Raw genomic sequence first — 111,002 nt, forward strand, 5'->3', positions numbered from 1 at the left:
GCACGATCAGCTTGCCGCCCGCCGGGATCCAGGACTTGTCGCCGTTCAGCGTCTTGATGATGTTGGTGGCGGAGAGATAGCCGAACTCGTAGGGCTGCTGCACCACCGTCGACTCGATCGTGCCGTCGGAAACACCCCGCAGCGTGCGCTGGTCCTCGTCGAAGCCGACGATCTTCACCTTGCCGGCCTTGCCCGCCGCCTTGACCGCGTCATAGATCAGCGGTGTCTCGTAGCTCCAAAGCCCGGACAACAGCGCGATGTCGGGATATTTGACCAGCACGTTCTCCATGTTCGCCTTGGCCTTGGCGAAGTCCACCTGATCGGTGAACACGTCGACCAGCTCGACCTTGGTGCCGGCGATCGCGTCCTTGATGCCCTGCACCCGCTCGCGGGCATTGTCCGCGTCCATCGTGCCGACGAACAGCGCGATCTTTCCGCCGTTCGGCAGCGCCTTCTTGATTTCTTCGCCAGCCTGCCGCCCGGCCGCGACGTTGTCGGTACCGATATAGGCGAGACGATTACTCTGCGGCGCGTCGCTGTCCGTCGTGATCAACACGGTCTTGGCCGCAACCTTGTTGAGCTCTTCGGTTGCGTGCGGCGCATCGTCGACCGAGATCGAGATACCGGCGACGCCGCGCACCAGCAGGTCGTCCAGCTCGCGCCGCTGACCCGCCGCGGTTGCTTCGTTCGTGACGATCAACTGGATGTCGTATTCCGGGTGCTCCTTCTGAGCCTTTTCGAGCCCGCGGCCGGCGATGGTCCAGAAATCGGCCGCGGCATTGGTCACCAGCGCGATGGCCTTTTTCTGCTGGGCCTGCGCCGCCCCCGTGGCAAGCGCCAGCGCAGCTGCGGTCGCAAACAGCGACACCATGAGTTTCTTGATCGATCCGTTCATGTACACCTCCCTTGGTCACCCCGGTTCAGGGGTTTCACAGCGCTTATGCGCCATCTTTTATTTACGTCGCGAACAAATGCCGCAGGGCAAACCAGCCGGATCAGGATGTACTTGCCCCTTCTTCAAGTCTAAATAGTACAGATGGTACGATAATAGTAAATATGGCTGCTGAAAACCGAATCCGATTGTGCTTTTCCGGTCACACGGGCATCTCATCCTCTCCATTAAATTTACGTGATGAATTAAAGAGGCAGCATGGTTGACCAAATTGAGCCGTCCAGACGCGCGTCGAACACCGCCCGTGAATCCAACCGCGGCCGTCTCGTCGACGTCTTGCGACGCCAGGGGCCGCTGCCACGCGTGGCGCTCGCCCGGAGTACAGGCCTGAGCTTCCCGGCTGTTTCCGGCCTGACGTCGCGGCTGATCGCGGAAGAGTTGCTGTGCGAGACCGAGACGGCGGCAACGCCGTGGTCCGAGGACGGCGAGGAAGAGGATGCGGACGGGCCGAATGGCCGTCGCCGCGGCCGGCCGGCCGTGCTGCTGACCCTGAACCCGGAGTTCGGGCGCATCGTCGCGATCTCCGTGCGCATGAACCTGATCGAGACGCTGATCGCGGATTTCCGGGGCTCCGGCGTGGCGCAGTCGCGACTTGCACTGTCGACCCGCGCGCTCGATGCAGGCGCGCTGCGCGATCTCGTGATCGCGCAGATCAATGCGCTGCTCGATGCGACGGAGACGCCGCGCCATCGGCTGTTGGGAATCGGGATCGCGCTGCAAGGCATCGTGAACGTCGACACCGGCACGACGCTGTGGAGTCCCGCGCTATCGATCACCGAAGTCGATCTGGCGACGCCGATACGTCAGGCGTTCGGGGTCGAGGTCGTGATGGCGAACGACGCTGTCGCGGTCGCGCTCGCCCTCACGGCCGCCGAACCGGCATTGGCGGAAGGCCTCTCGGCCACGATCATGGTCGGTCACGGCATCGGGATGGGCGTCGTTGCCGATGGTGAAGCACGCTGGGGCGCCGGCAGCGAGATCGGCCATGTCAAGCTGGCGCCGGACGGCCCGCAATGCCGCTGCGGCCAGCGCGGCTGTATCGAGGCTTATCTTGCTGATTATGCGCTCTACCGCGACGCCCGCACCTTTCTCGATCTGCCGCCGGCGGACTCGCAGCAGCCATCCGAGGGACAGATGGCTCTGTTGCGCGAGCGCGCACTGGGCGGCGATCCACGTCTCGAGCACCTGTTCCTGCAGGCGGGCCGCGCACTCGCCGAGGCCGTCGCAGCAACGATATCGGTGCTGCGCCCGCACCACGTCATCCTGGCGGGTCCAGGCTTGATGGCCTTCGACATGATGCGCCACGCCTATGAGGAGCGGCTCGAGCAGGCGGTGTTGCCATGGCTGCTCAGGTCCACGGCGATCCATCTGCGTCCAAGCGAGTCGGCGGTCATTGTCGAGGGCATGGTGCGGCGGACGCTGCGGGTCGTCGACCAAAACCACATGGAAGCGACCGAGTAAGCGCCGCGAGCTAAGCGCTGGCTGGGGCGGGAGGGATCGAACCTCCGAATGGCGGAATCAAAATCCGCTGCCTTACCACTTGGCTACGCCCCATCAGGCCCTTTGGGAACGGCGGCGACACGAGCGTCCGCGGATTCCCTCGAGTGGTGCCGGTCTATAGGGAGCGGCGCGGCATTTCAACCGCCCGGAGGGGCAAAATACCACAGGCGCCGGTGGCGCCGCGCCATGCCTCATATGAGCGCTACGCCAGCCCGTTCCCGACAGGCGTTCCGCCACCCCTCCCGACAGTTGAGACCTCCGCCGTTTCATGGGAATACGACGCCAAGACCTGTCTCTCCGGGAGTGAGCCATGACCTACCGCGCGCCGATCTCTGACATGCTGCTGTCGCTCAACCACGGCGCCGGCCTGAAGGCTGCCATGGAGGCCGGCCATTACGGCGATTTCGACGGCGATATCGTGAGCGCCGTGCTGGAGGAAGCCGGCAAGTTCGCAACCGACGTGCTGGCGCCGCTCAACAAGGTCGGCGACGAGCACGGCATCGAGCTCAGCGACGGCAAGGTCACGACCGCGCCGGGCTGGCCGGATGCCTACAAGCGCTGGACCGAGGGCGGCTGGAACGCGGTCTCCGGCCCCGAGGATTTCGGCGGCCAGGGCCTGCCGCTCGCCATCAACGCCGCCTGCACCGAGATCTGGAGTGCCGCCAACGTCGCCTTCGGCCTCTGCCCGCTGCTGACGGCGTCGGCGATGGAGGCGCTGGACGCGCACGGCAGCGACGCATTGAAGAAAATCTATCTTGAGAAGCTCGTCTCCGGCGAATGGACCGGCACGATGCAGCTGACCGAGCCGCAGGCCGGCTCCGATGTCGGCGCGCTGCGCACCCGCGCCGAGAAGCAGGCCGACGGCACCTATCGCATCAAGGGGACGAAGATCTTCATCACCTATGGCGAGCACGACATGACCGACAACATCGTGCATTTCGTGCTGGCGCGACTGCCGGACGCGCCGGCCGGCACCAAGGGGATATCGCTGTTCCTCGTTCCCAAATTCATGGTGAACGAAGACGGCTCGCTCGGTGCGCGCAACGACATTTTCGCAAGCGGCGTCGAGCACAAGCTCGGCATGCATGCCTCCCCCACGTGCACCATGACCATGGGCGACCATGGCGGCGCGATCGGCTTCCTGGTCGGCGAAGAGAACCAGGGCATGCGCTGCATGTTCACGATGATGAACCAGGCCCGCCTCGGCGTCGGCCTCGAAGGCGTCGGTGTCGCCGACCGCGCCTATCAGCAGGCATTATCGTACGCACAAGAGCGCAAGCAGGGCCGCGCCCTCGGCAACAAGGGTGACGGCTCCGATCCGATCTTCGTGCATCCCGACGTCAAGCGCATGCTGATGCGGATGCGGGCGCAGACCGCGGCGGCGCGCACCATCTGCTATGCGACCGCGGTCGCGATCGACGTCTCAACACGCGCCAGGGATCCGAAGGTCCGCGCCGACGCTGCCGCGCGCGCGGCGCTGCTGACGCCGATGGCCAAGGGCTATTCCACCGACATCGGCAACGAGGTCGCCTATCTCGGCGTGCAGGTGCATGGCGGCATGGGCTTCATCGAGGAGACCGGCGCGGCGCAGCACTATCGCGATGCCCGCATCACCGCGATCTACGAGGGCACCAACGGCATCCAGGCCATCGACCTCGTCACGCGAAAGCTCGCGGCCAACGGCGGCGCATCGGTGTGGGCGCTGCTCGACGAGCTCTCGGCCATCGTGAAGCAGGTCGAAGCCTCCAACGATCCCGCCTTCGGCACCACCGGCGTGAAATTGCGCGAGGCACTGGAGGCGCTGACCCGCACCAGCAAATGGCTGCTGGAGCGGGTTGCGTCCGCGCCGAACGAGGCGCTGGCCGGCGCGACGCCGTATCTGCAGCAGTTCGGCGCCACGCTCGGCGGCTGCATGCTGGCATCCGAAGCGCTCGCCGCGAAATCCGATGGCATCACGGACGCCGCGCGCTACGTCTCGCTGGCGCGCTTCTTCGCCGAGAACATCGCCGTACAGGCTGGCGCGCTCGAGCGCACCGTGACGGAGAGCGCGGAGTCGGTCGCGGCGGCGGATGCGGTGCTGCTGGGATAGCTGCGATGCGTAGCCTGGATTGAGCGCAGCGCAATCCAGGATTCGTGCCACGAGCGATGACGGCCCCGGATTGCGCTGCGCTCCATCCGGGCTACGAAGCCGCGAGCTTCGTGCGTCTCCCCGGCCGCCACAGCACAACGGCCGTCGCCACCAGATCTAGCACCACGCACATCGCAAACGCGCTCGTGTAATCGCCGGTTACGCTGCGCACAAGACCGACGATGCCGGGGCCGAAGGCACTGACGATGCCGCTGATCGAGGTGCCCAGTCCCATCGCGGCGGCGAAGGCGCTGGCGCCGATCTCGCGCTGGATGATCAAAGGCGGGAACGTGATCATGTTGCCGATCGAGAAACCGTAGACGGCGCAGCACGCGAGCAGCACGGTCGGGTTCGTGGTTTGCAGAAGCACGAACAGAGCCGCCGCCTGGCTCGTCATCGATGCCGCGCAGGCGAGCCGCGGATCGAGCCGGTCCACGAACAGGCCGAGCGACAGGCGCCCGACCACCGCCATCGCCGCCATGATGGTGACGGCAAGGCCCGCACTGGCGCGGCCGATCAGCGGTTCGAGGAACGTCACCTGGTGGATGATGAATCCCATCTGCGCCAGCAGCGCGATCGCGATCGGCAGCACCATGGTCCAGAACGCCGCGTTGGCGAGCAGCGTCTTGCGCGAGTGAACCGCAGGCACCGCGGTGCCGCCATCGAATGAATCCCCGCCCGGCGTCGGCGGCATTTCCGTCGGCCAGCCTGTGAAGATGACCACCACCGGCAGCACCAGCACCATCATCGCCAGCGTGGCTGCCAGCATCGCGGAACGGAAGCCGATGCTGCCGCTCAGCGTCAGCAGCAGCGGCACGAGCACGATGCCGCCGCAGGTCGCGCCGTTGTAGGCGAGGCTGAGCGCGAGCCCGCGGCGCCGTTCGAACCAGGAGTTCAGCACGGTCGCGATCACCACCGTGCCCATGCCGGTCCACCCGACCGACATCAGCGCATAGGCGAGGTAGAGCTGCCAGGGCGTCTGCAGCAGCGCCAGCAGCACCGTCGAAGCGCCGAGCGCCGACAGGCCGCACAGGATCAGCGACCGCAGCCCGATGCGGGCGAGCAGATCGTCGGTGAAGATGACGAGCACGGCAGTCAGGAGAAAGGAAAAGGTGCTGGCTGCGGAGACCAGCGTGCCCGGCCAGCCATGGGCGCGCTGCAGTTCGGCGAGATAGACGCCCTGGCCGTACAGGCCGAAGCCGAACATGAAGAAAGCCATCAGGAAGCAGGCCAGTACGACGCGCCAGCCGCGATAGTGCAGCGAGGATTCGTCAATACGCGTGGCGGCAATCATCAATCGGGCAATCGGCCAAATGGAACGGAGCGAGGCGATCGTGCACCACAACCAGGGGTTTTTCAAATGAAAAAGGTAGCCGATTGTTGCAACGCGCAGCACGGCGGGGAGCGTGATGCGCCCGTCTCACGCGAATTCGGTCTCCAAAAGGTCGAGCCAGCGTATTGGCACGCCTGCAAGATGATGTAGGCTCACGTTTCGCGAGTCTAGCCAATGTCAGTGTCGCGGCGACCGCAAGGGCCCCCTTCATGCCGAATGGCAACATCATCGTCACCGAAGAGCGCGGAACGCGCGTGATCACCCTGCGTCGCCCGAGCAAGAAGAACGCGATCACGCAGGACATGTATCGGGAGATGAGCCGCGCGATCGACACCGCGCAGAACAATCCCGACATCCGCTGCATGATCATCACCGGCGGCTCCGGCGTGTTCACCGCCGGCGACGACATCGACGATTTCATGCACGCCGATACGTCGCGCCCGGAGACGCTGTCCGACGGCGCCAAGTTTCTCTATTCGCTCGCACTCAACGCCAAGCCAGTGATCGCGGCCGTGGACGGCGCGTCGATCGGCATGGGCACCGTGATGCTGTTCCATTGCGACTATGTGCTGGCCTCGAACGCGGCGACCTTCTCCGCGCCCTACATCCATCTCGGGCTGGTGCCGGTCGGCGCGTCCAGCCTTTTGATGCCGAACACGATGGGCTACCAGCGCGCCTTCGCCATGCTGGTGATGGGACGGACTTTTACGGCCGCGGAAGCGCATGCCGCCGGCTTCGTCAACACCGTGGTCTCGCCGGGGCATACCGAGGTCGAGGCGCGCAAGGTGGCGCGCGATATCTGCAGGCTCCCCGCCGAAGCGGTCGCGACCTCGCGCAAACTGCTACGCGTCGCATCCGAGGAGCTCACCCGCCGCATCGACCAGGAGGCCCATTTGTTCGGCGAGCGGTTGAAGTCGGAAGAAGCCACCGCCGCATTCAACGCGTTTGCGAACAGGAAGAAGAAAAAATAGGCTGCCGTCCGGCGCATCGCCGCGGAATGACGGCGAGAACTTTCGTGAAATCTTTGTGCGGAACGACTAGTCTGGTTCCATGCGACATGTTTTCCGCCTGACCGTCTTCTCGCTCGCGCTCGCCGCCCTGCCCGCGTCCGCCCAAACCGCCGCACCCGTTGAGCTGCGCATCCTCGCGATCAACGATTTCCACGGCAATCTGCGCCCGCCGCCGGGTGGCATCCGGATCAGCGATCCCGAGGACAAGTCCAGGAAGGTGATGGTGGCCGCCGGCGGTGCCGAATACATGGCGACGCTGATGAAGCAGCTGCGCGAGGGCCACAAGAACACGATCTTCGTCGCCGCCGGCGACCTGATCGGCGCGAGCCCGTTCCTGTCGGCAATGTTCCACGACGAGCCTTCGATCGAGTCGCTCTCGATGATGGGGCTTGCGATCAGTTCGGTCGGCAATCACGAATTCGACGAGGGCAAGACCGAGCTGTTGCGGATGCAGAACGGGGGTTGTCATCCCGTCGACGGCTGTCAGGGGCCGCATCCCTTTACGGGCGCCAAATTCCACTATCTCGCGGCGTCCACCATCGAGACCGCGACCGGCAGGAGCGTGCTGCCGCCTTACGAGATCAGGGAGTTCGAGGGCATCCCCATCGCCTTCATCGGGCTCACCTTGAAGGAGACCGCGGGCATCGTCTCGCCATCGGGCGTCACGGGCCTCGAATTCCGCGACGAAGCCGAGACGGTGAACGCGCTGGTGCCGCAGCTGAAGGCGCGCGGGGTCGAGGCGATCGTGGTGCTGATCCACCAGGGCGGCGAGCCGGCCGGTGACTACAATGAATGCCCTGCCATCACCGGGCCGATCGTCGACATCGTGAAGAAATTCGATCGCGCCGTCGACGTCGTGGTCAGTGGCCACACCCATCGTGCTTATGTCTGCGATATTGACGGGCGGCTCGTCACCAGCGGCGACAAATACGGTACGCTGGTCACCGCGATCGATCTCAAGCTCGATCCTGTAACCCGCGACGTCGTCAGCGCCAAGGCCGAGAACGTCCTCGTCGCCAATGCCTCGCTGCCTAGGGATCCCGAGCAGACCGCACTGATCGATGCCTACGACAGACTTTCGGCGCCGATCGCCAATCGCCCGGCTGGATCGGTGACGCAGACGCTGTCACGCGTGCCGAACGAGGCCGGCGAAAGCGCGCTCGGCGACGTCATTGCGGACGCGCAGCTCGCCGCGACCCGGGACTCCAGGGACGGCGGTGCCGTCATCGCACTCACCAATCCCGGCGGCATCCGCACCGACATCGTTCCAAAGGAGAACGGCGCGATCACCTTCGGCGACGTTTTCGCCAGCCAGCCGTTCCGCAACCGGCTCGTCACCATGACGCTCACGGGCAGCCAGCTCAAGGACATGCTGGAGCAGCAATGGCTCGATCCGAAGCGGCCGCGGATTCTCCAGGTCTCGAACGGGTTCAGTTACGCCTGGGATGCGGCGAAGCCGTACGGCGAGCGCGTGATCAACGAGAAGATGACACTCAACGGCAGACCGATCGAAGCCGGAAGCGGCTACCGCGTCACCCTCAACGATTACCTCGCAGTCGGTGGCGACGGCTTCACTGTCGTCAAACAGGGCACGGGGCCGCAATATGGCGGCTACGACGCCGACGCGCTGTTCGCGTTCTTCAGGGCGCACGGACCGATCGGGCCGCTGCCGCTGCCGCTGAGCCGCATCCTGCGCGTGAATTGATCCGGATCAAACGGACCGGTCCGGGACCACCCTTTGCCATTCCCGGGGGAACGCATAGATTGGGTTTTGCATTTGCGTTTTGGCGCCGGATGCGCCAAGCGACGTCGAGAGCCCGCATCCCATGAGGCCGACTGATGAGTACGCTTCTCCTCTCCCACAAGGCCTGCCTCGACCACGTCACGCCGCCGGGACACCCTGAAAGGCCGGACCGCCTGCGTGCGGTGGAGGAGGCGCTGTCGCATGAGCGCTTCCAGTTCCTGGTGCGCGACCAGGCACCGGAGGGCGATCTCGACCTCGTCACGCTCTGCCACAACGAGCACTACGTCACGGAGCTGCGCCACATCGCGCCGACCAGCGGACAGGTCTATATCGATGGCGACACCTCGATGTCGCCGGGCACGTGGGAAGCGGTGATGCGCGGCGTCGGCGGCGCGGTCGCGGCGACCGAAGCGGTGATGGCCGGCGAGCATCGCAATGCCTTCGTCGCGGTGCGCCCGCCCGGCCACCACGCCGAGATCGGCAAGCCGATGGGCTTCTGCTTCTTCGACAACGTCGCCATCGCCGCGCGCCACGCGCAGCGCAAATACGGCATCAAGCGCGCGGCCATCGTTGATTTCGACGTGCATCACGGCAACGGCACACAGGACATCTTCTGGTCGGACCCGACCGTGATGTACTGCTCGACGCACCAGATGCCGCTGTTTCCGGGCACCGGTGCCAAGAGCGAGCGCGGCGACCACGACACCATCGTCAACGCGCCGCTCGCCTCCGAGGACGGCGGGCCGGAATTCCGCATCGCGTTCGAGAATTTGATCCTGCCGCAGCTCGAAAAATTCAGCCCGGAGCTGCTCGTCATCTCTGCCGGTTTCGACGCGCATTATCGCGATCCGCTGGCGTCGCTGAATTTGCGCGCGGAGGATTATGCCTGGGTGACGCGCAAGCTGATGGACCTCGCCGACAAGACCGCCGGGGGGCGCGTTGTTTCTGTGCTCGAAGGCGGCTACGACCTGCAAGGACTGAAAGAATCTGTTACGGCGCATGTCGGCGCCCTGATGGGCGCCTGACGCACCCGCCACATTGCGCCCGCAAAACTTTGCTTTCTCCGACGTGAAGCGAATCGGGCAATCGGAAACTTATATGGCCGAAAATACCCAAATCGACGTCTCCAGGCTGACCTTCGAACGCGCCATCGAGGAGCTCGAAACGATCGTGAAGCGGCTCGAGGACGGCAAGGTGCCCCTCGAGGAATCCGTGACGATCTACGAGCGCGGCGAGGCCCTGAAGCGCCGCTGCGAGGAGTTGCTGCGCCAGGCTGAGGCGCGCGTCGACAAGATCACCACCGATGCCAGCGCCCAGGCCACCGGCACCGCGCCGCTCGACGTCCAGTAAGGGCCGCCTTCAAAACCGCCCATCCCACGCATCGGCCACCCGCAATTTTTCATGATCGCACGCCCGTGTCGGGCCGCTGCTGCTGCTTTGATCCAGGGAACCGGGCCCGGGGAGATCATGGAACTCCCTCACGCGGGCCCATCGTCTCCGAAAATCCCGTCTAAAGCAGCTTCTCACACCCCAAAAACCTGCCGAGGAACCGAGCAAGCTTGGAACTCTTGAGCTGGCGCCGGGATTAACCACTCTGGCCCGGGGGTTGCAGGTGCATGCCCGTAATCGGCCCAGCGGGTTGGCTTTGGCCCAAGCTTTGGTGTAAAGCTGCGCGGAGTGTGGCTTTTTGTAAGCCTTGCGTAGGCACTGATTGCCGACGACAAGCGCTTCAAACTGCTGATGAATTGGCTGGGATGGACGAAGCCGATCTAAGTGACAGGGATCACAGAGACTGAACCGGAGAGCACTTAAGCTCACCTAAGCTTGAAGACGGGGCTTTGCCCCATGCAGGTGGCTCCGACGGTTTAAGGACTCGCGCTGCGCCGATATTGAGCAAACCCATCGCGCACCGGAACGATCTTCCGGCGCTGACAAATTGGAAATCGCCGTGAACGCATATAGTAAAACGCCGCTTCTCGACACCATCCGGACGCCCGACGACCTGCGCAAGCTCAAGGTCGAGCAGGTTCGCCAGGTCGCCGACGAGCTGCGTCAGGAGACCATCGATGCCGTCTCGGTGACCGGCGGTCATTTCGGCGCGGGCCTCGGCGTGGTCGAGCTCACCACTGCGATCCATTACGTCTTCGACACCCCGCGCGACCGGCTGATCTGGGACGTCGGCCACCAGGCCTATCCGCACAAGATCCTCACCGGCCGGCGCGATCGCATCCGCACGCTGCGCACCGGCGGCGGCCTGTCCGGCTTCACCAAGCGCAGCGAGAGCGATTACGATCCGTTCGGCGCCGCGCATTCCTCGACCTCGATCTCCGCCGGCCTCGGCATGGCGGTCGCGCGCGACCTCGCTGGCGGCAAGAACAACGTTATCGCCGTCATCGGTGACGGCGCGATGTCGGCGGGCATGGCCTATGAGGCCATGAACAATGCGGGTGCGATGAACTCGCGCCTGATCGTCATCCTCAACGACAACGACATGTCGATCGCGCCGCCGGTCGGCGCGATGAGCGCCTACCTGTCGCGGCTCTACTCGGGCAAGACCTACCGCACGCTGCGCGATGCGGCCAAGCAGATCAACAAGCGCTTGCCCAAGATCATCGCCAGCCGCGCCAACCGCGTCGAGGAATATTCCCGCGGCTTCATGATGGACGGCGGCACGCTGTTCGAGGAGCTCGGCTTCTACTATGTCGGCCCGATCGACGGTCATAACCTCGACCATCTCCTGCCCGTGCTGAAGAACGTGCGCGACATGGAGACCGGCCCGATCCTGGTTCACGTCGTGACGCAGAAGGGCAAGGGCTACGGCCCGGCGGAAGCCTCCGCCGACAAGTACCACGCCGTGGTCAAGTTCGACGTTGCGACCGGCACCCAGGCCAAGTCCAAGCCGAATGCACCGGCCTATCAGAACGTGTTCGGCCAGAGCCTCGTCAAGGAAGCGGAGAAGGACGACAAGATCGTCGCCATCACCGCGGCGATGCCCTCCGGCACCGGCGTCGACATCTTCAACAAGGCGTTCCCGGACCGCACCTTCGACGTCGGCATTGCCGAGCAGCACGCAGTGACGTTCGCCGCCGGCCTCGCCACCGAAGGCTACAAGCCCTTCTGCGCGATCTACTCGACCTTCCTGCAGCGCGGCTACGACCAGATCGTGCATGACGTCGCGATCCAGAGCCTGCCCGTGCGCTTCGCCATCGACCGCGCCGGCCTCGTCGGCGCCGACGGCGCCACCCATGCCGGCTCGTTCGACAACGCCTATCTCGGCTGTCTGCCGAACATGGTGATCATGGCCGCGGCCGACGAAGCCGAGCTGGTGCACATGGTTGCAACGCAGGTCGCGATCAACGATCGTCCGAGCTCGCTGCGCTATCCGCGCGGCGAAGGCCGCGGCATCGAGATGCCCGAAGTCGGCATTCCGCTCGAGATCGGCAAGGGCCGCATCGTCCGCCAGGGCAGCAAGATTGCCCTGCTCTCCTTCGGCACGCGCCTTGCCGAATGCGAGAAGGCCGCCGACGAGCTCGCAGCCCACGGCCTTTCGACCACGATCGCGGATGCGCGCTTCATGAAGCCGCTGGACACCGAGCTAGTGCTCAAGCTCGCGCGCGACCACGAGATCCTCATCACCATCGAGGAAGGCTCGGTCGGCGGTTTCGGCTCGCATGTCGCGCAGTACCTGAGCGATCAGGGCGCGCTCGACAGCGGCCTGGTGCGGTTCCGCACCATGGTGCTGCCCGACGTGTTCCAGGACCACGACACCCCGGCGGCGATGTACGGTCGTGCCGGTCTCGACGCCAAGGGCATCGTCTCCAAGGTGTTCGAGGCGCTCGGCAAGGACGTCAAGGCCGAGACGGTCAAGCTCGCCTGACAGCGAGCTTCGACCTTCCGCGAAGCAGCTCGATGAAAATCTATCTGGCAGGCCCCGACGTGTTCCTGCCAGATGCGGTCGCGATCGGCCGGCAGAAGGCCGCGATCTGTGCTGCGCACGGCCTCACCGGCCTCTATCCCCTCGACAACGAGATCGACCTCGCCGCTCCCGACGCCTCGCGGCAGATCTTTTGCGGCAACGAGGCGATGATGGACTCGGCCGATGCGATCATCGCCAACCTCACGCCGTTCCGCGGCGCGGGCGCCGATCCCGGCACCGTCTACGAGCTCGGCTACATGGCCGGCCGCCGCAAGTTCTGCCTCGCCTATTCCAATGACGGCGCCGCCTATGCCGACCGCCTCAGTCGCTTCATGGTCGTGACGTCCGAGGACGGGCGACTAGTCGACGCGCAGGGGCTGACGGTCGAGGATTTTGGCCTCGTCGACAATCTCATGATGATCCATGCGCTGGAGCTGCATGGCTGCCCGCTGGTGACGCCGGCGCAGATGCCGATCGACGTCTGGCACGATTTGGCCGCGTTCGAGGCTTGCGTCCGGATGGCGGCCGCGCGATTGATCGCTACATAAGCGCCTCAGGCGTCTTCGGAGAGATGATGTCCCCTGCCCGCAAGCGCGCGGATGTTCTGCTGGTTGAGCGCGGCCTGTTCGAGAGCCGGGCGCGGGCGCGCGCGGCGATCGAGGCCGGGCTCGTCACGGCCGACGACAAGCAGGTCGCAAAGCCGTCGGAGACGATCGCCGAGGACGCCGTGATCCAGGCCGAGCCCGTACATCCTTACGTCTCTCGCGGCGGCGTCAAGCTCGCCGGCGCGCTGGAGCGCTACCCGATCGAGATCGAGGACCATGTCTGCCTCGACGTCGGCGCGTCCACCGGCGGATTCACCGAGGTGCTGCTGGCGAATGGCGCAAGTCTCGTCTTTGCCGTCGATGTCGGCACCAGTCAGCTGCATCCCTCGCTGCGCGGTCACTCCAAGATCGTGTCGATGGAAGAGACCGACATCCGCGCCTATGACGGCAAGCGTTTGCCGGCGCGGCCCGATGTCGTCGTGATCGACGTCAGCTTCATCTCGCTCAAGACGGTGCTGCCCGTGGCGCTGTCGCTGGCGGCCGCGCCGATGAGCCTGCTGGCGCTGATCAAGCCGCAGTTCGAGGCGGACCGGAAGCACAACAAGAAGGGCATCGTCCGCGACGCCGCCGTGCACCGTGAGATCTGCGACGACATCGCCGCCTTTGCGGCCTCGCTCGGCTGCACCGATATCGAGGTGTTCCCGTCGGCGATCACCGGCGGCGACGGCAACATCGAATTCTTCCTGGGCGCGCGCCGTGGTTGAGCGCGTGACGATCGATCACGTCGGCCATCGCGGCGACGGCGTCTCGCTCGACGCTGGGGAAGCCATCTATGTGCCTTACACGCTCGGCGGTGAGGTCGTCGAAGTCGATCATGTCGTCGGCAATCATCCCGACCGCCGCAAGCTGCTGGCGGTGGACGTCGCCAGCCCCGAGCGCGTCACGCCGTTCTGTCCGCATTTCGGCGTCTGTGGCGGCTGCGCGATCCAGCACTGGGCGGCTGAACCGTATCACGCCTGGAAGCGCGGCATCGTGGTCGAGACCCTGGCCCAGGCCGGCATCGACTGCGAGGTGGCGTCGCTGGTCGATGCCCACGGTGCGGGACGCAGGCGCATCACGCTGCACGGGCGGTTCGGCACCCATGACATCCTCAAGGTCGGCTTCTCGGCTGCCAGCTCGCACGACGTCATCCCGATCGATCGCTGCCCGATCCTCGATCCCGGGCTCGCGGGTGCACTCGATGCCGGCTGGGCGCTCGCCGAGCTGCTGACGTCCAGAATGCCGGTGACGAAACCGCTGGACATCCAGGTCACCGCGACCGCCAACGGTCTCGACATCGACGTGCGCGGCTCCGGCCCGCTGCCAACGCCGCTCGTGACGGCGCTCTCGCGCGTCGCCGAGCAGCATCGCCTGGCGCGGCTGACACGGCACGGCGAGCTGGTGCTGCAACGCCTGCCGCCGACCCTGCAGATGGGCCGCGCCGAAGTGACGCTGCCGCCGGGCTCGTTCCTGCAGGCAACCGTCGCCGGCGAAGAGACGCTTGCGTCGCTGGTGGCCGAGCGCATCGGCAAGGCGAAGAACGTTCTCGACCTCTTCTGCGGCGTCGGTCCGTTCGCGTTGCGCCTCGCCGAGAAGGCCCGCGTCACCGCCCATGACAATAACGCCGGCGCCATTGCAGCGCTCGAAAAAGCCGCGCGGACGCCGGGGCTCAAGCCGATCAAGGCCGAGCCGCGCGATCTGTTTCGCCGTCCCCTGGTGGCGCCGGAGCTGCGCGATTTCGACGCCGTCGTGTTCGACCCGCCGCGCCAGGGCGCGCAGGCGCAGGCCTTGAAGCTCGCCGCGAGCAAGGTGCCTGTGGTGGTCGCGGTCTCCTGCAACGTCGCGACATTTGCCCGCGACGCGCGGCTGCTGATCGACGGCGGCTACAAGATGGATGCCGTGGTGCCGATCGACCAGTTCCGGCATACGCCGCATGTCGAACTGGTGGCGAAGTTCACGCGCTAACGGCGAAGACCGCCCAGCGCCGGTGACTCGCCGGGCAATATCGACGAGTTGATGTCGCTGTCCATGCGCCCGGATTGCTGCTGAGTGAAGCCGGCGCCGAACGACAGGCTGAGGTTGGAGGTCGGCTTGAACTCGACACCCGCAAATGCGCCATAGCCGGGCGAGGCGCTGGAGGTGAGCGGCGCAAGCGAGCTACCAATGCCGCCGCCGTATTTCAGCGTGTCGAAACCGGCAAAGAACGTGACGGGCATGCCGCCCGCGGTCTTGGTGTTGTAACCAAATTGCGTGCCATCGTAGGAGAGCGCGCTGAAATTGCCGACGGGCCCGCTCTGGCTGAAACCGTTCAAACCGAGATTGCCGCGCTCGCTTCCGACAAAGAACCCGGGACGAAAACTGTAGCTTCCGTCGGCATCGCCGGCCTTCAAGCTTGGAAAGTTGCCGTAGGTGTCGGCACTCTGGCCGGCATTGCCGCCCCAGCCGAAAGGACCACCCGGTATCCAATACCTCACGGGCGCCACCTGCGCATGAGCCGATGCTCCGCCGAGGCAAAGCACGGCGAAGAGAATTGCGAAGGCGCGGCAATCTGTGAGGCTGGACATTGAGATGACCGTCATGGAAGTGCGGAAATTATACGCGACGGATGCCCCGAAGGCCAGTGGAGCCGACCGGGAGCGTCGTTTCGATCAACTCCCGCACGCGTTTCCGAGGTCTTGCACGGTTCCCGCGGCGACAAGAAGGTCGAGAGCGTTCGGCCGCCGCCACCGCTCGTGCCAGGTAACTCGAAGCGTTCGATTGCGGTACCGTGGCGGCGCCGACATCAGGCCGCGGCAAACGACAGCGCGACGTTATGCCGTCCTGTCCACCGAGGACGATGTATCCGACGGCGGATATTTCGTCACGGGCACGACGAAGGACTTGTTGCGGACCTGGTAGATGATCTTGCCGTTCTGCCCGTCGTCGGTCGCAATCTGGGCCTGCCCGAACATGATGACGTTCTTGTAGACGGTGCCGGTGCCCTGACGGGTGACGCCATCGGTGGTGACGCTGACCTGCGCTTCGTTGCCGTTGACAGCGAGCACCCTGAAGCTCGCGCTCTTGCCATTGTCACTGGAATAGCCGCCCCAGCTTCCCATCAGGCGGCTGTCGGAGGCCGGCGGCGCCTGCTTCTCGAGAGTCGCGGTCTGCTTGCCCGCGCCCGCAGATGACAACAGCACCAGACTCTTGCCGTCCTTGGTGCCGACCGTGACCGTGCCGAAGGTGAGAAGCGAACCGGCGACCTCGCCAAAACCGCGCTCCGTGCGCCCGTTATGGGTGTACTCGACCTGCGCCCGGGCACCGCGGATGTTCACGACCTTGAAGCTGACGGGCTGGTTGTTGCCAGCCCAATTGCCTTTCCACTCACCGAGCAGGGAGCTCTGGTGATACACCCGCTCGAGAGCGGGAGAAATCTGGCTGGTGCTCGATGAGACGATGGCCATTGGATTGCTCGGCGGATTTGTCTGACGGGCCCGCTTGGTTTGCGCCCCGACAGGAACGTCAGAACATATCCGGAAACAATTGGAAGCAGCCGATTAGGGCCACGCAACAGTTAACGCATGGTTAAAATTCCATCGCGGGCAAATAGGGCAAAAGGTCTCGTTCGGGTGCAGCGCTCAGCGACCCCAGCGGTCCGACCAGATCTTCTCGCCGATCATGCAGTTCACACGCGGCTCCTTGTCCTTGTCCGCAACCCGCATCACGGGGCGCTCCGGCATACGGCCCGCAACCTCCATCAAGAGCTTGGTGCGGATGGCTTCCTTGAACTTGTCGCGGTCCTTGATCGTGATGACGAAGGAACCGGGACCGCCGATGACGCAATCCTCATAGTAGAAATCGAGATTGTCGATATCCATGGTCGAATAGGAGGGCTCCTTGACCATGATCGGCAGGCCGTTGATAACGATGCCCTTCTCGATCGCCGCGTCGCGCGCGATGGTGACCGGAGTGCCATTGTTGTTGGGACCGTCGCCAGAAATGTCGATCACGCGGCGCAGCCCCCGATAGGGATCCTCATCGAACAGCGGCATCGCGAAACTGATCGCGCCGGAGATCGAGGTGCGCGAGGCGCGCCGGATCGGCGTCTTCATGATTTCGGCGGCGACGGCATCGGCGGTCTCCGGTCCGTCGATCAGGCGCCAGGGAATGATGATCTTCTGGTCGGTCGAGGCGGCCCACTCGAAATAGGTCACCGCGATGCGGCCGTTCGGACCCAGCTTCAGCGCCTGCAGGAATTCCTTCGACTGGATCGCCTGCGCATAGCCTTCGCGCTGGATCGCGAGCTCGTCCATGTCCATGGAGTAGGAGACGTCGACAGCGAGGACCAGCTCGACATCGACCGTCTGCGCGTCCCTGTCGGCTGCTTGCCGCTGCGGCTGATTTTTGAGCAGCGCCAGTCTAGGCGACTCAAATTTGGGTCCTGGTGCCGCGATGCCCGCGACGTCCCCTCCGGCGAACATGCCGGTCACCAGCACAGCCCCGATCGAGAACAGCAAGCGCATCGCAGCCTCCCGTCGTATGACGTGATGGTGACATGCAATCGCCTTGCCGCAAAGTCCGAAGATCGCTCGCGCTTCACATTCCAGTTAGGCATTTGCCAGTCAGGCATTTGCGGGCGGGAATTGCGAAGCATTGCGCAAAGCTGCCGCGATGTTGCCGCGCTCGCGCCGCTGGACTGGCGCCGTCACGCGCGGTGCGCTCCCGGACCGACGGGCCACTGGACAGTGCACCCTCGCCCACTTGTCCGGCGCGATTTCCATGTTAGGCTGGCCGGACAGATGGGGATGGAGTCCCCCGACAACCGCCCGGCGGCCTGTGACCGTAGTGGGCTGATGACTCCTGCTTGAGGAGGGGCAATTTTCAGGCCTCTGCCTTCGGCGGGAGCATGGACAAACCCGCCGCTGGCGGGTTTTTTGTTGCCTGGATGCGAAGGCCGAGGAGAGGTCAAGCAGAGATCAAGCAGAGGCCGAGGAGAAGTCCTGGACGTGACGACGACAACACCGAATGCTGCACGTGCGGGCCTGCCCAGGGGGATCTGGGTGCTCGGCTTCGTCTCGATGCTGATGGACGTCTCTTCCGAGATGATCCACGCGCTGCTGCCGGTCTATCTCGTCACCGTTCTCGGCGCCTCCACGCTCACCGTCGGCTTCATCGAGGGCATTGCCGAGGCGACCGCCTCGATCACGAAAATCTTCTCCGGCGCGTTGTCCGACTGGCTCGGCCGGCGCAAATTGCTCGCCGCGCTCGGCTACGGGCTGGCCGCGCTGACAAAACCGCTGTTCCCGCTTGCCCCCAGCGTCGGATGGCTGGTTGCCGCGCGCTTCATCGACCGCGTCGGCAAGGGCATTCGCGGCGCGCCGCGCGATGCACTGATCGCCGATATCGCGCCCATCGGCCTGCGCGGCGCGAGCTTCGGCCTGCGGCAGTCGCTCGACACCATCGGTGCGTTCGTCGGGCCGCTCATCGCGATCGGCCTGATGTGGTGGACGGTGGACAATTTTACGCTGGTGTTCTGGGTGGCGGTGCTGCCGGCGTTCCTGTCGTTCGGACTGATCGTGTTCGCGGTGAGCGAGCCGGAGCCTGACCCAGGCCGGGAGCCGTCAAAGAATCCGCTCAACATGGCCGCGATGCGCCAGCTTGGATCCGTGTACTGGCGTGTCGTCGCGGTTGGCGTCGTGTTCACGCTAGCGCGTTTCAGCGAGGCCTTCCTGATTCTGCGCGCGCAGAACATCGGGCTCAATGCGATGTGGGTGCCGGCCGTGCTGGTGCTGATGAACATCGTCTATGCGTTGTCGGCCTATCCGGCCGGCGTGCTCTCGGACCGGATCAACCGCACCGGCCTGCTCGCGCTCGGCCTCGTCTTCCTCGCCGGCGCCGATCTCGCGCTCGCACTGCTGCCAAACCTTGGCGGCCTCGCCCTCGGCGTCGCGCTGTGGGGACTGCATATGGGATTGACGCAAGGCCTGCTCTCGGCCCTCGTCGCTGACGCAGCGCCACCGAGCCTGCGCGGCACCGCGTTCGGCTATTTCAACCTGTTCACCGGCCTTGCCTTGCTGGCCGCAAGCGTGATCGCCGGCGCGCTGTGGGATAGCTATGGTCCGGCCGGCACCTTCCTGGCCGGGCTCGGCTATGCGCTGATCGCGCTGATGGGACTATTTGCCGTCGGCGGCGGGCTGGTAACGGAGGATACATGATGGAAATGGCAAACGGGGGAACGAGACGTTGAACGTCCAATTCATTCTGGCGGTCGCCGCTGGTGGAGCGCTTGGCGCAGTCGTGCGCTATCTCGTTGCGATCGGTTCAGGCCGAGCGTTCGGCACCGATTTCCCTTGGGGCACCCTGATCATTAACGTGACGGGATCGTTCCTGATCGGGGTTTTCACCGCGATGTTCGCGACGAGGTGGAACCTGCCGCAGGCCGTCCGGATATTTCTGACGGTGGGGATTTGTGGCGGATACACCACATTCTCGACGTTCTCGCTGGATGCCTGGTCTCTGGTCGAGCGTGGACAGACATGGGCCTCGGCCGCCTACATGATTGGATCGGTAGTGTTGTCCGTTGCAGCCCTCATAGGCGCAATGCAACTCGTCCGCGCGCTTCCGTAAGAGCCGAGCGCAGCGGCGCATTCCTGCTCATCCGGAGCCGCATATGACAAGCGCGCCTAGCATCTTGGAGAAGGACGGCGTCCTGCAATATGATCGGTTGGCTGGAAGCTCAACTGCACCAAGGCGTTTCAGAAGCGATGGCCGACACTGTTGCCAAACCGAAAACCAGGACGAAGACCAAGGTCGAGCGACCGAAGCTGCATAAGGTCATCCTGATCAACGACGACTTTACGCCCCGCGAATTCGTCACGATGATCCTCAAAGTCGAATTCCGCATGACCGAGGATCAGGCCTACAAGGTGATGATCACCGCCCACAAGCTCGGCGCCTGCGTGGTCGCGGTTTTCACCAAGGACGTCGCCGAGACCAAGGCCACCCGCGCCACCGACGCCGGCCGCACCAAGGGCTATCCGCTGCTGTTCACGACGGAGCCGGAGGAGTAGCGGCACCGGTCCGGCTTTGGTGCTTTGGCGCCCTCTTTCGGCGCCGAATCTGCCCTGCCGAATAATGTATCTATTGGCCGTCAACAGGCGCATGGTAAGCCATCACCGGCCCGTCACGGCATCCGTCGGTGACTGAGAGAGTCTTTGCGCTCCCGCCCAATGCGGAGCGTCCTATGCAAGACACCACCAAGAGAACCATCCCGCTGAGCAATCGCCTTGCCCAATTGGCAGCCGAGGCTCGTCGTCGCGCAGAGATTGCCCCGCCCGGCGTCCAGCGGGAAGCGCTGCTCAGAGCGGCCCGATTGAGCGAAACGGCCTCGCACATTCATGACTGGATAAGCCTGCCTGGTCCCAAAACACCGAGGTAGTGGCAAGCCAACCTCTTCGGCGGCCTGTTCACGTCGAGTGACGTCCGGGCCGAGGGCGGCATCCGCCTGCAAATCACACCTCAAATATAAGTTGTATGAAATGAACTATATTTCATTTTGGTTGTTGTAACAGCGTCCCCAAACGAAACGGGGCGGTCAACAGCCAAAGCAGCCCCCATGATGAAATCTTTTATCGCGTTCGCGATGTTCGCGCTCCTCGGAGTGTCCGTAATGGTGTTGCCCGGCTTCGCTCCGCAAGTGAAAGCGCGCGAAACCGTTGCTTTGGCGAAGGCGGACCGGCTGGCGAGCCACCCGGTGACCCGGAACTGCCTGGGCCAGGTCTGGCCGGACTTCGAAGCGTCGTGTCTGCGCCGAGGTGAATCCGATGTCAGGGTTCATGAAGCTCGTTTGGTGACGGCGCGCCGCTAGACCAACAATCGCAAAGCGCCGGCCGAGCTTGTCGGACGATCCAGGAAAGTGTCGTGCACAGATGTCAACACCTCCAACCTCCTTGCCGAATGTTCTCGTCGTCGAAGACGAGATGATCCTGCGCATGCGCGCGGTCGATATCGTGGAGGATGCAGGCTTCTGCCCTGTGCAGGCCGTCAACGCCGACGAAGCCATCGCGATCCTCGAGTCGCGGTCAGACATCTCGCTTCTGTTCAGCGACATCCAGATGCCCGGGACCATGGACGGCTTGAAGCTGGCCCACGCGGTGCACGATCGCTGGCCTGCCATCAAGATCGTGCTGGTTTCCGGTCAGGTAAAGCCGTCTGAAAACGAAACGCCGGCCGACAGCCGCTTCTTTCGCAAGCCGCTCGCCGTCGACGAAATGATCTCGCAGTTGCAAACCATGATCGGAGCGGGCGCGCTAAAAATCCTTCCGACCACAACGACGGATCCTGGGGACAACCTTGAGGTTGCTCGATCGCCACAGGAATCGGTTCTGGTAGCGGAAAACGACAATCTGCGCCTGTTGCTGGAACAGGCCGACACCGACGCCAAGGTCCTGCTCGCTCAAGCCGGCATCGAAGCCCACGAACGCGAGGCTGCCGACAAGTTGCAAAAGCTCATCCTCGGAGAGCTGCATCATCGCATCAAGAATACGCTTGCGACGGTGAGCGCAATCGCAGCCCAGAGCTTCCGGACCGCAATCAGTCTGGAGCAAGGCCAAAAAGCCATGGATGGCCGCTTGCTGGCGTTAGGGCGTGCCCACGACCTGTTGATACAGGTCAGCTGGTCAAATGCGAGCCTCACTCATACCCTGAGCGGCGCCACCGATCCCTATGACAGTCAGGGGGGCCGACGATTCCATTTCAATGGGCCGGACCTCAGGATCACATCCGGTGCCGTGATAGCGCTCGCGATGACATTCAACGAGCTCTGCACCAACACGACGAAGTTCGGCGCGCTGTCCAGTTCCTCCGGCCATGTCGAGATCGTATGGACGGTCGACGAGATCGAGCAAAGGCTGCGCCTGAAGTGGAGCGAAAGCGGCGGCCCTGCGGTGGCGCCGCCGACACGACGGAGCTACGGCACCCGGATGATCGAGTCGCTCGGCCAGCAACTTAACGGACAGGTGCGGCTGGCCTACGAACCGTCCGGATTTGTCTATCAGCTGGATGTACCGCTGAAGTCGGTGATGGCGTCGAACGCCTGAATTCTGCTCACCGGGTTGGCGGCGGCGGACCTCCGAGGACGACCTCAGGCCATCGCCACCGGCCTCTCCTCCGTCAGCCCGTACACGCGCTGCGCCTTTGAAAAGCCCGCGATCGGGAATTCGCCGAGCTCGTGCCAGTCGTGGCGGCAGACATTGGCGAACATTTCCGAGGCCACGACGGTCCGCCCCAGGCGACCCGTTATCTTCTCGAGCCTGGCGGCAAGGTTCACGGCCGGGCCGATGCAGGTGAAGTCGAGGCGGTTGCCGCCACCGATATTACCGTAGAGGATATTCCCGACGTGGAGCGCCACGCCGAAACGGAAGCGCTCGATGACGTCGCCGACAGGATACGCGAGCGCCTCGACGCTGGCGCGGGATTCGCGCGCCGCCTCCAGCACCCGCGTGCAGACATGCGCGGCATCGCCGACATATTCGTCGATCGGGAACACCGCGAGCAGGCCATCGCCCATGAATTTCAGCACCTCGCCGCCATGGCCGCGGATCGCGGCGACCTGGCAGTCGAAATAATGGTTGAGGATCTCGACCACGGTCTCGGCCGGCAGCCGGTCCGACAGTGCGGTGAAGCCGCGCAGATCGGAGAGCCAGATCGCAGCCTGCATGGTGTCGTTGTGGCCGCGGCGGATCTGACCGCCAAGGATGCGCGCGCCGGCACGATTGCCGACATAGGTGTCGAGCAGCATCTCGGCGGTGCGGCGCAGGCTGATGATCTCGGTGATGCGCGCGAGCGGCTTGACGATGGCGTGAATCGCCGCGATGTGGTCATCGGTGAAGCCGCCTGGATGGCGCGTGGTCCAGCTCGTCGCGTGGACCGAGCCGTCGAGAAACGGCATTGGCATCGCGACGTAGTCGGTTACGCCTTCGGCACGCATGTCGTCGAGAAACGGAAAATACTTGCTGCCGGGATCGTCCATGCGTCCCCGCACCTCAAGTCCCTGCTCGAACACGACCCGTAGCGGACTTCTGGCGAATTCCGGCGTCTCCAGTATCTCGAAATCGACCGTGCCGATCTCGACCTCCTCGCCCTCCCGCCAGATGAAGTTGCGACCGAAAATTTCGGGATGCAGCGTGCGGATGAAGATGCCGAACCGCCATAGCGGCAGACCGGCTGCGACCATCCGTTCGCAGGCTTCCGCCGTCATCTCGGCCGGGGCCTTGGACGACCAGGCGCCGTCGATCAGCCAGCTGGTGATACGTTGGAGATCGGAGCTTTCCATGGCTGCATTTGCCGACGAAGTTGTGGGATCGTCAAGCTGCGCGGTGGGCTAGTAGCGCGGTACAAGCGCCTCGCGCAACGCTAGCGCCCGACTTGGCCGCGGTCGCGCAGGAAATGATCCGCCAGCACACAGGCCATCATGGCTTCGCCGACGGGGACGGCGCGGATGCCGACGCAGGGATCGTGGCGGCCCTTGGTCATGATCTCGGTGTCGGCACCGTTGCGATCGACGGTGAGGCGCGGCTGCAGGATCGACGAGGTCGGCTTGACCGCGAAACGCACCACCACCGGCTGCCCCGTGGAGATGCCGCCCAGCACGCCGCCGGCGTGGTTGGACAGAAAACGCGTGCCGTCATTGCCGGTGCGCATCTCGTCGGCGTTCTCTTCGCCGGTGAGTTCGGCCGCGGCAAAGCCGGCGCCGATCTCGACGCCCTTCACCGCATTGATGCTCATCATTGCGGCGGCGAGCTCGGCGTCGAGCTTGGCGTAGATCGGCGCGCCAAGGCCTGCCGGCACACCTTCGGCGACGACCTCGATCACCGCGCCGATCGAGGAGCCGCTCTTGCGGATGCCGTCGAGATAGATCTCGAAGAACGCGGCCTTGTCCTTGTCGGGACAGAAGAACGGATTTTTCGCAATCTCGTCCCAGTCCCACTTCGCGCGGTCGATCTTGTGCGGGCCCATCTGCACCAGCGCGCCGCGCACCTTCACGTCGGGCAGCACCTTTCGCGCGATCGCGCCGGCGGCGACGCGCGTGGCGGTCTCGCGCGCCGACGAGCGGCCGCCGCCGCGATAGTCGCGCAGGCCGTACTTCGCTTCATAGGTGAAGTCGGCATGACCAGGGCGAAACTTGTCCTTGATCTCGGAATAGTCCTTCGAGCGCTGGTCGGTGTTCTCGATCAGGAGCCCGATCGGCGTGCCCGTCGTCACCTGCACGCCGGTCTCCGGATGCGCCATCACGCCGGAGAGGATCTTGACCTGGTCCGGCTCCTGACGCTGGGTCGTGAAGCGCGACTGGCCGGGCCGGCGGCGATCAAGATCACCCTGGATGTCGGCTTCGACGAGCGGGATCATGGGCGGGCAGCCGTCGACCACGCAGCCAATCGCCACCCCATGGCTCTCGCCGAAGGTCGTGACGCGGAACATGTGGCCGAAGGTGTTGAAGGACATCGCTGCTCGCAGGCTCGGTTCCCGCGTGTGGTAACGCGCGGGGCGCCGGGGGTCAAACCCGCAGCCGCCACGGAGACGGCGAGCCGGCTTAACTAACCTTCTCCAGCCGCCCGTCGCGGAACACGTAGACGGCGCCCTGCTCGATGTAGAGTTCGGCGGCGCTCGCCGGCGTCTCCAGGCCGAGTGAAACCATCAGGGCACGGCAGGTCCCGCCATGGGCGACCGCGACGGTGTCGGTCCGAAGCTGGTCGTACCAGGCGCGCACGCGGACCTGGACATCGGCGTAGGTCTCCCCGCCCGCAGGGCCCACCGTCCATTTGTCGGCGAGGCGCCGGGCGTAGATGTCGGGATCGGAGGCCTCGCTCTCGGCCAGCGTCAGTCCCTCCCAGGTGCCGTAGCCGATCTCACGCAGGCGATCGTCGAGCGTATAGTCCGCAGTCGGCAGTTCGAGCTTGCTCCGCGCCAGTTCCATGGTCTCTCGCGCGCGGCCAAGCGGACTCGACACGTAGGGTAATGCAGCCTTGTCGCGGCCCTCGCGCTTGAACAGATCGGCGAGAATGCCGCCGGCCTGCACGGCCTGACCGCGACCGCGCGCGTTCAGCGGAATGTCCTTGATGCCCTGAAGCCTCCCGAGCGCGTTCCACTCGGTCTCGCCGTGGCGCAGATAATAGATAGTGGGCACGGGCATTGCTGGCTGAAAAGTTAGTCCTTCCCGCCGAACGAAATGTCCGGCGCGTCCGGGCGCTTCATGCCGAGCACGTGATAGCCGGAATCGACGTGGTGCACCTCGCCGGTGACGCCGCGCGAGAGGTCGGAGAGGAAATACAGCGCGCTGCCGCCGACGTCTTCCGTGGAGACGTTGCGCCGCAGCGGTGCGTTGGCTTCGTTCCACTTCAGGATATATCTGAAATCGCCGATGCCGGACGCCGCGAGGGTCTTGATCGGCCCCGCCGAGATCGCGTTGACGCGGATGTTCTTCTCGCCGAGATCGGCGGCGAGATAACGCACGCTTGCTTCGAGCGCCGCTTTCGCGACGCCCATGACGTTGTAATGCGGCATCCACTTCTCGGCGCCGTAATAGCTGAGCGTGATGAGCGAGCCGCCGTCGGTCATCAGCTTCTCGGCGCGCTGCGCCACGGCCGTGAACGAATAGCAGGAGATCAGCAGGGACTTCGAAAAATTCTCCTGCGTGGTGTCGACGTAGCGGCCGTCGAGTTGCTCGCCATAGGCGATCGCATGCACCAGGAAGTCGATCTTGCCCCACTTCTCCTTCAGCACCGCGAAGGCCGCATCGATGGTTGCGGCATCGGTGACGTCGCAATGGCCGAGCACGAGCCCGCCGATCTCGGCGGCGAGCGGCTCGACGCGCTTCTTCAGCGCATCGCCCTGGTAGGTGAAGGCAAGCTCGGCGCCGGCCGCGTGGCATGCCTTGGCAATGCCCCAGGCGATCGAGCGGTTGTTGGCAACGCCGAGGACCACGCCCCGCTTGCCCTGCATCAGACCTGAATTCTGCGCCATTTTGCTAACGTCCCGTCGAGCTCCCGGTGAGGTTTGGAGGTACACCAGCCCTCCGTTGCGGTACAGTCCTAATACGCGGCGTTAACGCTGTTTCAAGCGCCGGAATAGCCGTTCCGCTCGGGTGTTATGATCGTTGTGGCGCTCGTGCCGAACATCAGGACGTCAAGACCGCAATGAGTGCGTTTCGCCAGAGTGTTGAAGCCATGATCCCGGCGTTGCGCCGCTACGCCCGCGCGCTCACGCGCGAGGCGGATGCGGCCGACGATCTGGTGCAGGATACGCTGGTGCGAGCGCTGCGTTCGGAGCGCCTGTTTCTCGGGGGCGACGTCAGGAGCTGGCTTTATACGATCCTGACCAACCTCAACAAGAACCGGCGGCGCTCGCTGGCACGGCGGCCGCAATTCATGCAGCTGACGGAGAACAATCCGGATGCCAGCGGGACCGAAGCCGAAGGGCGCGATATCGAGAGGGCGCTGGCGACGCTCGTCGAGGAGCAACGCTCGGTGCTGCTCCTGGTGATGCTGGAGGGCATGAGCTACCGCGAGGTCGCCGACATCCAGGGGGTGCCGATCGGCACCGTGATGTCGCGCCTGGCACGCGCCCGCGCCCACGTCAAAGCCTCGCTGGAGGGTGAGCGCCCGGCGCTCAGGCGGGTGAAATGATGGCAGGATTGATGCATCGCGCCGGTCGTTCCTCCTGCATGGCATGGGAAGCGGCGCAGTTGAACCACGAAGAACATTTTGGGCCGCAGAGCCAGAGACGATCGATATGAACGACCGCAAGATCCCAGTGACCGAGGACGAACTGCACGCCTATGTCGACGGCGAGCTGCCGGCCGAACGCCGCGCCGACGTCGAGGCCTGGCTTGCCGCGCAGCCTGAGGATGGCGAGCGCGTGCAGTCCTGGCGCGCCATGGCCGAGATGCTGCACGCCCGCTACGATTCGGTCGCCCAGGAGCCGGTGCCGGCGCGGCTTGAGTTGGAACGGCTGGAGCGCCGCCCGCGGCACTGGCTCTATGGCGCAGCCGCGGCCGTGCTGGTGGCCTTCGTCGCCGGCGGCGCCGCCGGCTGGCTGGGGCATGGCGCCGCCAACGCGCCGTCGACCTTCCAGAGTTTTACGACGGACGCGCTCGACGCCCACCGGCTCTATGTCGTCGAGGTCCGCCATCCGGTCGAGGTCGGCGGCAACGAGCGCGACCACCTCCAGGCCTGGCTGACCAGACGCTGCGGCTGGACCGTGTTTGCACCGAACCTGGAGGCGAGTGGACTGAAGCTCGTCGGTGGCCGGCTTTTGCCGGGGCCGAACGGGCCGGCGTCGTTCCTGATGTATGAGGGCGCCTCGGGCGAGCGGTACACGATCTACACCGCCAAGACCGAGAATGGCGCGACGCAGATGCGCTACGCCAGAACGGACAAGGACGGGGCGCTGTTCTGGTCGGAGCGCGGGGTCGGTTACGTCGTCAGCGGTGGCGGCGACCGGGATCGGCTGACCAAAGTGGCGCAGGCGGTCTACGACCAGGCAGAGAAAAGCGGCACCTAGACAACCACGCAAACGCGGTGCCTCGATTCCGACATTGAAAATTTGGAATGAAGACATCGGCGCGTCTCATTATCGCACCGGATGATCACGCGAAAATGAGCAGCGTTCGATCCGCCGATCGACGCGGGCGGCCTCGATTGGGGTTTTTGGTACCGCGCTGGTCCCCCTCTCGAGGCCGCACCTTTTTATCGGCTGCCCCGCCGGACAGCCGACACGTCGAGCACGTGAGCCAAGAAGGGCTACCACGCCTCGGGCATATGATGAGCATCATCTCGACGGACGACGCTCTCAGTCTTTAGGAGAACCCCTTCACACTTTCCGGATCACGCTTAGCCAAACCCGCTACGTGGATTGTAGGGGTGCTGGTCCCGCCACTTCTCCATCAATGCTTCAAGCTCGGCGTCGTTCCCGTCCGGTAACATAATCCTGATAGTGACGAAGAGATCCCCGGTTCCGCCAGCTTTTGGCAGTCCCTTGCCCTTAAGGCGGAAGGTCCGACCGCTGGAGGTGTTTTGCGGGACGGACAGTTCCACGGCATTGCCGAGGGTGGGCACGCGGACCTTGCCGCCAAGCACCGCCTCGTAAAGCGTGACCGGCAGGTCGATCCTGAGATCGGCGCCCTCGATCTTGAAGAACGGATGCTGGGCGATGCCGATCGTGATCAGGAGATCGCCCGGCGGATGGCCCTGGGCGCTCTCGCCCTGTCCCCGCAACCGGATCTGCTGGCCCTCGGTGACGCCGGCCGGAATCTTGACGTTGAGTTCCTTGCCATTCGGCAGCCGAACGCGCTTCTCGCCGCCCTTGACCGCCTCCTCCAGCGAGACGGTCATGGCGACATTAACGTCGAGATCGAGCCCGATCCCGCCGGTGTCGAATTCGAACTGGGCACCGTCGCCGGCGCCGGGCCGCGGACGCGGCCCACCGCCGAACATGCTGTTGAGGATGTCCTCGAACGCGCCGCTGCCCGGACCAGGGCCCGCGCCGCCGCCGCGGAACGTATAGCTCTCGAACCCGCCGGGACCCGCGCGCCCGCGCGGCCCACCGCCGCCGCCCGGAAAACCCTGGAAGCGCGGCTTGCCGTCGGCGTCGATCTCGCCACGGTCAAATTGCTTGCGCTTGTCCTCGTCGCCGAGGATCTCGTTGGCCGTATTGAGCTCAGCGAAGCGCTCGGCCGCCTTCGGGTCGTTCTTGTTGCTGTCGGGATGGTGCTTCTTGGCAAGCTTGCGATAGGCGCTCTTGATCGCGGCAGCGTTGGCGCTCCGCGGCACCCCCAAGACCTCATAGGGGTCGCGCATCCGTCACGTCTCCTTCAAGAAATCGAATTGTTCAAAGGGCTCCCCGCCCCACTTGAGCCTCATGTGGGGGGCGAGTGGTATTTCTGCAACTAGCCTGGTGAAGCGATTCCTAGCTCCGCCACGGCTTTAGCGTATGAATCTCCCAACTGCCACGGCTGCTTTGGCAGCCCGCACCCTGGAGCCAACTTTCGGTGCTGCCATTGACGTAGCTCGCCAGGAAGTCGCGGCACTTGCGGCCGTCTTCAGCGGCATAGGATTGCGCGATCGGCGTGACCGAACCGCGCGCCCCGGTTTCCGGATTCTCCCAATGCTGGCTGGAATCCTTGTCGTTCTTGCTGAGGACGTCGGAGGCAGCGTTGCGGGCGAAGGCGAGATCGGTGTCGGTCGGCGCCTTGGCCGGCATTGCGATCGAGCCGGTGAGGTCGCTGTCGTCGGCCTTGGCGTAGGCACTCTTGTCATTGCGGGAAAAGCTGCAACCGCCGGTGCCGAGCCCGATCAGAATGATCGTCATGACGAAGCCGGACGGCCGGATCGCCGATAGGCCAACGCGTCTCCATACCCTATATAGGGCGGTAGCAGACAACGACGCGTTTTGGACCGCAGGACGCAACTCGGACCCCAGACATGACCGACACGACCTCGATGAAACACCAGACACCCTTAACATCCGGTGATTTCACCGCCGCCGACGAGCCCTTTGCGCTGTTCGAGGCCTGGCTGAACGAAGCCATCAAGAGCGAGCCGAACGATCCGAACGCCATGGCGCTCGCCACCGTCGATGCCGACGGCCTGCCGGACGTGCGAATGGTGCTGATGAAGGGCTTCGATACCGATGGTTTCGTCTTCTACAGCCACATCGCCAGCCAGAAGGGCCGCGAACTCGCCGCAAATCCTAAGGCGGCGTTACTTTTTCACTGGAAGTCGCTGCGCCGTCAGGTCCGCATCCGCGGCAACGTGACGCCGGTGACCGAGGCCGAGGCCGACGCCTATTTCGCCACCCGCCCGAAGCAGGCGCAGATCGGCGCCTGGGCGAGCAAGCAGTCGCAGGAGCTCGAGAGCCGCTTCGCCTTCGAGCAGGCGATCGCCAAGGTCGCCGCCAAGCACATCATCGGCGAGGTGCCGCGTCCGCCGGGCTGGAGCGGCTGGCGTATCACGCCGTCTCGTATCGAGTTCTGGCACGACCGCCCATTCCGCCTGCACGACCGCATCGAATTTCGCCGTGACGCGGCCGGCCAGAAATGGTCCAAGACGCGGATGTATCCCTAGTGTTTTGTTCGAGCATGATCCTTTCGGAAAGCCCCTCCGGGTCCGGATCATGCTCCAACCTGAAAGACCTTCATGCCGCAGCCTTCCAATGCGCCGCGCCGCACGCTGCTCCTGACCGGGGCTAGCCGCGGCATCGGCCATGCCACCGTGATCCGTTTCTCCTCGGCCGGCTGGCGCGTGATCACCTGCTCGCGACATCCGTTCCCGGAGGATTGTCCGTGGGACGCAGGCCCTGAGGACCATATCCAGGTCGATCTTGCCACGCCCGCCGATACCACCCGCGCGATCTCCGACATCCGCGACCGGCTCGAAGGCGGCATGCTGCATGCGCTGGTCAACAACGCCGCGATCTCACCGAAGGGCGCCGGCGGCTCCAGGCTCGGCTCGATCGACACCGACCTCGACACCTGGACGCACGTGTTCAACGTCAACTTCTTCGCCCCGATCATGATGGCGCGCGGACTGATCGAGGAACTGAAGACGGCCAAGGGCTCTGTCGTGAACGTCACCTCGATCGCGGGCTCGCGCGTGCATCCTTTCGCGGGCGCGGCCTACGCCACCTCGAAGGCCGCGCTCGCATCCCTGACGCGCGAGATGGCCTCCGATTTCGGCCGCGTCGGCGTGCGCGTCAACGCGATCGCACCCGGCGAGATCGACACCTCGATCCTGTCGCCGGGCACCGAGAAGATCGTCGACCAGCAGATCCCGATGCACCGGCTCGGCACGCCCGACGAGGTCGCCAAGATCATCTACGTGCTGTGCACGGACACCAGTTCTTACGTCAACGGCGCCGAGATCCACATCAACGGCGGCCAGCACGTGTAGGCTACCTCGTCATTGCGATCGCAAGCGCTCCTCGCAATGAGATGTTGGAAACAACGCCGGGGAAGCAAGGCGATCCAGACAACGCCGCCGCAAGACCTGGATCGCCCTTAGCTTCCGTTGCTCAATCGAGTCGAATCCGACGTGACCTCTCGCGTGGCTGCGGAGCGGCCGTGCTGATTGCAGTCGAGCAATCGTCGTCGTTCTCGCCGTCGAGCAGCGGAGCACCACAGTGCCGGCACATGCGCGCCGACATCGACGACGCCTTGCCGCTCGCCAGGACCTGACGATAGTTCGCCAGATTGATGACGTTGCGGGGCGACGTTATTTGTTTTTCAACCATGGCTGTTCCTCGCGGCTAACACTCTGCTTATCGCAGACAAGTTTCGCGCAAACGTTCAGCCCACCGCTCAAATTTTACCGGAGGAATTGGGGCGGCGAGCATACATCGCCGTGCGGCCGCAATCCCGCTCTATTCTGCGACACCAGACACGGTGTCTCTGCGTCCGGCGTAAGGTCTCGGTAGCTATTACAGCCACTTCTTCCACTTGAAGATCCAGTAGGGAACGATCGCCGCGATCAGCATCAAGACCAGCGCGAACGGATAGCCGTGCGCCCATTCGAGTTCCGGCATCGACTTGAAGTTCATGCCGTAGATCGAGGCGATCAGCGTCGGCGGCATCAGGACGACCGCCATGACCGAAAACAGCTTGATGATGTTGTTCTGCTCGAGATTGACGACGCCGAGCATGGCGTCGAGCACGAAGGTGATCTTGCTGGAGAGGTAGGAGGCGTGGTCGGTCAGCGAGACGACGTCGCGCTGCATGGTCTTGAGCTGCTCACGCATGTCCTTCGACCATTTCACGCCCTCCACCACCGCCGAGAGGAAGGCGACGACGCGGCCGATCGAGACCAGGCTCTCGCGAACCTTGGAGGTCAGATCGCCCTTGCGGCCGATCGAGATCAGGATTTGCGAATATTGCTTGGCGTGACCGTGGCGCTCGCTCTCCGGCTCAAAGATGTCATGCGAGACCTGATCGATCTCGGCGCCGCAGCGCTCCAGGATGTCGGCGCAGCGGTCGATCACGGCATCGAGCAGTTCCATCAGCACCATCTCGCCGGTGATGGCCGGCGTGCAGGAACGCGCCAGCTTGGCCTCGACCAGCGCAAAGGGCTTGGGCTGGTCATAGCGCACCGTTACCAGGCGGTGGTCGCCGAGAATGAAGGTCACCGCCGTGGTCCGGGGCATATCGGTGTCGGAGTGGCACATCAGCGTCGCGGTCATGTAGCGCGCGCCGTTCTCCATATAGAGGCGGCTGGAGATCTCGATCTCCTGCATGTCTTCCCGGGTCGGGATCGCAATCCCCGAGAGCCTCTCGACGGCTTTGTCCTCGGCGGCGGTCGGGTTGACGAGGTCGATCCAGACCGCATGCTCCGGGACTGCCGCGAGATCCTCGACGATGGCCTTCTTGAGGGAGGACTCGGAGGGAACAAATACAGAAAACATGCACAACTCCAGCAGGGCCTGCGACAGACTGACAGCCCTTAGCGCGATTCTGACAAGCTGATGATGACAAGCACATTAACGGAGCGTTTGCATTTGTGGCGACGCCGTGGCCCAACTGTGGCACGGAATCGACACTTACGACCGTTTTGCCTAGAAACCGACTCTGGCCCGCAAAACTTGCGGCAGAAAAGCCACAGGTAAGGTCTTGCAGCGCGGGAGAAGCTTCGAAAGGCTGGAATTGTGGCAGATTTCAACGATAATGGAGCCAACGGAATCGTGGAATTGGGCTTGCTCAAGCCCTGCGAAAGCTTGTTGTTGTTGATTGGAACCAAATCATGTCGTCGCTGAAAGTTACGCTTGGTATTTTGGCCGCTGGCCTGATGCTGTCGGGCTGCATGCAGGCCACACATTACGAGGCGACAGACACCAAGGCGTTCAAGCCGAAAGACAAGGAACTCCTCGCCAAGGTCAGGTATGAGAAAACTGCGGTCGCAGAGCCGTTCCGCCGCGCTATCGTCGATTACCACCGCAAGGAATCGCCGGGCTCGATCGTGGTCGATTCCGACAACCATTACCTCTACTACGTCATGGATGGCGGCAAGGCGATCCGCTACGGCATCACCGTCGGTGAAGAAGCCATGGCCTGGTCGGGCATCGCCAAGGTAGGCAGCAAGACCGAGTGGCCGGCCTGGCACCCCACCCCCGGCGAAATTTCGCGCCTGGGCGTGCCCACCTTCGTCGCCCCCGGTCCGGACAATCCGATGGGCTCCCGCGCGATGTATCTCTACTCCGGCGGCAAGGACACATTGTTCCGCATTCACGGCACCAACCAGCCGGAATATATCGGCGCCTCGATCTCGTCGGGCTGCATCCGCCTGACCAACGAGGACGCGATCGACCTCTATGATCGCGTCAAGGTCGGCACCCTCGTTGTGGTGCTCGAGCCCAAGCACGGCGACTCGCCCTACAATTCGCGTCTCGCACTCGGCGGCAGCCAAACCGGCCAGGCTGGCAGCTACTGATCAGGTACCTGATCTCAGACATTCAAAAGCGCCGGTTTCACCGGCGCTTTTTTGTTGCCGGCTTGTGCGGCTGGGTTTTATTGCCATCGGCCGCGGGCTTGTCCCCAGGCGCAGGAGATTTCTCCGCCGCCTCGTCATCAACTCCCTGCTTGGCTTCGGGTTTGGCCGCGACCTCACGCGGCGGCGCCTCCTCGGGCCGTTCCGCCGGCAGGAGCGGGGCAACCTGCGGCAGAGGATCCCAGACGTTCCACTGACATATCCGATAGTCGTTGCGCCGCTGCGCGAGGTCGAGATGGATATGGTCCTCGTGGTACCAATCCGAGCCGGGGCCGAGCACGGTCGAAAAGCGCGAGCAGACCGAATGCAGCACGCGCTCGCGCACCTCGCGCGGCATGGTGCGGTCGGTCAGGCCGATCGACTGCCCGTTGGCGAGCTTGATGGCGCGGACATCGATCGCATTGGCCTTGCCGTGCTCGGACAGCATGGCGCCAACAACGCGGTTGCGGCCGCGGCATTCGAAGCTGTCGAAATTGTCGAGATCGCTGATGGTCGAGCCGAGGCTCGCGGCCAGCGGCACCACGTCCTTGCGCACCCAATCGGCGATTGCGGACGCCATGGTGCAGCGGAGGATCGCCGCCGGCTTGACCGCCACCTTGCGCTTGTCCGGCAGCACGATGGCTTCGAGCCGCACCAGATCCTCACCGCCGCAGGCGCCCGGCCCGCGGATATCCGGAATCGAGGGCGCGATCGCGATCTCCTCGGTCAGCGCGAGGCGACAGGCGGAGGCCTGCTTCTCGGGCGGCGGCGCCGCCTCGGCGGGCTTGGGGGCGCCAGGTTTGTCCGCGGAAGGCTTGTCGTCGGTCTCTGAGGCCTTGGGGGCCTCCTCGGGGCGAGGCCTCGGGAGCGGGATCTTGCCAGAGACATTGGCGGAATGAACCGTCGCGCGCGGCCGTGGTGCAGCAATACCAAAGATGTCCAGCGGGGACCCATATTTGCGCGCCTCCGCCCGATCCGCGAGTCCGAGCACGACGGTAACCATTGCCGCGCCGAGGGACATATAGCCGCGACAAGACCATTTGCGGCGAAAGGCGGGCAGGCTAAGACTCATGACAATTCTTTGGCCCAACGCTGAGAGCGACAATCCGCCCAGCGGCTTCTCGGAGGAACGACGGAATGCTTGGTTTGATGCAAGACTGGCCCCTGCTCTGCCACCGGATCATCGAACACGCCGCCAAGATTCATGGCAAGCAGGAGGTCGTGACGCGATCGGTCGAGGGACCGATCCATCGCACCACCTATGCCGATATCCACAAGCGGGCGCTCAAGGTCTCGCAGATGCTGGAGCGCGACGGCATCAAGCTCGGTGACCGTGTCGCAACGATCGCCTGGAACACCTGGCGCCATCTCGAGGTCTGGTACGGCATCATGGGGATCGGCGCCATCTGCCATACCGTCAATCCCCGCCTTTTCCCCGAGCAGATTGCCTGGATCATCAACCATGCGCAGGACCGCATCGTGATGACCGACATCACGTTCATTCCGGTCCTGGAGAAGATCGCCGACAAGCTGACAAGCGTGGAACGCTACGTCGTGCTCACCGACAAGGCGCACATGCCGCAGACGACGCTGAAGAACGTGGTCGCCTACGAGGACTGGATTGCGGAGGCCGACGGCAAGTTTAAATGGAAGGACTTTGACGAGAACACGGCGGCCGCGATGTGCTACACATCGGGCACCACCGGCGACCCCAAGGGCGTGCTGTATTCGCATCGCTCCAACGTGCTGCACGCGCTGATGGCCAACAATGTCGACGCGCTCGGTACCAGCGCCTCCGAGACCATGCTCCCCGTGGTGCCGCTCTTCCACGCCAACAGCTGGGGCATCGCCTTCTCCGCGCCCTCCCAGGGCACCAAGCTCGTGATGCCCGGCGCCAAGCTCGACGGCGCCTCGGTCTATGAGCTGCTCTCGACCGAGAGGGTGACGCATACCGCCGGCGTACCCACGGTGTGGCTGATGCTGCTCCAGCACATGAACGCCAACAATCTGAAGCTGCCGGACCTGAAGATGGTGATCTGCGGCGGCTCGGCGATGCCGCGCTCGATGATCAAGGCCTTCCTCGACATGGGCTCGAACGTCCGCCACGCCTGGGGCATGACCGAGATGAGCCCGATCGGCAGCGTCGCGGCGCTGAAGCCGCCGTTCCAGAACGCGACCGGCGAGGCCCGGCTCGACGTGCTCCAGATGCAGGGCTACGCGCCGTTCGCCGTCGAGATGAAGATCACCGACGATGCCGGCAAGGAATTGCCGTGGGACGGCACGACCTTCGGCCGCCTCAAGGTCGCCGGCCCGGCCGTCGCCAAGGCCTATTACCGGGTCGACACTGATATTCTCGACGAGGACGGCTTCTTCGACACCGGAGACGTCGCGACCATCGACGAAGCCGGCTACATGCGGATCACCGATCGCTCCAAGGACGTGATCAAGTCCGGGGGCGAGTGGATCTCCTCGATCGAGCTGGAAAACCTCGCCGTCGGCCATCCAGCCGTGGCGGAAGCCGCCGTGATCGGCGTGTTCCATCCCAAATGGGACGAGCGTCCGCTGCTGATCGTGCAGCTCAAGCAGGGCCAGCAGGCCAGCCGCGAGGACATCCTGAAGTTCATGGACGGCAAGATCGCCAAATGGTGGATGCCCGACGACGTTGCCTTCGTCGAAGGCATACCCCACACGGCGACGGGCAAGATCCTGAAGACCGCGCTGCGCGACCAGTTCAAAGAATACCGCTTCCCGAACGCGGCGGCGTAGGCGGCCAAACCAAACACCGTCATTCCGGGCGATGCCAACGTCATCGAACCCGGAATGACAGGCCGTAACATCCCGGGAACCCTTGAATTTGCCTCGGGGCCGTGGTCTCAACGGCCCATCGTCGTGCCCGATCGGCCGGCATCGCCCTCAAGACCCCGGCAGAGCTCACCCGATGGCCCGCAGGTTTTCCGCTCCCTATCAGTCGGAGCCCGTGTCCAGTCTCGCGAGCTGGGCGCGCAATCTGGCCGTGTTCGCGGTGGTGGCGGTGGTGGTCTCGATCATCATCGTCCGGTTCGGCTTCCTGGAGATGAAGCCGGCACTCGCGACCTTCTTCGGCGGGCTCGGGATTGCGGCGCTCTCGATCCTGTTCGGGCTCGCCGGCTTTGCCGCGATCTGGCAGAACGGCTCGCGCGGCATGGCGCGCATCCTGCTTGCCTTCCTGATCGACGGCGCGATCCTCGCCTATCCCGCTTATCTCGGCCTGCAATACCGCAAGCAGCCGGCGATCCACGACATCACCACCGACCCGATCGACCCGCCGCGCTTCGACGCGCTGGCCCGCCTGCGCACCGGCGATGGTGCCAATACCGCTGTGTATGCCGGCCTCTATTCGGCCGAGCAGCAGCGTCAGTTCTATCCCGATATCGAGCCGATCGAGCTCGAGATTTCAGTCGACCGCGCCTATGCGATCGCGCTTCAGCTGGTCAACAAGCGCAAATGGCTTGTCATCGACGAGCGCGCGCCGCAGCCGCCGCGCCGCATCGGCCGCATCGAGGCGGTGGCGCGCTCGCCGATCATGGGGTTCCGCGAGGACATCGCGATCCGCGTCGTGCCCGACGGCGAGGATTCCCGCGTCGATATCCGCTCCGCCTCGCGCTATTTCGAGAGCGACCTCGGCAGCAACGCCGCGCGCGTGAAGAAATTCATCGACGATCTCAACACCGCCGCCGATGCCGACGCACTCAAGCCGGTGAAGAAGACGCCGGTGGCGCCGCCGAAGGCGCCGGCGAAAACTGTGAAGAAGTGACGGAACGCTAGGCGTTCGCCATCCGATAGGTCCCGCCGATCACGGGATCGCCATCCGTCGCCACCACGCCGCGGGCGACCAGATCCTCCAGATGCGCCAGCACGGAGTAGCCTGCCGCGGTGGTGAGCCTCGGGTCGATGCCGATATAGATTGCCCGGACCATGGTCGGGATGTCGGTCTCGCCCTTGGCGAGGCGGTGCAGGATGGAGGCTTCGCGCGCCTTGCGGTGACGGATCAGGAAGCGCACGAAGCGCGGACCGTCCGGAATTTCGGGGCCGTGGCCGGAGAAATACACATCCTCCTCGCGCGCGGCGAGACGATCCAGCGATTCCATGTAGTCGATCATCGAGCCGTCGGGCGGCGCCACGATCGAGGTCGACCACCCCATCACGTGATCGCCGACGAAGTTGAATTTCCGCTCGGGCCAGGCAAACGCAAGGTGATTGGCGGTATGGCCAGGTGTCGCCACGGCCTCGAGCCGCCAGCCGTCGCCTTCGACCACGTCGCCATGGGCGATCCTGATATCGGGCGCGAAGTCGCGATCGGCGCCGGATTCCGGGTTGTGCTTCTCGCTCTCGAAACGCGGGCGCGAGGCGCGGTGCGGGCCTTCGGCGTAAACAGCCGCGCCGGTCGCCCGCTTGATCCGCGCCGTGTTCGGCGAATGGTCGCGGTGGGTGTGGGTGACGAAGATATGGCTCACCGTCTCGCCGCTGACAGCATCGAGCAGCGCCGCCGCATGCGCCTCGTCATCCGGACCGGGATCGATGATCGCGACATTGCCTCGGCCCACGATGTAGCTGACCGTGCCGGTGAAAGTGAACGGGCTCGGATTGTTACAGAGCACGCGCCGCACACCGGGGCGGACCTCCTCGACGATGCCGGGCTTCAGCGGAAAGTCGCGGTTGAACGGGACGTCGTCGTTGTCGGACATGGGACTTCCTGTGCACTGCAGCCCCAACCCTCGCCGTCATACCCCGCGAAGGCGGGGTATCCAGTACGCCGTGGCGCCCGTGGCGAAGGCGAGGTCTCTGGGATACTGGATCGTCCGCTTTCGCGGACGATGACAGCTGAGCAAAACGACGGCCACGGAATACGTACCTAGAAAAACGCCTGAATGCCCGTGATCGCGCGGCCCAGGATCAGGGCGTGGACGTCGTGGGTGCCCTCGTATGTGTTGACGGTCTCGAGGTTATGGACGTGGCGCATCACGTGATACTCGATCGAGATGCCGTTGCCGCCGTGCATGTCGCGCGCGACGCGGGCGATGTCGAGCGCCTTGCCGCAATTGTTGCGCTTCATGATCGAGATCATCTCGGGCGCGAACTTGCCCTCGTCCATCAGGCGGCCGACGCGGAGCGAGCCCTGAAGGCCCAGCGCGATCTCGGTCTGCATGTCCGCGAGCTTCTTCTGCACGAGCTGGGTCGCAGCGAGCGGCTTGCCGAACTGCTTGCGGTCGAGCGTGTACTGGCGGGCACGGTGCATGCAGTCCTCGGCCGCGCCGAGCACGCCCCAGGAAATACCGTAGCGGGCGCGGTTGAGGCAGCCGAACGGGCCCTTCAGGCCGGAGACGTTGGGCAGCAGCGCGTCTTCCGGAACCACGACGCCGTCCATCACGACCTCGCCGGTGATGGAGGCGCGAAGCGACAGCTTGCCGCCGATTTTCGGTGCCGACAGGCCCTTCATGCCCTTCTCCAGCACGAAGCCGCGGATCTGGTTGTCGTGCGCGGCCGACTTGGCCCAGACCACGAACACGTCGGCGATCGGCGCGTTCGAGATCCACATCTTGCTGCCGGTCAGGCGATAGCCGTCCGAAACCTTCTCCGCGCGGGTTTTCATGCCGGCCGGATCGGAGCCGGCGTCAGGCTCGGTCAGCCCGAAGCAGCCGACCCACTCGCCACTGGCGAGCTTCGGCAGGTACTTCTTGCGCTGGTTCTCGTCGCCATAGGCGTAGATCGGATACATCACCAGCGAGGACTGCACCGAGTTCATCGAGCGGTAGCCGGAATCGACCCGTTCGATCTCGCGTGCGACGAGACCATAGGCGACATAGCCGGCGTTGGCGCAGCCATATTCCTCCGGCAACGTGATGCCGATCAGGCCGAGTTCGCCCATCTCATTGAAGATCTCGCGATCCGTCTTCTCTTCTAGGTAGGCCTTGGCGACGCGCGGCAGCAGCTTGTCCTGGGCGTAGGCGCGCGCGGTGTCGCGCACCATGCGCTCGTCTTCGGTGAGCTGCTCGTCGAGCAGGAACGGATCGTCCCACTGGAAAGAAGCCGAAGCCGGCTTGTCCTTGGCCTGAGGGCGCGCGGTCATGAAACGTCCTTTCGTCTGGTTCCGTCAAAATTTGCCCGACAACGTAAAGCGCCGCGGCAACAAGTGCAATTGCGTTGCAGATGATCGGGTCTGCGTGAATCCCGGGGACCTGCGAGGCGCGCCTCGGGGGATGCGCTTCGCGCACCCCGGGATGACAGCGCTAGCTTTCGAGCAGCTCGTTGGCGACGATCTCGATGCCGAAGCCCGAAAGACCCTTGTAGTCGTGCACGGAGGAGGTGAGATGCCGGATCGAGGTGACGCCGAGATCGCGCAGGATTTGTGCACCGACGCCGACTTCACGCCACTGCCGGTTGCGGTCAGCCTCGGTCGCGCTCTCATCGGGCAGCGGCGCCACGGGGACACCGGCGGCACCGTCGCGCAGATAGACCAGAACGCCACGGCCCGATGTCTTGAAGTGCTCGAGCACCGCCGCCATGCGCTTGTGGCCGGTGAAGATGTCCTTGACGATGTTCGGCTTGTGGAAGCGTGTCAGGACGTTCTTGCCGTCGCCGACGCCGTTATAGACGAAGGCGACGTGGGCGATGGAATCGAACGGCGAGCGGTAGGCATAGCCCTGAAGCGGCCCGATCGGGCTTTCGGTGACGAAGGTCGAGACCCGCTCGATCAGCTTCTCGCGCACCTGGCGGTAGGCGATCATGTCGGCGATGGTGACGTGCTTGAGCTTGTGCTGGGCGGCGAAGCGGGCGACCTGCTCGCCCTTCATTACGCTGCCGTCGTCATTCATCAACTCGCTGATGACGCCGACCGGCGGCAGGCCGGAGAGCTTGCACAGATCGACCGCGGCCTCGGTATGACCGGAGCGCAGCAGCACGCCGCCGTCCTTGGCGATCAGCGGGAAGATGTGGCCGGGACGGGCGAAATCGTTGGCACCAGCGTTGGGATTGGACAGCGCGCGGCAGCACGAGGCGCGCTCCTCGGCCGAGATGCCGGTGCCGCCGTCGGGCTTGTAGTCGATCGAGACCGTGAATGCGGTGGTGTGCGCGGAATCGTTGTGGGCCACCATCGGATCGAGCCGCAGGCGGCGCGCATCTTCGGTGGTGATCGGCGCGCAAACGATGCCGGAGGTGTGGCGGATGATGAATGCCATCTTCTCCGCGGTGCAGAACGAGGCGGCGACGATCAGATCGCCCTCGCCCTCGCGGTCATCGTCGTCGGTGACGACCACGAGCTCACCCCGGGCAAAGGCCTGCAAGACTTCCTGGACGTTATCCGGCATTTCCCAATCTCTATCGGTTATGGCCCGGAGGCTTAGCCGGACTTGGGCCGGGGCGCTAGTGTCCCCGGCGCAACCACATATGCCGGACCGCAGCCCTGCCCGACGGGCGGCTTGCACCGGGCAGATCAGGGATATGGGCGCGGAAAAGCCCCGGTGAGAAGCGGGCCTGGCGCGGTCAGGGCAGCACCTCGCGCCGCTCGCCAAGCCGCTGATCGAGTTCGGCACGCTTGTCGGCCAACAGGCCGGCTTGGGCGGCCTCGATCACCGTGAACAACTCGTGGGCGTCGCTGAGCCGGGTCACGGTGACATAGCTGGCGCCAGCCGCGTAGAGTTCGTCCACATCCGACAACAGATCGGCCGTGGCAATGATCATGGCGGTCGGGTTGAGGGTGCGGACGTGGCGGACCAGCTTCTCGTTGCTGGCCCCCTTCAGAAGCGCATCCGGTACGCTGAGGATGATCATCTCGGACTTGCCGACGCCGGCATGGAGCAGCGTGTCGGCGCTGCTGATATCGCCATAGATCACATGCAGGCCGCGCGAAAGCAGCGTCTGGTACACATTGGGGTTGAAGTCGATCACGGTGATCTGCTCGAGCAGCACCGGTGCCTGCCGTTCGATCTCGGCCAGCAGCGCGCTCGCCGCACGGAAAAAGCCGAGGATGACGATGCGGCGCGCCTCGCCATGGCCTTCGTGCCCTTCCTCGCCTTGGCCATTGCCGTGGTCGAGATCGCGCAGGCCGATCCGCTTCAGGGGACCGATCGCCCAGCGGGTGATCTCGTCGCTGCGGGTCATCACGAAGGTCGAGAGCACCGCCAGCACCACGAAGGCGAAGGAGGCCGCATTCGCAGTCTCCGCCGCGATGTGATGGTCGGCGACGCCGGTCTGGATCACCACCAGCGAAAATTCGGAGATCTGCGCGAGATTCAGGGCCGGCAACAGGCTGGCGCGCAGGCCCTGCTTCATCAGATAGAGCGGGGCGAAGGTGGTGACGAGGCGGCTCACCACCGTGAACGCCGCGATCATCAGGGCAAGCCCGATCACGGAGAGGCCGGGCACGGGAATGGTCATGCCGAGCGCGACGAAGAACAGCGTGATGAAGAAATCGCGAAGCGTCGTGACCTTGGCCGTGACGTCGAGCGCGTAGGGAAAGGTCGAGAGCGAGACGCCGGCGATCAGGGCGCCCATCTCGCGCGACAGCGACAGCCGCTCGGCGGTCTCGGCGACCAGGAAACACCAGGCGAGCGCGCCGAGCAGGATCAGCTCGGGGCGGCGGGCGATCTGGTGAAACAGGCGCGGCAGCACGTAGCGGCTCACCAGCAGTGCCGCGGCGACCAGCACCGCGACGCGGCCGATCGAGAGCAGGATGACGCTGATTTCCAGATTGGCGAGGCTCGGCTGCACCGCCAGGAACAGGATCGCGAAGATGTCCTGGAGCACCAGCACGCCGAGGGTGATGCGGCCCGGCAGGGTGTCGAGCTCGCGCTTCTCGTAGAGCACCTTGACGATGATGACGGTGCTCGACAGCGCGCAGGCGACACAGAGATAAACCGCGTCGAACTGGCCCCCACCGAGCGACAGGCCGATGCCGACGAAGAACAGCACCCCGAGCAGGCAGCCGCCGAGGAGCTGGCCGCCCGCCGCGAACAGGATGACTTTTCCGGCCCGCACGATCTTCTTCAGGTCGATCTCCAGGCCGATCATGAACAGCATGAAGATCAGGCCGAGCTCGGAGATGACGCTGATCGATTCCTGCGACTTGACCCAGCCGGCGCCAAATGGACCAATGCAGAAGCCGGCGATAAGGTAGGCCAGGATCAGCGGTTGCCTGGAGAAGTGGGCAAGCAGGCCCAGCATCCAGGCAAACAGGATACAGAGAGTGATGTCGCGAATGAGCTCGTGCATGCCAGATTGGTCCGTTTTGCCGCACCCTAGTGATCGAGTGCGGCGCGGCAAGCGAGCAATTCGTCACATGCGGATGGGGCGCGCCATTGCAATGCTGCTATGCCCCCTCGCCTGCTCCGTCCCCGCGGCCGCTCAATCCAAGGTCAATATCGAACAAAGCTTTGCCGATTGCCTCACCGCACTGCCAAAAGAAGAACTCGCCGTCTCCGGCGGGTTCTACGTGCCCGCCTATTCCAGCGTCGCGATGAGCCAGGGCAAGCTGCGCGTCGACTTCTCGGTGACCCTGAGCGTGCACAACGCCTCCGAGACGCAAGCACTGGTGGTCAAACGCATCGCCTATTTCGACACCGCGGGCAAGCAGGTCGAGAGCTATCTGAAGGCACCCGTCGCGTTGAAGCCCCTCGCCACCGTCTCGATCTTCATTCCGACCGACGACGTACGCGGCGGGACCGGAGCCAATTTCCTCGTCGATTGGGCCGCAACAAGCGAGATCGCCGAGCCTGCCGTCGAGGCCTTGATGGTTGGCGGCGTCGCCAATGCGCATTACGCTTTCATCAGCCAGGGCCGTCCGACCCGGACGGTCGGCAAGAAATAAGCAAGAAGCACGACTGACCGGCGCAAAGCCGGCAGCCTGACAAGAATGGAACGAGGAACGCTCCCATGACGTCCAGCTTCGATTTTGCGCCCCTGTTTCCCGCAGGGCTGCCGGCCCCCTCTGCGCGCTGGACGGGCCTCGCCAAATACAGTTTTGTCGGCGGCAATAACGACTCCGAGCAGGTGCCGCTCGATCATCTGATCGAGGCGGCCAACCTGGCTCTGCAACGCGAAGGCCGCTCGCTCGCCACTTACGGGCTTGCACATGGTCCCCAGGGCTATCTGCCCTTGCGCGAATTCCTGGTGACAAAACTCAAGCGCGATGCCGGCATCAACTGCACGGTCGACGATCTCCTGATCGTCTCCGGCTCGCTGCAGGCGCTCGACCTCGTCAACGCCACGCTGCTGACGCGCGGCGATACCGTGATCTTCGAGCAGGATAGCTATCAGGGCTCGCTGACCCGCCTGGCGCGGCTCGGGGTCAACGTGGTTGGCATTCCCCTCGATAAGGACGGCATGCGCATGGACGTGCTGGCCACGACGCTGGCCGACCTCAAGGGCCGCGGCATCCGGCCGAAATACATTTACACCATTCCGACGGTGCAGAACCCGACCGGCAGCATCATGCCGGAGGGCCGCCGCACCGAGCTGTTGCGGCTGTCAGCGGACTACGGCGTGCCGATCTTCGAGGACGATTGCTATGCCGATCTGGTCTGGTCAGGACAGCGGCCGCCGGCGATTTATGCGATGAGCCCGAACGGCGCCGTGATCCATATCGGCTCGTTCTCGAAGTCGATCGCGCCCGCGCTGCGCGTCGGCTTCATCGTCGCGCCCTGGGATGTGATGTCGCGGATGCTGGCGCTGAAGACGGACGCCGGCTCCGGCGCGTTGGAGCAGATGGTGCTCGCTGCCTATTGCAAGCCGTATTTCTCGACCCACGTGCCGGCGCTGACCAAGGCGCTACGCACCAAGCTCGACACGCTGATGGAGGCCGTCAACGAGCAGTTCGGGACGGCAGCCGAGTTCGAGGAGCCCAAGGGCGGCATCTTCCTGTGGGTGAAGCTGCCCGATCAGGTGGATACGCTAAAGCTGTATCAGGCCGCGCTTGCCGCCGGCGTCTCGATCAATCCGGGGCCGGAATGGTCGACCGACAAAACCCACTCCAGATCGCGACTGCGGCTGTGCTTTGCGAGCCCCTCGCATCAGCAGATCCGCGAGGGCGTCGCCGTGCTAGCCGAGATCTGCCGCAAGGAGTTCGGCGTGCCGGCCCGCAGCGCCAATGTGGAGAAGCGAGCCTGAGCCTTCAGACGATCTGAGGCTGGCTGCCGTGGATCGCGGAGGCCAGCCGCAGCAGCAGCACGATCGAGACGTTGCCCTTGCCGGCCTCGATCTGGGCGATGTAGCGCTCGGAAATCCCGGAGCGGCGGGCGAGCTCCCGCCGCGACAGGACGCAGCGCATGCGCGAGGACTTCAAGCGGTCGCCCAGCTCGGCCAGAAACGCGCTCTCGGAATAAGGCGGCACGGCGCAGCTCCCGGGCAGCACCTCGCCTGCGAAATCCCTGACTTGATTCAGCATCGGTCTATCCAATTTCGCCTTCGGGAGCGCCATCCTACCCCGGAAGCGGCCGGCCTCATTGACGCGGATCAAATTCGCGCGCGAATGGCGGTCAGCGTGGACGATCGCGTGCGGAATGCTACACTTCGGAATCATTCGGAGGTGGGGCTTTTCAGAACATGAGGCGTTGTTTGAACCGCTGGATCGCGGCAGCAGTGCTGTGGGTTGCGTTCGAGCCGGCGGCTGGTGCCGAGTCGCTCGCGGCGACCGTCGAGCAATGGGGTCTGCTCGGCTCATGGGCGATCGACTGCGCGGTCCGGCCCGACCGCGACAAGGGCGCGCTCTTGATTTACGAGATCCGCAAGGACGGAAGGGTGATGTACCAGCGCAATTTCGGCGAGACCAAGGACGAAAACGAAGTGGTATCGGCGACGGTCAGCGCCGACGGCATGCTCAATGTGATGGTGTACTTCCCATCGCTGCAGCAGACGCGCGAGTTTGGCCTGCTCCTTTCGAAGCAAGGCAGCTTGCGCGCAATCTACAATCGCAGCGAGCGCGGCGAGTACACGATCAGGGACGGCAAATACGTCGCGACCGGCGCGTCAACACCTGCACAACAGCGCTGCGATTAACCCACCTGAACAGGCGTTCAGAAATCTCCTGCGATTCCTCCGGAACGTTCCCGCGAATGCGCCGTTTAGATTTGCATTCCATTGGAGGAGGACATCATGAAGAAGTTTGGTTATGTGCTTGCCGCTGTCGGCGCGCTCGCGGTTGCACTGCCGACGCTCGCCAGCGCGGAGACGGTGGTGATCAAGCGCGGAGGTCATCATCACGGCATGTATGGCGCCCGCGCCGAATACGGCATGCATCGCGATCACGGCTGGCATCGCGGCTGGCGCCATCGCGACCGCGTCGTCGTGATCAAGCGTGGTCACCGCCATCATTGGGACTAATGCGCAACGCAATATGGAAATGGCCCCTCGCGGGGCCATTTCTTTGCTTGCACGAAACGTTCGGCGAGGTCAGTCCCATGCCGGCGCGAAGCCGGGATTGACGCAGCGCCTGTCCTTCGGCAGCGCGGCGATCTTGTTGCGGTCGGCATCATCGAGGGTGATCTTCAGCGCGTCGAGATTGGCCTGCTGGCTCTCTCGGCGTGAGGCTTTCGGGATCGCGGCGACACCGTCCTGGTCGAGCAGCCATTTCAGCGCGACCTGCGCGGCGGTTGCATTGTGCCTCGCGCCGATCTCGGCCAGCACCGGATCGGAGGCGGCGCGCCCCTGTGCCAACGGGCAATAGGCAACCAGCGGGATCGATTTGGCGTTGAGATAGGCCAGCACCTTCGATTGATCGAGCATGGCGTGGTATTCGATCTGATTGCACGCGATCGGCGCCTTGATGTCCTCGACCGCGATCTTCAGCAGCGCTGTGGTGAAGTTGGCGACGCCGATCGCCCGCGTGCGCCCCTCCTCCTTCAGCTTCATCAAGGTCTCGAACACCGCGCCCCAGTTCGCCGCCTTGGACGGCCAGTGCACGAGATAGAGATCGACATGGTCGAGCCGCAGCTTCTCCAGGCTGGCGTCGAAAGCGCGGCGAATGGCGTCGGGGCTGAGGTTCTCGTGCCAGACTTTCGTCGTGACGTGCAGCTCGCCCCGCGGCAGCCGGGCCGCGGCGAGCGCCGCGCCAATCGATTCTTCGTTGCCGTACATCTCGGCGGTATCGATATGGCGATAGCCGATCGATAGCGCGCTCTCGACTGCCGCGCGGCAGGCATCGCCCTGCATGCGGAAGGTCCCGAGGCCAAGCTTGGGCATGCTGATGCCCTGTGTCTTGAGAGTATCCATGAAAAGGCTCCTGACATCGTTCAGCCCGCCGAGGCCAGCAGCGATGCTGCGTGAGCAGACTCTTTGGGGATGGAAAAGAGGTGGCGGGAATGGACAGCATAGCGCGGCAGGCGCAATGCGGCCAATCAAGATCGGGTTAGCGTCCCTCAGGAATGCTGCGCCACGACGGCTGGACGCGCCTGCGGCTGCGGCTCGATATCGACCGACCAGAGGTCCCGGTTGTCGACGTCCTTCAGCGTCACTGTCATCACGCCGGTCCGGCCATCGATGTCGACCTTGCCGAAGAACTGCAGTCCGAAACAGGGCGCGAGGTTTTCCCCCTGCGCCTCGCTGCACCCGTTCTGGTACATCGCGACGGGACCAAAGGTATCGTCGAGCTCGCCCGGCCCCCAGGTGCCGGCATGCAAGGGCCCCGAGACGAACTCCCAGAACGGTTCGAACTCCTGGAATTGCGCCCTGTTCGGATCGTAATAATGCGCGGCGGTGTAATGCATGTCGGCGGTGAGCCAGACGATGTTGCGGAGTCCGGCGTGCTTGATGGACGCGAGAAGATCGGCGATCTCGTGCTCGCGCCGGTCGGGCGGCCCACTACCCAGCGCGACCGCATCGAGACTGACCAGCCCGATCGGCAGGTCGGCCGCGATCATCTTCCAGGTCGCGCGCGACGCCGCGAGCTCACGCTTCAGCCAGGCGAGCTGTTCTGCGCCCAGGATCCAGCCGCGGTGATCGTCGCCCTTGTTCCAGCTCTCGTCGCGATAGCTGCGCATGTCGATCATGAAGACGTCGAGCAGCGGGCCATAGGCGATCTTGCGATAGACCCGCCCCTTTCGCGCGCCGATGTCGTGGATCGGCATGAAGTCGAAGAACGCGCGGCGGGCGCGCGCGACCAGGCGCGGGGTGCCGTCATCCTCATGGCCGGCGGCGTCATAGCTGCCGGTCGGCGACCAGTCGTTGGTGACCTCGTGGTCGTCCCATTGCGCGAACATCGGCACCTCGGCATGGAAGGCGCGGAAGTGCTCGTCGAGATGGTTGTATTTGTAGTTGCCGCGGAACTGCGCCAGCGTGTGCGCGACCTCGGATTTCTCCTCGGTTACGACATTGCGCCAGATCTCGCCGTTCGGCATCTTCTGCTCGGAGGGGATCGTGCAGTCGGCATAGATGTGATCGCCGGAGTGGATGAAGAAGTCGGGGCGATTGTCGAGCATGGTGCGATAGCTGCGGTAGCCGCCGCGCGATGTGTCGATGCCCCAGCCCTGCCCCGCAGTATCACCGGACCACAGGAACGAGATCGACCGGCCGGCAACCGGCGCAGTGCGGAAATGGCCGATGCGGCTTTCGCCGGCGATGCCGGTCGCGATGTCGTCGAAGCGCACACGATAGAAGATGTCCTGCCCGGGCGGCAGATCTTCCAGCAGCAGTTTCGAGGTGAAGTCGGCATCGGGCGACGCATCGCGCAAAGCCGACGCGATGACGGTCTTGAAGCGTTCCACGGACGAATAATCCACCCGCATCCGCGCCGGCCTGTCGGCACGCGCCCAGATCACGGCGGAGCCATCCGAGACGTCGCCGGACTGGATGCCGCCTGCGATCTGCGGACGATCCGCGGCGCGGCTGAGATGCGGCGTTGCGAGCGCGGCAACGGCGAGGCTCGAGGTGGAACGGACCAGGAATTGCCGCCGGGTCCAGGCGCGCGAGGCGCGGAGCGCTACCATTCAGGAAACCTTCGTCGACTAGCGACGGAAGGTGCCTGCGTCGTTTGACCCCCGGCTTACGGTTTCTTGACCGCGGGCCTACGGTTTTACGACGTGCGGATGACGGCTCGGAGCTGAACCTAATGCTTCCAGTTGCAGATGCCGCCGCTGCGGCACGGCCAGGTCTGGATACGGGTGTCCATCGCCTGCGCGTCGAGCGGATTGCCATGGCGATGCGCGAGCTTGGTGCGTGCCGCGCCGCGTGGCTGCGCGGGCTTGGCGTGCGCGACCTTCGGCTCCGACACGCGCACGCGTTCGGCGGCCACCTTCTTCGGCACGTCGACCGGCTCGGCGCGCGCCTGCGCCTCGTTGCCGCCGCGCGCCTCCAGCGCGACCGGCGCGAACTGGGTTTCGGGCCCGAGCCGCTTCGGCGACAACACCGCCTTCGAAAGATCGAGGCCGAGATATTCGTCGGGCTTGTAGTCGTCAGCGCGCGCGACGCCGCCCCATGCGAGCACGAGGGCAACGGCCATTGCAAAAGGAGCGCTCTTTGGAATCACGGACGCCTCCTGAAATTGATTGTTAAGAGGTAATTTATCTCTATTTAAGAGGCGTCGCGCGCAATTCCAGCGGTCAACTGGCGCCGTGGTTAAGAAGTTTGGCGGTGTCAGGCGACCTTTCGCGGTGCACCCGTCTCTTCAAGAAACCCCATCAGACGGGTGCGGATGATGGTTTCCGCCTCAGCCATGATCCTGTCGACGAGTTCCTTGCAGGTGGGGATGTCATGGATGAGGCCCGCGACCATGCCGCAGCTCCACGCGCCTGCGTCCATCTGCCCATCCAGCATGATCCTGGGATAGACGCCCGCGACCTGGTCGTGGATGTCGTCGATCTTCAGCTTGTCGCCCTTCTCGCGTTCGATCTCGAGCAGGCGGTCGACATTGGCGTTCTTCAGGACGCGCTCGGTGTTGCGCAGGCTGCGCATGATCAGGCGGGTGTCGAGCTCGGTCGCCGCGACCAGCGCATTCTTGACGTTCTGATGCACCGGGGCTTCCTTGGTGGCGATGAAGCGCGTGCCCATGTTCATGCCGGCCGCCCCCAGCGACAGCGCCGCGACGAGGCTGCGGCCGTCGGCCATGCCGCCGGATGCGACGAACGGAATCTTCAATTCCTCCGCCGCGCGCGGCAGCAAAATCATGTTGGGAATGTCGTCCTCGCCGGGATGGCCGCCACACTCAAAGCCGTCGACGCTGACGGCATCGCATCCAATGCGCTCGGCTTTCAGGGAGTGGCGCACCGAGGTGCATTTGTGGATGACCTTGATCCCGGCGGCCTTCAGCGCGGGCATGTAGGCTTCCGGGCTGCGGCCGGCGGTCTCCACGGACTTGATGCCGCCTTCGACGATCGCCGCGATGTATTCCGGATAAGGCGGCGCGGCGAAGGTCGGCAGGAAGGTGAGGTTCACGCCGAACGGCTTGTCGGTCATATCGCGACAGCGTGCGATCTCTTTTGCCAGCAGTTCCGGCGTCTTCTGTGTGAGACCGGTGATGATGCCGAGCCCGCCGGCATTGGAGACGGCAGCCGCCAGCTCGGCAAAGCCGACGAAATGCATGCCGCCCTGGATGATGGGGTGCTCGATGCCGAACAGTTCGGTGATCGCGGTCTTCACTTAAATTACCTCCCGGGCTTTTGCTTGACGCTCGGAGCAGTCTAGCCGGACTTTTGCGCCGCGGTCACCATTTCTCTCCGAACGGCCGTTGGCTCAATGCCCCCGCGCGGGAGCGCCCAGCTTGATCGGGCGCAGCACCGCGGCGGTCGGGATCATCAGCACCGCGATGATCGCGAGCGTCCAGAACACGTCGATATAAGCGAGCAAATCGACTTGGTGCTGCAAAGTGCGGCCGACCCAGGCGACCGCCTGCGCGGCCGCATCGCTGGCATTCGAGCCCTGAGCCTGAAAGAAGCGGGTCATCGTCTCGATGGTCTGCTGATAGCCGAGATCCGACGGCGCGGCGTGCTCGATCAGGCGGCTCTGGTGGAATTGCTGGCGCTGCGCCAGAATTGTCTGCGCCAGCGCGACGCCCATGGAGCCGCCGATATTGCGTGCGACGTTGATCAGCGCCGAGGCCTGGTTGGTCTTGTCGGGCGGCACGCCGTCATAGGACGCGGTCGTGACCGGCAGGAACAGGAAAGGCAGACCGAGGGCGAGAAAGATGCGCGACATCGCGGCGTAGCCATAGGTGATGTCGCCGGTGAGACCTGTGAGATGCCACATCGAGAACGCGACGATGGTAGCGCCGAGCATGATGAGGTATTTCGGCTGCACGCTGCTGACGAGACGCCCCACCACCGGCATCAGCACCAGGGTCGCGATTCCGCCCGGTGACAGTGCGAGACCGGCCAGCATGGCGGTGTAGTTCAAATCGCTCTGGAGCAGTTGCGGCAAAAGCTGCGTCGTCGAGATCAGCACCGCGCCGGTCGCAAGCATGACCAGGAAGCAGGCGGCGAACTGGCGGCGGCCGAGCAGGCGGAGATCGACGATGGGATCCTCGCGCGTCAGCTCCCACGGGATCAGCGCAAGCAGGGAGACGGCCGAAAGCACCGCGAAGAACACGATCATGTTCGAGCCGAACCAGTCGCTGCGCTGGCCTTCGTCGAGCACGTATTCGAGCGAGCCGAGCCCGATCGCGACCAGCAGGAAGCCGACATAGTCGATGCGCAGGCCCTTGCTCAGCAGCTTCTCCCTCTCCTCCTCCGCGCCCGACGGCTCCTTGACCAGCGTGCCGACCAGGAACAGCGACAGCAATCCCATGGGAACGTTGATCAGGAACACCCAGTGCCAGGTGTAGGTGTCGGTGATCCAGCCACCGAGCGTCGGACCGACCACGGGCGCGACCACGACCGCGACGCCATAGATTGCGAAGGCCTGGCCGCGCTTGTGCGGCGGGAAGGAGTCGGCGAGGATCGCCTGCTCGCTGGTCGCCATGCCGCCGCCGCCAAGGCCCTGAAGGATGCGGAACAGCACCAGCGCCTGCAAATTCCAGGCGAAGCCGCACAAAAACGAGGAGACCGTGAAGATCGCAACGCAGATCATGTAGAAGCGCTTGCGGCCGATCACGGTCGACAGCCAGCCCGAGATCGACAGCACGATGGCGTTGGCGACGAGATAGCTGGTGATGACATAGGTGCTCTCGTCGATGCCGACGGCAAGCCCACCGGCGATGTGGCGCAAGGCGACGTTGGCGATGGTGGTGTCGAGCACCTCCATGAAGGTCGCGATCGAGACGACGAACGCGATGAGATAGGGATTATGACCGCCCGCCGCCGAGCGCTCCGGCGACCAGCCGCCCGCGGACGCGCCGCCTTGCGCCGTGTCCGTCATCGCACCCTGGTCCAGGGCACGACCGACATGCCGGGACCAACGGGCAAATCGGCCGGCCAGCTGTCGACCACGATCTTCACCGGCACGCGCTGCACCACCTTGACGTAATTGCCAGTGGCGTTCTCTGCAGGCAGCAGGCTGAACGCGGTGCCGGAGCCCGGCTGCACGGACTCGACATGGCCGGTGAGCTTGCGCCCGGGATAGGCGTCGATGCGGATTTCGACCGGCTGGCCCGGCCGCATGTCGTTGAGCTGGGTCTCCTTGTAGTTGGCGACGATCCAGACCTCGTCGGGCACGAACATCATCAGGCTCTGGCCCGCGTTGACGAAGGTGCCGTTGGCGCCGCTGAGTTTGACGACGCGGCCGGACTGCGCCGCAACGACACTGGTGTATTGCAGGTTCAGCTTGGCCTGATCGAGCTGCGCTTGCGACTGCTGGAGCTGCGCCCGGGCGCCCTCGAGCTGCGCCTGCAGCGTCTTGATGCCGACCTGCGCGGCCGTCACAGCGGTCTTCGCGCGTTCAGTGTTGGCCTGCTGCGCCTGAAGATCGGAGCGGGTCTGCTGCTGGCGCTGCACGGTGCCGGCGCCCTTCTCGACCAGATCCTGGGCGCGCGCGAATTCCTCCTGCGAGAACTGGAGCTGGGCCTGGGCCTGTTCGAGCTGCGCCTCCGCCTGCTTGATCTGCTCCTGCTGCGAGACGATCTGTGCCTCGACATTGGCGATGTTCGCCCTGGCGACCGCGACCTGCGCATTGGCCTGATCGATGGCGATGCGATAGTCGCGCTCGTCGATCTTGGCGAGAAGGTCCCCGACGTTGACATGCTGGTTGTCCGTGACCGGGATGTCGGTCACGTAGCCGCCGACCTTGGAGGCCACGGAAAAGCTGCGCGCAGCGACGAAGGCATCGTCGGTGGATTCATAGTGGCGCACCTCGAGCCAGTAGAGCAATCCGACGATTAGAGCTGCCAGCAAGACGATGGCGCCGACGCTTGCCAGCAACCAATGCTCGCGAATCCGGTCTCGCAGCGACGGTGCCTGCGCCGGCTTCGCGTCCTCGGCGTCGGGGGCCTGATCAGGAGATGTCTTCGGAGCTTGCTTTGCCCTCTGCGGCTGCTCCGCGGACGGTCCACGCTCCCGTGTTTGAGCATCCACGGTGAACACCTTTCTTGGGGATCAAACTGGCGGCAGAGCCGCCAAAGCCCGCACACGCGCCGCGAGCCCAACTGCAACTCCTGATCATGGTTCCGCTTGTGTTGCGAGCACCATCGCGTTCGTGAACGCCTGCCCAAAAAGCGAGCGCGGCACACTGGGTGCCGCGCACGCCTCTCACCGGAAATGCACCAGGAGTCAGTGCGTCTTCGTCGCGTGCCACTTCTCGAGATCGGGCTTCACCTCGTCCGATCCCTGCTCCTTTTCCGGAGTGCCCTTCCAGGGCTTGTCCGTCTGCTTGTGCGAACCCCAGTCGCTCTGCTGCCGAGGATCGTCGTTAGGCCGTTCCTTGCTCATCGAGCTTCCTTTCGGTGGAAACGCTTACGCGAAGGGGACGCCGTAATAGGAGTTGATGCCGCGAACCGCGGCGTCATCACCCCAGTTCCAATCACTCCGTTCGCCGTATTTCGGCGCGCCTTCCAGTTCCTTGGTGGTGATGCCCGTGACGTAACCGCCGAGCTCCGTGTCGTATTTCAGCGACTGCCACGGCAAGGGATAATGGTCGTTGCCGAGGCCCAGAAATCCGCCGAAGCCGAGCACGGCGTAGGACACCTTGCCGCTGACCTTGTCGATCATCACGCGTTCGATCGAGCCGATTTTGTTGCGATCGGCGCCGTAGACCGATGTTCCCTCGACCTTGTCGCTACCGATCAACCGACCCATCTCGTCTTGGTCCAGTTCACCCTGATTCAACATCTCAATTCTCCACTCAGCCAGTGTGGAGACAACCCGAAGAGGTGCGCGATCGTTCCGGCATGTTCCGTCAGACTTGAGGAACATCGCCGGAAACGGGCGGTTCTCTCAACTTCCAATCCCGGAATCCAAATACCGGAAAACCAAGGGCCGCCCTCGATGTCCCAGACCGTCTCCGACTTCATCGTTCAACGTCTGCATCAATGGGGCGTGCGCCACCTCTTTGGCTATCCCGGCGACGGCATCAACGGCGTATTCGGCGCCCTCCAGCGCGCTGAGGGCAAGATCAGTTTCGTCCAGGCGCGGCACGAGGAAATGGCCGCCTTCATGGCGACGGCCTATGCGAAGTTCTCGGGCCAGATCGGGGTCTGCATCGCAACTTCGGGCCCCGGCGCCTCGCATCTGATCACCGGGCTCTATGATGCCCTGCTGGATCACCAGCCGGTGCTCGCGATCGTCGGTCAGCAGGCACGCAGTGCACTGGGCGGACATTATCAGCAGGAACTCGATCTGGTCTCGATGTTCAAGGACGTGGCTGGCGCCTACGTCATGCAAGCATCCTCGCCGGCGCAGATCCGGCATCTGATCGATCGGTCGATCCGGATCGCGTTGGCTCGGCGGACGCCAACAGTGATCATCCTGCCCAACGATATCCAGGAGGAGCCCTACGAGGATCCGCCGCGCGCTCACGGCACCCTACACTCCGGCATCGGCTATAGCGCGCCAAGCATCAAGCCTCGTGACGCTGACCTCGACCGCGCCGCCGAGGTGCTCAACGCCGGCAAGAAGGTCGCGATGCTCATCGGCGCCGGCGCGCTCCACGCCACCGAGGAGGTGATCGCGGTCGCCGACCGCTTGTCCGCCGGCTGCGCCAAGGCGCTGCTCGGCAAGGCAGCGCTCCCCGACGATCTGCCGTGGGTCACCGGCTCGATCGGCCTGCTCGGCACCGAGCCCAGCTACAACATGATGATGGAATGCGACACGCTGCTGATGGTCGGCTCCGCCTTTCCCTATGCCGAATTCCTGCCGAAGGAAGGCGCGGCGCGCGGCGTGCAGATCGACATCGACGCCAGCATGATGTCGATCCGCTTTCCCATGGAGGTCGGTCTCGTCGGCGATGCCGCCGAGACGCTGCGCGCCCTGCTGCCGCGACTGAAACCGAAGAGTGACGGTGCCTGGCGTCAGGGGATCCAGGACGACGTCGGGAAATGGTGGAAGACGCTGGATGATCGTGCACATCAGCCTGCGGCACCGGTCAATCCGCAGCTCGTCGCCTGGGAGCTGTCTCCGCGCCTGCCGGACCGTGCCGTCATCACCAGCGATTCCGGCTCCTGCGCCAACTGGTTCGCGCGCGACCTGAAGATGCGCCGCGGCATGACGGCCTCGCTCTCAGGCGGCCTCGCCTCGATGGGTGCCGCGGTGCCCTATGCGCTCGCCGCGAAATACGCCCATTCCGACCGGCCGGTGATTGCCCTCGTCGGCGACGGCGCGATGCAGATGAACAACATGGCGGAGCTGATTACCGCCGCCAAGTATTGGCGCGACTGGACGGATCCGCGCTTCATCGTCTGCGTCTTCAACAACGAAGACCTCAACCAGGTGACTTGGGAGCAACGCATCATCAACGGCGATCCGAAATTCGAGGCATCGCAGCGCATCCCGAACGTGTCCTATTCGCGGTTTGCCGAGCTGATCGGCCTCTCCGGCATCTACGTCGACAGCCCGCAGCTGCTAGGCTCGGCTTGGGACCAAGCGCTCGCGAGCGAGATGCCGGTGGTGCTGGAGGTGAAGACCGACCCCGAAGTGCCGCCGCTGCCGCCGCACATCACCTTGCAGCAGGCCAAGAACTTCTCTCTTGCGCTGATGAAGGGCGATCCCAACGAGAGCGGAGTGATCAAGGGCGCGGCGCGGCAGGTGCTGGCAAAGATCCTGCCTGGAAGTGAATGAGGTGAAGCATGAGCGATTTCCGCGATATCCAGCACGGCGTCAACGATCCCGTCGATGGTCTCGACGTGAAGCGACAGATCAACGACAACCGGACGCCGCATGAACGGGCACAAAGCCATGCAGACGTACGTGCCGAGGCCACCGCCACGCCGACCGAGCCGTTTCTGCCCGAACGACTTCGGCGCAAGCCGACGGACCCAATCAACCCACGGAGCGGGAGGAGACCGACGGATTAGCCGTTAGGAACTCCGGCCGATGCAGCGTGTTGGTGGGCGCAACGTCGCGCGGCCAGAGGCTGCGCGCCCATTCAAAGGGATCGGACCATGAAACGTACCATCATCGCAGCTGCCTGCGTGCTGCTCGCAGGCCCCGCACTCGCCCAGTCGCTCGGCGAGAAAACCGGCGTCAACTCGGCGCTCGGCGTCGCGCCTGCCACCGCCGACTTCGTCAAGGAAGTCGCCATCAGCGACATGTTCGAGATCGAATCGAGCAAACTTGCCGAGCAGAAGGGCAACGCGCAGGAGAAGACTTTTGCGCAGCAGATGGTGACTGACCACACCAAGACCAGCAGCGAACTTAAGGGCCTGGTCAGCGGCGGCAAGGTGCAGGCGACCCTGCCGACAGCGCTCGACAGCTCGCATCAGAGCAAGCTCGACAAGCTCAAGAGCGCGAATGGCAAGGACTTCAGCTCGGATTACAACTCGTACCAGGTCAGTGCCCACGAGGACGCGGTCTCGCTGTTCGAGCGTTACGCCAAGGGCGGCGACAATTCCGACCTGAAGGATTGGGCCGGCAAGACGCTGCCCGCGCTCAAGCACCATCTCGACATGGCCAAGGAGCTCGGCAAGGCGCCGAGCGTCGGCCAGACCAAGTAAACATCTTCCGAGGACGCCGGCCTCCTGGTCGGCGTCCTCCCGTTTGCAACGATGCCTCTCTCCGTGCATTGAGATCGCGATATCGCGGAGACCGTCATGACGCATCCAGACAAGACTTCAGTATCCCGCCGGCACGTCGTCCAAGCGGCGAGCGCAACGCTTGCTGCTGCTTCGCTGGCCTCTTCGACAGCGAAAGGAGACGCCTCCGTGGCCGAGCAGAAAATGGCCGAGCAGAAACTGGTCGATCCCGTCACCCGCTTTCCAAAGCCGCCGTTCAAAAAACAATCGCAGCCCTGGCCTGGCCTCGCCGGCAAGATGGAGCCGCCTCCGGATCACGGCGAGACCAGCTACAAGGGCTCCGGCCGGCTCGCTGGCCGTAAAGCGCTGATCACCGGTGGTGATTCAGGTATGGGCCGCGCCGCTGCGATAGCCTACGCGCGCGAAGGCGCCGACGTCGCCATCAACTATCTACCGGCGGAAGAGCCCGATGCGCAGGACGTTATCGCGCTGATCAAGAAGGAAGGGCGTATCGGGCTCGCGATCCCCGGCGACCTCAAGGATGAGGCTTTCTGCAAGAAGCTGGTCGAGCAGGCCACGCAGGGGCTGGGCGGCCTCGATATCATCGTCTGCAACGCCGCACGCCAGCAGAGCCGCGAATCGATCCTCGACGTCTCCTCCGAAGATTTCGATGCGACGATGAAGACCAACATCTATGCGCCGTTCTGGATCATCAAGGCGGCGCTGCCGCATTTGAAGCCCGGTTCGTGCATCATCGGCACGACATCGGAGCAGGCGTACGACCCGTCGCCGGAGCTCTACGACTACGCGCAGACCAAGGCAGCGACGATGAACTATGTCAAATCGCTGGCAAAGCAGTTGGGTCCGAAGGGCATCCGCGTCAATGGCGTCGCACCGGGACCGATCTGGACGCCGCTCCAGGTCTCCGGCGGCGCCACTATGGAGAAGCTCGAAAAATTCGGCGGCATGACGCCGCTCGGCCGTCCCGGCCAGCCCGCCGAACTGGCCTCGATTTACGTGCAGCTTGCCGCAGCCGACGCGAGCTATGCGACCGGCCAGGTGTATGGGTCCGCGGGTGGATCGGGACAGCCGTAGTCCGGCGCTGCAGGTTGATACCACGAGGCAAAGCCCAGGAACCTTCTTTGTCTCCCGGCTTTACAAAACTGTCACAAAGGACATCACGCTTGCAGACCGATGGCATTGGTAGAGGTCAAACCCAGCCGGATCGACACCGCGATCGCGGATACGATCGCTGATCACACCAATTCAGGCGTCGAGCACACGGCGCAGACATTGACCTGGGCCGCCGACGAGCACGTGCTGCTCGCGCTGGCCGCAACAGGGTGGCTGTACACTCACATTCGGCAGCCGCAACAGCGGCCCGTGGCAAATCACATTCTGGCCGTGTCGCTGGCGACGGCCGTCCTGCCGCATGTCCTGAAATGCGTATTCGATCAGACCAGGCCAGACCGGCTGACCATACGCGGACACCGACATGGAGTACCCATCTCAGGACAGGCGCGCGACGCCTTCCCGTCCGGTCACGCGGTCCATATGGGCGCACTTGCCTCGGCGGCGGGCTTGCTGCCGAAGACGCCGGGCCGATTGCTGCGCACGGCAGCGATCGCGCTGTCGCTGACACGGATTGCGGTGCTCGCGCGCTGGGCAAGCGACGTGGTCGCAGGCTTTGCGCTGGGCGCGGCCGTAGAGAGACTCGTGCGACCATGGACACTGACGCAATCGTTTCGCAAGCAAGTCAATCGACGAGAAAAGCCGTGACCGAATATATCGTGCGCTTCATCGCCGGTGGCATCATCGTCTCGGCTTTTGCGATCTTGGGGGATATGCTCAAACCCAAAAGCTTTGCGGGGTTGCTCGGCGCGGCACCGTCGGTCGCACTGGCGACGCTCAGCATCGCCGTTGTCCAGCACGGCCCGCAATATGCCGCGGCCGAAAGCTGGACGATGATCTATGGCGCGGTCGCGCTCGGCTGCTACAGCGTCGTCGTCTGCCATCTGCTGATCAGATACCGTGTGTCCGCGCTGCCCGCGACCGTCCTCGCTGTGATCGTGTGGCTGGCGGTTGCCTTCGGCCTGCTCGCCGGCTTTGGAGGTGCGGCCTGATGCCGGTCAAGCTGTCGCTCTCCGCGCTGAAGCAGACACGCTGGTACGAATACGGCATTCGTTTCCTGCTCGGCGGCTTGGCGACCGTGCTCACGGGGGTTCTGGGAGCGCGCTTCGGTGTGTCCGTCGGCGGACTGTTCCTTGCGCTTCCCGCCATCTTCTGCGCGAGCGCGACGCTGGTCGAAAGCCATGAGCGCCGCACCAAGGAGAAGGCCGGCCTCAGCGGCACGCGCCGCGGGCAAGAGGCTGCCGCGCTCGACGCAGCTGGCGCCGCCTGGGGAAGCATCGGCCTCGTCGCATTCGCCGCCGTCTTTCATTGCACCGTGGCCGCGAGCGTTCCGGGCGCTTTCGCTGCCGCGTTGATAGCCTGGGCCGTCGTTTCGGTATTGGCCTGGTGGCTCAGGCGCAAGCTGCGGATCGTCTCCCGCAGACCGCACCGATCAGCCCATTCGTTATCGGCCAAGGGCTCTTCCCTTGCGAAGCGCTAGCCCGCCTTGGCATGCGTTGACGGCTGCAATCTCGGCGGTTGAAGGCCCGGGCTGTTGGCCCAGCGCTCGACCTGCTCGATGACCTTCTGGTGGCTGAGGCGCACCGGCTTGGGTGCCTCGCTGTCTTCGATATGTATGCGGGGCAATCTGACTTCGCTCGTCATGACGTCTCTCCCATTTGCCGGGAGCATACCCCTGCCCAATGGCTTTTGCATCATATAACTTATTGATTCTGTTATATTTTTTTGCTAACTTGGCGCCATAGCCGCATCTTGTGGAACCGCGGGCGAATGAGTTCGTTGAGTAAACTACTCAACTTGCTCATTTTGGGTGATTGATCATGAACGACCTTCGCGCCGAGCGGCTTCAGGTCATGCTATCACCGGAAGAACTGGCCGCGGTGGATGACTTCCGGTTCAAACATCGCATGCCGACGCGAGCCGCAGCCGTGCGCGAGCTCCTGAAGCTCGGACTCGCCACCGCAGCGGTCGATGCAGGGGCGAATGTCAAATCGAGCAGGTTCGGAGTTTTCGGCCGCGGCCCGGACGGCCATACGCAACCCCATTCGCAGCGCGATGCCGAGGATTAGTCCAGCCTGATGCTCAAGCAAACGGCCCCGGCACGGGGTGCCGGGGCCGTCCTTGGAGATTACTTCCGGATCACCGGGGGCATGACAACCGGAAGCAATCTCTCGACTCTTTGCGAGCGGTTTCGTTCCTATGGATTAGCCGCTCGGCGCGTCGCCGGAATCATCCGGCGCCATGCCGGAGCCGGGCGTCTTGCTATTGTCGTTCAGCTTGGGATCGCGCGTGGCCTCACGAGAGGGCGAGCCCTTTGGCTCCGACTTGTGTACGGTCTGCGCGCGCTGCTTGTCCCGCGGCTGCTGTTCACCGCGCTGATCTCTGATGATGCCTTGGTCGGAATGGGCCATGATAGCTCTCGCCTCTTTGCTGTCTCGAAGCGCTTACGCGCCGGAGCGTCGAAGGTTCCGACCCGCGAGATCAGACTGCTAACTGTGCGCCGAGTGCACCGGGCCCGATGCATTTTCATGATGCACCTGCCGCACCGTCGTCACGGTGGCGAACGCGACCGACACGCCAAAGGCGAGAATGAGCGAGAGAAGAGCCAGACGTGGAGCCATTGCAAAAACCTCCCGGAATAGGAAATCAACGCGATCGACTATTATGAATGATCCTGCTTGCCGTCCGTGAGCAGTCTCACACGCAGATCCACGAAACGAGAGCGTTACGCATCCTGCTTTTGACGGATGCGGGCTGGAACGGGCGGCACCTCGCCATCGAGCCAATCCTGCTCGTTGGCGAGTGCCGTCCACGCGTTCGCCATGCGCAAAAAACGATTGTGTGACGGCTGTCCTTCAGCTCGCTCAGCGAGCTGGAGGCAGTTATCGGCGTTATCTCTGAAGATCTCGGACTGTTTCATCAATATGAATTGGGGACGGAACCGTCGCGTCGCAACCGCCCTTACCGGATCGTAACATCTGCGGAACTTCGCCCGCCATCCGCCATTGGATATCCATGCGGATTCTTCTCGCGGTAGTTTTGGCGTTCATCAGCACTGCAGCGCTTGCCGACAGCACCGGGGAGCGAAGGCCGGCCGGCCGCACGCCGACCGCAACCGAGACCATCAGCGACCTCTACAGCTTCAGCCGCTTCCAGCAGGGTCTGCTGGAGAGCACCGACCTCAAGGGTAATGCCGAGGTCAAGAACCTCGCCGCCCTGCGCGCCGAAGAAGCGGCCCGGCGGGACAAGGCCCTGAAGGAGATTCAGGAGGCGATCGGCACCGAACCGCGCGTCACAAAGACAACCCCGGCGAGCGCGAGCCTGGTCGAGCCCGAAACCTCGGACGGACCGACTTTCGTCAGAAGCTTCTATGCCGCGCAAATTCCCGAGTATGAATCTGTGATCGAGCTGCTCGAACGCTATCTCAAGGCGCCCGACAATGCCGCGCTTGCAGCCTTCGCGCGGGAGCAGCTCCCGATGTTGCGTTCACAGGTCAGGGACGCCGAGCGCACCATGGCAGACAAGTAGGACTGCCAAGTAGCCCCTTACTTTTGCCGGCTCTCCGGCTGCGCGCTGCGGTTACCCTCCAGCATCTTGTCTCGGCCGGCATCCCCATTGTCATCCTTGCCGCCCGAACTCGACGTGCCGCTACCGCTAGGATTGGACCGGCTCGACGTACCCGTGGTTGGTGTGTCCGCGCGTGGGGTGGCGGAGCTAGCGGCTGGATCGCCGGTCACGGCACCACGGCCGCTGGGCGCGCCGCCCTGCGCCAACGCCGATCCAGCCAACAACATCACTGTGCCGATGACGGCGAATCCTGCTTTCATGTGCGCTCTCCCTGTATCTGCGGGCTAACGGCACGCCCGGCGCTCCGTTCCGGAAGGCAGATGACGGTGGCCCAAAAGCGGCCTCGTATCTTCTCTTCCGCCCGGAAAAACTGGGAACCGGATGGAACCATTCCGAGGGATCGCACTTGTGTTAATCGGGCTGAGCAAAGCAGGTTCCACTTCCTGGCGCCGTCACGTTGGCGCTTGATTTCGAATTTGGCTGACGCTCTATTTTGACAATCGCGTCTTGCCTGGGAATCGGCCGACGCCTGCGGGGGACAAATTATGAGCGACCTCGATCCCGGATCTGCATCACGTTCCGGTCGTCGCGTTCCAAAGCCAAAAACCAACGGCATGTCGGAGCCCGATTCCCGGGCAGAATTGCTGCTCGCCCTGCAGGCCATGCGCAACGGCGATTTCTCCGTGCGCATGAGCGGCGACTATCTCGGCATCGACGGCAAGCTCGCCGACACTTTCAACGACATCATCGCCGCCAATCAGCGCATGGCGCAGCAGCTCGAGCTGGTCGGCCAGGTGGTGGGCCGCGAGGGCAAGACGCGCCAGCGCGTGAAGTTCGGGCTGGCCTCCGGCTCCTGGGCCGACATGGAAGGCTCGGTCAACACGCTGATCGACGATTTGCTGTGGCCGACCCGCGAGGTGACGCGCGCGGTCGCAGCCGTGGCACAGGGCGACCTGCTCCAGACCGTCAAGCTCGACGTCGATGGGCGTCCCCTGCGCGGCGAATTCCTGCAGTCGGCGACCATCGTCAACACCATGATCAAGCAGCTCGGCGTGTTCACCTCCGAAGTGACGCGCGTGGCGCGCGAGGTCGGCACCGAAGGCAAGCTCGGCGGCCAGGCCCAGGTGCCGGAAGTGACCGGCGTCTGGAAGGATCTGACCGAGAGCGTCAACTCGATGGCGAACAATTTGACCAACCAGGTTCGCAACATCGCCGAGGTGACGATCGCAGTTGCGAACGGCGACCTCTCGAAGAAGATCACGGTCGACGTCCGCGGCGAGATCCTTCAGCTCAAGGAAGCCATCAACACGATGGTGGACCAGCTCCGTTCCTTTGCATCGGAAGTGACGCGCGTGGCGCGCGAGGTCGGCACCGACGGCAAGCTTGGCGGCCAGGCCATCGTGCCAGGCGTCGCCGGCACCTGGAAGGATCTCACCGACAGCGTCAACGCCATGTGCGGCAACCTCACCGCGCAGGTGCGCAACATCGCCAACGTCACCACCGCCGTGGCGCGCGGCGACCTGTCGCGCAAGATCACGGTGGACGTACGAGGCGAAATCCTGGAGCTGAAAGACACCATCAACACCATGGTGGACCAGCTCAACTCGTTCGCCTCGGAAGTGACGCGCGTCGCGCGCGAGGTCGGCACCGAAGGCAAGCTCGGCGGCCAGGCCCAGGTGCCGGGCGTGGCCGGTACCTGGAAGGACCTCACCGACAACGTCAACTTCATGGCGTCGAACCTCACCGCGCAGGTCCGCAACATCGCCGACGTTGCCACCGCCATCGCGAGCGGCGATCTGTCGAAGAAGATCACGGTGAACGTCTCGGGCGAAATCCTTCAGTTGAAGGAAACGCTCAACACCATGGTCGACCAGCTCAACGCCTTCGCCGGCGAAGTCACGCGCGTCGCGCGCGAGGTCGGCACCGAGGGCCGGCTCGGCGGTCAGGCCAACGTGCTCGGCGTCGCCGGCACCTGGAAGGACTTGACCGAGAGCGTCAACTCGATGGCCTCGAACCTGACCGCGCAGGTCCGCAACATCGCCGAGGTGACGACCGCGGTTGCGGGCGGCGATTTGTCGAAAAAGATCACCGTCGATGTCCGCGGCGAGATCCTGGAGCTGAAAGACACCATCAACACCATGGTGGACCAGCTCAACGCCTTTGCCGGCGAAGTCACGCGCGTCGCCCGCGAGGTCGGCACCGAAGGCAAGCTCGGCGGCCAGGCCCAGGTGCGCGGCGTCGCCGGCACCTGGAAGGATCTCACCGACAGCGTCAACTCGATGGCCTCGAACCTGACCGGCCAGGTCCGCAACATCGCCGAAGTCGCGACCGCGGTCGCCAAGGGCGATTTGTCGAAGAAGATCACCGTCAACGTGTCGGGCGAAATCCTTCAGCTGAAGGAAACGCTCAACACCATGGTCGACCAGCTCAACGCCTTCGCCGGCGAAGTCACACGCGTCGCGCGCGAGGTCGGCACCGAAGGCAAGCTCGGCGGCCAGGCCGAAGTCCCCGGCGTCGCCGGCACCTGGAAAGACCTCACCGACAGCGTCAACTCGATGGCGGGCAACCTCACCGCCCAGGTCCGCAACATCGCCGAAGTCGCGACTGCGATCGCCGGTGGCGACTTGTCGCGCAAGATCACCGTGGACGTGCGCGGCGAGATCCTTCAGCTCAAGGACACGCTGAACACGATGGTCGACCAGCTCAACCGCTTCGCGGGCGAGGTGACGCGCGTCGCGCGCGAGGTCGGCACCGAAGGCCGGCTCGGCGGCCAGGCCAACGTGCCCGGCGTCGCCGGCACCTGGAAAGACCTCACCGACAGCGTCAACTCGATGGCGGGCAACCTCACCGCCCAGGTCCGCAACATCGCCGAAGTCACCACTGCCGTGGCGCGCGGCGACCTCTCGCGCAAGATCACCGTCGACGTCCGTGGTGAGATTTTGGAGCTGAAGAACACCATCAACACCATGGTGGACCAGCTCAACGGCTTTGCCGGTGAAGTCACGCGCGTCGCCCGCGAGGTCGGCACCGAAGGCAAGCTTGGCGGCCAGGCCGAAGTGCCCGGCGTCGCCGGCACCTGGAAGGATCTCACCGACAACGTCAACTTCATGGCATCGAACCTCACCGCGCAGGTCCGCAACATCGCCGAGGTCGCAACCGCGATCGCCGGCGGCGACCTGTCGAAGAAGATCACGGTGGACGTGCGCGGCGAAATTCTGCTGCTCAAGGATACCTTGAACACCATGGTCGAGCAGCTCCGCTCCTTCGCCGCGGAAGTGACGCGCGTCGCACGTGAGGTCGGCACCGAGGGCCGGCTCGGCGGCCAGGCCGTCGTGCCCGGCGTCGGCGGTACCTGGAAGGACCTCACCGATAACGTCAACCTGCTGGCCGCGAACCTCACCACCCAGGTCCGCAACATCGCCGAAGTCACCACCGCCGTCGCGCGCGGCGACCTGTCGCGCAAGATCACCGTCGACGTGAAGGGCGAAATTCTCGAGCTCAAGAACACCATCAACACCATGGTGGACCAGCTCAATGCGTTCGCCGGCGAAGTCACGCGCGTTGCCCGCGAGGTCGGCACCGAAGGCGAACTCGGTGGCCAGGCCCAGGTGCCCGGCGTCGCCGGCACCTGGAAGGATCTCACCGACACCGTCAACTTCATGGCGGCGAACCTGACCGAGCAGGTCCGCGGCATCGTCAAGGTGGTGACCGCTGTCGCCAATGGCGACCTCAAGCAGAACCTCACCGTGAAATCGAAGGGCGAGGTCGCGGCGCTCGCCGATACCATCAACAACATGACCGAGACGCTCGCGACCTTCGCCGACCAGGTGACGTCGGTGGCGCGCGAGGTCGGCGTCGAGGGCCGGCTCGGCGGTCAGGCTGACGTGCCCGGCGCCGCGGGCACCTGGAAGGATCTCACCGGCAACGTCAATTTGCTGGCGGCCAACCTCACCTCGCAGGTGCGCGCGATCGCGGAAGTGGCGACCGCCGTGACCAAGGGCGACCTGACGCGGTCGATCCAGGTCGACGCCCGCGGCGAGGTCGCGGAGCTGAAAGACAACATCAACACGATGATCACGAACCTCCGTCTCACGACGGACGTGAACACCGAGCAGGATTGGCTGAAGACCAATCTGGCGAAATTCACCAACATGCTTCAGGGCCAGCGCGACCTCACCACCGTCGGTCGCCTGCTGCTGACCGAATTGTCGCCGCTGGTGAATGCGCATACCGGCGTGATCTATCAGGTCGAGAACGAAGACAGTCCGCGGCTACTGCTGCTTGCCTCCTACGCCGGCGATGGCGTCTATCCGTATCCGCGCGTGCTGCCATTAGGCGACGGCCTGATCGGCCAATGCGCGCTCGACCGGCGCCCGCGCGTGATTGCGGACATTCCGCCCGACGTGGTGCCGATCAATTCGGCATTGCTTCGCGTCGCGCCGAAGAACCTCGTGGTGCTGCCGGTGCTGTTCGAAGGCCAGGTCAAGGCGGTCATCGAGCTCGCCTCGCTGACCTCCTTCACGACCTCACAGATGACCTTCCTGGAGCAGCTCACGGACTCGATCGGCATCGTGCTCAACTCGATCGAGGCGACGATGCAGACCGAAGGCCTGCTCAAGCAGTCGCAGCAGCTCGCTGGCGAGCTCCAGACCCAGCAGCGCGAATTGCAGCAGACCAACGATCAGCTCGAACAGAAGGCGCAGCAGCTCGCCGAGCGCAACGTCGAAGTCGAGCGCAAGAACCAGGAGATCGAGCAGGCCCGCCGCGCACTGGAGGAAAAGGCGACCGAGCTCGCGCTGACCTCGAAGTACAAGTCCGAATTCCTGGCCAATATGAGCCACGAGCTGCGCACGCCGCTGAACTCGATCCTGATCCTCGGCCAGCAGCTCACCGACAATCCGGACGGCAATCTTACCGGCAAGCAGGTCGAATTCGCCCGCACCATCCACGGCGCCGGCACCGACCTGCTCAATCTCATCAGCGACATTCTCGATCTCTCCAAGATCGAGTCCGGTACGGTGACGGTCGACGCCGAGGAAATCCTGACCGCGAACCTGCTCGAGACGGTCGGGCGGCCGTTCCGTCACGAGGCGGAGAACCGCAACCTTTCGTTCAAGATCGACGTCGATCCGAATCTCGCGCGCAGCCTCGTCACCGACTCCAAGCGCCTGCAGCAGGTTTTGAAGAACCTGCTCTCCAACGCCTTCAAGTTCACCGCGGAAGGCGAGGTGCGCCTGAAGGTCGCCGCAGCGGTCGGCGGCTGGGGCACGGATCATCCCGTGCTGAACTCGGCGCCGGCCGTGATCGCATTCGAAGTGTCGGACACCGGCATCGGCATTCCCCTGGAGAAGCAGAAGCTGATCTTCGAGGCGTTCCAGCAAGCGGATGCCGGCACCAGCCGCAAATATGGCGGCACCGGCCTCGGCCTTGCGATCAGTCGCGAGCTCGCAAGCCTGCTCGGCGGCGAGATCCACCTGCGCAGCTTGCCGGGCAAGGGCTCGTGCTTCACGCTTTACCTGCCGCTGAAATATTCCGGCCCGACGCTCGCGCCCCGCGCGGCGCCCCAGCAACACAGCCAGCCGCCCGCGCTGCAGCCGGCTACAGCCGAACCGCAGCGCGTGATCGAGCAGCTTCCCGACGACCGGCTCAACCTCGAACCAGGCGACAGCATCCTCCTGATCGTCGAGGACGACCCGCATTACGCGCGTGTGCTGGTCGATCTCGCGCGCGACAAGGGCTTCAAGGTGCTGGTCGCCGCCCGCGGCGCGGAGGCGCTGGAGCTTGCAAAGCAATACCAGCCGAGGGCCGTCTCCCTCGACGTATTCCTGCCTGATATGCTCGGCTGGACCGTGCTGAGCCAGCTCAAGCACAATCCGCTGACCCGCCACATCCCCGTGCAGATCATCACGCTCGACGAGGACCGCCAGCATGCGCTGGCGCGCGGCGCCTTCTCCTTCGTCAACAAGCCGACGACGACCGAGGGCGTCTCGGCCGCGCTGACGCAGATCAAGGAATATGCGCGGCCGCGGCGCAAGCGGCTGCTGATCGTCGAGGACAACGAGGCCGAGCAGCTCTCGATCCGCGAGCTCCTGCACCACGACGACATCGAGATCGTGACGACCGGCACCGGTGCCGACGCGCTCTCGATGCTGCGTGAGAACCCCTGTGATTGCGTCGTGCTCGACCTGCGGCTGCCCGACATGACCGGCTTCGAGGTGCTGGACCAGATCCGCAACGACGAGGCGCTGTCGAATGTCCCGGTCGTCGTTTTCACCGGCCGCGAGTTGTCGGCCGAGGAAGATGCGGAGCTCCACACCATGGCGCGAAGCATCGTGGTCAAGGGTGTGGAATCGCCGGAGCGCCTTCTTGACGAGACCGCGCTGTTCCTGCACCGCGTCATCACGGAGTTGCCGGTCGAGAAGCAGCGCATGCTCGAGAAGCTGAACAGTTCCGACGAAGACCTGATTGGCAAGACCGCCCTGCTCGTCGACGACGACGCCCGCAACATCTTCGCGCTGTCGAGCGTGCTGGAGCGACGCGGCATGAAGGTGCTGACGGCCACGACCGGCAACGAGGCGGTGGCCCTGGTTGAATCCAATCCGGAGATCGCCATCGTGCTGATGGACATCATGATGCCGCAGATGGATGGCTATCAAACCATCGGCGTCATTCGTGAAAATCCGACCTTCGCCCGTCTTCCGATCATTGCGTTGACGGCCAAGGCCATGAAAGGCGACCGCGAGAAATGCCTCGAGGCCGGCGCGTCCGACTACCTCGCCAAACCCGTCAACACCGATCAATTGCTGCTTGCAATCCGCATGTGGCTGCACCGCTGAGTTGGATGCCCGTATGGACCACGAAAAGGTCAACATCCTCCTCGTCGACGACCAGCCGGCCAAGCTGCTCGCCTATGAGGTGATCCTGAAGGATCTCGGCCAGAACCTCGTGATCGCCTCGTCCGGTCGCGAGGCTCTGGAGGTGCTGCTCAAGACCGAGATCGCGGTGATCCTGGTCGACGTCTGCATGCCCGAGCTCGACGGCTTCGAGCTCGCCGCGATGATCCGCGAGCACCCGCGCTTCCAGAAGACCGCGATGATCTTCATCTCGGCCATTCAAGTCAGCGACATCGACCGCCTGCGCGGCTACGAGATGGGCGCTGTCGACTACGTCCCGGTGCCGGTCGTGCCGGAGGTGCTGCGCGCCAAGGTCAAGGTGTTTGCAGAGCTCTATCGCAAGACGCGCGAACTCGAACGGCTGAACCAGGATCTCGAGGACCGCGTGCGTGCACGCACCGCCGAGCTGGAGAATTCCACCGCAAAGCTCCGCGAGAGCGAAGAGCGGCGCAGCATGGCGATCGCCGCCGGCAAGATGGGTTCGTGGGACTGGGACTGGATCACCGGCGACTGGATGTGGGACGAGGGGCAATACCGCATCTTTGGTGTTGGCCCGGAGAGCTTCGAGGTGAATCCGGCCAACGTTCAGGCGCTGTTGCATCCGGATGACGTCGATCGGTTGCGCAAGGCGATCGCCGAATTCAACAAGGGCACACGCTCCTATGAAACTGAGTTCCGCATCGTGCGGCCCGACGGCGACGTGCGCTGGTGTGTCGGCACGGCCGCCGCCACGGTTGACGAGAGCGGTCGGGTGATGCGCGTCAGTGGCGTGACGGTGGACATCACCGAACGCAAGCGCGCCGAGGAACGGCAGACTCTCCTGGCGCGGGAAGTCGATCATCGCGCCAAGAATGCGCTTGCGCTGGCGCAATCGATCGTGCGCCTCACCCGCGCCGACGAAGTCAAAGCCTATGTCAGCGCCGTCGAGGGACGCATCAATGCACTGGCGCGCGTGCATACGATCCTGTCGCTGTCGAGCTGGCAGGGTGCCGAACTCTCGAAGCTGATCGACGAGGAGCTTGCGCCCTATTCCCTCGGCGGCCAGATCAAATTGGCGGGGTCCGAAGTTCAGTTGCTGCCGGCAACCGCCCAGACGCTGGCGCTGGCCCTGCATGAGCTTTTCACCAACTCGGCGAAGTATGGCGCGCTCTCGACGCGGACGGGACGGCTCGCGATCGGTTGGCAGGTCGAGGATGAGCTGCTCACGCTGACCTGGGAGGAGTCCGGCGGCCCGCTCGTCATGACGCCGAAATCCCGCGGCTTTGGTACGCGGAGCCTGCTTGCGAGCGTCGAGTCCCAGCTCGGCGGGCAAGCGCGATTCGATTGGCGCGCCGAGGGTCTGTTGTGCCGGCTCGAGGTGCCGTTGGTCCGCAAGACTGCCGCGACGACCGCGCCCGGCAACTTCGAAGCCGCGAGCTCCGCCGAATTGCAGCGCGCGTCCGGTTAACCGGAGGCCGCACTCTTCCTGCGCTGCGTCGTTTGCGGCTCGCGCGCGACCCGTCCTTCGAGCCAGGCTTCCGTTTGGGCGAGATCGCGCAGCGCCTTGGCATAGCGGCACGCCGCGCTTCGCTCCGCGCCGCGGGGCAGCTTGCGCGCTTTGCGGAGGATGTCCGCGGCGGCGTTGCGATAAGCCAGAGAGCGATAGAGAAAGACCACCTTACCCATATCGAATGTTCCCGTGTTGCGCGGTCATTCTCGCCCAACCGGCATGAACGTCGGATGAAGCGGGCGATAATGATTCCTTCATGCGGGTGGAACCAGCGCGTGTCGCAGGCGTTGCTTGCGAGATCGGGATAGAGTTCCATGCGCGCGAAAAAGTCGTCGGACCTGATCTCTCCGAGCGGGCTCGTCAAGCTGATGACGCACGCCATGATGGGCGCAGCCTTAGGGCTCGCTTTCAGCCTCTTGCTCGTGCTGTCCAATCCAGCCGTCGCCAATTTGCTGAATCACGGCGGAAGCCAGGCCGTTGTCGTTTTCGCCCTCACATTGGTGACGACGTTCGCGATCGGGGCGACACTCACCGGCGTCGTATTCATCCTCGCAGAGGACAAGCAATCTTGAAGGATGCGAGATTTACCGGAACTTCTTTGTTCGGAACTCCTGCGACGAATGGCAGTTGGCTGCCTGCGTCAATTCAACTCAGGGAGTTCCCGCACATGAAGACCACCAAGCTCGCTCTTGCCGTGATGTTGGCCACCGGCCTCGCCGCCGCACCGTTCGCCGTGCAGGCCAAGTCGCACAAGGCAAAACACGGATCCTCGATGTCATCGTCGCAAACCACCACAGGCGCCAACACCAAGTCCTCCAAGGGTGCTGATCCCTCCGGTCAGGGCGGCTCCGGTCCCGGCTCCGATCAGGGCGGCACCATGACGAACAACAAGGGCGGCATGAGCAACACCAAGTAGCTTTTTGTTCGTCCAACTCATAGAGGCCCCGCGATCGCGGGGCCTTTTTGCTTATGGTGTTCGAACGAACTTTTTCTCGGGCCGCGTTGCGCGCAGGCTTCAGCTACGATGGCTTCCCAGGATGTCAGGATGGACGCTGGCGGGATCAGCTCTCACCAGATGATCGAGTCGTGCGCGCTTGCGCGCGATCAAGAGCTGGGCCGCGGCGTCGTCGAGCCCCTCCCGTTGCAGCTGCCGGATCGCAGAGCCCAGTTCGAGAATCTCGGCGCGCAGCTTTAGAATCCGGTACGCATCCGGGTCTTCCTCCACCGTGCGCTCCCAAAGCTCTCAGCGGCGCGCGATCACGCGCAGAGGACTACCTGATGTCTTCGCGGAACGAAGGCGCATCCTATCGCGGACATTCGGCAGGACATCGCCGCCACCTGCAGCCTTCCATTCGCCGATCAGCAGATTGATTTTCCGGCGCAGATCCATCTGCGCCAGGGCCTTCTCTGTGCAGTCGCGATCGCGGTCGACGAGCTCACGCACGGACGCCTCGATATCGGCCATTTCCAGCCTCAAGGCGCTGATTTTACGTCGAATTTCATTAATTCTGTTGTCCATGACTTGTTAGAACAAAATAAGAACATATAGTCAAGTCACGATTTCAGAAGGGAGAAGCGACATGCAGGTTCAGGGTAAATACGACGCCAAGACTCTCCTCACCGCCAAGACTTTCCTCACCGAGCAGATGACGCGGGCGCAGGGCCTCCGGCTGAAACGGCTGAGCGAAGAGGCGTATCAGCCCGCGCAATATGCGCGGGATCTGTCCTCCAGCGAGGCAGCACGGCGCATTCAGGTGCTGGAAGCCGAGATCGAGCTGGCGGATTCGTTCTAGACTAAGCCGCGTATCCGGGACGTGCATGCGCGCTTTCGGAACCATGCCTGTCTCGGATTGTTTTCCAGGCCAAGGGAGAACATGCATGGCACGCAAGGCAAAGAAGCGCCGCTACTCGCGCAGCTCCGGCAGCGACGTCGAAGGCGAGATGAAGCGCTACAAGAAGGGTACCGCGAAAAGCGGACCGGGCGGTCGAGGCGGACGCGTGAAGAGCCGCAAGCAGGCAATCGCGATCGGCCTGTCGAAAGCGCGCAAGAAGGGCAAGAAGGTCCCGAAGAAAGCCGCGAAGCGAAAGACGTCCAAGAAGACGTCAAAGAAGACATCTCGGAAAACATCCAAGAAGACTTCGAGAAAGACTTCGAAGAAGACGTCGAAGCGCAAATCCTCCAAACGGTCGCGCTGACCTCCGTCAGATCATGCTGCCCGGCATGAAGCAGCGGATCGAAACGCCGAACGCGGTCTTCACCGGCCACACCATGGTGCGGCCGGCCCGGTTCGGCTCGGTGATCACGGCTTCGTCCGGGACGTCGACCCACTCGCCGTCGAGCCGCACGCGATAATGTCCATTGTGCGAGTCCCAATCGGGATCGGCGACGGCAAACCCATCCGCATCTGAGCAGCACGGACCGAGATGGCTGCGCAGACCGTCGAACCATGGCTTGAGGGGAGAGTCCGCGTAGCGGCCGTCGTCACGCCCGAGAGCGATTCCGCCCCACAGCACGAATGGCGCCACGAGCAGCGCAGTCCTCAGCGAGAGCTTCAATCGATCCATGTCGGCACCGATCAAATACGAATTGCCGACCGGTCCAGCTCAGCGGCGGCAAGTTCGAAGTTCCACGCTTGCAATCGTCCCGGCGGCTTCATTGCCGCCGAGTCCCTACCTGACCCGGAATTGTGATGAGCGAACACGGCTTTTTCGGACGAACCGGGTCATCCTCACTGCCGTTAACGAGAATGTTATCGGCGGACATCCGGAATCCTGAAGGCGAACAGGAAAGGCGGCCCGTGAGCCGCCCTTTTGGAGTTGCGCCGATCGACGTTCGCCTTATGCGAGCGGCACCGCGACGAAACGGGTCGCCTGCGCGCTTCTGACCTGCAGCAGCACGCTGCGCTTGCCGGACGATTTCGCCTGCGCCAGCTCCGAACGGACATCGCCGATATTGGCGACAGCCTTGCCGCCCACATTGAGGATGACGTCGCCGGTCTGGATGCCGCGTTGCGCGGCCGGCCCTTGCGGATCGACTTCAGTGACGACGACGCCCTTCTGGCCGGCGCCCTGCACGTCGCCGGCCGGAGCCAGGCTGAGCCCGAGACGCGGCGGCATGCCGGCATCCGGCTGCGACTTGCCCTCGTCGGCTCTGGCCTGCCGCTCGTTCGGCAACTCGCCGAGCGCCAGTGTCACCGTCTTGCTGTCGCCCTTGTGGACGACGTCGAGCTTCACAGACGTGCCCGGCGCCAGGGTGGCGATGGTGCGGGCGAGATCGCGGGAATCCTTGATCGCGGTGCCATTGACGGCGGTGATGACGTCGCCCGCCTCGATGCCCGCCTTCGCCGCCGGGCTGCCGTCCTGCGGATTGTCGACGATCGCGCCGCGCGCCTCCTTGAGGCCGAGGCTGTCGGCGATATCCGATGTCACCGGCTGCACCTGCACGCCGAGCCAGCCGCGAGTGACCGCGCCCTTGTCCTTCAACTGTGCGACAACGAGCTTTGCAGTCGAGGCCGGAATGTCGAAGCCGATGCCGACAGAGCCACCGGAGGGCGAGAAGATCGCGGTGTTCACGCCGATCACGTTGCCGTTCATGTCGAAGGCCGGGCCGCCGGAATTGCCCTTGTTGATCGGCGCGTCGATCTGGATGAAGTCGTCATAGGGACCGTTGCCGATGTCGCGGCCGCTGGCCGAGACGATGCCGGCGGTCACGGTGCCGCCGAGGCCGAAGGGATTGCCGACCGCGACGACCCAGTCGCCGATACGCGGCTTCTGGTCCGAGAATTTGACGAACGGAAAATCCTTCTTACCCTCGACCTTGATCAGCGCGAGATCGGTCTTCGGATCGGTGCCGACCACTTTCGCGCTGTAGATCGTGCCGTCGTCCATCGTCACTTGCACCGACTCGGCGTGATCGACGACGTGGTTGTTGGTCACGGCATAGCCGTCGGCGGAGATGAAGAAGCCGGAGCCCTCACCCGTGATCATCTGGCGGTGATGGCGCGGCATGCCCTCCATGCCACCCGGGCCGCGGAAGCCGAACTGCCGCGAGAACTGGTCGAACGGCGTCGCCTCGTCCGAATCCATCCGGTTCTGTTGCAGCATCGCGCTCTTGTCGTTGTCCTGGTCGATCCTGACCCGCACCGAGATGACGGCGGGTTTGACCTTGCTGACGAGGTCGCCGAAGCCCGGCGGTGTCGCGGTGGGCTCCGCGGCCTGGGCGGGCGCGATGAAGGAGCTCGCGCTGAACGGCGAAGAGCCGGGTGCAGTCGCCAGCACGGCCACGCCAAGCGCGGCCACGGTGCCGAGCAGCGCGAGCCGGCGTGGCCTCAGGACCTTGCGGGACGTTGTGGTGTCGGAATTGGCGTGATCGCTCATGTCGATATGTCCATGTTGGGTAAGTCGCCTTGCACCCAACATGGTGGTCGCCACCTTACAGCGTCCCGTCCGCGCGGTTAAATCTTGGCAAAGTAGCCGGGGCCGGCGAAGGTCCAAAACTCGAGGCTGCACGTTTGATGCAGCTCAACGCGGCCCCTGCGCACCGTGAAAGACTGCAGCCACCGGATGATGTCCGTCGGAGGCGCGTCATGTACAAAGACATTCTCGTCCACATCCCCACCGAGCGCCCGGTGCGCCCGGTGATCGATGGCTCGATCTCGCTCGCGGCGGGCCTCGACGCCCATCTCGATGCAGTCGCGGTTGGCTATGTGGCAACCAGCGCGGCCTATATCATGGAGGGCGGCGCCGCGGTGGCGGCGGTGTTCGAGCTGGAGCGCGAGAGCGCAGTGGAGCGGGCCGAGGCGGCGCTCGCGGTATTCAAGAACGAAGCGATGAACGCCGGCATTTCCTACACATGCCACCCGCTCGGGACGATGCCGGGGGATGCGGTCGGCTTGCTCGGCGAGATGGCGCGGCTGCACGATCTCAGCATCGTGCTCCAGCCGGACCCGGCGCAAGCCTCACTCGACAACGATGTGCCCCGCGAGATCCTGTTCCAGGCGGGCGGCCCGGTGCTTTTCCTGCCCTACACCTTCCATGGAGCCTTCAAGGCGAAACGGATCGGCATCTGCTGGGACGGCAGCCGCCTCGCCGCGCGCGCCATGCGCGACGCCGCACCATTCCTGGCCCGTGCCGAGGAGATCGTGATCATTGCTATCAACGAAACAGACATGGTTCCCGACGAGGTCTCGACGCGCAATCTGGCAAGGCACCTCGGCCGGCGCGGACTATCCACCCGCACCGTCAACCTGTCGGCCACGCGCTCTGACATTCAGCCGACCATGCTGTCGCTTGCAGCCGATGAGCGCCTCGATCTTCTGGTCATGGGCGGCTACGGCCATTCGCGATTGCAGGAGCGGTTCCTCGGCGGCGTCACCCGCGCCATGCTGGAAGCCATGACCGTCCCGACGCTGATGTCGCATTAATCGAGGGCTGATCCAGGACGGGCCGGTCACAAGCCTTGTCGTTCGGGCTGACAACCGCGTCCTTGAGCGGTGCCGGCATCGGCAAGTTCGGGTCATGTTCGAACAAGTTGGACGGTCACGCCGCGGCGGGTCTCTCCCACGCCGTGGCCTCGACGCCGTCCTCGTCGTGTGGCGCATTGCACGCGTCGAAATGCGCCTTGAGTTCGACTTCGGCGAGATATTCGAAATGTTCGGCCTGGCCGAGCAGTTCCCAGCTCTGGAGCGGCCGGTAGGCGGCCTGCTGACGACAGAGGGACGCCAGCGCGCGGTAACGACGTACGTTATCCATGAGACCCTCCCTCGCATTCACACAGAGCTTATCGCCCTTATTTGCGTCAGGGCGATGGCGGTTGTGCAAAAGATTTGCTGCGCCCGCCGCGCGCTAGACGCGCTTGATTCTAGGCAAACGCGCATTTAGGCGAAAGTTCCAACCAGCGCGGACTCAACGCTTCGGAACCTTACCGCGGGCCAATGTGTACCGGGTAGTCTACCGGATGAGCGCGGGCTCACCGGCTCGGATCGTCTGCGCCGAACTATGTTGCAGCTTCGGAACCCTGCCGGCTTCCGCAGCGGCGCGGATAGCCGCGATGTTGCCGGCATAGTCCGCGCTGCTCTTGCCGCGAAACACGGCGGAGCCCGCTACAAGCGTATCGGCGCCCGCAGCGGCCACGGCAGCAGCATTGTCGCGCGTGATGCCGCCGTCAACCTCGAGCCGGATCGGCCGGTCGCCGATCATGCTTCGGATGCGCGCGATCTTCTCGAGCTGGGACTCGAGGAAGGACTGGCCGCCAAAACCCGGATTGACCGTCATCACCAGGACGAGATCGAGACGATCGAGCACATACTCGATCGCGCTTTCGGGAGTGGCGGGACACAGGCTGACGCCGGCTTTCTTGCCGAGCGCGCGGATGGCCTGGAGCGAGCGATCGAGGTGCGGACCCGCTTCGGCATGCACCGTAATGAGATCCGCGCCGGCCTTCGCGAACGCCTCGAGATAGGGATCGGCCGGCGCGATCATGAGATGCACATCGAATATTTTCTTCGTCAGCGGCCGGATCGCCTTGATGACGTCCGCGCCATAACTGATGTTCGGGACGAAATGCCCGTCCATGACGTCGCAATGAATCCAGTCGGCGCCCGCAGCGTCGATCGCTGCGATCTCCTCGCCGAGGCGCGCGAAATCCGCAGCCAGGATCGACGGCGCGATGAGGATTTCTCTGGTCATGGCTTCGCACTCCCCTGCGCGTCGGCACCGCCGCTGAAGACGCGGCTCGCCAGGACGTCCATGGGATCGATCGTTTCGAGGTCGGCGATGTCGAGCATGCGATCGAGATCGGATACCAGGCGATCGGCCTGCCGCAGGCGGATGCGGTCGACGGCGTTGCGGATAGATCGCGCATTGGAGAAGAACGGTTGGGTCCGACGCAGCGCAATATATTTCTCGAACGCCTCACGCGCCGCCGCCGAGAGGCGATAACCCCGTTCCTTCAGCATCAGCTCGGCGATGACGAGCAGCTCGGCTTCCGCATAGTCCGGAAAGTCGATGTGGTGGGCGATGCGCGAACGGAAGCCGGGATTGGAGGCGAAGAAGCTCGTCATCCGCTCGCCATAGCCGGCAAGGATCACGACGAGGTCCTCGCGCTGATTTTCCATCACCTGCAGCAGAATCTCGATCGCCTCCTGGCCGTAGTCGCGCTCGTTGTCCGGCCGATGGAGATAATAGGCCTCGTCGATGAACAGCACGCCGCCCATCGCCTTCTTCAGGATCTCCTTCGTCTTGGGCGCGGTGTGGCCGATATACTGGCCGACGAGATCGTCGCGCGTCACCGAGATCACCTGCCCGCGCCGCACGAAGCCGAGGCCGTGCAGGATCTTTGCCATGCGCAACGCGACGGTCGTCTTACCGGTGCCGGGATTGCCGGTGAACGACATGTGCAGCGTCGGCGGCGACGAAGCCAGTCCCGCACGCTGCCGGATACGTTCGATCAGCAAGAGCGACGCGATCTGGCGCACGCGGTTCTTCACCGGCTTCAATCCGATCAGCTCCTGCTCGAGCTGCTGCAACGTGCCGGTGATTCCAGCCTCTTCGGCCTCCTTGCGGAGATCGAAACTGGTCTCGCCGGGCTCAGTGGTCATTGCGTGGGGAACATCCAGCATCGGCACCTCGAAGAAAAGGGCTTCGCCGCGGGGGAGCGGCGAAGCAGTGGTCCGCCAAGGAAACGGAGCAGGGAGTGCTCCGCGCGGAGGAGAATGACTTAGGTTGGCGCGTGCGCGGGCTGCCGGCGCACAGTGGTGTACCGGATCGCGCGTCCGCCCACCTCCTGCCGCACCAGCTCGAACTCGGCTTCCTGCGGCGGGCGATTGACGATGAACGAGATCCGAACCGATTCCCAGCCATGGCTGGAGTCGAAGCCGCTGAGACGGATGTAGCGGTCGCCATACACTCTGCGGCATTCGGCGAGCTCCATCATCACGCCGGCGGCGTCCTGGAGATCGAACATCGGCAGGCCCCACATCTCCCAATAGGTGTTGCGGGGATGCGGATCGTCGGTGAACTCGATGTTCACCGCCCAGCCGTTGGTCAGGCAATACTGCACTTGCTTGGTGATCTGGTCATCGGTCAGATCTGGCAGGAACGAGAAGCAGCCTTGGGTCAGCTTCATGTCAAATCTCCTCAAACGGTTTCGAGCGCGGTCGGCACGAAGTCAGGCGTGTCGGTGGATTCATAATTGAAGGAGACGTCCTTCCAGACCTCGAGTGCAGCTTTCAGCGGTGTGCAGGTCTCGGCCGCCCTGGCCAGGATCTCCGGACCTTCGTGGACATAGTCGCGGCCCTCGTTGCGAGCGAGGATCATCGCTTCCAGCGCCACGCGGTTGGCGATCGCGCCGGCCGCGATGCCCATGGGATGGCCGATGGTACCGCCGCCGAACTGCAGCACGACGTCCTCGCCGAGCAGGTCGAGCAGCTGATGCATCTGGCCGGCATGGATGCCGCCGGAGGCGACCGGCATCATCTTGTTCAGGCTCGCCCAGGACTGATCGAAGAACAGCCCGTGTTCGAGCCTGGTCGGGTTGAAGTCCTCGCGGCAAACATCGTAATAGCCGCGCGTGGTGTTGGGATCGCCCTCGAGCTTGCCGACCACCGTGCCGGCATGGATGTGGTCGACGCCGGCAAGCCGCATCCACTTGGCGATGACGCGGAACGACACGCCGTGGCTCTTCTGCCGCGTGTAGGTTGAGTGACCGGCGCGATGCAGATGCAGGATCATGTCGTTGCGCCGCGCCCATTTCGCCATCGACTGGATCGCGGTGTAGCCGATCACGAGGTCGATCATGACGATGCACGACCCGAGTTCCTTCGCGAACTCCGCGCGCTCGTACATGTCCTCCATCGTTCCAGCGGTGATGTTCAGGTAGGTGCCCTTCGCCTCCCCGGAGGCCGCCTGTGCGCGGTTCACCGCTTCCATGCAATAGAGGAAGCGGTCGCGCCAGTGCATGAAGGGCTGCGAGTTGATGTTCTCGTCATCCTTGGTGAAGTCGAGCCCGCCCTTCAGCGCCTCGTAGACCACGCGGCCGTAATTGCGGCCCGAGAGGCCGAGCTTCGGCTTGACGGTGGCGCCGAGCAGCGGCCGGCCGAACTTGTCGAGCCGCTCGCGCTCGACCACGATGCCGGTTGCCGGCCCCTGGAACGTCTTCACATAAGCGACCGGGAAGCGCATGTCTTCCAGACGCAGCGCCTTCAGCGGCTTGAAGCCGAACACATTGCCTATGATCGAGGCCGAGAGGTTGGCGATCGAACCAGGCTCGAACAGGTCGAGGTCATAGGCGATGTAGGCGAAATACGAGCCCGGCGTGCCCGGCACCGGATCGACGCGATAGCATTTTGCGCGATACTTCTCGGCAGCGGTCAGGCGATCGGTCCACACCACCGTCCAAGTCGCGGTGGAAGATTCGCCGGCGACTGCGGCCGACGCCTCGATCGGGTCGACGCCCTCTTGCGGCGTGACGCGGAACAGCGCGATGACATCGGTGTCCTTTGGCACGTAATCAGGCTCCCAATAGCCCATGCGCTTGTATTCCATCACGCCCGATCGATATCTTTCCTTGCCGCGGACGGTTCCTGCATGTGCATTCATGGCTCTCTCCTGCTCTTCTCTCTCTGAATGATTAGGCCGCGACGGGCTCGCGGGCGTCGATGCTGGGATCGAGTTCTCCGGCGCGGTAGCGCCGCGCCATCTCGCTCAAGGGAACGACCTTGATCCGGCTGGCGTGGCCTGCAGTCCCGAACTGCTCGAAGCGCTCGCGGCAGAGCTCGCGCATCGCATCCATCGCGGGCTTGAGGAATTTGCGCGGATCGAACTCGGAGCGCGTTTGCGCGGCGACCTTGCGGAACACCGCGGTCATCGCCAGCCGGCAGTCGGTGTCGATATTGACCTTGCGCACGCCGCTCTTGATGCCGCGGACGATCTCCTCGACCGGCACGCCCCAGGTCTGCGGCATCTCGCCGCCGAACTGATTGAACATGTCCTGGAGCGGCTGCGGCACCGAGGAAGAGCCGTGCATCACGAGATGCGTGTTCGGCAGACGGCGATGAATCTCCTCGACCACCCGCATCGCCAGAATGTCGCCATCCGGCTTGCGGCTGAACTTGTAGGCGCCGTGCGAGGTGCCCATCGCGATCGCGAGCGCATCGACCTTGGTGGCGCGGACGAAGTCGACCGCCTGGTCGGGATCCGTCAGCAACTGATCGTGGCTGATCGTGCCTTCGACGCCGTGACCATCCTCCTGTTCGCCGCCACCATGCTCGAGCGAGCCGAGCACGCCGAGCTCGCCTTCGACGGAGGCACCGACCCAATGGGCGAGATCGACGACGCGGCTGGTGATCGCAACGTTGTAGTCGTAATCGGCCGCGGTCTTGGCGTCTGCCTTGAGCGAGCCGTCCATCATCACCGAGGTGAAGCCGTGGGCGATCGCGGAGGCGCAGGTCGCTTCGTCGTTGCCATGGTCCTGGTGCATGCAGAGCGGGATGTCCGGATAGGTCCGCTCCAGCGCGTCGATCATGTGCGAGAGCATGAGGTCGCCGGCATAGCTGCGCGCGCCGCGCGAAGCCTGGATGATCACCGGCGCGTCGACCTCGGCCGCCGCCTGCATGATCGCGATGCCCTGCTCCATGTTGTTGATGTTGAATGCCGGCACCGCGTAGCCGTGACTGGCGGCGTGGTCGAGCAGCTGACGAAGGGTGATACGGGCCACGACAATTCCTCCTGTTATTGCTTGCTTGTGCGGGCAATCGCCCGCCGGGCGGCTTCCGCGACGCTTTGCGGCGTGATGCCGAATTCGCGGTAGAGCACCGGGGCTGGCGCCGAGGCACCAAAGCCGCGCATGCCGATGAATTCGCCGTCAGTGCCGATCCATCGATGCCAATCGCCGACGATTGCAGCCTCGATGCCCACCCGTGGCACAGTGCCGAGCACGGCAGCGCGGTAGTCCTCCGGCTGCTCCTCGAACAACGCGAAGCAGGGCGCGGAGACTACGGCCGCGCGGACGTGCTCGGTGGCGAGCAGGCGGGCCGCCTCCAGCGCAATAGACACTTCCGAACCCGTTGCGATGAGCGTCACGTCGCGGCCGCCGTCCGGCGAAACGATCAGATAGGCGCCCCGTGCGACGCGGTTTCTACCGCGCACGTCGCTGCGGAAGGTCGGCAGCGCCTGACGGGACAGGCACAGCACGGACGGACGATTTTCAGCTTGGAGCGCGCAGTCCCATGCTTCCAGCGTCTCAACCGCGTCGGCCGGCCGGAAAACAAGCAGGTTCGGAATGACGCGAAGCGCTGCGAGATGCTCGACCGGCTGATGCGTCGGGCCGTCCTCACCGAGACCGATGGAGTCATGGGTCATCACATGAATGACGCGGATCCGCATCAAGGCCGCAAGGCGGATCGCCGGCCGGCTGTAATCGGAGAACGCGAGGAAGGTGCCGCCATAGGGAATGAAGCCGCCGTGCAACGCGAGGCCGTTCATCGCTGCCGCCATGCCGTGCTCGCGGATGCCGTAATGGATGTAATCGCCGGCGAACGCGCCGCGCTTGACCGGGGTCTGCGCCTTGGCATGCGTCAGGTTCGAATGCGTGAGGTCCGCCGAGCCACCGACAAATCCGGGAATCGTCCCTGCGATTCCGTCGAGCACCTGTTGCGACGCCTGCCGCGTCGCGAGCTTCGGACGCTCGGTGGCAAAGCGCTCGCGCAACTTCGCCGAGGCCAGGGCATAGGCGTTCGGCAGGGCAACCGACTTACCCTCGACAAACAGATCGCGCTGCTCAGGCGTCGCGCATTCATAGCGATCGAGCCAGGCGAGACGCTCGACCTGCCCGCGCTGCCCGATCATCCGCCATGCTTTCAGGACCGTGACAGGCACCACGAAGGGCTGATAGTCCCAGCCGAGCGCTCGCCGCGCCGCCGCGGTCTGCTCGGTGCCGAGCGGCGCGCCGTGCGCCTTCTCGGTGCCCTGACGATCCGGCGCGCCATAGCCGATGATGGTGCGGCAGGCGATCAGCGACGGTCTTTGGCTCTCACGCTCCTCGGCTATCGCCTGCGCAACTGCTTCGGAATCGTGCCCATCGACACGGCGCACCGACCAGCCTGAGGCGGCGAAGCGCGCGAGCTGGTCGTCGGAGGTCGCAAGCGAGGTCGGCCCGTCAATGGAGATGCCGTTGTCGTCGAACAGCACGATCAGGCGGCCGAGCCCGAGATGGCCGGCGAGCGAAATCGCTTCCTGGCTGATGCCTTCCATCAGGCAGCCGTCGCCGGCGATAACATACGTAAAGTGATCGACGAGGCCATCGCCATGCCGCGCATTACCCATCCGCTCGGCGAGCGCCATGCCGACCGCGGTCGCAATCCCCTGCCCCAGCGGACCGGTCGTCGTCTCGACGCCCGGCGTATGGCCATATTCCGGATGGCCCGGCGTCTTCGAGCCCCATTGCCTGAAGGCCTTGATGTCATCGAGGCTGACGTCGCCGCCGGTGAGATGGAGCAATGCATAGAGCAGCATCGAGCCATGGCCCGCCGACAGCACGAAGCGATCACGGTCCGGCCAGTGGGGGTGAGCCGAGTCGAATTTCAGAAATCGCGAGAACAGCACGGTGGCGACATCGGCCATGCCCATGGGCAGTCCGGGGTGGCCGGACTGCGAGGTCTCGATGGCGTCGACCGCGAGGAAGCGGACGGCGTTGGCGAGATCATTGTGTGTGACCGCGGTAAGGTCTGCGTCGGCGTGGACGGAGATGTTCATCGGATCCTCCCCTCGTTCACTTCAGGTTTCGCTTGCGCTCGATGAGCTGCATGATCAGCGGCGTCAGGATCAGCTGCATGGCAAGATCGAGCTTCGCGCCGGGGCACACGATCGAATTGGCGCGCGACATCCAGCTTTGCGGCAGCATCGAGAGCAGGTAGGGGAAGTCGATGCCGCGCGGGTTCTTGAAGCGGATCACGACCATCGATTCGTCCGGCGTTGGGATCCAGCGCGCGATGAATGGATTGGAGGTGTCCACCGTCGGCACGCGCTGGAAGTTGATGTCGGTCTCGGAGAACTGCGGACAGATATAGTGGATGTAGTCGGGCATCCTTCGCAGAACGGTGTCGGTGACGGCCTCGGTCGAATAACCTCGCGCACTGCGGTCGCGGTGCAGCTTCTGGATCCATTCGAGATTGATGACGGGCACGACGCCGATCTTGAGGTCGGCGTAGCGCGCGACATTGACCTTGTCGGTGACGACCGCGCCATGCAGGCCCTCGTAGAACAGCAGGTCGGAGCTCTCCGGCAGCCGTTTCCATTCGGTGAAGGTGCCGGGTGCGGCACCATGCAGCGCGGATTCCTCGGCATCGTGGACATAGTGCCGCGTCGTCGCCGTACCGGTCTCGCCATAGTCGCGGAAGGCACGCTCCAGCTCCTCGAACAGATTGGTCTCGGGGCTGAAATGGCTGAAATGCCTGTTGCCGCGATCGGCCTCCTTCGCCATCTGCGTGCGCATTTCCGCGCGGTCGTAGCGATGGAAGGCGTCGCCTTCGATGTAGGCGGCGTTGACCTTCTCGCGGAAGAATATCTGTTCGAAAGTCTTCTTGACCGACGTGGTGCCCGCGCCGGAAGAGCCGGTGATGGAGATGATCGGATGCTTCCTGGACATGGGATGCCTCGCTTACAGCCGGAAGAAGCCGCGCCGCGCGAACAGCGGTGCGGAGACGCTGGCGACCAGCAAGGGATCGCAATGCAGGTCCTCGACGCGCTGCACCTCGTTGTTCGAACCCATGATCAGCGGCACGCGCTGGTGCAGGCTCTGCGCTGAAAGCTCAAGGATGCGTTCGCGCCCGGTCGACGCGGAGCCGCCGGCCTGCTCGACGATGTAAGCCATCGGGTGCGCCTCGTAGACGAGGCGCAGGCGGCCGTCGCCATAGCCCGGCCGTGCATCAGAGGGATAGAGGAACACGCCACCGCGGGTGAGGATACGGTAGGCCTCGGCAACCAGCGAGCCGACCCAGCGCATGTTGAAATTGTGGTTGGCCTGCCCTTCCACACCGGCGAGGCATTCGTCGACGAAGGCGCGCACCGGCTGTTCCCAATGCCGGCGGTTCGAGGCGTTGATCGCGAACTCCTCGCAGGTCTCGGAGATCTGCACGGCGCTACGCGCGAGACGGAAGCAACCGGACTTGCGATCCAGCGTGAAGATATCGACACCCTCGCCAAGCGTCAGCACCAGCGAGGTCTGCGGGCCGTAGGTGACGAACCCCGCCGCGAGCTGCGCCGAGCCGCGCTGATGGAAGGCGAGCGCGAGATCATCAGGCGCGGGCAGGATCGAAAAGATCGTGCCTACGGTCATGTTGATGTCGATGTTGGAGGAGCCGTCGAGCGGATCGATCGCGACGCAGATCTTGGCCTTGCGGTCGCCGATCTGAGGTTCGCGCATCTCCTCCGACGCCAGTGCCGCGATCGGCAGCTTGCCGAGACAGCGGCGCAGGATCGCATCCGCCTGCACGTCGAGATCGCGCTGGACGTCACCGTCGCTATTGCGGCCGGTGGTCAGGCCGGAGGCGTCCGCAAGGTCTCCGGTGGCGATGAGATCGGCGATTTCGATCGCGGCCGCCGCGATGGCATCGACCGCGGACGCCACGGCCAGCGCATGCGGCGCCGTCTCGGAATACCGCTGAAGGTGGTCGTCCAGCCTGAGTTGCCCGGTCATCTGCGTCCATCCCCTTTGCTGGTGCCGTATCCAGTTCCCTCCTCGCTGGAGGTCCGGTGCGGTCAGTGCCAACAACGATGAGATTGACAGGGCCGGCTTAATAAGGAAAATTTCTATTCATAATGAGCGCCAAAGAATTATCTTATAATGCCCATTCGGCGGCACAGCTCCGGCATCTGACGATCCGGCAGCTTCGCTCGCTCGCGGCGCTCGCGGCCAAGGGCAGCGTCACGGCAGCCTCGACCCAGCTCGGCTTGACGCAGCCGGCCGTGACCCAGCAACTGCGCCAGCTTCAGGATCTCGCCGGCCTGCCGCTGCTGCAGCGGACCGGCGACGGCATGCTGCTGACGGAGGCGGGCAAGGAGGTGCTTACCCTCGCCGAGCGCGTCGAAGCCGCAATCACCGACTGCCAGGGCGCGCTCGACCTGCTCGCCGGGCGAACCGGCGGCACGGTGCATCTCGGCGCGGTCTCGACCGCAAAATATTTCGTGCCGCACGCGATCGCGGCATTCTCGAAGCGGTATCCGAAGATCGAGCTCAAGCTCACGGTCGGCAATCGCGAGGAGATCCGCGAGGCCATGCACGGCTACGACCTCGATTTCGCGGTGATGGGTCGGCCACCGGCCGATGTCAGCGTCGACGTCCGTCAGCTCGGGCGGAATCCGCACATCATCGTCGCACGCAAGGGGCACTGGCTGGAGAAAGATTCCGGCCTCAACCTGACCGACCTCGTGCACGAGACCTTCCTCACCCGCGAGCCTGGCTCGGGCACGCGGACGCTGATGGAAGGCATGTTCCAGAGGTCGGATCTCGAGCCGATCATCGGCATGGAGATGAGCAGCAACGAGACCATCAAGCAGGCTGTCATCGCCGGGCTCGGCATCGCCTTCATCTCGGCCCACACCGTGGCCCACGAGCTCACCGAGGGCCGGCTGATCGTGCTCGACGTCGCGGGCCTGCCGATCGTGCGGCAATGGTACGTGATCCGCCGCAGCGACAAGGTGCTGTTGCCGCCGGCGCAGGCGATGTTCGATTTTCTCGGCTCGGAGGGGGCGAACTATCTGCCCGAATTGCCCGAATTCGGCGCGCGATAGCCCGTCGAAATTCAGCCCATCAGCTTCATCGCGACCGTGGCCGCGAGAATGACGATGATCTGGAGCAGGCGCTCGGTCGTGAAGATGCGGTTGAAGGTGGTCATCGCTTGCCCCGGCCGAATTGGAATGTCTCGGTCGGGACGTTGCTAGCACAGGCGGGCGTCGAGATAACTCCGTAATCGCCCCGTGTTTTCCGTGCGCGACCCGACGGCCGACGCGGGCCTGCGCAAGGCCGCGCCGCCGATGGTTAACGATCAGGCCGCACGCGTAGCAGCGTAATCCATCCGCGCGGCGAAATAGGCTTCCAGCTCCAGCAGCGCCCGTGCTTCCCAATCCTTCGCCTGCTCGAGCAGCGACCAGCTCTGGCCCGGGCGGAATGCAGCGGTCTGGCGATAGAGCGATGCGATGCCGCGATAGCGGCGCACGTTCTCCAAGATGGCGTGACCGGTTATTTGGCCGTTCATGTCCGAAAACTCCCTCGTCATTCCGGGGGGAGAAATTGCGGCCAAATCTTTTTTGAAAAGTTAGCGCCGCGCGGCAAGCGCGCGAATGGTTTCCGGACTGTTGCCCGCGCGCAACGTGCGCGGCCGTACAAGGCCGATCTATTGCGAATTCGTTGCCGCGCTCTCGCTGCGCGGCTTCAATCCACCGCGGCTGATGATCTCGCGGCAGAGATCGGCAAGTCCGATCACCAGCACCGCGAACAGGCAGAACAGCTTGATGGAATCGGCATGCGCGCTGGTCAGAGAATTGAACTCGAAGAAGGGCGGAATGAACGCCCACCACACCAGCGGAATGGTGAGCAGTGCGGCGAACGCCGCAACTGGCACGCCCGCGATAATGCCGAGCACGAACAGGCTGGGCAGGAACGCTGCGAAATAGAGTTTTGCGCCGAGCGCGACACAGACGCCCTGGAGCGCAGCCGACATTGCGACAACGACGAATCCAAGCAGAAACGCCTGCCACGACCATGGTCGTACCTGCGGTACGCCAACCAGCCCCGCACGCCTCATCAGCCTCCCCCTGCCGCCCGTTAACCAGGCTCGCTTGCGACCAAAGTACTACAGCGGCAGGGAAACTGCGAGGTGGAAATTGCCGGCCGGACGGCCTTGGTAAACAAGCCGAATCGCACAATTTAGGCGACCGCGGCCACTACTCGGTGGCCGCATAGACCAGGCCTGCGACGGGTAGCGCGAGGCCAATGGCCGATGCCAGCGTCCAGCCGCCTTGCGCAAACGCCCAGGCGCCGACCGCCGAGCCCGCCGCGCCCGCGGTGAAGAACGTCGCCATGTAGAGGCCGTTGAGGCGGCTGCGGTGCTCATGCCCCAGGGCAAAGATCGCGCGGAAGCCGAGCACGACGTTGCCCTGCACGCCGATGTCGATCGCGATCGCGGCCACGACCAGGCAGGCGAGGTTCAGCACCGATCCGGGCGCGCCGACATGCGTGATCAGGAAGCCTACGGCCGCGAGCAGCAGCGCGACCAGTGTTGCCATGCGGCTGTAGCCGCGATCGGCAAGCCGCCCCGCGATCGGAGCCGCGAACACGCCGGCGACACCGGCGAGCGCGAACAGCGCAATGCCGCGCTGGGTGAAGCCGAACTCGCTCGCGAGCAGCAGCGGCGTCACGGTCCAGAACAGGCTGAAGGCGCCGAACAGGCTGGCCTGGTACAGCGCGCGGCGGCGCAGCAGCGGCGTGGTCCGCGCCAGATGCGGCATCGACAGCAGCAACTCGCCGTAATGCATCCGCGCGACCGGCTTGCGCTTCGGCAGCGTCATCCAGAGTACCGCTGCGAGCACGATCATCAGTGCGGCCGAGCAGAAGAACACCGCGTGCCACGACAGCATCGCCGTGACGAAGCTCGACACCGGTCGCGCCAGCATGATGCCGAGCATCAAGCCGGTCGAGACGTTGCCGACGACACGGCCGCGAATGGCTGCCGGCGCAAGGTGCGCCGCATAGGGAATGATGATCTGCACCGCGACCGAGCCGAGCCCGATGAACAGCGCGGCCATCAGGAACGGTAGCGCATGGGACGCGGCCCCCGCGGCGAGCAGGGCTGCCGCGCCGAGCGTGATGACGGAGCAGATCAGGGTGCGGTTCTCGACGAGGTCGCCGAGCGGCACGATGAAGAGAAGCCCCACGCCGTAGCCGATCTGCGTCATGGTGACGATCAGTCCCGCCGCTTCATGCGACAGGCCGAGCGCGGCGCTGATCGGGGCGATCAGCGGCTGGGCGTAATAGATGTTGGCGGCGACCATGCCACAGGCCGCGGCAAGCACGAAGGTCAGGCGCTGCGACACCGCATCCGGCTCGGGGGCTGTCTCGCTTGTGGCATTCATCGTCATTCACATAGTCTCCAGATATAGGAAACGCTCGTTTCCTAATATGACAAAAAATTCAGGCGAGCAGCTTCATCGCGACGGCGACCAGGCGCTTGCCGTCGAGCGAAAGGCGCGCCTTGCCGACGACGCGCAGACCCTGCGTGATGCAGATTATCAGCCGCGCGGTGTCGTCGGCGGCGACATGGCGGGGAATCGAGCCATCAGCTTGCCCCTCGCGAATGAGGCCAGCGATGAAGCCTTCGTTGGTCTCGAGCCGCGCGCTGACGAGGGCGGCCACCACCGGATCGACCGCGGACATTTCGACCGCGCTGCCGACCACGAGACAGCCGCGCCGCCCCTCGCTGCCCTGGGAATGCTCTACATACGACAATAGCATGTTGCGCAGCCGCTCGCGCCCGTTGGCGCCTTTCGCCGCGGCGCTACGCGTCTGCTCCTGGCGCAGAGCGACATAGCGCTCGAAGGCGGCGAGAAACACCGCATGCTTGTCGCGAAACGCCTTGTAGACGCTGCCGGTCGCCAGCCGCATCGCCGCGGTGAGATCGCCAATCGAGGTCGCATGATAACCGCGCTCGGAAAACACGCGCACGGCCCCGTCGAGGGCAATGTCCATGTCGAACTCCCGGGGACGGCCGGGCGGACGCGCGACGGAGCGGGATTTGCGGGCGGCTTTTTGCATTGCGGGATAATAGGGAATGATTGTTTCCGAATAAAGACACGTGGTTGTGATTGGGGAGGTGGGTCAGACTGATGGCCACCAACTCCGGCGTCGTCCTGGCAAGGCCAGGACCCATTATCCCAGGGGAGGGGTTTGGCGGACATTCTCTCTAGATCGTCATTGCGAGCGCAGCGAAGCAATCCAGAATCCCTCCGCGGCGGCAGACTGGATTGCTTCGCTGCGCTCGCAATGACGGAGTATGAGGCGGCAGCGCCAATTTTCCGGCTCGCATCTTTAATTGCAGACACGGCTTCGCGTTCTTGCCGTGCTCTCCCGGGAGCCGAGTTCCTGCTGGCCTCCCTCGCCTTCACAGAAGTCGCCGACACCGCGCCGGTTGACGCAGATGCCGCATCCGCAAGAGCTTGACCGTAGCAACGACGGCCAGGACCACACGGTTTTGCCGTACGCACGGCCCGCCATTTCGCCACCGGTTTCGGCGGCGTTGTGCACGTTGCCGCCGACCTGATGACGAGACGAAGCCTAGCAGCGCCGCTCGTCGGAACGAAGCGTTGGGCTCACGGAGAGCAATAATCCGCCCTGCCCCACGCCTCTCGCACCCGAACGCTGCCGCGTCCACCGCAAGCCCGGCTCGCGAACGTGACGACCACAAGATCGCCCCTCAAGGATGAGCCGGGATGGGCGACATATACGTCAAAACCGAATTTCGGTAAAGTGGAATATTTTTGCAGGAAGGGGTTGACGGAGTGCGGGTGTTTTGCCCGACCGCAAGTCTTGTAGCCCGGACGAGCGAAGCGACACTCTCGCAGCGGTCCCGGGTATCGCTTCGCTCACCCGGGCTACAGGAGTTCACCCTGTCGTTCGCACCGGCGTTCTGTCCGCCATCAGGGTCACGCCCTTCCGTTCGACAATCATCCGGTAGGCCTGCGGCTGACGGTGAACGTCGAAATTAAAGGTGGTGCGCTTGTAGGAGTTGCAGAGATCGAGATCGCAGCGAGCGAGCGCGATCTCGTCGCCCTTGGTCGTGCATCGCGCGATGATCTCGCCGGAGGGCGCGATGACGCAGCTTCCGCCGATGTGGTCGACGCCCTCCTCGACACCGGCCTTGGCGACGCCGACCACGAAGGTGCCGTTCTGGTAGGCGCCGGCCTGCATTACCAGATGATTGTGGAACAGCGAGAGATCGTCATGCTCGGGCGCGGGCGGATTGTGCACCGGCGTGTTGTAGCCGATCATCACCATCTCGACGCCCTGCAGCCCCATCACCCGATAGGTCTCGCTCCAACGGCGATCGTTGCAGATCGCCATCCCCATCACGCCGCCAAAGGCCTCGGTCACGCCGAAACTACTGCCAGGATCGAAATAGCGCTTTTCCAGATGCTGGAATTCGCGCCAAGGCTCGTGCTCGGCATGCCCGGGCAAATGCACCTTGCGATATCTCGCGACAATCTCGCCACTCTTCTCGACCAGGATGGAGGTGTTATAGCGCCTGACAATTCCGGCCTCGACCGTCAGCTCGGCATAGCCAAGATAAAATCCGATGCCGATCTCGCGCGCGAGATCGAACAGGCCTCTCGTCTCCAGCCCCGGCATCTCACGCTCGAAGAAGCTGTCTATCTCTGCCTGATCCTCGAAATACCAGCGCGGAAAGAACGTGGTTAGCGCGAGCTCGGGATAGACGATCAGGTCGCAACCGTTGGCGTGCGCCTGGCGCATCAAGGCCATCAGGCGCGCCACGACCGCGGTTCTCGTCTCTGTCCGCGCGACAGGGCCAAGCTGGCCGGCCGCGATCGTCACAAATCTCGTCACGAATCTTTCCCTCGTCCGCTTCCTGGGTCAGGTCGCGGCAGAGACTATCGTGCGATGCGTCGCGCGCACAGCCTCGCTGTCCGGCACGGTGCCCAACCGAGAGGCAGTTCGACCGTCACGCGGGGGCCGCCGAGGATGAATGGCGATCGACCGCATCCACATCGCGCGAAAACACCCTCGCAGAGCGGCACTCACCATTCTGCGGCGACGGGCTCGTTGAAGAACTGACTGCGCGCCGCCATGCGCGACGGCTGGCGGCGACGATGCCGCTCCGCGACGCGCTTGTTCGGAGCGGCCGCCTTGGCCTGCGTGGGCGATGCGGCCTTGGTGTCCGAAGCCTTGCCGTCCGAAACCTTGGGCTCCGCGGCGGGCTGCGCCGCCATGGCAAATGCCTGGCGCGTACCGTCCGGCGCGACTGGCGCCGCCGCGTCTGACGTTGACGCCACAGTTTTGGTCAACGGAATCTGGCGCACGTTGGTGTCGAAGATGATCTTCTCCGGCCAGGTCTGTGCAGAATGAATTCGGGCGATCGAGAGGTCCGGCCCGGTTTCGGCGGCCGCACTCACGGGGCCGGCCAGGTAGTAATCAGCAAGGTACAGCAGGGCGAGCAGAGCGCCGCCGGTGAAGACGAAATAGCGGATGAGCGGCATGGGTCCCTCGATCGCCTCGTTATCGAGGCCCCTGCAGCAACGGGAAAGAGTGGTAATCGTTCCGGTGCGCCGTGGAGCAATCGCGGGAGACGCTCAGCCGCCCACTGGCATTGTGCTTGCTGGACGGCAGTCAAATCCCTCAGACCCGCAGTGGGTCTGTTTCATCGTGAGGCGATCATGCACCCGACGTCCCGTTTCGAAGCGACCATGCCGACCCAGCTCCACGCATTGATCTCCGATCTGCGCTGGCGCATGCAAATGATCGACGCCGACATTCTGGAGGAAGAGCGGAAAGCTGGAATCTCCGATCCCCAGAACGTCGCCTACCCCATGCTCGCGCAGAACCTGCGGGCCCGGCGCGACAATATCCGGGTGAGCATCGCCATTCTCGAAAGCCGGCTTGAAAAGCAATCGACCGAGTGGCCGCGCGCGGCCTGATGCGCGGTGACGGGCCGAGCTCCAGACGCACGCTAACGCGAGGGAACTCCCGTTGCTGATCTGCAACGGTTCCCGTCCGTCTGAAGCCGGACAAAAGAAACTCCCATTGCGGCCACGAACCCATCTCACAACGCCGTGAGACGAGCAGGGGAACTACGATGCGTGCGCAACGAGTCTGGGTGGTGAATGGGGCCGCCAGCGTCGAACAATTGCAAACCAGATTGGACGATCTGAACAAGCGGCTCGGTCAACTCGAGACCCAGCACCCCGAGAGCTGGAAAGTCGAAGAGCTCAGATCGAGCGCACTCAACCTGTCGCGCGAGATCGACGACATCCGCTGCGCCGAGGCGACGGCGGCGCTCAGCGAGTTGCTGCGGAAATAGCCCGCGTTCGCGATTCGCCCGTCGCGGCTGGAACCAACGCCGCCTCCCCGCCATTGCCATGCCGAGCATGGAGCAAAATCATGACCAGGCACCTGACGCGGACCGATCTCGCGCGCGGCGTGGCCGGCGCGGTATCCACACTTGTCCTGTGCGCGACGATGGCCTTCACCATCGCGCGCCACTTCGCGTTGTAAGGCATTTGGCCCTGTGAGGGATTTCCGATGACGTCCGACCCCGAGGAATCGGTCAGGCTGCAAGGTTACGGCGAGATGACCCTGCGTACGGCCGTCACGACGATGATGCTGCTTGCGCCGCGCGAGCGCGCGGACGCCGCCATCTTCCGCGTCCGCGACGGCGTGCGGCTCGCCTCAAGCGAGATTGCCGAACTCGCCTCCGAATGGGGCATCACGCCAACACCGGAGATCAGGTCTCCGAACCTCGTCCCGGAGCAAAATTGGACACATGTCGTTCGCGGCATGGTACGCGAGGCGCCGCTGCCGGCACTGATGATTGCGTTTATGGTCGGCGTTCTGGTGGCGCGGCGATAGTCTCGCAACAACCGCCGGCGACAGCTGGGTTGATTACTTCTGCTCGTTCGCGCGCATGTCTTCAGCATAAGGACGCAACGCCTCAGACATGCCGTCGAGTCGTTTCTGCCACTCAGCGCCAGTCAGGAAAGCGATCACCGGCGCGTCGCCAGGCGAATTCGTCAGGTACTCGGGATTGCGCAGGCCTTCCGCAATCCCGGCTTCCAGCTTCTTGACGATGTCGTCCGGAACGCCCTTCGGCACCGCGAAGCCGCGTTCTGCCGTCGTCGTGATCGGAAAGCCCACTTCCTCTGCTGTCGGAACTTCGGGCAGCGATGGAAAGCGCTTCTTCGACAGGATCGCGATGACGCGAAGTGGCCCCTTGTTGGTCCCATGTAATTCGGGAATCTCGCTGAGAGTGACCATCCCGACTTCCAGATGCCCGCCCAATAGATCGGTCCGCTGCGCGGCAGTTCCTCTGTAAGAGATTTCGTTGGGCTCGACCTTCGCGGCTGCTGCCAGCATGCGAATGGCCAAATGACCGTTCGTGCCGGCACCGTTGTGACCAAACGTCACCGAGCCCGGCTTGCTGCGAAGTGCGGCAATGACATCCGGCAAATTCTTGAATCTGCTGTCCGCGGGAACCACCATCACGTTCGGATCTTCAACGATCCGTGCGACCAGCCGGATTTCATCCGTAGTGTATTGGGTTTTGCGCGTCATCGGCAGAAAGTTGTAGCCCGGCACGTTGACGACGCCGATCGAATAGGCGTCGGGCGCCGCGCGCGCGATCGCAGCAAACGCGATCTCTCCACCAGCGCCAGGCTTGTTCAGGACGACAAACTTCGCCTTACCGCCTAGCGCGCGCTCAACAAAGGGAAGAAGTTTGCGAGCCATGACATCGGTACCGCCGCCGGGCGCAAAGCCGACGACGACTTCGATCGGCTTGTCTTCCGGCCACGCGGCCCATGCCGATCCGCAAGCAGCGAAGGTAAAAGCTGCAACAAGCGCGACGATTTTCTTGTTCATGTTCCTGCCCTGTTTTTTGTCATTGGCGGATTGCGCTGCTTGAAGCTGCGATCGACTGCAGGTTCATCTAACCGTCGGTCTGACCGGATGGCAACCGACCGTCCCGAGCGCGAGCGTTTGATGAGTTACGGCGGTTTTCGAGGCAATTGCGGAAGCGTCAGAGGAGGCCTCGTGGGAGCCGTGCCTGGTGGTGATTTGATTGGCTCGCTCGCGGCGAGACGGTAATTCTCTGACCTACCGTGCAACGCCGGATCAGGGATGCCGGCGAAAAGAAAGCCATGCCGCTGCGGCACACGCCTCTGCCCGGCCAAATCGGCCGTGGACCCGCGCCCTAAATCGTTGCAATAAGGCGCTTCCGAGGCCCCGGCGACCGGTCCGCCGAGCCTCTAGAACGTCGACTTTTGGAAGAATGGTCGGAGTGGCAGGATTCGAACCTGCGACCCCTGCGTCCCGAACGCAGTGCTCTACCGGGCTGAGCCACACTCCGACAAGAGGCCGGCTTATAGCGTCGGGTTTGGCGCACCGCAAGCGGCCGAGCTGAGGAATCTTATCCCTGTGAAAACGGGTCTTGAAACGCTGATTTTACCGGCCGGCGAGGCCGGCGCGGAAGCTGCCGCCCGGACATTGGCCGCCGGCGGGCTGGTCGCGTTCCCGACCGAGACGGTCTACGGGCTCGGGGCGGACGCCGGAAATGCCGGCGCGATCGCCCATCTTTACGCCGCCAAGGGGCGGCCGGCATTCAATCCGCTGATCGCGCATGTCGCCGACCTCGCGGCCGCGCGGAGGATCGGACGATTCGACGCCTGCGCCTTGCGCCTCGCGGAGGCGTTCTGGCCGGGGCCGCTGACGCTGGTGGTGCCGAAGACGGAAAACTGCCCGGTGGCCGAGCTTGCCACCGCGGGCCTCGACACGGTCGCGATCCGCATTCCGGCCCATCCGGTGGCGCAGGCGATCCTGCGCGTCTTCGGCGGGGCGGTGGTGGCGCCGTCCGCCAACCTCTCCGGCCACGTCTCGCCGACGCTGGCCGCCCATGTCGAGGGCGACCTTGCGGGGCGGATCGACCTGATCGTCGACGGCGGACCCGTTACGGTCGGCGTCGAATCGACCATCGTCGGCTGCTTTGCGGCGCCGATGCTGCTGCGGCCCGGCGGGCTGTCACGCGAACGGATCGAGACCGTGCTCGGTGCACCGCTGGCGCGACTGCCCGCGGAGGCCGACAGCGACGACAGCCAGCCGCTGGCGCCGGGCATGCTGGCCTCGCATTACGCGCCGCGCGCCAATGTACGGCTCAATGCGCGGGACGTCGCGCCGGGCGAAGCGCTGCTGGCGTTCGGCCCCGCGCGCCTGCCCGGACTGGAGGCCGCCACGGCGGTCATGAATTTGTCGCCCAGCGGCGATCTCGATGAAGCCGCCGCCAATCTGTTCGGCTATCTTCGCGCCCTCGATGCCAGCGGGCCGCGGGCGATCGCGGTGATGGCGATCCCCGAACAATATCTGGGCGAAGCGATCAACGACCGGCTGCGCCGGGCGGCCGTGGCGCGATAAGAGCGAAGCAAGAGACAAGACAATGAACGTTAATCATTCCGCGACCCCACCGCTTGCGCCCGAGCTGATCGAACAATTCCGCAGAATCGTCGGCGAGAGGCACGCCATCACCGATGCGGCCGACATCGAGGCCTATGTCACCGAGGAGCGCAATCTGTTCCACGGCCGCTCGCCGCTGGTGCTGCGCCCCGGCTCGACCGCGGAGGTCGCCGCGATCTGCAAGCTCGCCTCCGAGCATGGGATCGCGCTGGTGCCGCAGGGCGGGAATACCGGGCTCGTCGGCGGCCAGACGCCGCATCATGGCGAGGTGGTGGTGTCGCTGCGGCGCCTAGACAAGATCCGCGAGGTCGACACCGCCTCCAACACCATGACCTGCGAGGCCGGCGTGGTGCTGCAGATCGCGCAGCAGAAGGCCGCCGACGTCGACCGGCTTTTTCCGCTCTCGCTCGGCGCGGAAGGGAGCTGCACCATCGGCGGCAATCTCTCGACCAATGCCGGCGGCACGGCCGCGCTCGCCTATGGCGTCGCGCGCGAGATGGCGCTGGGGCTCGAGGTGGTGCTGGCGGACGGGCGCGTGCTCAATGTGCTGTCGAAGCTGAAGAAGGACAACACCGGCTACAATCTGCACAACCTCTTCATCGGCGCCGAAGGCACGCTCGGCATCATCACGGCGGCGACGCTGAAGCTGTTTCCGAAGCCGCGGTCGATCGAGACCGCCTTCGTCGGGCTGAAGTCGCCGGACGCCGCCCTGAAGCTGCTGGCAATCGCGCAAAGCGAGGCCGCCAATGCGCTGACGAGCTTTGAGCTGCTGTCGGAAATGGCGGTCGATTTCTCGATTCGCCACGGCATCGACGTGCGCGATCCGCTCGCGCAAAAGCATGCCTGGTACGTGCTGATGGAATTGTCGTCACCCGGCGATGACGCCCGCACGCCACTGGAAACGATCCTCGGCCGCGCCATGGAGGACGAGATCGTCGACGACGCGGTGATCGCGGCCAATTTGACCCAGCGCGCCGGCTTCTGGAAGCTGCGCGACGAGATGTCGTCGGCGCAGAAGCCGGAGGGCGGCTCGATCAAGCACGACATTTCCGTGCCGGTGGCCACCGTGCCCGCCTTCATCGCCGAGGCCAATGAAGCCGTGGTGAGACTGATCCCCGGGGCGCGACCGGTGCCGTTCGGCCATCTCGGCGACGGCAATCTGCACTACAATGTCAGCCAGCCCATCGGCGCCAACACCGCGGATTATCTGGCGCGCTGGCACGAGATGAACGCGGTGGTGTTCGCCATCGTGCTGCGCATGGGCGGCTCGATCTCGGCCGAGCACGGCATCGGCGTGCTCAAGCGCGACGAGCTGCCCGAGGTGAAGGACAAGACCGCCATCGAGCTGATGCGACAACTCAAGGCGATGCTCGATCCGCTTGGAATCATGAACCCGGGCAAAGTGCTGTGAGTGCGCTGAAGATCGAGGCGATCACCGAGGCCGATGTCGAGCCCGTGGTGGCGCTGTGGCAGCGCTGCGGGCTGACGCGGCCGTGGAACGATCCGCATGCCGACATCGCGCTGGCGCGGCGGCGCGACAATTCCACCATCCTGCTCGGCCGCGACGGCAGCGCCATCGTCGCCACCGTGATGGTCGGCCATGACGGTCATCGCGGCTGGGTCTATTACGTCGCCGTCGATCCGGGCAGCCAGAAGGGTGGTCACGGCCGCGTCATCATGGCCGCGGCCGAAGACTGGCTGCGTCAAGCTGGAATTTTGAAACTCCAGCTCCTGGTCCGGCGCGGCAATGAGCAGGCCAATGCGTTCTACCAGTCGCTGGGTTTCGAGGAATCGACCTCGGTGATGTTCCAGAAGTGGCTCGACGGCCGCACCACAACGCCAAGCAATTGAGATCGAGCCATGACGATTTCCGACCGCGTCCGCATCAAGGACGTCCGCGTGCTCTCGGACGGCTGGACCACTCTCAGGAACACCACGTTCGAGTACCGGCGCGCCAATGGCGAATGGCAGACGCAGCATCGCGAGACCTATGAACGCGACAACGCCGCCGCGGTGCTTCCGTATAATCTGGCACGCCGTACGGTGATCCTGGTGAAGCAATTCCGCTTGCCGGCCTTCATCCGCGGTTACGACGATCTGCTGATCGAGGCGGCCGCCGGCGTGCTGGACGATGCCTCGCCCGAGGTACGCATCCGCGCCGAGGCCGAGGAGGAAACCGGCTATCGCCTGCACCACGTCCACAAGGTGTTCGAGGCGTTCATGAGCCCCGGCGCCATCACCGAGAAGCTGCATTTCTTCGTCGCCGAGTACGAGCCGGAGATGCGGGTCAGCGACGGCGGCGGCCTCGAACACGAAGGCGAGGACATCGAGGTGCTGGAGCTTGGCATCGACGAGGCGCTGGCGATGATCGCGGACGGGCGCATCATCGACGCCAAGGCAATCATGCTGCTGCAGCATGTGGCGCTGCATGTGTTTCGGTGAACTTGCTTACTCTTGAGCTCACCCCCGACTATCTCTAGTCTGTCGCCAACGAGAACCAGGAGACGCGCCCATGTCCGCTTCGCGCGACGACGAATTCGGCTTTGCGCCCGACTATGACGCCCCCGTGCCCTATATGCAGCGCACGCGGGACTATTACGCCGCGATTGGCTACACCACCGCGTATCGCTGGGCCCACTACACCGAGGCGCCGTTCCAGCCGCTGAAGAAGCCGCTGTCGCAGTCGCGCGTCACCATCATCACGACGGCCGCGCCGTACGATCCAGCCAAGGGCGACCAGGGTCCGGGCGCGGCGTATAATGGCGGTGCGAAATTCTACCAGGTCTATGACGGCGACACGGCGAAGCCGCACGACCTTCGCATCTCGCATATCGGCTACGACCGCAAGCACACCACGGCCACCGACAACGGCACCTGGTTTCCGCTGCCGCAGCTTTTGAAGGCGAGTGCTGCGGAGCGCATCGGCGAGGTGGCCCCGCGCTTCTTCGGCGCGCCGACCAACCGCAGCCATCGCGTTACCCTCGACACCGACGCGCCGGAGATTCTGGCGCGCTGCCTTGCCGACAAGGTCGATGTCGCCGTGCTGGTGCCGAACTGCCCGGTCTGTCACCAGACCACGGCGCTGGTGGCGCGGCATCTCGAGGCGAACGGCATTCCGACGGTGATCATGGGCTGCGCCAAGGACATCATCGAGCACGCTGCGGTGCCGCGCTTCCTGTTCTCGGATTTTCCGCTCGGCAATTCCGCCGGCAAGCCGCACGACGTCGCCTCGCAGGCGCAGACGCTCGAACTGGCGCTCAGATTGCTGGAGAACGCGAGCGGCCCGCAGACCACCATGCAGTCACCGCTGCGCTGGAGCGAGGACGCCGCCTGGAAGCTCGACTACAACAACGTCGCGCAGCTCTCAGCCGAAGAGCTGGCGCGCCGCCGTGCCGAATTCGACAAGCAGAAGGAGATCGCGCGCGGCAATCGCGCCGCCTGACGTCCTCCGACAATCAAAACAAAAAGGGAGAGCGACGTGACGCGACCGTTCGAGGGCGTGAAGATCCTGGACTTCACGCAAGTGCTGGCAGGCCCCTATGCGAGCTACCAGCTCGCGCTCCTGGGCGCCGACGTCGTCAAGGTCGAGCGGCGCGAGGGCGAGGACATGCGCCGCACGCCGCTCTCGCGCGAATGGGCCGACCGCGGTCTCGCGCCAGCGTTCCAGGCCATCAACGGCAACAAGCGCAGCCTGACGCTCGATCTGCAAAAGCCCGATGCGATCGCGATCGTGAAGAAGCTCGCCGCGCAGGTCGACGTGGTCATGGAGAATTTCCGCCCCGGCGTGATGGACAAGCTCGGCATCGGGTATGAGGCGCTGTCCGCGATCAATCCGAAGCTGATCTACTGCGCGGTATCAGGCTTCGGCCAGACCGGTCCGGATCGGCTGCGTCCCGGCTATGACGGCAAGATGCAGGCGCTGTCCGGCATCATGGCGATCACGGGTCATCCCGAAACCGGCCCGACCCGTGCGGGCTTTGCCGTGTGCGACGTGCTCTCGGGCGCGACCGCCGCGTTCGGCGTGTCGAGCGCGCTGTACCAGCGCGATCGCACCGGCAAGGGCCAGCTCATCGACGTCTCCATGCTGGAGGCGACGATGGCGTTTCTGTCGGGGCAGATCGCGGACTGGTCGGTCGCCGGCCATCGCCAGCAGCTGTCAGGCAATCAGGCTGTCAGCCGCAGGACCACGGCGAATTTATTCAAATGCGGCGACGGTCACATCCTGCTCGCCGTCAACAACGAGAAGCAATACCGCGCGCTGATGTCTGCACTGGGCCGCGAGGATACGTTCAGCGACCCGCGCTTTGCCGACTGGTTTGCCCGCAACGAGAACGAGCCGGCGCTGCGCGCCATCATCGAAGAGGCGCTCGCGGCAAGGCCGGCGCGCGAATGGGAGACCATTCTGGAAGATGCCGGCGCGCCCTGCGCCAGCATCTGGAAAGTCGAGGAAGTGATCGACCATCCGCAGATCAAGGCGCGCGGCGCGATCCAGGAGCTGGATACGCCCTATGGGCGCCTTCGTTTCGCCAGCAGCGGGTTCAAACTCGCGCATGGCGGCGGACGCCTCGACCGGATGGCGCCGGAGCTCGGCGCGGATACGGATGTGGTGCTGGGGGAACTGGGGTTCGACGCGGCGGAGATCGCGGCGTTGCGGGCGAGGGAGATCGTGTGAGGCGCAGCCTCGGTGTCGGCCTTCGCCGAGACGACAGTGGAGTAAATAGCGCCAGCTTGCCTAGAACAACGACCCCTGCCCGTCATCCGCCGAGCCGGCCGCGGCCTTCCGCACCGCCCGCTTCGGTTTCGCGGCCTCTACCTCCGCTTCCACGTCCTCCGCACTGATCGGAAGCAGCAACTGGTCGTCGTCATTGGCGACGCGGTTGACGCGGGTGGAGACCGGGTGCCAGGCGAATTCGCCGATGCGCGGGGCGGTCATCAGCGGCAACACGGCATCGACGTCATCGCTGCGGCTGTCGAGCCAGCGCTCGAAATCGCGCGGGCTGATGGTGACGGGCACGCGATCATGCAGCGTGGCGAGATCCTCGCCTGCGGCCGCCGTGACGATCGCGACCGTGTCGAGCTCCTCGCCGTTCGGCCCAACCCAGGTCTCGAACAATGCGGCAAAGCCGAGCGGCGCGCCGTCGGCGCGATGGATGAAGAAGGGCTGCTTGCGGCCATCCTCCGTCTTCCATTCGTAATAGCCGTCGGCCGGAATCAGGCCGCGCCGCCGGCGAATCGCGCGTTTGAAGGCGGGCTTCTCCAGCACCGTCTCGGAACGGGCATTGATCAGGAGCGTAAATCCCTTGGGATCCTTGACCCAGCCCGGCAGCAAACCCCAGCGCATCAGTCGGAAATGGCGCGCGCCGTTCTCGGCCAGCACGACCGGAATCGGTTGTGTCGGGGCCACGTTGAACCGGGGCGGGAAATTCGGCTGCTCAATGTAGCCGAACAGTTGCCGCAAAGCCGCGGGGGCCGAAGTAATGACGAAGCGTCCACACATCCTTGAGGGCCTATATAGGGTCCGTTCAGGTCCTTTTAACCCCGAACGTTAACACTGCGGCAGATGAGCTCAACGGTCTCCCAGCCGGCGCGAATGCATGGACAGACGGCGCCCGAGGCCGCGGCCTGGGCCGAGCGGCTGCGCGTGGCCAACATCAACCCGCGGACCGGGCTTGCCACCGACTATCTCAACCATTTCAATGAAGCCGTGATGCTGCTGGAAATGGTCCCCGACATGCCGGAATGCGCGGAAGATTTTCTGACCTGGTCGCCGCTGTCCTATGCCGAGCATTTCACGGCGTCGAATTTCAAGGCCCGGGATCTGGCGATCGAGGCCTATGAACAAGCCGACCCGAACGTGCGCGCCCAGTTCGACCACCTCACCGACACCATGACTTCGATCCTGACGGCGGTCGGCTCGGCCATGCGCGAGGTCGAGAAGGACACGACCCGCGTTCGCCTCGCCGAGCAGGCCGCCCACTGGGTCAAGCCGCTGATCGCGGCCTGCGGCGGCATCATCAATGGCGGCGCGGAAGCCGACGTCGACAACATCATGGCGAACTAGGCCCGAGCAGGTGAAGTCATGGCTGCGATCGTTCAGCCCACCCGTCCCCAAATCGCGGTCAGTGCCGCGATTTTTCGTGACGGCAAGGTGCTTCTGACCCGTCGCGCACGCTCGCCGGCAAAGGGGTTCTATTCGCTGCCGGGCGGTCGGGTCGAGTTCGGCGAATCGCTGCACCAGGCGCTGGCGCGCGAGATCGACGAGGAGACCGGGCTCGATATCGACATCATCGGCCTCGCGGGCTGGCGCGAAGTGCTCCCGGCCGCGGCCGGCGCCGGCCACTACCTGATCATGTCCTTTGCTGCCCGATGGGTGGCCCGGGAGCCGGTTCTCAACGACGAGCTCGACGACTACCGCTGGATCGCCCCGGAGGCCCTAGCGGGCCTTGGCGACCTCAAGCTGACCGGCGGGCTGGAAGAGGTCATCCAGTCGGCCCACCGGCTGATCGGCCCCTGACAGCCCCCCGCCTTGCGTCCACCGCCCCGAGGAGGCATACACCCGGCCGATGTCGACGCGATTTCTGGCCATTTTTGCCCTGATTCTCGCCTGTGCCTCGGTGCCCACGAGGGCTCAGGACGGGGCAGCGCCGTTTGACGGCGATTTGCAGCGGCTGGCGGAGATCCTCGGTGGGCTGCACTATCTGCGCGGCATCTGCGGGTCCAACGAGGGCAACAAATGGCGCAGCGAGATGCAGGCGCTGATCGATGCCGAAACCCCCGCGGGCGAACGCCGCACCCGCATGATCGCCGGCTTCAACCGCGGCTATAACGGTTTCCAGCAGACCTACCGGAGCTGCACGCCGGCCGCGACGGTGGCGATCCGCCGCTACATCGAGGAAGGCGCGAAGATCTCGCGCGATCTCACGGCGCGTTACGCGAACTGATTCCTGTCGGCTTCATCCTGCAACGCAAATTCCTCATCCTGAGGAGCCCGCCAAAGCGGGCGTCTCGAAGGATGAAAGGCCCGGCTCTAGCGGGGCCTGCATGGTTCGAGACGCGCGCGAAGAACGCGCTCCTCACCATGAGGATTGGGCTGTCGGACGCGCGGCGGGGAACCCCGTCGTCGAGTTTGTACACAGCCGTTAACCGTTCCTAAAGATGTGGCCTAGCGGGCGTTAACGCGCGTGCTACACCTCTCGCACAGCGCATCGCCGTGGATCGCGCCCCAGCCCTGATCGAGTTTCATGAGCCATCCAGTGTCCTACGCCCCCGCACGCGCGCCGCTGCCCGATCACGAGCAGAAGCAGGCCGCACTGAGCTATCTCAATGAGGCCTGGGCCGAAGCGCGCCATGATGGCGTCGACGGCGACTGCCTGGCGCAGGCGAGCCTGTTTGCGGCCCTTGCCGAGCTCGTCGGCACCTATGGCGAGGACGCGGTGGCGAAGTTCGTCGAAGGCTTTCCCGGCCGCATCCGCAACGGCGAATTCTCGGTCGACATTTCCAGACAGTAAGTCTTCCTCGAGGCAGTAAGCCTTGCCGAAAATGCCCCCGCCACGCGGGCGGGGCCAGTTTCCGCTGCCGTCAGGAATACGCTCCCCAGCGGTTACGGCTCGATCTTGAGCGTCGCTTTCATGTTGGGATGATAGCGGCAGTAATAATCGACCGTGCCTGCCTTCTTGAGAACCAACGTCCCTGATTTTTTCGCAGGCAGGTTGACGTCGAAATCGCCGTTCTTGGCAGTCGCGGTGTGGGCGAAGACGTCCTTGTTGATCCATTCAATGGTGTCGCCGACCTTGGCCGAAGCGTCTTTCGGCGACACTTCGAGATTCTCCATCGTGATCTCGATGGTCGCAGCGTGCGCCGGGACGGCCAACGCCACGAGCAGGACCGCTGACACGATCGCAAACAATCGTCCCGGCATCATTGCCTCCCTATTTCAGCTCCGCCGCGACATGCTCGGCATGCTGCTGATGCCCCTGGAAGATTTTCAGGCCGGTCTGCAGCAGGCTCTTCAGCTCGGCATTGCTGGCGGATGGAATGAGCTGGGTTTCCAGCGCGCCGTTGACCGTCTTGTGGTAGGCGACCTCGTTTGCGACATAGGCCTTGTCGAAGGCCGCACCATTTAGCTTGTCGAGTTCGGCGAGCTTATCGCTCGCCTGCTTTGACAGCGCCTTGCTGGTGTCGTTGTCTTCAGGCGTGACGTTCAGCTTCTTGACCAGCGCGAGCGCCTGCTTGTTGACGGCCTCATGGTCGCGCAGCATGTCCTCGGCAAATGCCTTCACGTCCTTGTTCTTGGCCTTCTTCTGCGCCTGCTTGGCTGCGTTGATGTCGATCACGCCTGCGGTGTAGGCGATGTGGGCGATCTGCGGATCGGTCGGCTTGTCGGCTGCTCTGGCGTCTTGCAGCAGCGCAGGGCTCGACAACAAAATTGCAGCGGCGATCGCCGCGCTCCAACGAACGAACATGGTTTGACACTCCTGTGGTGCCGGACGCTTTGCCGGCGCGTTGCTTCACAGGCGTTGGATGGAATTCTCGCGCGAACGTTCCCGAAAAACTTCAGCCGCCGATGCCGAGCCGCTTCAGCACTGACACGGTCAGCCGCTCGCAGCGCCACCCGGCGAACGGGAACGCATCCATCACCACCGGACCGATCTCCTTCTCGACGTTCTCGCGCAGCATGGTCCGCGCACGGTGCAGCCGCGTCTTCACGGTTTCGGGCTTGACGCCGAGCAGTTCGGCGGTCTCCTCGATGTTCATGCCTTCCATGACGCGTGCGACGAAGACCATGCGGAAGACATCCGGTAATTCATCGATGGCGCGCTCGACGACGCGCTGGATTTCACGTTGGGCCATGGTCCTTTCCGGATCGCCTGCGGGAGAAGCGGGAAATTTGATGATTTGCGCCTCGAGCATCGCTTCAGGCACCGAGCCGAGTTCGACATGCGGCCTGGCGCTTCGCGCCCGGCCAAGCGCCTCGTTGATGGCGATGCGCGACAGCCAGGTCGATAGCCCGGACTCGCCGCGGAAGCCGTCGAGATGGGTGAAGGCGCGGACATAGGTTTCCTGAACGACATCCTCGGCTTCGCTGTCGCTGCGCAGAATTCCGCGCGCCAGACGATAGAGCCTGCGATTGTTGGCCTGCATGATCTCGCGCAACGCGGCCTCGTCACGGCCCCGCGCCCGCTTGACCAGTTCGGCTTCCAAGGTCCGGATTTCCGATGTTTTGGCGCCGGCGGATAGGCCGGCTGCGGTCCGTGGCATGGCGGTCACCTGCTCGATTGGCTTCGTCCGGACATTGGATGCCGCCCCAAGGGAAAGGTTCCCAACTTTCTAGCCTCCCCCGAAGGCCTAATCCGTCTCGATCGGGAGCGCCGGATCCCTCGCCCACTCGCCCATCGAGGCATCGTACAGCGTCAGCCTGTCGTAACCGAGCTGCGTCAGCAACAGCAGGTCGATCGTCGCCGAGATGCCGCCGCCACAATAGCAGATCAAATGCTTGTCGCGGGTGACGCCTGCCGCGGCGAATTTGGCTTCGGCATCGGCGAGCGAGGTCAGAGTCTTGTCGGCATTGACGAGCGTTGCCGCTGATACGTTGACGCTGCCGGGAATGCGGCCGGGCCGCCCGTAGCGACTCGGCTCGAGGCCGCGATGAAATTGTGGACCGAGCGCGTTGACGATAACAGTCGTGGGATCGCCGAGCCGTGCCTTCACTGTATTCTTGTCGACGAAGAAATCCGCGCGCGGTGTGGCCTTGAAGATCGTGGCCGGATAGCCCTTCGGGGCGCCTATTACGACCGGCCGTCCCTCGTCCTTCCATTTGTCGAGGCCGCCATCGAGCACCCGCGCGTCGACGCCGAGCGAGCGCAGCATCCACCAGAACCGCGTCGACCACATCATGGTGCCGATGCTGTAGAGGACGACCGACTTGGATGCATCGAGGCCGTGGCGGCCGAAGGCGGCCTCCAACTGGGCCACATCAGGCATCATGAAGAATTGCTGCGCGGAGAAGTCAGAGAACTCGCCTTGCAGATCGAGAAAATCGGCGCCCGGGATGTGGCCCGCCTCGAACGTCTTGTCGCCGGGCACCGCGCGATAGGGCACGTCGCTGCCCGGCGGCACCGGCTCGTTGTAGGTCGTGCAGTCGTAGAGGCGCAGGTTGGGATCGCCGAGCTGGGCTGCGAGTTGCTCGGTGGTGATGAGGGGTGTTGGTTGGGACATTCATTCCTCCCTCAGCGTCGTCCTGGCGAAAGCCAGGACCCATTACCACAAGATCAAATTGTGGCGCACACGTGTAGCCACTCATCTTCGCAACAAAATGCAGTCGGGATAATGGGTCCTGGCTTTCGCCAGGACGACACCGGGTATGTGGGAAGTTTGTGCCGCTTACCTGCAATCCCTACTGCTTCAACGTCTCCAGAAACCGCACCGGCTCACCTTGCGAGGCCGTCACCAGCTCGCCCTGCCACATCACGCGGCGGCCGCGGACGAAGGTGCCGACGGGCCAGCCGGTGACGCGGACGCCGTCATAGGGGGTCCAGCCGGCCTTGGACGCGACCCATTTGTTGGTGATGGTCTCGCTGCGCTTGAGATCGACGACAGTGAAGTCGGCGTCATAGCCGGCGGCGATGCGGCCCTTGCAGGCCATATTGTAGAGGCGCGCGGGGCCGGCGCTGGTGAGATCGACGAACCTTGCCAACGACAGCCGGCCGGCATTGACGTGGTCGAGCATGAGCGGCACCAGCGTCTGCACACCGGTCATACCGGAGGGCGAGGCCGGATAGGTCTTCTGTTTCTCTTCAAGCGTATGCGGGGCGTGGTCCGAGCCGAGCACGTCGATGATGCCCTGCTCGATGCCGCGCCAGATCCCGGCGCGGTGATCGGCGCCGCGCACGGGCGGGTTCATCTGCGCCAGCGTGCCGAGCCGCTCGTAGCATTCGGGCGCGACCAGCGTGAGATGATGCGGCGTCGCCTCGCAGGACGCGACATCCTTGTGGTCGCGCAAAAATTCGATCTCTTCCTTGGTCGAGATGTGCAGCACGTGGATGCGCTTGCCGGTCTCGTGCGCGAGCTTGACCAGCCGCTGCGTCGCCATCAGCGCCGCGGTCTCGTCGCGCCACACCGGGTGCGAACGCGTGTCGCCCTCGATGCGCAGCGGCTTGCGTTCATTAAGACGGTATTCGTCCTCGGCGTGGAACGCGGCGCGGCGGCGGATCACCTGGAAGATGCGGCGCAGGCTCTCGTCGTCCTCCACCAAGAGCGCGCCGGTCGAGGAGCCGATGAACACTTTGACGCCGGCGCAACCTGGCGCCCGCTCCAACACCGGCAGATCCTGCACATTCTCGCGGGTGCCGCCGATGAAGAAGGCGAAGTCGCAATGCATGCGGTGATGGGCGCGCTTCACCTTGTCGGTGAAGGTGGCCTCGGTCACGGTCAATGGCGAGGTGTTCGGCATCTCGAACACGGCGGTGACGCCGCCCATCACGGCGCTGCGCGAGCCGGTCTCGAGGTCTTCCTTCTGCTCCAGCCCGGGCTCGCGGAAATGCACCTGGGTGTCCATCACGCCGGGCAGGATGTGCAGGCCCTTGCAGTCGATCACCTCGGCGGCGGAAGCCTGCGACAGCGCGCCGATCTCGGCAATGCGACCGTTGACGACGCCGATATCGCGGGCTCCCTCGCCGTCCTGGTTGACGACAGTGCCGCCCTTGAGGATCCCGTCGAAACGCTGGGTCATGGCTGAAGGCCTCTCTCGTCCCCAAGCGCAGGGCTTGAGGTCTTGTCGTTTTTGCCTTGCGGGCTTACGTTCCAGAGCAACATGTCGCAAGAGATTTTCGTATGAAATCAGCGTTTCTTCCGGACCGGGGCGTGATCAAGGTCGCGGGCGAGGATGCGCGCAACTTCCTCAATGGCCTCGTCACGACCGATGTCGACAAGCTGAAACCGGGCCTGGGCCGATTCGGCGCGCTGCTGACGCCGCAGGGCAAGATCATTGTGGATTTCCTGATCACGGAAGCACCTGCCGGCCATGGCGGCGGGTTCCTGATCGATTGCCCGAAGCCGCTTGCCGACGGCCTCGCCACCAAGCTGAAATTCTACAAGCTGCGCGCCAAGGTCACGGTGGAAAAGCTGTCTGAGGATCTCGGCGTGCTCGCGGCCTGGGGCGGCAAGCCCGCGGCCCAGCCCGACCTCGCCTTCACCGATCCGCGCAATGAGGACCTCGGCACCCGCATCCTGATTCCCGAAGATCTCAAACAGAAGCTGTCCGATCTGATCGGCGCCGAGATGGTCGACGCCGCCGCCTACGAGGCCCACCGCATCGCGCTCGGCGTGCCGCGCGGCGGGCTCGATTTCACGTACAGCGATGCGTTCCCGCACGAGACCAACATGGACCGCCTTTCCGGCGTCGATTTCGACAAGGGCTGCTATGTCGGCCAGGAGGTCGTCTCGCGCATGCAGCATCGCGGCACCGCGCGCACCCGTAGCGTCAAGGTGCTGCTCGAGGACTCCTCGCCCGAGCCCGGCGTCAGCGTTCTCGCCGGCGACAAGCCGGTCGGCACGATGGGCTCGTCGGCGCAGGGCAAGGGTATCGCGCTGGTGCGCATCGACCGCGTCGCTGATGCGCTCGATGCAGGACAGGCGCTGACTGCCGGTGGCCTCGCTGTGAGGCTTGCGGAACCAGACGTCGTGCGCATTCCAACGAAGCAACCCATCGCATGAGCCGTGCTCCCCGCCTGCATCCCGACGGAAAGACGCGTTGCCCCTGGCCCGGCGAAGATCCGCTCTACGTCGCCTATCACGACACCGAATGGGGCGTGCCGGAATACGACGACCGCGCGCTCTATGAGAAGCTGATCCTCGACGGTTTCCAGGCCGGCCTGTCCTGGATCACGATCCTGCGCAAGCGCGACAATTTCCGCAAAGCCTTCGACGATTTCCAGCCGGAAAAGATCGCACGCTACAACGAGAAGAAAGTTCACGCGCTGATGAACGATGCCGGCATCGTGCGCAACAAGGCCAAGATCGACGGCGCGATATCGAGCGCGAAATCCTATCTCGACATCATGGAGAAGGGCCCCGGCTTCTCGAGATTCCTGTGGGACTTCATGGACGGAAAGCCCAAGGTCAATCATTTCAAGACCACCGCGAGCGTGCCGGCCTCGACGCCGCTCTCCATGCAGATCTCCAAGGAGCTGTCCTCGCGCGGCTTCAAGTTCGTCGGCCCGACCATCGTCTATGCCTTCATGGAGGCGACCGGCATGGTCAACGATCATCTCGTCGACTGCCATTGTCACGCGAGCTGCGGCAAGTCGCAGCGCAAGCCGCGCCTCAAAGCCAAATGACGGCCAGGAAATCGTCACGCGATGTGGCGTCTCGTGCCTGGCAGCGCATGCTGTCGGGCCGGCGGCTCGATTTGCTCGATCCCTCGCCACTCGACATCGAGATTGCCGACGTCGCGCATGGGCTGGCGCGTGTCGCCCGCTGGAATGGCCAAACCATCGGCGCACACATCTTCTCGGTCGCGCAGCATACGCTGCTGGTCGAAACCGTGATGCGGCACGAGAACCCCCGCGTGGATCAGCGCATGCGGCTTGCCGCGCTGCTGCATGACGCGCCCGAATATGTGATCGGCGACATGATTTCACCGTTCAAGGCCGTGCTCGACGGTCATTACAAAGCGGTCGAGAAACGCCTTCTCGGCGCCATCCACATCCGCTTTGGCCTGCCGCCGGTGCTGCCGGACGATATCACGCTGGCGATCAAGGCAGCGGATCATGGCGCGGCCTATCTGGAGGCGACCGCGCTTGCCGGATTCAGTGAAAGCGAGGCCAAGCGCCTGTTCGGCAAGGACCCCGGCCTGTCCGACAGCGTCCGGCGCGACTATCTCACCCCCTGGACGGCTGCCCGGGCCGAGAAGCAGTTTCTGGAGCGGTTTGGCGCCGTATTTGCGTAGGTCCTGCAGGGCGGGCAATAGGGCCCTTGCGCCGCCCCCACTGATTTTGCGCAATGAGACGAAAGTGGTGGGTACGCTTCGCTTTGCCCACCCCGCCAACGCTCGCTATAATCCGCGGAAAAAGGTCCGCCATGATCCATGTCTGTTCTCTCGCCGCCCTTCCCGAAACCGTCCGCCTCACCAAGGCCAGCCACGTGCTGACCGTGATGGCCAATGTCGAGCAGGTGGCCCGGCCGGTGTCGGTGCTGCCGGCCAACCATCTCAAGGTATCGATGGACGACATCACCGAGGAGATGGACGGCTTCGTCGCGCCATCGGAAACGCATATCGAGCAGGTGCTGAACTTCGTGCGCGGCTGGGACCGCGACGCGCCGCTGGTGGTGCATTGCTATGCTGGCATCAGCCGCTCCACCGCGAGCGCCTTTGCCGCCGTGTGCGCACTCAATCCGGATCGCGACGAGACCGAGATCGCGAAGAAGATCCGGGCAGCTTCCCCGATCGCCTCGCCGAACCGCCGCATCGTCGGCCTTGCCGACCGTGCGCTGGGCCGCAACGGCCGCATGCTGCGCGCACTCGACGAGATGGGCCCGGGCGCGATGATGGTCGAGGGCCGCCCCTTCGTGATCGAGCTCGAATGACAGTTGCGATCGCCATCGCATGAGCGAAAAGCTGCTGACGCCGATCGAGATCGGCCTGACTGCCGCGATCGTCGCGATCGAGGATCACGAGCCGCTGATCCTCACCGCGCGCGACAGTGACGGACTGGCGGGCCTGCCGTTCGGCCCGTTCGATGCGCCGAGCCATCGCACTTTCGAGATCGGCCTGCGGGCCTGGGTCGAGGAACAGACGGGGCTGCGGCTCGGCTATGTCGAACAGCTCTACACGTTTGGCGATCGCGGCCGGCATGCCGAGGCCGGCGACACCGGCGCGCACATGGTGTCGATCGGCTATCTCGCACTGACGCGCGCCATCGGCGGCGAACTGGCAGCCACGAGTGCGAGCTTCGCGCCATGGTATCGCTTCCTGCCTTGGGAGGACCGGCGAGAGGGCCCGCCCGCGATCATCGCGGACGATATCATCCCGGCATTGACCGAGTGGGCCGAAGAGGAGACGCCGGAGACGACGCGCGCATTGCCGCGCAAGGATCGGGTGCGGTTCTATTTCGGTCTGGACGGCGCGTCCTGGGACGAGGAGCGCGTGCTCGACCGCTACGAGCTCCTGTATGAGGCCGGGCTGGTCGAGGAAGCACGGCGCGACGGCCGCCCTGCGGCATTAGCGCGCAAGGCCCTGTCCGCGCTCGGCACATCCATGCGCTTCGACCACCGCCGGATTCTTGCGACAGCGATCGCGCGACTGCGTGCCAAACTGAAGTATCGTCCTGTGGTCTTTGAACTTTTGCCCGCCGAGTTCACACTCACCGAATTGCAGTATACGGTGGAGGCGATCTCCGGCCGACACCTGCACAAACAAAATTTCCGCCGCCTGGTCGAAATGGAAGCCCTGGTCGAACCGACCGGGGTGATGTCGACACAGACGGGCGGACGTCCGGCGGCGCTCTACCGCTTCCGTCGCGACGTGCTCCAGGAGCGGCCCGCGCCGGGCTTGCGCGTACGCTCCCGGCGCTAACCCGATATATGTGTGATCGGCCCCTGCCCGCCGATTGCCTGGAGGCTTTATGTCTGACGGCCCGTTTGACGTCTTCGCGCTGATCATTGCGGTCATCGCTTTCATCATCGCGATTAAGGCCTCCAGCCAAGCGTCTGAGCTGCGACGACGGCTAAGCTCGCTCGAAGAGACGTTCCACGCGCAACGGCCCGTGCAGCCGCCGCGGATCCCGGCAGATGTGTGGGCTGAAGCGTCCGCGACGACTTCCGCAGCGCCGCCGCCACTTGTGCCCCAAGCCGAACCGGGAGCCGAGGCGCCGCCCCCGCTCGTCACCGAGGATGTTTCGCCGCCACCGCTCGCAGCGAACACCGAGGCCGACGCGCCGCCGCTGCCCGCACCCGCGCCCGGCTTCGAGGAACGGCTCGGCACGCGCTGGGTGGTGTG

The 111,002-nt window shown here is 64.4% G+C and carries 120 protein-coding genes, 2 tRNA genes and 1 riboswitch (2 of these 123 cut by a window edge); of the genes, 62 read left to right on the forward strand and 60 right to left on the reverse strand.

From position 1 onward, the window contains the following. On the reverse strand, positions 1–895 hold the 5' portion of the coding sequence (locus IVB48_RS09900) for a sugar-binding protein (protein WP_247399733.1). Its footprint begins 71 nt before the window's first position; only the first 895 of its 966 coding nucleotides appear in the window; the start codon lies at positions 893–895; the stop codon falls past the left edge of the window. Positions 896–1,150: 255 nt separating this feature from the next. On the opposite strand from IVB48_RS09900, the gene IVB48_RS09905 reads away from it, so the two are divergent. After that, positions 1,151–2,413: an ROK family protein gene (locus tag IVB48_RS09905; RefSeq protein WP_247399734.1), complete on the forward strand. Its 1,263-nt coding sequence runs from the start codon at positions 1,151–1,153 to the stop codon at positions 2,411–2,413. A gap of 18 nt (positions 2,414–2,431) precedes the next feature. Here the strand turns inward: IVB48_RS09905 and IVB48_RS09910 are convergent. Then, a tRNA-Gln gene (locus IVB48_RS09910) sits at positions 2,432–2,506 on the reverse strand. Between the two features lie 256 nt (positions 2,507–2,762). On the opposite strand from IVB48_RS09910, the gene IVB48_RS09915 reads away from it, so the two are divergent. Continuing rightward, positions 2,763–4,541: an acyl-CoA dehydrogenase gene (locus tag IVB48_RS09915; protein ID WP_247399735.1), complete on the forward strand. Its 1,779-nt coding sequence runs from the start codon at positions 2,763–2,765 to the stop codon at positions 4,539–4,541. A gap of 91 nt (positions 4,542–4,632) precedes the next feature. Here IVB48_RS09915 and IVB48_RS09920 read toward each other — a convergent pair whose 3' ends face one another. After that, complete coding sequence (locus IVB48_RS09920) at positions 4,633–5,874, reverse strand: MFS transporter (protein ID WP_247399736.1); 1,242 nt, start codon at positions 5,872–5,874, stop codon at positions 4,633–4,635. 248 nt (positions 5,875–6,122) lie between these two features. Between IVB48_RS09920 and IVB48_RS09925 the strand changes: the two genes are divergently transcribed. The 8 genes from IVB48_RS09925 (at position 6,123) to IVB48_RS09960 (ending at position 15,132) form a co-directional block, all read left to right on the forward strand. Then, on the forward strand, positions 6,123–6,884 hold the full coding sequence (locus IVB48_RS09925; protein WP_027516571.1) for an enoyl-CoA hydratase-related protein: 762 nt from the start codon (positions 6,123–6,125) through the stop codon (positions 6,882–6,884). Between the two features lie 79 nt (positions 6,885–6,963). After that, the gene (locus IVB48_RS09930) at positions 6,964–8,628 is read left to right on the forward strand and encodes a bifunctional metallophosphatase/5'-nucleotidase (protein ID WP_247399737.1); all 1,665 of its coding nucleotides are present in this window, start codon (positions 6,964–6,966) and stop codon (positions 8,626–8,628) included. 134 nt (positions 8,629–8,762) lie between these two features. Further along, positions 8,763–9,692: a histone deacetylase family protein gene (locus IVB48_RS09935; protein WP_018456262.1), complete on the forward strand. Its 930-nt coding sequence runs from the start codon at positions 8,763–8,765 to the stop codon at positions 9,690–9,692. Between the two features lie 73 nt (positions 9,693–9,765). Next, positions 9,766–10,017, forward strand: a complete 252-nt coding sequence (locus IVB48_RS09940; RefSeq protein WP_247399738.1) for an exodeoxyribonuclease VII small subunit — start codon at positions 9,766–9,768, stop codon at positions 10,015–10,017. 598 nt (positions 10,018–10,615) lie between these two features. Beyond that, on the forward strand, positions 10,616–12,544 hold the full coding sequence (gene dxs, locus IVB48_RS09945; RefSeq protein WP_247399739.1) for a 1-deoxy-D-xylulose-5-phosphate synthase: 1,929 nt from the start codon (positions 10,616–10,618) through the stop codon (positions 12,542–12,544). 32 nt (positions 12,545–12,576) lie between these two features. After that, on the forward strand, positions 12,577–13,131 hold the full coding sequence (locus IVB48_RS09950; RefSeq protein WP_247399740.1) for a nucleoside 2-deoxyribosyltransferase: 555 nt from the start codon (positions 12,577–12,579) through the stop codon (positions 13,129–13,131). A 26-nt stretch (positions 13,132–13,157) separates the two neighbouring features. Beyond that, entirely contained in the window at positions 13,158–13,892 is a 735-nt protein-coding gene (locus IVB48_RS09955) for a TlyA family RNA methyltransferase (RefSeq protein WP_247290961.1), read from the forward strand. Next, the gene (locus tag IVB48_RS09960) at positions 13,885–15,132 is read left to right on the forward strand and encodes a methyltransferase (RefSeq protein WP_247399741.1); all 1,248 of its coding nucleotides are present in this window, start codon (positions 13,885–13,887) and stop codon (positions 15,130–15,132) included. Before IVB48_RS09955 ends, IVB48_RS09960 begins: the two co-directional genes overlap by 8 nt. Here IVB48_RS09960 and IVB48_RS09965 read toward each other — a convergent pair. From IVB48_RS09965 to IVB48_RS09975, 3 genes are all read right to left on the reverse strand, one after another. Continuing rightward, on the reverse strand, positions 15,129–15,731 hold the full coding sequence (locus IVB48_RS09965) for a hypothetical protein (RefSeq protein WP_247399743.1): 603 nt from the start codon (positions 15,729–15,731) through the stop codon (positions 15,129–15,131). The genes IVB48_RS09960 and IVB48_RS09965 overlap by 4 nt on opposite strands. A gap of 246 nt (positions 15,732–15,977) precedes the next feature. After that, the gene (locus tag IVB48_RS09970) at positions 15,978–16,610 is read right to left on the reverse strand and encodes a hypothetical protein (protein ID WP_027568720.1); all 633 of its coding nucleotides are present in this window, start codon (positions 16,608–16,610) and stop codon (positions 15,978–15,980) included. Between the two features lie 174 nt (positions 16,611–16,784). After that, positions 16,785–17,669 (reverse strand): DUF1194 domain-containing protein, encoded by an 885-nt coding sequence (locus IVB48_RS09975; RefSeq protein ID WP_247399745.1) that lies wholly within the window; start codon positions 17,667–17,669, stop codon positions 16,785–16,787. Between the two features lie 269 nt (positions 17,670–17,938). After that, a riboswitch (Fluoride riboswitch) is annotated at positions 17,939–18,016 on the forward strand. Between the two features lie 136 nt (positions 18,017–18,152). Between IVB48_RS09975 and IVB48_RS09980 the strand changes: the two genes are divergently transcribed. The 5 genes from IVB48_RS09980 to IVB48_RS10000 all read left to right on the forward strand — a co-directional run bounded on the left by IVB48_RS09980 (position 18,153) and on the right by IVB48_RS10000 (position 22,244). After that, entirely contained in the window at positions 18,153–19,361 is a 1,209-nt protein-coding gene (locus IVB48_RS09980; RefSeq protein WP_247399747.1) for an MFS transporter, read from the forward strand. Positions 19,362–19,389: 28 nt separating this feature from the next. After that, positions 19,390–19,773: a fluoride efflux transporter CrcB gene (gene crcB / locus IVB48_RS09985; protein ID WP_247399749.1), complete on the forward strand. Its 384-nt coding sequence runs from the start codon at positions 19,390–19,392 to the stop codon at positions 19,771–19,773. Positions 19,774–19,910: 137 nt separating this feature from the next. Then, complete coding sequence (gene clpS / locus IVB48_RS09990; protein WP_247399751.1) at positions 19,911–20,216, forward strand: ATP-dependent Clp protease adapter ClpS; 306 nt, start codon at positions 19,911–19,913, stop codon at positions 20,214–20,216. Positions 20,217–20,761: 545 nt separating this feature from the next. Continuing rightward, a complete protein-coding gene (locus IVB48_RS09995) occupies positions 20,762–21,013 on the forward strand; it encodes a hypothetical protein (protein ID WP_027568715.1) in 252 nt (83 codons plus the stop codon). 61 nt (positions 21,014–21,074) lie between these two features. Continuing rightward, positions 21,075–22,244 (forward strand): HWE histidine kinase domain-containing protein, encoded by a 1,170-nt coding sequence (locus IVB48_RS10000; RefSeq protein ID WP_027568714.1) that lies wholly within the window; start codon positions 21,075–21,077, stop codon positions 22,242–22,244. Positions 22,245–22,288: 44 nt separating this feature from the next. On the opposite strand, the gene IVB48_RS10005 is transcribed toward IVB48_RS10000, so the two are convergent. From IVB48_RS10005 to fabI, 4 genes are all read right to left on the reverse strand, one after another. Further along, a complete protein-coding gene (locus IVB48_RS10005; protein WP_027568713.1) occupies positions 22,289–23,479 on the reverse strand; it encodes an adenylate/guanylate cyclase domain-containing protein in 1,191 nt (396 codons plus the stop codon). Positions 23,480–23,559: 80 nt separating this feature from the next. Further along, a complete protein-coding gene (aroC, locus tag IVB48_RS10010) occupies positions 23,560–24,648 on the reverse strand; it encodes a chorismate synthase (protein ID WP_027568712.1) in 1,089 nt (362 codons plus the stop codon). An 88-nt stretch (positions 24,649–24,736) separates the two neighbouring features. Then, entirely contained in the window at positions 24,737–25,336 is a 600-nt protein-coding gene (locus IVB48_RS10015; protein ID WP_247399753.1) for a histidine phosphatase family protein, read from the reverse strand. 14 nt (positions 25,337–25,350) lie between these two features. Next, entirely contained in the window at positions 25,351–26,166 is an 816-nt protein-coding gene (fabI, locus tag IVB48_RS10020) for an enoyl-ACP reductase FabI (protein WP_027568710.1), read from the reverse strand. Positions 26,167–26,339: 173 nt separating this feature from the next. Between fabI and IVB48_RS10025 the strand changes: the two genes are divergently transcribed. Next, positions 26,340–26,828: a sigma-70 family RNA polymerase sigma factor gene (locus IVB48_RS10025; protein ID WP_007594679.1), complete on the forward strand. Its 489-nt coding sequence runs from the start codon at positions 26,340–26,342 to the stop codon at positions 26,826–26,828. A 106-nt stretch (positions 26,829–26,934) separates the two neighbouring features. Beyond that, positions 26,935–27,705, forward strand: coding sequence for an anti-sigma factor (locus IVB48_RS10030; protein WP_027568709.1), 771 nt, complete (start codon positions 26,935–26,937; stop codon positions 27,703–27,705). 329 nt (positions 27,706–28,034) lie between these two features. Here IVB48_RS10030 and IVB48_RS10035 read toward each other — a convergent pair whose 3' ends face one another. Further along, on the reverse strand, positions 28,035–29,000 hold the full coding sequence (locus IVB48_RS10035) for a J domain-containing protein (RefSeq protein WP_247399756.1): 966 nt from the start codon (positions 28,998–29,000) through the stop codon (positions 28,035–28,037). A gap of 109 nt (positions 29,001–29,109) precedes the next feature. Then, positions 29,110–29,511, reverse strand: a complete 402-nt coding sequence (locus IVB48_RS10040; RefSeq protein WP_027516547.1) for an RT0821/Lpp0805 family surface protein — start codon at positions 29,509–29,511, stop codon at positions 29,110–29,112. Positions 29,512–29,624: 113 nt separating this feature from the next. Between IVB48_RS10040 and pdxH the strand changes: the two genes are divergently transcribed. Together pdxH and IVB48_RS10050 are read left to right on the forward strand one after the other, a co-directional pair. Next, positions 29,625–30,266, forward strand: a complete 642-nt coding sequence (pdxH, locus tag IVB48_RS10045; RefSeq protein WP_247399758.1) for a pyridoxamine 5'-phosphate oxidase — start codon at positions 29,625–29,627, stop codon at positions 30,264–30,266. A gap of 72 nt (positions 30,267–30,338) precedes the next feature. Then, on the forward strand, positions 30,339–31,091 hold the full coding sequence (locus tag IVB48_RS10050) for an SDR family oxidoreductase (protein WP_007607375.1): 753 nt from the start codon (positions 30,339–30,341) through the stop codon (positions 31,089–31,091). A gap of 526 nt (positions 31,092–31,617) precedes the next feature. On the opposite strand, the gene IVB48_RS10055 is transcribed toward IVB48_RS10050, so the two are convergent. Continuing rightward, on the reverse strand, positions 31,618–32,595 hold the full coding sequence (locus IVB48_RS10055; RefSeq protein ID WP_247290988.1) for a magnesium transporter CorA family protein: 978 nt from the start codon (positions 32,593–32,595) through the stop codon (positions 31,618–31,620). 335 nt (positions 32,596–32,930) lie between these two features. Here IVB48_RS10055 and IVB48_RS10060 point away from each other — a divergent pair, with 335 nt between their 5' ends. Continuing rightward, positions 32,931–33,617 carry a L,D-transpeptidase gene (locus tag IVB48_RS10060; protein WP_027568704.1) on the forward strand — a complete coding sequence of 229 codons (687 nt, stop codon included), beginning with the start codon at positions 32,931–32,933 and terminating at the stop codon, positions 33,615–33,617. Between the two features lie 37 nt (positions 33,618–33,654). Here IVB48_RS10060 and IVB48_RS10065 read toward each other — a convergent pair whose 3' ends face one another. Next, on the reverse strand, positions 33,655–34,725 hold the full coding sequence (locus IVB48_RS10065; protein WP_247399759.1) for an extensin family protein: 1,071 nt from the start codon (positions 34,723–34,725) through the stop codon (positions 33,655–33,657). Positions 34,726–34,790: 65 nt separating this feature from the next. Between IVB48_RS10065 and IVB48_RS10070 the strand changes: the two genes are divergently transcribed. Further along, positions 34,791–36,419 carry a fatty-acid--CoA ligase gene (locus IVB48_RS10070; RefSeq protein ID WP_247399760.1) on the forward strand — a complete coding sequence of 543 codons (1,629 nt, stop codon included), beginning with the start codon at positions 34,791–34,793 and terminating at the stop codon, positions 36,417–36,419. 172 nt (positions 36,420–36,591) lie between these two features. Then, positions 36,592–37,446 (forward strand): DUF1499 domain-containing protein, encoded by an 855-nt coding sequence (locus tag IVB48_RS10075; RefSeq protein WP_247399761.1) that lies wholly within the window; start codon positions 36,592–36,594, stop codon positions 37,444–37,446. Positions 37,447–37,453: 7 nt separating this feature from the next. On the opposite strand, the gene IVB48_RS10080 is transcribed toward IVB48_RS10075, so the two are convergent. The 4 genes from IVB48_RS10080 to IVB48_RS10095 all read right to left on the reverse strand — a co-directional run bounded on the left by IVB48_RS10080 (position 37,454) and on the right by IVB48_RS10095 (position 42,899). Further along, positions 37,454–38,377 (reverse strand): MBL fold metallo-hydrolase, encoded by a 924-nt coding sequence (locus IVB48_RS10080; protein WP_247356901.1) that lies wholly within the window; start codon positions 38,375–38,377, stop codon positions 37,454–37,456. 167 nt (positions 38,378–38,544) lie between these two features. After that, entirely contained in the window at positions 38,545–39,759 is a 1,215-nt protein-coding gene (locus tag IVB48_RS10085) for an acyl-CoA dehydrogenase (protein WP_007594720.1), read from the reverse strand. Between the two features lie 160 nt (positions 39,760–39,919). Beyond that, entirely contained in the window at positions 39,920–40,996 is a 1,077-nt protein-coding gene (ribB, locus tag IVB48_RS10090; RefSeq protein WP_027568700.1) for a 3,4-dihydroxy-2-butanone-4-phosphate synthase, read from the reverse strand. A 175-nt stretch (positions 40,997–41,171) separates the two neighbouring features. Further along, complete coding sequence (locus IVB48_RS10095; RefSeq protein WP_247290998.1) at positions 41,172–42,899, reverse strand: cation:proton antiporter; 1,728 nt, start codon at positions 42,897–42,899, stop codon at positions 41,172–41,174. Positions 42,900–42,966: 67 nt separating this feature from the next. On the opposite strand from IVB48_RS10095, the gene IVB48_RS10100 reads away from it, so the two are divergent. Both IVB48_RS10100 and IVB48_RS10105 read left to right on the forward strand, forming a co-directional pair. Further along, positions 42,967–43,494 (forward strand): DUF3124 domain-containing protein, encoded by a 528-nt coding sequence (locus tag IVB48_RS10100; RefSeq protein ID WP_346658977.1) that lies wholly within the window; start codon positions 42,967–42,969, stop codon positions 43,492–43,494. Between the two features lie 65 nt (positions 43,495–43,559). Continuing rightward, positions 43,560–44,792 (forward strand): PLP-dependent aminotransferase family protein, encoded by a 1,233-nt coding sequence (locus IVB48_RS10105; protein ID WP_247399763.1) that lies wholly within the window; start codon positions 43,560–43,562, stop codon positions 44,790–44,792. A gap of 4 nt (positions 44,793–44,796) precedes the next feature. Here IVB48_RS10105 and IVB48_RS10110 read toward each other — a convergent pair whose 3' ends face one another. After that, positions 44,797–45,069 carry a helix-turn-helix domain-containing protein gene (locus tag IVB48_RS10110; protein WP_018456224.1) on the reverse strand — a complete coding sequence of 91 codons (273 nt, stop codon included), beginning with the start codon at positions 45,067–45,069 and terminating at the stop codon, positions 44,797–44,799. A 158-nt stretch (positions 45,070–45,227) separates the two neighbouring features. On the opposite strand from IVB48_RS10110, the gene IVB48_RS10115 reads away from it, so the two are divergent. Continuing rightward, positions 45,228–45,680: a hypothetical protein gene (locus IVB48_RS10115; protein WP_247399764.1), complete on the forward strand. Its 453-nt coding sequence runs from the start codon at positions 45,228–45,230 to the stop codon at positions 45,678–45,680. 96 nt (positions 45,681–45,776) lie between these two features. Next, positions 45,777–46,004: a hypothetical protein gene (locus IVB48_RS10120; protein WP_027516531.1), complete on the forward strand. Its 228-nt coding sequence runs from the start codon at positions 45,777–45,779 to the stop codon at positions 46,002–46,004. A 69-nt stretch (positions 46,005–46,073) separates the two neighbouring features. On the opposite strand, the gene IVB48_RS10125 is transcribed toward IVB48_RS10120, so the two are convergent. From IVB48_RS10125 to IVB48_RS10160, 8 genes are all read right to left on the reverse strand, one after another. Continuing rightward, entirely contained in the window at positions 46,074–46,892 is an 819-nt protein-coding gene (locus IVB48_RS10125; protein ID WP_247399765.1) for an aldo/keto reductase, read from the reverse strand. A 146-nt stretch (positions 46,893–47,038) separates the two neighbouring features. Then, entirely contained in the window at positions 47,039–48,604 is a 1,566-nt protein-coding gene (locus IVB48_RS10130; RefSeq protein ID WP_247399767.1) for an alkaline phosphatase D family protein, read from the reverse strand. Positions 48,605–48,723: 119 nt separating this feature from the next. Beyond that, complete coding sequence (locus IVB48_RS10135; RefSeq protein ID WP_247399770.1) at positions 48,724–49,143, reverse strand: hypothetical protein; 420 nt, start codon at positions 49,141–49,143, stop codon at positions 48,724–48,726. A gap of 107 nt (positions 49,144–49,250) precedes the next feature. Then, on the reverse strand, positions 49,251–50,252 hold the full coding sequence (locus IVB48_RS10140; protein ID WP_027568692.1) for a nitronate monooxygenase family protein: 1,002 nt from the start codon (positions 50,250–50,252) through the stop codon (positions 49,251–49,253). 93 nt (positions 50,253–50,345) lie between these two features. Beyond that, entirely contained in the window at positions 50,346–51,965 is a 1,620-nt protein-coding gene (locus IVB48_RS10145) for a DHA2 family efflux MFS transporter permease subunit (protein WP_247399771.1), read from the reverse strand. Beyond that, positions 51,962–53,116, reverse strand: a complete 1,155-nt coding sequence (locus IVB48_RS10150; RefSeq protein WP_247399773.1) for an HlyD family secretion protein — start codon at positions 53,114–53,116, stop codon at positions 51,962–51,964. The genes IVB48_RS10145 and IVB48_RS10150 overlap by 4 nt, the downstream gene beginning before the upstream one ends. Positions 53,117–53,311: 195 nt before the next feature. Beyond that, complete coding sequence (locus tag IVB48_RS10155; RefSeq protein ID WP_007594751.1) at positions 53,312–53,470, reverse strand: hypothetical protein; 159 nt, start codon at positions 53,468–53,470, stop codon at positions 53,312–53,314. Between the two features lie 24 nt (positions 53,471–53,494). Next, the gene (locus IVB48_RS10160; protein WP_247399776.1) at positions 53,495–53,869 is read right to left on the reverse strand and encodes a PRC-barrel domain-containing protein; all 375 of its coding nucleotides are present in this window, start codon (positions 53,867–53,869) and stop codon (positions 53,495–53,497) included. A 156-nt stretch (positions 53,870–54,025) separates the two neighbouring features. Here IVB48_RS10160 and IVB48_RS10165 point away from each other — a divergent pair, with 156 nt between their 5' ends. From IVB48_RS10165 to IVB48_RS10195, 7 genes are all read left to right on the forward strand, one after another. Then, the gene (locus tag IVB48_RS10165) at positions 54,026–55,813 is read left to right on the forward strand and encodes a thiamine pyrophosphate-requiring protein (protein ID WP_247399777.1); all 1,788 of its coding nucleotides are present in this window, start codon (positions 54,026–54,028) and stop codon (positions 55,811–55,813) included. An 8-nt stretch (positions 55,814–55,821) separates the two neighbouring features. Then, on the forward strand, positions 55,822–56,049 hold the full coding sequence (locus IVB48_RS10170; RefSeq protein WP_027568687.1) for a hypothetical protein: 228 nt from the start codon (positions 55,822–55,824) through the stop codon (positions 56,047–56,049). An 87-nt stretch (positions 56,050–56,136) separates the two neighbouring features. Continuing rightward, complete coding sequence (locus tag IVB48_RS10175) at positions 56,137–56,688, forward strand: DUF4142 domain-containing protein (RefSeq protein WP_027516522.1); 552 nt, start codon at positions 56,137–56,139, stop codon at positions 56,686–56,688. 222 nt (positions 56,689–56,910) lie between these two features. After that, the gene (locus IVB48_RS10180; RefSeq protein WP_247291424.1) at positions 56,911–57,801 is read left to right on the forward strand and encodes an SDR family oxidoreductase; all 891 of its coding nucleotides are present in this window, start codon (positions 56,911–56,913) and stop codon (positions 57,799–57,801) included. Positions 57,802–57,900: 99 nt separating this feature from the next. Then, positions 57,901–58,485 (forward strand): phosphatase PAP2 family protein, encoded by a 585-nt coding sequence (locus tag IVB48_RS10185; RefSeq protein WP_247399778.1) that lies wholly within the window; start codon positions 57,901–57,903, stop codon positions 58,483–58,485. Continuing rightward, positions 58,482–58,829: a DUF3147 family protein gene (locus tag IVB48_RS10190; RefSeq protein WP_247399779.1), complete on the forward strand. Its 348-nt coding sequence runs from the start codon at positions 58,482–58,484 to the stop codon at positions 58,827–58,829. Before IVB48_RS10185 ends, IVB48_RS10190 begins: the two co-directional genes overlap by 4 nt. Then, on the forward strand, positions 58,829–59,317 hold the full coding sequence (locus IVB48_RS10195; RefSeq protein ID WP_247399780.1) for a DUF3147 family protein: 489 nt from the start codon (positions 58,829–58,831) through the stop codon (positions 59,315–59,317). Before IVB48_RS10190 ends, IVB48_RS10195 begins: the two co-directional genes overlap by 1 nt. On the opposite strand, the gene IVB48_RS10200 is transcribed toward IVB48_RS10195, so the two are convergent. Then, positions 59,314–59,481 (reverse strand): hypothetical protein, encoded by a 168-nt coding sequence (locus IVB48_RS10200; protein ID WP_247291039.1) that lies wholly within the window; start codon positions 59,479–59,481, stop codon positions 59,314–59,316. The two genes, IVB48_RS10195 and IVB48_RS10200, sit on opposite strands and share 4 nt — an antisense overlap. Positions 59,482–59,657: 176 nt before the next feature. On the opposite strand from IVB48_RS10200, the gene IVB48_RS10205 reads away from it, so the two are divergent. After that, positions 59,658–59,906: a hypothetical protein gene (locus tag IVB48_RS10205; protein ID WP_247356933.1), complete on the forward strand. Its 249-nt coding sequence runs from the start codon at positions 59,658–59,660 to the stop codon at positions 59,904–59,906. A 135-nt stretch (positions 59,907–60,041) separates the two neighbouring features. Here the strand turns inward: IVB48_RS10205 and IVB48_RS10210 are convergent, their stop codons facing one another. The 3 genes from IVB48_RS10210 to IVB48_RS10215 form a co-directional block, all read right to left on the reverse strand. Further along, complete coding sequence (locus tag IVB48_RS10210; RefSeq protein WP_007594775.1) at positions 60,042–60,248, reverse strand: hypothetical protein; 207 nt, start codon at positions 60,246–60,248, stop codon at positions 60,042–60,044. A gap of 78 nt (positions 60,249–60,326) precedes the next feature. Then, positions 60,327–60,458 carry a hypothetical protein gene (locus IVB48_RS41155; protein WP_256467934.1) on the reverse strand — a complete coding sequence of 44 codons (132 nt, stop codon included), beginning with the start codon at positions 60,456–60,458 and terminating at the stop codon, positions 60,327–60,329. 104 nt (positions 60,459–60,562) lie between these two features. Beyond that, on the reverse strand, positions 60,563–60,757 hold the full coding sequence (locus IVB48_RS10215; RefSeq protein WP_027516515.1) for a hypothetical protein: 195 nt from the start codon (positions 60,755–60,757) through the stop codon (positions 60,563–60,565). A 95-nt stretch (positions 60,758–60,852) separates the two neighbouring features. Here IVB48_RS10215 and IVB48_RS10220 point away from each other — a divergent pair, with 95 nt between their 5' ends. Continuing rightward, a complete protein-coding gene (locus IVB48_RS10220) occupies positions 60,853–61,365 on the forward strand; it encodes a DUF4142 domain-containing protein (RefSeq protein ID WP_247356934.1) in 513 nt (170 codons plus the stop codon). A 17-nt stretch (positions 61,366–61,382) separates the two neighbouring features. Here the strand turns inward: IVB48_RS10220 and IVB48_RS10225 are convergent, their stop codons facing one another. Then, positions 61,383–61,664 (reverse strand): hypothetical protein, encoded by a 282-nt coding sequence (locus IVB48_RS10225; protein WP_247356935.1) that lies wholly within the window; start codon positions 61,662–61,664, stop codon positions 61,383–61,385. A 285-nt stretch (positions 61,665–61,949) separates the two neighbouring features. Here IVB48_RS10225 and IVB48_RS10230 point away from each other — a divergent pair, with 285 nt between their 5' ends. After that, positions 61,950–68,240 carry a HAMP domain-containing protein gene (locus tag IVB48_RS10230; RefSeq protein WP_247399781.1) on the forward strand — a complete coding sequence of 2,097 codons (6,291 nt, stop codon included), beginning with the start codon at positions 61,950–61,952 and terminating at the stop codon, positions 68,238–68,240. A 13-nt stretch (positions 68,241–68,253) separates the two neighbouring features. Then, entirely contained in the window at positions 68,254–69,744 is a 1,491-nt protein-coding gene (locus tag IVB48_RS10235; protein ID WP_027568677.1) for an HWE histidine kinase domain-containing protein, read from the forward strand. Here IVB48_RS10235 and IVB48_RS10240 read toward each other — a convergent pair. Then, positions 69,741–69,962, reverse strand: coding sequence for a hypothetical protein (locus IVB48_RS10240; RefSeq protein ID WP_018456200.1), 222 nt, complete (start codon positions 69,960–69,962; stop codon positions 69,741–69,743). The two genes, IVB48_RS10235 and IVB48_RS10240, sit on opposite strands and share 4 nt — an antisense overlap. A 138-nt stretch (positions 69,963–70,100) precedes the next feature. Between IVB48_RS10240 and IVB48_RS10245 the strand changes: the two genes are divergently transcribed. Beyond that, positions 70,101–70,358 (forward strand): hypothetical protein, encoded by a 258-nt coding sequence (locus tag IVB48_RS10245; protein ID WP_247399782.1) that lies wholly within the window; start codon positions 70,101–70,103, stop codon positions 70,356–70,358. A 95-nt stretch (positions 70,359–70,453) separates the two neighbouring features. After that, on the forward strand, positions 70,454–70,702 hold the full coding sequence (locus tag IVB48_RS10250; RefSeq protein WP_007594791.1) for a hypothetical protein: 249 nt from the start codon (positions 70,454–70,456) through the stop codon (positions 70,700–70,702). 99 nt (positions 70,703–70,801) lie between these two features. Here IVB48_RS10250 and IVB48_RS10255 read toward each other — a convergent pair whose 3' ends face one another. Both IVB48_RS10255 and IVB48_RS10260 read right to left on the reverse strand, forming a co-directional pair. Then, positions 70,802–71,011: a hypothetical protein gene (locus IVB48_RS10255; RefSeq protein WP_247399783.1), complete on the reverse strand. Its 210-nt coding sequence runs from the start codon at positions 71,009–71,011 to the stop codon at positions 70,802–70,804. A gap of 18 nt (positions 71,012–71,029) precedes the next feature. After that, on the reverse strand, positions 71,030–71,251 hold the full coding sequence (locus tag IVB48_RS10260) for a hypothetical protein (RefSeq protein ID WP_247400005.1): 222 nt from the start codon (positions 71,249–71,251) through the stop codon (positions 71,030–71,032). Between the two features lie 115 nt (positions 71,252–71,366). Here IVB48_RS10260 and IVB48_RS10265 point away from each other — a divergent pair, with 115 nt between their 5' ends. After that, on the forward strand, positions 71,367–71,579 hold the full coding sequence (locus IVB48_RS10265) for a DUF3072 domain-containing protein (RefSeq protein ID WP_027568672.1): 213 nt from the start codon (positions 71,367–71,369) through the stop codon (positions 71,577–71,579). An 85-nt stretch (positions 71,580–71,664) separates the two neighbouring features. After that, a complete protein-coding gene (locus IVB48_RS10270; protein ID WP_027568671.1) occupies positions 71,665–71,982 on the forward strand; it encodes a DUF6496 domain-containing protein in 318 nt (105 codons plus the stop codon). A gap of 6 nt (positions 71,983–71,988) precedes the next feature. On the opposite strand, the gene IVB48_RS10275 is transcribed toward IVB48_RS10270, so the two are convergent. Both IVB48_RS10275 and IVB48_RS10280 read right to left on the reverse strand, forming a co-directional pair. After that, positions 71,989–72,351 carry a hypothetical protein gene (locus IVB48_RS10275; protein ID WP_027568670.1) on the reverse strand — a complete coding sequence of 121 codons (363 nt, stop codon included), beginning with the start codon at positions 72,349–72,351 and terminating at the stop codon, positions 71,989–71,991. Between the two features lie 273 nt (positions 72,352–72,624). Then, on the reverse strand, positions 72,625–74,163 hold the full coding sequence (locus IVB48_RS10280; RefSeq protein WP_247399784.1) for a Do family serine endopeptidase: 1,539 nt from the start codon (positions 74,161–74,163) through the stop codon (positions 72,625–72,627). 209 nt (positions 74,164–74,372) lie between these two features. On the opposite strand from IVB48_RS10280, the gene IVB48_RS10285 reads away from it, so the two are divergent. Next, a complete protein-coding gene (locus IVB48_RS10285) occupies positions 74,373–75,209 on the forward strand; it encodes a universal stress protein (RefSeq protein ID WP_247400006.1) in 837 nt (278 codons plus the stop codon). A 115-nt stretch (positions 75,210–75,324) separates the two neighbouring features. Here the strand turns inward: IVB48_RS10285 and IVB48_RS10290 are convergent, their stop codons facing one another. The 9 genes from IVB48_RS10290 to IVB48_RS10330 all read right to left on the reverse strand — a co-directional run bounded on the left by IVB48_RS10290 (position 75,325) and on the right by IVB48_RS10330 (position 84,478). Further along, positions 75,325–75,537 (reverse strand): hypothetical protein, encoded by a 213-nt coding sequence (locus IVB48_RS10290; protein ID WP_063993392.1) that lies wholly within the window; start codon positions 75,535–75,537, stop codon positions 75,325–75,327. Positions 75,538–75,735: 198 nt separating this feature from the next. Beyond that, entirely contained in the window at positions 75,736–76,473 is a 738-nt protein-coding gene (gene rpe, locus IVB48_RS10295) for a ribulose-phosphate 3-epimerase (protein WP_247399786.1), read from the reverse strand. Next, the gene (gene cbbX, locus IVB48_RS10300) at positions 76,470–77,405 is read right to left on the reverse strand and encodes a CbbX protein (protein WP_247399788.1); all 936 of its coding nucleotides are present in this window, start codon (positions 77,403–77,405) and stop codon (positions 76,470–76,472) included. The genes rpe and cbbX overlap by 4 nt, the downstream gene beginning before the upstream one ends. 98 nt (positions 77,406–77,503) lie before the next feature. Continuing rightward, the gene (locus tag IVB48_RS10305) at positions 77,504–77,911 is read right to left on the reverse strand and encodes a ribulose bisphosphate carboxylase small subunit (protein ID WP_007594833.1); all 408 of its coding nucleotides are present in this window, start codon (positions 77,909–77,911) and stop codon (positions 77,504–77,506) included. Positions 77,912–77,922: 11 nt separating this feature from the next. Further along, positions 77,923–79,383 carry a form I ribulose bisphosphate carboxylase large subunit gene (locus tag IVB48_RS10310; protein ID WP_247356948.1) on the reverse strand — a complete coding sequence of 487 codons (1,461 nt, stop codon included), beginning with the start codon at positions 79,381–79,383 and terminating at the stop codon, positions 77,923–77,925. 31 nt (positions 79,384–79,414) lie between these two features. Further along, on the reverse strand, positions 79,415–80,500 hold the full coding sequence (fba, locus tag IVB48_RS10315; protein ID WP_247399790.1) for a class II fructose-bisphosphate aldolase: 1,086 nt from the start codon (positions 80,498–80,500) through the stop codon (positions 79,415–79,417). 14 nt (positions 80,501–80,514) lie between these two features. Then, positions 80,515–82,536, reverse strand: coding sequence for a transketolase (gene tkt / locus IVB48_RS10320; RefSeq protein ID WP_247399792.1), 2,022 nt, complete (start codon positions 82,534–82,536; stop codon positions 80,515–80,517). A gap of 16 nt (positions 82,537–82,552) precedes the next feature. Further along, positions 82,553–83,428: a phosphoribulokinase gene (locus IVB48_RS10325; protein WP_063993396.1), complete on the reverse strand. Its 876-nt coding sequence runs from the start codon at positions 83,426–83,428 to the stop codon at positions 82,553–82,555. 12 nt (positions 83,429–83,440) lie between these two features. Beyond that, positions 83,441–84,478, reverse strand: coding sequence for a class 1 fructose-bisphosphatase (locus IVB48_RS10330; RefSeq protein ID WP_247356953.1), 1,038 nt, complete (start codon positions 84,476–84,478; stop codon positions 83,441–83,443). A 122-nt stretch (positions 84,479–84,600) separates the two neighbouring features. Here IVB48_RS10330 and IVB48_RS10335 point away from each other — a divergent pair, with 122 nt between their 5' ends. Further along, a complete protein-coding gene (locus tag IVB48_RS10335; RefSeq protein WP_247399795.1) occupies positions 84,601–85,572 on the forward strand; it encodes a LysR family transcriptional regulator in 972 nt (323 codons plus the stop codon). Positions 85,573–85,826: 254 nt separating this feature from the next. Here the strand turns inward: IVB48_RS10335 and IVB48_RS10340 are convergent, their stop codons facing one another. From IVB48_RS10340 to IVB48_RS10365, 6 genes are all read right to left on the reverse strand, one after another. Then, positions 85,827–86,036: a hypothetical protein gene (locus tag IVB48_RS10340; protein ID WP_007594851.1), complete on the reverse strand. Its 210-nt coding sequence runs from the start codon at positions 86,034–86,036 to the stop codon at positions 85,827–85,829. Between the two features lie 138 nt (positions 86,037–86,174). Continuing rightward, on the reverse strand, positions 86,175–86,585 hold the full coding sequence (locus IVB48_RS10345) for a DUF4118 domain-containing protein (RefSeq protein WP_247399796.1): 411 nt from the start codon (positions 86,583–86,585) through the stop codon (positions 86,175–86,177). A gap of 139 nt (positions 86,586–86,724) precedes the next feature. Next, positions 86,725–87,918: an MFS transporter gene (locus tag IVB48_RS10350; RefSeq protein ID WP_247399798.1), complete on the reverse strand. Its 1,194-nt coding sequence runs from the start codon at positions 87,916–87,918 to the stop codon at positions 86,725–86,727. Positions 87,919–87,970: 52 nt separating this feature from the next. Then, complete coding sequence (locus IVB48_RS10355) at positions 87,971–88,525, reverse strand: TetR/AcrR family transcriptional regulator (protein ID WP_247399800.1); 555 nt, start codon at positions 88,523–88,525, stop codon at positions 87,971–87,973. Positions 88,526–89,437: 912 nt separating this feature from the next. Then, positions 89,438–90,397, reverse strand: a complete 960-nt coding sequence (locus IVB48_RS10360; protein WP_247399802.1) for an N-carbamoyl-D-amino-acid hydrolase — start codon at positions 90,395–90,397, stop codon at positions 89,438–89,440. 191 nt (positions 90,398–90,588) lie between these two features. After that, entirely contained in the window at positions 90,589–91,047 is a 459-nt protein-coding gene (locus IVB48_RS10365; RefSeq protein WP_247399803.1) for a hypothetical protein, read from the reverse strand. Between the two features lie 177 nt (positions 91,048–91,224). Here IVB48_RS10365 and IVB48_RS10370 point away from each other — a divergent pair, with 177 nt between their 5' ends. The 3 genes from IVB48_RS10370 to IVB48_RS10380 all read left to right on the forward strand — a co-directional run bounded on the left by IVB48_RS10370 (position 91,225) and on the right by IVB48_RS10380 (position 92,416). After that, on the forward strand, positions 91,225–91,485 hold the full coding sequence (locus IVB48_RS10370; protein ID WP_247356963.1) for a hypothetical protein: 261 nt from the start codon (positions 91,225–91,227) through the stop codon (positions 91,483–91,485). 158 nt (positions 91,486–91,643) lie between these two features. Next, on the forward strand, positions 91,644–91,868 hold the full coding sequence (locus tag IVB48_RS10375) for a hypothetical protein (protein WP_027568652.1): 225 nt from the start codon (positions 91,644–91,646) through the stop codon (positions 91,866–91,868). A 221-nt stretch (positions 91,869–92,089) separates the two neighbouring features. Next, on the forward strand, positions 92,090–92,416 hold the full coding sequence (locus tag IVB48_RS10380; protein ID WP_027568651.1) for a hypothetical protein: 327 nt from the start codon (positions 92,090–92,092) through the stop codon (positions 92,414–92,416). Positions 92,417–92,449: 33 nt separating this feature from the next. Here the strand turns inward: IVB48_RS10380 and IVB48_RS10385 are convergent, their stop codons facing one another. Both IVB48_RS10385 and IVB48_RS10390 read right to left on the reverse strand, forming a co-directional pair. Continuing rightward, positions 92,450–93,424 carry a tripartite tricarboxylate transporter substrate binding protein gene (locus IVB48_RS10385; protein WP_247399805.1) on the reverse strand — a complete coding sequence of 325 codons (975 nt, stop codon included), beginning with the start codon at positions 93,422–93,424 and terminating at the stop codon, positions 92,450–92,452. 410 nt (positions 93,425–93,834) lie between these two features. Next, positions 93,835–93,911, reverse strand: a tRNA-Pro gene (locus IVB48_RS10390). Between the two features lie 68 nt (positions 93,912–93,979). Here IVB48_RS10390 and IVB48_RS10395 point away from each other — a divergent pair. The 6 genes from IVB48_RS10395 (at position 93,980) to IVB48_RS10420 (ending at position 99,680) form a co-directional block, all read left to right on the forward strand. Continuing rightward, entirely contained in the window at positions 93,980–94,969 is a 990-nt protein-coding gene (locus IVB48_RS10395; protein WP_247399808.1) for an L-threonylcarbamoyladenylate synthase, read from the forward strand. A 22-nt stretch (positions 94,970–94,991) separates the two neighbouring features. Continuing rightward, positions 94,992–96,419 (forward strand): FAD-binding oxidoreductase, encoded by a 1,428-nt coding sequence (locus IVB48_RS10400; protein WP_247399810.1) that lies wholly within the window; start codon positions 94,992–94,994, stop codon positions 96,417–96,419. Then, complete coding sequence (locus tag IVB48_RS10405; RefSeq protein ID WP_247399812.1) at positions 96,416–96,859, forward strand: GNAT family acetyltransferase; 444 nt, start codon at positions 96,416–96,418, stop codon at positions 96,857–96,859. Before IVB48_RS10400 ends, IVB48_RS10405 begins: the two co-directional genes overlap by 4 nt. 9 nt (positions 96,860–96,868) lie before the next feature. Then, positions 96,869–97,450, forward strand: coding sequence for a GDP-mannose pyrophosphatase (locus IVB48_RS10410; protein ID WP_247399813.1), 582 nt, complete (start codon positions 96,869–96,871; stop codon positions 97,448–97,450). Positions 97,451–97,520: 70 nt separating this feature from the next. Continuing rightward, on the forward strand, positions 97,521–98,450 hold the full coding sequence (locus IVB48_RS10415; RefSeq protein WP_247399814.1) for a glycine reductase: 930 nt from the start codon (positions 97,521–97,523) through the stop codon (positions 98,448–98,450). A 36-nt stretch (positions 98,451–98,486) separates the two neighbouring features. Continuing rightward, entirely contained in the window at positions 98,487–99,680 is a 1,194-nt protein-coding gene (locus IVB48_RS10420; protein ID WP_247399815.1) for a CoA transferase, read from the forward strand. A 60-nt stretch (positions 99,681–99,740) separates the two neighbouring features. Here IVB48_RS10420 and IVB48_RS10425 read toward each other — a convergent pair whose 3' ends face one another. Continuing rightward, complete coding sequence (locus tag IVB48_RS10425; RefSeq protein ID WP_247399816.1) at positions 99,741–100,505, reverse strand: SOS response-associated peptidase; 765 nt, start codon at positions 100,503–100,505, stop codon at positions 99,741–99,743. Positions 100,506–100,568: 63 nt separating this feature from the next. On the opposite strand from IVB48_RS10425, the gene IVB48_RS10430 reads away from it, so the two are divergent. The 4 genes from IVB48_RS10430 (at position 100,569) to IVB48_RS10445 (ending at position 102,516) form a co-directional block, all read left to right on the forward strand. Beyond that, positions 100,569–101,069 carry a hypothetical protein gene (locus IVB48_RS10430; RefSeq protein ID WP_027568643.1) on the forward strand — a complete coding sequence of 167 codons (501 nt, stop codon included), beginning with the start codon at positions 100,569–100,571 and terminating at the stop codon, positions 101,067–101,069. An 18-nt stretch (positions 101,070–101,087) separates the two neighbouring features. Further along, complete coding sequence (locus IVB48_RS10435; protein ID WP_247399817.1) at positions 101,088–101,522, forward strand: NUDIX hydrolase; 435 nt, start codon at positions 101,088–101,090, stop codon at positions 101,520–101,522. A gap of 49 nt (positions 101,523–101,571) precedes the next feature. After that, entirely contained in the window at positions 101,572–101,949 is a 378-nt protein-coding gene (locus IVB48_RS10440) for a TIGR02301 family protein (RefSeq protein WP_007607220.1), read from the forward strand. 300 nt (positions 101,950–102,249) lie between these two features. Next, positions 102,250–102,516, forward strand: a complete 267-nt coding sequence (locus IVB48_RS10445) for a hypothetical protein (protein WP_007594892.1) — start codon at positions 102,250–102,252, stop codon at positions 102,514–102,516. Between the two features lie 92 nt (positions 102,517–102,608). On the opposite strand, the gene IVB48_RS10450 is transcribed toward IVB48_RS10445, so the two are convergent. From IVB48_RS10450 to IVB48_RS10470, 5 genes are all read right to left on the reverse strand, one after another. Further along, positions 102,609–102,926, reverse strand: a complete 318-nt coding sequence (locus IVB48_RS10450) for a cupredoxin domain-containing protein (protein WP_247291135.1) — start codon at positions 102,924–102,926, stop codon at positions 102,609–102,611. Between the two features lie 10 nt (positions 102,927–102,936). Then, positions 102,937–103,470, reverse strand: a complete 534-nt coding sequence (locus IVB48_RS10455; RefSeq protein ID WP_247291137.1) for a DUF4142 domain-containing protein — start codon at positions 103,468–103,470, stop codon at positions 102,937–102,939. Positions 103,471–103,561: 91 nt separating this feature from the next. Then, positions 103,562–104,266, reverse strand: coding sequence for an RNA polymerase sigma factor (locus IVB48_RS10460; protein ID WP_247399818.1), 705 nt, complete (start codon positions 104,264–104,266; stop codon positions 103,562–103,564). 87 nt (positions 104,267–104,353) lie between these two features. Continuing rightward, positions 104,354–105,223: a sulfurtransferase gene (locus IVB48_RS10465; RefSeq protein ID WP_247399819.1), complete on the reverse strand. Its 870-nt coding sequence runs from the start codon at positions 105,221–105,223 to the stop codon at positions 104,354–104,356. A gap of 178 nt (positions 105,224–105,401) precedes the next feature. Further along, positions 105,402–106,736: a dihydroorotase gene (locus IVB48_RS10470; protein ID WP_247399820.1), complete on the reverse strand. Its 1,335-nt coding sequence runs from the start codon at positions 106,734–106,736 to the stop codon at positions 105,402–105,404. A 101-nt stretch (positions 106,737–106,837) separates the two neighbouring features. Between IVB48_RS10470 and IVB48_RS10475 the strand changes: the two genes are divergently transcribed. The 6 genes from IVB48_RS10475 to IVB48_RS10500 all read left to right on the forward strand — a co-directional run. Continuing rightward, the gene (locus tag IVB48_RS10475) at positions 106,838–107,719 is read left to right on the forward strand and encodes a folate-binding protein (protein WP_247399821.1); all 882 of its coding nucleotides are present in this window, start codon (positions 106,838–106,840) and stop codon (positions 107,717–107,719) included. Continuing rightward, a complete protein-coding gene (locus tag IVB48_RS10480) occupies positions 107,716–108,342 on the forward strand; it encodes a DNA-3-methyladenine glycosylase I (RefSeq protein WP_027568635.1) in 627 nt (208 codons plus the stop codon). Before IVB48_RS10475 ends, IVB48_RS10480 begins: the two co-directional genes overlap by 4 nt. Next, on the forward strand, positions 108,339–108,953 hold the full coding sequence (locus IVB48_RS10485; RefSeq protein ID WP_247399823.1) for an HD family hydrolase: 615 nt from the start codon (positions 108,339–108,341) through the stop codon (positions 108,951–108,953). Before IVB48_RS10480 ends, IVB48_RS10485 begins: the two co-directional genes overlap by 4 nt. A gap of 131 nt (positions 108,954–109,084) precedes the next feature. After that, a complete protein-coding gene (locus IVB48_RS10490) occupies positions 109,085–109,591 on the forward strand; it encodes a protein-tyrosine phosphatase family protein (protein ID WP_027568633.1) in 507 nt (168 codons plus the stop codon). Between the two features lie 19 nt (positions 109,592–109,610). Continuing rightward, positions 109,611–110,579: an NAD regulator gene (locus IVB48_RS10495; protein WP_027568632.1), complete on the forward strand. Its 969-nt coding sequence runs from the start codon at positions 109,611–109,613 to the stop codon at positions 110,577–110,579. Between the two features lie 49 nt (positions 110,580–110,628). Then, a protein-coding gene (locus IVB48_RS10500; protein ID WP_247399825.1) for a DUF2339 domain-containing protein crosses the window boundary here: on the forward strand, positions 110,629–111,002 show its start. It continues 2,332 nt past the right edge of the window; the window shows 374 of its 2,706 coding nt (coding positions 1–374); the start codon lies at positions 110,629–110,631; its stop codon lies off the right edge, out of view.

The organism is Bradyrhizobium sp. 76 (genome assembly GCF_023073025.1).
Lineage (GTDB): Bacteria > Pseudomonadota > Alphaproteobacteria > Rhizobiales > Xanthobacteraceae > Bradyrhizobium.

Coding starts and splice junctions, on each gene's coding strand:
- IVB48_RS10410 (WP_247399813.1), top strand. CDS start 96,869: ATGACGATTTCCGACCGCGTCCGCATCAAGGACGTCCGCGTGCTCTCG.
- IVB48_RS10145 (WP_247399771.1), bottom strand. CDS start 51,965: ATGACGGACACGGCGCAAGGCGGCGCGTCCGCGGGCGGCTGGTCGCCG.
- IVB48_RS10305 (WP_007594833.1), bottom strand. CDS start 77,911: ATGAAGCTGACCCAAGGCTGCTTCTCGTTCCTGCCAGATCTGACCGAT.
- IVB48_RS10230 (WP_247399781.1), top strand. CDS start 61,950: ATGAGCGACCTCGATCCCGGATCTGCATCACGTTCCGGTCGTCGCGTT.
- IVB48_RS10245 (WP_247399782.1), top strand. CDS start 70,101: ATGCGCGCGAAAAAGTCGTCGGACCTGATCTCTCCGAGCGGGCTCGTC.
- IVB48_RS09970 (WP_027568720.1), bottom strand. CDS start 16,610: ATGGCCATCGTCTCATCGAGCACCAGCCAGATTTCTCCCGCTCTCGAG.
- IVB48_RS10335 (WP_247399795.1), top strand. CDS start 84,601: ATGAGCGCCAAAGAATTATCTTATAATGCCCATTCGGCGGCACAGCTC.
- IVB48_RS10105 (WP_247399763.1), top strand. CDS start 43,560: ATGACGTCCAGCTTCGATTTTGCGCCCCTGTTTCCCGCAGGGCTGCCG.
- IVB48_RS10440 (WP_007607220.1), top strand. CDS start 101,572: ATGTCGACGCGATTTCTGGCCATTTTTGCCCTGATTCTCGCCTGTGCC.
- IVB48_RS41155 (WP_256467934.1), bottom strand. CDS start 60,458: ATGGCTCCACGTCTGGCTCTTCTCTCGCTCATTCTCGCCTTTGGCGTG.
- IVB48_RS09935 (WP_018456262.1), top strand. CDS start 8,763: ATGAGTACGCTTCTCCTCTCCCACAAGGCCTGCCTCGACCACGTCACG.
- IVB48_RS10415 (WP_247399814.1), top strand. CDS start 97,521: ATGTCCGCTTCGCGCGACGACGAATTCGGCTTTGCGCCCGACTATGAC.
- IVB48_RS10095 (WP_247290998.1), bottom strand. CDS start 42,899: ATGCACGAGCTCATTCGCGACATCACTCTCTGTATCCTGTTTGCCTGG.
- IVB48_RS10120 (WP_027516531.1), top strand. CDS start 45,777: ATGAAGAAGTTTGGTTATGTGCTTGCCGCTGTCGGCGCGCTCGCGGTT.
- IVB48_RS10365 (WP_247399803.1), bottom strand. CDS start 91,047: ATGCCGCTCATCCGCTATTTCGTCTTCACCGGCGGCGCTCTGCTCGCC.
- IVB48_RS10435 (WP_247399817.1), top strand. CDS start 101,088: ATGGCTGCGATCGTTCAGCCCACCCGTCCCCAAATCGCGGTCAGTGCC.
- IVB48_RS10055 (WP_247290988.1), bottom strand. CDS start 32,595: ATGTTTTCTGTATTTGTTCCCTCCGAGTCCTCCCTCAAGAAGGCCATC.
- IVB48_RS10065 (WP_247399759.1), bottom strand. CDS start 34,725: ATGAGTCTTAGCCTGCCCGCCTTTCGCCGCAAATGGTCTTGTCGCGGC.
- clpS (WP_247399751.1), top strand. CDS start 19,911: ATGGCCGACACTGTTGCCAAACCGAAAACCAGGACGAAGACCAAGGTC.
- IVB48_RS10160 (WP_247399776.1), bottom strand. CDS start 53,869: ATGTTGAATCAGGGTGAACTGGACCAAGACGAGATGGGTCGGTTGATC.
- IVB48_RS09975 (WP_247399745.1), bottom strand. CDS start 17,669: ATGCGCTTGCTGTTCTCGATCGGGGCTGTGCTGGTGACCGGCATGTTC.
- IVB48_RS10490 (WP_027568633.1), top strand. CDS start 109,085: ATGATCCATGTCTGTTCTCTCGCCGCCCTTCCCGAAACCGTCCGCCTC.
- IVB48_RS10285 (WP_247400006.1), top strand. CDS start 74,373: ATGTACAAAGACATTCTCGTCCACATCCCCACCGAGCGCCCGGTGCGC.
- IVB48_RS09995 (WP_027568715.1), top strand. CDS start 20,762: ATGATGAAATCTTTTATCGCGTTCGCGATGTTCGCGCTCCTCGGAGTG.
- IVB48_RS10370 (WP_247356963.1), top strand. CDS start 91,225: ATGCACCCGACGTCCCGTTTCGAAGCGACCATGCCGACCCAGCTCCAC.
- IVB48_RS10235 (WP_027568677.1), top strand. CDS start 68,254: ATGGACCACGAAAAGGTCAACATCCTCCTCGTCGACGACCAGCCGGCC.
- IVB48_RS10385 (WP_247399805.1), bottom strand. CDS start 93,424: ATGAACAAGAAAATCGTCGCGCTTGTTGCAGCTTTTACCTTCGCTGCT.
- IVB48_RS10430 (WP_027568643.1), top strand. CDS start 100,569: ATGAGCTCAACGGTCTCCCAGCCGGCGCGAATGCATGGACAGACGGCG.
- IVB48_RS09950 (WP_247399740.1), top strand. CDS start 12,577: ATGAAAATCTATCTGGCAGGCCCCGACGTGTTCCTGCCAGATGCGGTC.
- IVB48_RS10375 (WP_027568652.1), top strand. CDS start 91,644: ATGCGTGCGCAACGAGTCTGGGTGGTGAATGGGGCCGCCAGCGTCGAA.
- IVB48_RS09905 (WP_247399734.1), top strand. CDS start 1,151: ATGGTTGACCAAATTGAGCCGTCCAGACGCGCGTCGAACACCGCCCGT.
- IVB48_RS10205 (WP_247356933.1), top strand. CDS start 59,658: ATGAACGACCTTCGCGCCGAGCGGCTTCAGGTCATGCTATCACCGGAA.
- IVB48_RS10060 (WP_027568704.1), top strand. CDS start 32,931: ATGTCGTCGCTGAAAGTTACGCTTGGTATTTTGGCCGCTGGCCTGATG.
- IVB48_RS10480 (WP_027568635.1), top strand. CDS start 107,716: ATGAGCCGTGCTCCCCGCCTGCATCCCGACGGAAAGACGCGTTGCCCC.
- IVB48_RS10290 (WP_063993392.1), bottom strand. CDS start 75,537: ATGGATAACGTACGTCGTTACCGCGCGCTGGCGTCCCTCTGTCGTCAG.
- IVB48_RS10085 (WP_007594720.1), bottom strand. CDS start 39,759: ATGACCGCGCGCCCTCAGGCCAAGGACAAGCCGGCTTCGGCTTCTTTC.
- IVB48_RS10250 (WP_007594791.1), top strand. CDS start 70,454: ATGAAGACCACCAAGCTCGCTCTTGCCGTGATGTTGGCCACCGGCCTC.
- IVB48_RS10195 (WP_247399780.1), top strand. CDS start 58,829: ATGCCGGTCAAGCTGTCGCTCTCCGCGCTGAAGCAGACACGCTGGTAC.
- IVB48_RS10355 (WP_247399800.1), bottom strand. CDS start 88,525: ATGGACATTGCCCTCGACGGGGCCGTGCGCGTGTTTTCCGAGCGCGGT.
- IVB48_RS10450 (WP_247291135.1), bottom strand. CDS start 102,926: ATGCCGGGACGATTGTTTGCGATCGTGTCAGCGGTCCTGCTCGTGGCG.
- tkt (WP_247399792.1), bottom strand. CDS start 82,536: ATGAACATCTCCGTCCACGCCGACGCAGACCTTACCGCGGTCACACAC.
- IVB48_RS10265 (WP_027568672.1), top strand. CDS start 71,367: ATGCAGGTTCAGGGTAAATACGACGCCAAGACTCTCCTCACCGCCAAG.
- IVB48_RS10155 (WP_007594751.1), bottom strand. CDS start 53,470: ATGAGCAAGGAACGGCCTAACGACGATCCTCGGCAGCAGAGCGACTGG.
- IVB48_RS10050 (WP_007607375.1), top strand. CDS start 30,339: ATGCCGCAGCCTTCCAATGCGCCGCGCCGCACGCTGCTCCTGACCGGG.
- IVB48_RS09915 (WP_247399735.1), top strand. CDS start 2,763: ATGACCTACCGCGCGCCGATCTCTGACATGCTGCTGTCGCTCAACCAC.
- IVB48_RS10350 (WP_247399798.1), bottom strand. CDS start 87,918: ATGACGATGAATGCCACAAGCGAGACAGCCCCCGAGCCGGATGCGGTG.
- IVB48_RS09920 (WP_247399736.1), bottom strand. CDS start 5,874: ATGATTGCCGCCACGCGTATTGACGAATCCTCGCTGCACTATCGCGGC.
- ribB (WP_027568700.1), bottom strand. CDS start 40,996: ATGCCGGATAACGTCCAGGAAGTCTTGCAGGCCTTTGCCCGGGGTGAG.
- IVB48_RS10015 (WP_247399753.1), bottom strand. CDS start 25,336: ATGCCCGTGCCCACTATCTATTATCTGCGCCACGGCGAGACCGAGTGG.
- IVB48_RS10075 (WP_247399761.1), top strand. CDS start 36,592: ATGGCCCGCAGGTTTTCCGCTCCCTATCAGTCGGAGCCCGTGTCCAGT.
- IVB48_RS10455 (WP_247291137.1), bottom strand. CDS start 103,470: ATGTTCGTTCGTTGGAGCGCGGCGATCGCCGCTGCAATTTTGTTGTCG.
- IVB48_RS10330 (WP_247356953.1), bottom strand. CDS start 84,478: ATGACCGGGCAACTCAGGCTGGACGACCACCTTCAGCGGTATTCCGAG.
- IVB48_RS10000 (WP_027568714.1), top strand. CDS start 21,075: ATGTCAACACCTCCAACCTCCTTGCCGAATGTTCTCGTCGTCGAAGAC.
- IVB48_RS10280 (WP_247399784.1), bottom strand. CDS start 74,163: ATGAGCGATCACGCCAATTCCGACACCACAACGTCCCGCAAGGTCCTG.
- IVB48_RS10310 (WP_247356948.1), bottom strand. CDS start 79,383: ATGAATGCACATGCAGGAACCGTCCGCGGCAAGGAAAGATATCGATCG.
- IVB48_RS10005 (WP_027568713.1), bottom strand. CDS start 23,479: ATGGAAAGCTCCGATCTCCAACGTATCACCAGCTGGCTGATCGACGGC.
- aroC (WP_027568712.1), bottom strand. CDS start 24,648: ATGTCCTTCAACACCTTCGGCCACATGTTCCGCGTCACGACCTTCGGC.
- IVB48_RS09925 (WP_027516571.1), top strand. CDS start 6,123: ATGCCGAATGGCAACATCATCGTCACCGAAGAGCGCGGAACGCGCGTG.
- IVB48_RS10030 (WP_027568709.1), top strand. CDS start 26,935: ATGAACGACCGCAAGATCCCAGTGACCGAGGACGAACTGCACGCCTAT.
- cbbX (WP_247399788.1), bottom strand. CDS start 77,405: ATGCTGGATGTTCCCCACGCAATGACCACTGAGCCCGGCGAGACCAGT.
- IVB48_RS10345 (WP_247399796.1), bottom strand. CDS start 86,585: ATGAGGCGTGCGGGGCTGGTTGGCGTACCGCAGGTACGACCATGGTCG.
- IVB48_RS10210 (WP_007594775.1), bottom strand. CDS start 60,248: ATGGCCCATTCCGACCAAGGCATCATCAGAGATCAGCGCGGTGAACAG.
- rpe (WP_247399786.1), bottom strand. CDS start 76,473: ATGACCAGAGAAATCCTCATCGCGCCGTCGATCCTGGCTGCGGATTTC.
- IVB48_RS09965 (WP_247399743.1), bottom strand. CDS start 15,731: ATGTCCAGCCTCACAGATTGCCGCGCCTTCGCAATTCTCTTCGCCGTG.
- IVB48_RS10040 (WP_027516547.1), bottom strand. CDS start 29,511: ATGACGATCATTCTGATCGGGCTCGGCACCGGCGGTTGCAGCTTTTCC.
- IVB48_RS09955 (WP_247290961.1), top strand. CDS start 13,158: ATGTCCCCTGCCCGCAAGCGCGCGGATGTTCTGCTGGTTGAGCGCGGC.
- IVB48_RS10475 (WP_247399821.1), top strand. CDS start 106,838: ATGAAATCAGCGTTTCTTCCGGACCGGGGCGTGATCAAGGTCGCGGGC.
- fabI (WP_027568710.1), bottom strand. CDS start 26,166: ATGGCGCAGAATTCAGGTCTGATGCAGGGCAAGCGGGGCGTGGTCCTC.
- IVB48_RS09940 (WP_247399738.1), top strand. CDS start 9,766: ATGGCCGAAAATACCCAAATCGACGTCTCCAGGCTGACCTTCGAACGC.
- IVB48_RS10035 (WP_247399756.1), bottom strand. CDS start 29,000: ATGCGCGACCCCTATGAGGTCTTGGGGGTGCCGCGGAGCGCCAACGCT.
- IVB48_RS10125 (WP_247399765.1), bottom strand. CDS start 46,892: ATGGATACTCTCAAGACACAGGGCATCAGCATGCCCAAGCTTGGCCTC.
- IVB48_RS10445 (WP_007594892.1), top strand. CDS start 102,250: ATGAGCCATCCAGTGTCCTACGCCCCCGCACGCGCGCCGCTGCCCGAT.
- IVB48_RS10070 (WP_247399760.1), top strand. CDS start 34,791: ATGCTTGGTTTGATGCAAGACTGGCCCCTGCTCTGCCACCGGATCATC.
- IVB48_RS10165 (WP_247399777.1), top strand. CDS start 54,026: ATGTCCCAGACCGTCTCCGACTTCATCGTTCAACGTCTGCATCAATGG.
- IVB48_RS10400 (WP_247399810.1), top strand. CDS start 94,992: ATGAACGTTAATCATTCCGCGACCCCACCGCTTGCGCCCGAGCTGATC.
- IVB48_RS10270 (WP_027568671.1), top strand. CDS start 71,665: ATGGCACGCAAGGCAAAGAAGCGCCGCTACTCGCGCAGCTCCGGCAGC.
- pdxH (WP_247399758.1), top strand. CDS start 29,625: ATGACCGACACGACCTCGATGAAACACCAGACACCCTTAACATCCGGT.
- IVB48_RS10495 (WP_027568632.1), top strand. CDS start 109,611: ATGAGCGAAAAGCTGCTGACGCCGATCGAGATCGGCCTGACTGCCGCG.
- IVB48_RS10325 (WP_063993396.1), bottom strand. CDS start 83,428: ATGTCCAGGAAGCATCCGATCATCTCCATCACCGGCTCTTCCGGCGCG.
- IVB48_RS10470 (WP_247399820.1), bottom strand. CDS start 106,736: ATGACCCAGCGTTTCGACGGGATCCTCAAGGGCGGCACTGTCGTCAAC.
- IVB48_RS10340 (WP_007594851.1), bottom strand. CDS start 86,036: ATGAACGGCCAAATAACCGGTCACGCCATCTTGGAGAACGTGCGCCGC.
- IVB48_RS10425 (WP_247399816.1), bottom strand. CDS start 100,505: ATGTGTGGACGCTTCGTCATTACTTCGGCCCCCGCGGCTTTGCGGCAA.
- IVB48_RS10465 (WP_247399819.1), bottom strand. CDS start 105,223: ATGTCCCAACCAACACCCCTCATCACCACCGAGCAACTCGCAGCCCAG.
- IVB48_RS10220 (WP_247356934.1), top strand. CDS start 60,853: ATGCGGATTCTTCTCGCGGTAGTTTTGGCGTTCATCAGCACTGCAGCG.
- IVB48_RS10130 (WP_247399767.1), bottom strand. CDS start 48,604: ATGGTAGCGCTCCGCGCCTCGCGCGCCTGGACCCGGCGGCAATTCCTG.
- IVB48_RS10260 (WP_247400005.1), bottom strand. CDS start 71,251: ATGGCCGATATCGAGGCGTCCGTGCGTGAGCTCGTCGACCGCGATCGC.
- IVB48_RS10100 (WP_346658977.1), top strand. CDS start 42,967: ATGCGGATGGGGCGCGCCATTGCAATGCTGCTATGCCCCCTCGCCTGC.
- IVB48_RS10380 (WP_027568651.1), top strand. CDS start 92,090: ATGACGTCCGACCCCGAGGAATCGGTCAGGCTGCAAGGTTACGGCGAG.
- IVB48_RS10170 (WP_027568687.1), top strand. CDS start 55,822: ATGAGCGATTTCCGCGATATCCAGCACGGCGTCAACGATCCCGTCGAT.
- IVB48_RS10485 (WP_247399823.1), top strand. CDS start 108,339: ATGACGGCCAGGAAATCGTCACGCGATGTGGCGTCTCGTGCCTGGCAG.
- IVB48_RS10200 (WP_247291039.1), bottom strand. CDS start 59,481: ATGACGAGCGAAGTCAGATTGCCCCGCATACATATCGAAGACAGCGAG.
- IVB48_RS10175 (WP_027516522.1), top strand. CDS start 56,137: ATGAAACGTACCATCATCGCAGCTGCCTGCGTGCTGCTCGCAGGCCCC.
- IVB48_RS10110 (WP_018456224.1), bottom strand. CDS start 45,069: ATGCTGAATCAAGTCAGGGATTTCGCAGGCGAGGTGCTGCCCGGGAGC.
- IVB48_RS10025 (WP_007594679.1), top strand. CDS start 26,340: ATGAGTGCGTTTCGCCAGAGTGTTGAAGCCATGATCCCGGCGTTGCGC.
- IVB48_RS10185 (WP_247399778.1), top strand. CDS start 57,901: ATGGCATTGGTAGAGGTCAAACCCAGCCGGATCGACACCGCGATCGCG.
- IVB48_RS10115 (WP_247399764.1), top strand. CDS start 45,228: ATGAGGCGTTGTTTGAACCGCTGGATCGCGGCAGCAGTGCTGTGGGTT.
- IVB48_RS10225 (WP_247356935.1), bottom strand. CDS start 61,664: ATGAAAGCAGGATTCGCCGTCATCGGCACAGTGATGTTGTTGGCTGGA.
- IVB48_RS10080 (WP_247356901.1), bottom strand. CDS start 38,377: ATGTCCGACAACGACGACGTCCCGTTCAACCGCGACTTTCCGCTGAAG.
- IVB48_RS10240 (WP_018456200.1), bottom strand. CDS start 69,962: ATGGGTAAGGTGGTCTTTCTCTATCGCTCTCTGGCTTATCGCAACGCC.
- IVB48_RS10215 (WP_027516515.1), bottom strand. CDS start 60,757: ATGAAACAGTCCGAGATCTTCAGAGATAACGCCGATAACTGCCTCCAG.
- IVB48_RS10180 (WP_247291424.1), top strand. CDS start 56,911: ATGGCCGAGCAGAAACTGGTCGATCCCGTCACCCGCTTTCCAAAGCCG.
- IVB48_RS10460 (WP_247399818.1), bottom strand. CDS start 104,266: ATGCCACGGACCGCAGCCGGCCTATCCGCCGGCGCCAAAACATCGGAA.
- IVB48_RS09930 (WP_247399737.1), top strand. CDS start 6,964: ATGCGACATGTTTTCCGCCTGACCGTCTTCTCGCTCGCGCTCGCCGCC.
- IVB48_RS10275 (WP_027568670.1), bottom strand. CDS start 72,351: ATGGATCGATTGAAGCTCTCGCTGAGGACTGCGCTGCTCGTGGCGCCA.